At 50.1% G+C, this 86,997-nt stretch carries 76 protein-coding genes, 2 CRISPR repeat arrays and 1 riboswitch; of the genes, 44 read left to right on the plus strand and 32 right to left on the minus strand.

All coding sequences use genetic code 11. The features are described from left to right. The first annotated feature begins 148 nt into the window (after positions 1 to 148). A CRISPR array of direct repeats spans positions 149 to 1,727; the repeat unit is 37 nt; unit sequence ATTCGAATAACCAAAATCCTCGTCAGGGGATTAAAAC. A gap of 113 nt (positions 1,728 to 1,840) precedes the next feature. Next, a CRISPR array of direct repeats spans positions 1,841 to 2,181; the repeat unit is 37 nt; unit sequence ATTCGAATAACCAAAATCCTCGTCAGGGGATTAAAAC. A 590-nt stretch (positions 2,182 to 2,771) separates the two neighbouring features. Beyond that, positions 2,772 to 3,581, minus strand: coding sequence for an alpha/beta fold hydrolase (locus JOD20_RS19750; protein ID WP_204756923.1), 810 nt, complete (start codon positions 3,579 to 3,581; stop codon positions 2,772 to 2,774). Positions 3,582 to 3,985: 404 nt separating this feature from the next. On the opposite strand from JOD20_RS19750, the gene JOD20_RS19755 reads away from it, so the two are divergent. The 4 genes from JOD20_RS19755 to tpiA are packed head-to-tail and all read left to right on the plus strand — an operon-like array spanning position 3,986 to position 6,878. Next, a complete protein-coding gene (locus JOD20_RS19755) occupies positions 3,986 to 4,789 on the plus strand; it encodes a TlyA family RNA methyltransferase (RefSeq protein WP_204756924.1) in 804 nt (267 codons plus the stop codon). Further along, a complete protein-coding gene (locus JOD20_RS19760) occupies positions 4,786 to 5,460 on the plus strand; it encodes a protein-L-isoaspartate(D-aspartate) O-methyltransferase (protein ID WP_204756925.1) in 675 nt (224 codons plus the stop codon). Before JOD20_RS19755 ends, JOD20_RS19760 begins: the two co-directional genes overlap by 4 nt. A 5-nt stretch (positions 5,461 to 5,465) precedes the next feature. Next, entirely contained in the window at positions 5,466 to 6,107 is a 642-nt protein-coding gene (locus JOD20_RS19765; protein ID WP_204756926.1) for a zinc metalloprotease, read from the plus strand. 18 nt (positions 6,108 to 6,125) lie between these two features. Beyond that, positions 6,126 to 6,878 (plus strand): triose-phosphate isomerase, encoded by a 753-nt coding sequence (gene tpiA, locus JOD20_RS19770; protein WP_204756927.1) that lies wholly within the window; start codon positions 6,126 to 6,128, stop codon positions 6,876 to 6,878. Between the two features lie 412 nt (positions 6,879 to 7,290). On the opposite strand, the gene JOD20_RS19775 is transcribed toward tpiA, so the two are convergent. The 5 genes from JOD20_RS19775 to JOD20_RS19795 form a co-directional block, all read right to left on the minus strand. After that, the gene (locus JOD20_RS19775) at positions 7,291 to 9,390 is read right to left on the minus strand and encodes a GmrSD restriction endonuclease domain-containing protein (RefSeq protein ID WP_204756928.1); all 2,100 of its coding nucleotides are present in this window, start codon (positions 9,388 to 9,390) and stop codon (positions 7,291 to 7,293) included. A 275-nt stretch (positions 9,391 to 9,665) separates the two neighbouring features. Continuing rightward, positions 9,666 to 11,732 (minus strand): UvrD-helicase domain-containing protein, encoded by a 2,067-nt coding sequence (locus JOD20_RS19780; RefSeq protein ID WP_204756929.1) that lies wholly within the window; start codon positions 11,730 to 11,732, stop codon positions 9,666 to 9,668. A gap of 169 nt (positions 11,733 to 11,901) precedes the next feature. Next, the gene (locus JOD20_RS19785; protein ID WP_204756930.1) at positions 11,902 to 14,640 is read right to left on the minus strand and encodes a site-specific DNA-methyltransferase; all 2,739 of its coding nucleotides are present in this window, start codon (positions 14,638 to 14,640) and stop codon (positions 11,902 to 11,904) included. Between the two features lie 474 nt (positions 14,641 to 15,114). Next, positions 15,115 to 15,492, minus strand: a complete 378-nt coding sequence (locus JOD20_RS19790; RefSeq protein WP_204756931.1) for a PH domain-containing protein — start codon at positions 15,490 to 15,492, stop codon at positions 15,115 to 15,117. A 439-nt stretch (positions 15,493 to 15,931) separates the two neighbouring features. Beyond that, positions 15,932 to 18,982 carry a BPTD_3080 family restriction endonuclease gene (locus tag JOD20_RS19795; RefSeq protein ID WP_204756932.1) on the minus strand — a complete coding sequence of 1,017 codons (3,051 nt, stop codon included), beginning with the start codon at positions 18,980 to 18,982 and terminating at the stop codon, positions 15,932 to 15,934. Between the two features lie 754 nt (positions 18,983 to 19,736). Here JOD20_RS19795 and JOD20_RS19800 point away from each other — a divergent pair. Continuing rightward, positions 19,737 to 20,081: a DUF6980 family protein gene (locus JOD20_RS19800; protein WP_204756933.1), complete on the plus strand. Its 345-nt coding sequence runs from the start codon at positions 19,737 to 19,739 to the stop codon at positions 20,079 to 20,081. A 24-nt stretch (positions 20,082 to 20,105) separates the two neighbouring features. Further along, a complete protein-coding gene (locus tag JOD20_RS19805) occupies positions 20,106 to 20,306 on the plus strand; it encodes a hypothetical protein (protein WP_204756934.1) in 201 nt (66 codons plus the stop codon). On the opposite strand, the gene JOD20_RS19810 is transcribed toward JOD20_RS19805, so the two are convergent. The 3 genes from JOD20_RS19810 to JOD20_RS19820 are packed head-to-tail and all read right to left on the minus strand — an operon-like array spanning position 20,272 to position 22,318. Beyond that, a complete protein-coding gene (locus JOD20_RS19810) occupies positions 20,272 to 20,682 on the minus strand; it encodes a hypothetical protein (RefSeq protein WP_204756935.1) in 411 nt (136 codons plus the stop codon). The two genes, JOD20_RS19805 and JOD20_RS19810, sit on opposite strands and share 35 nt — an antisense overlap. A 26-nt stretch (positions 20,683 to 20,708) precedes the next feature. Then, complete coding sequence (locus JOD20_RS19815; protein WP_204756936.1) at positions 20,709 to 21,320, minus strand: hypothetical protein; 612 nt, start codon at positions 21,318 to 21,320, stop codon at positions 20,709 to 20,711. A 14-nt stretch (positions 21,321 to 21,334) separates the two neighbouring features. Further along, positions 21,335 to 22,318: an SMI1/KNR4 family protein gene (locus tag JOD20_RS19820; protein WP_239583965.1), complete on the minus strand. Its 984-nt coding sequence runs from the start codon at positions 22,316 to 22,318 to the stop codon at positions 21,335 to 21,337. Between the two features lie 139 nt (positions 22,319 to 22,457). Between JOD20_RS19820 and JOD20_RS19825 the strand changes: the two genes are divergently transcribed. Continuing rightward, positions 22,458 to 22,928 (plus strand): hypothetical protein, encoded by a 471-nt coding sequence (locus JOD20_RS19825; RefSeq protein ID WP_204756938.1) that lies wholly within the window; start codon positions 22,458 to 22,460, stop codon positions 22,926 to 22,928. A gap of 287 nt (positions 22,929 to 23,215) precedes the next feature. On the opposite strand, the gene JOD20_RS19830 is transcribed toward JOD20_RS19825, so the two are convergent. The 7 genes from JOD20_RS19830 to JOD20_RS19860 form a co-directional block, all read right to left on the minus strand. Then, on the minus strand, positions 23,216 to 24,217 hold the full coding sequence (locus tag JOD20_RS19830) for a glycoside hydrolase family 19 protein (RefSeq protein WP_476702821.1): 1,002 nt from the start codon (positions 24,215 to 24,217) through the stop codon (positions 23,216 to 23,218). A gap of 419 nt (positions 24,218 to 24,636) precedes the next feature. Beyond that, positions 24,637 to 25,155 (minus strand): hypothetical protein, encoded by a 519-nt coding sequence (locus tag JOD20_RS19835; RefSeq protein WP_204756940.1) that lies wholly within the window; start codon positions 25,153 to 25,155, stop codon positions 24,637 to 24,639. 397 nt (positions 25,156 to 25,552) lie between these two features. Continuing rightward, positions 25,553 to 27,577 carry a cellulase family glycosylhydrolase gene (locus tag JOD20_RS19840; protein WP_239583961.1) on the minus strand — a complete coding sequence of 675 codons (2,025 nt, stop codon included), beginning with the start codon at positions 27,575 to 27,577 and terminating at the stop codon, positions 25,553 to 25,555. A 209-nt stretch (positions 27,578 to 27,786) separates the two neighbouring features. Further along, entirely contained in the window at positions 27,787 to 28,389 is a 603-nt protein-coding gene (locus JOD20_RS19845) for a hypothetical protein (RefSeq protein WP_204756993.1), read from the minus strand. Continuing rightward, positions 28,386 to 30,698, minus strand: coding sequence for a tail fiber domain-containing protein (locus JOD20_RS19850; protein WP_204756941.1), 2,313 nt, complete (start codon positions 30,696 to 30,698; stop codon positions 28,386 to 28,388). Before JOD20_RS19850 ends, JOD20_RS19845 begins: the two co-directional genes overlap by 4 nt. Before the next feature lie 201 nt (positions 30,699 to 30,899). Further along, the gene (locus tag JOD20_RS19855) at positions 30,900 to 32,693 is read right to left on the minus strand and encodes a CSLREA domain-containing protein (protein ID WP_204756942.1); all 1,794 of its coding nucleotides are present in this window, start codon (positions 32,691 to 32,693) and stop codon (positions 30,900 to 30,902) included. A gap of 272 nt (positions 32,694 to 32,965) precedes the next feature. After that, the gene (locus JOD20_RS19860; RefSeq protein WP_204756943.1) at positions 32,966 to 34,741 is read right to left on the minus strand and encodes a CSLREA domain-containing protein; all 1,776 of its coding nucleotides are present in this window, start codon (positions 34,739 to 34,741) and stop codon (positions 32,966 to 32,968) included. Positions 34,742 to 35,272: 531 nt separating this feature from the next. Between JOD20_RS19860 and JOD20_RS19865 the strand changes: the two genes are divergently transcribed. Together JOD20_RS19865 and JOD20_RS19870 are read left to right on the plus strand one after the other, a co-directional pair. Next, a complete protein-coding gene (locus JOD20_RS19865; RefSeq protein ID WP_204756944.1) occupies positions 35,273 to 35,803 on the plus strand; it encodes a DUF6438 domain-containing protein in 531 nt (176 codons plus the stop codon). Between the two features lie 20 nt (positions 35,804 to 35,823). After that, complete coding sequence (locus tag JOD20_RS19870) at positions 35,824 to 36,411, plus strand: HD domain-containing protein (RefSeq protein WP_204756945.1); 588 nt, start codon at positions 35,824 to 35,826, stop codon at positions 36,409 to 36,411. Between the two features lie 374 nt (positions 36,412 to 36,785). Here JOD20_RS19870 and hisD read toward each other — a convergent pair whose 3' ends face one another. Next, positions 36,786 to 38,120, minus strand: a complete 1,335-nt coding sequence (gene hisD, locus JOD20_RS19875) for a histidinol dehydrogenase (RefSeq protein WP_204756946.1) — start codon at positions 38,118 to 38,120, stop codon at positions 36,786 to 36,788. Positions 38,121 to 38,182: 62 nt separating this feature from the next. On the opposite strand from hisD, the gene JOD20_RS19880 reads away from it, so the two are divergent. The 4 genes from JOD20_RS19880 (at position 38,183) to JOD20_RS19895 (ending at position 43,742) form a co-directional block, all read left to right on the plus strand. Next, on the plus strand, positions 38,183 to 40,843 hold the full coding sequence (locus JOD20_RS19880; RefSeq protein ID WP_204756947.1) for a winged helix-turn-helix domain-containing protein: 2,661 nt from the start codon (positions 38,183 to 38,185) through the stop codon (positions 40,841 to 40,843). Positions 40,844 to 40,968: 125 nt separating this feature from the next. Next, positions 40,969 to 41,940 (plus strand): DUF4386 domain-containing protein, encoded by a 972-nt coding sequence (locus JOD20_RS19885; protein WP_204756948.1) that lies wholly within the window; start codon positions 40,969 to 40,971, stop codon positions 41,938 to 41,940. 325 nt (positions 41,941 to 42,265) lie between these two features. Continuing rightward, the gene (locus JOD20_RS19890) at positions 42,266 to 43,300 is read left to right on the plus strand and encodes an STAS domain-containing protein (RefSeq protein ID WP_204756949.1); all 1,035 of its coding nucleotides are present in this window, start codon (positions 42,266 to 42,268) and stop codon (positions 43,298 to 43,300) included. A gap of 46 nt (positions 43,301 to 43,346) precedes the next feature. Then, positions 43,347 to 43,742 carry an SET domain-containing protein gene (locus tag JOD20_RS19895; RefSeq protein ID WP_204756950.1) on the plus strand — a complete coding sequence of 132 codons (396 nt, stop codon included), beginning with the start codon at positions 43,347 to 43,349 and terminating at the stop codon, positions 43,740 to 43,742. A 36-nt stretch (positions 43,743 to 43,778) separates the two neighbouring features. Here JOD20_RS19895 and JOD20_RS19900 read toward each other — a convergent pair whose 3' ends face one another. From JOD20_RS19900 to mce, 4 genes are all read right to left on the minus strand, one after another. Beyond that, positions 43,779 to 44,177 (minus strand): hypothetical protein, encoded by a 399-nt coding sequence (locus tag JOD20_RS19900; protein ID WP_204756951.1) that lies wholly within the window; start codon positions 44,175 to 44,177, stop codon positions 43,779 to 43,781. Positions 44,178 to 44,296: 119 nt separating this feature from the next. After that, complete coding sequence (locus tag JOD20_RS19905) at positions 44,297 to 44,788, minus strand: protease complex subunit PrcB family protein (RefSeq protein ID WP_204756952.1); 492 nt, start codon at positions 44,786 to 44,788, stop codon at positions 44,297 to 44,299. 117 nt (positions 44,789 to 44,905) lie between these two features. After that, positions 44,906 to 46,189, minus strand: a complete 1,284-nt coding sequence (locus JOD20_RS19910) for a citrate synthase (RefSeq protein ID WP_054532525.1) — start codon at positions 46,187 to 46,189, stop codon at positions 44,906 to 44,908. Positions 46,190 to 46,328: 139 nt separating this feature from the next. Beyond that, positions 46,329 to 46,751: a methylmalonyl-CoA epimerase gene (gene mce / locus JOD20_RS19915; RefSeq protein WP_204756953.1), complete on the minus strand. Its 423-nt coding sequence runs from the start codon at positions 46,749 to 46,751 to the stop codon at positions 46,329 to 46,331. A 621-nt stretch (positions 46,752 to 47,372) separates the two neighbouring features. Between mce and JOD20_RS19920 the strand changes: the two genes are divergently transcribed. Continuing rightward, on the plus strand, positions 47,373 to 47,924 hold the full coding sequence (locus JOD20_RS19920) for a TetR/AcrR family transcriptional regulator (protein WP_204756954.1): 552 nt from the start codon (positions 47,373 to 47,375) through the stop codon (positions 47,922 to 47,924). Next, positions 47,914 to 49,188, plus strand: a complete 1,275-nt coding sequence (locus tag JOD20_RS19925) for an MFS transporter (protein WP_204756955.1) — start codon at positions 47,914 to 47,916, stop codon at positions 49,186 to 49,188. Before JOD20_RS19920 ends, JOD20_RS19925 begins: the two co-directional genes overlap by 11 nt. Positions 49,189 to 49,238: 50 nt before the next feature. Here JOD20_RS19925 and JOD20_RS19930 read toward each other — a convergent pair whose 3' ends face one another. Next, on the minus strand, positions 49,239 to 49,736 hold the full coding sequence (locus tag JOD20_RS19930) for a hypothetical protein (RefSeq protein ID WP_204756956.1): 498 nt from the start codon (positions 49,734 to 49,736) through the stop codon (positions 49,239 to 49,241). A 420-nt stretch (positions 49,737 to 50,156) separates the two neighbouring features. Here JOD20_RS19930 and JOD20_RS19935 point away from each other — a divergent pair, with 420 nt between their 5' ends. After that, entirely contained in the window at positions 50,157 to 50,789 is a 633-nt protein-coding gene (locus JOD20_RS19935) for a hypothetical protein (protein ID WP_204756957.1), read from the plus strand. On the opposite strand, the gene JOD20_RS19940 is transcribed toward JOD20_RS19935, so the two are convergent. From JOD20_RS19940 to fabZ, 3 genes are all read right to left on the minus strand, one after another. Further along, entirely contained in the window at positions 50,783 to 51,352 is a 570-nt protein-coding gene (locus tag JOD20_RS19940) for a GIY-YIG nuclease family protein (protein WP_204756958.1), read from the minus strand. The genes JOD20_RS19935 and JOD20_RS19940 overlap by 7 nt on opposite strands. Before the next feature lie 217 nt (positions 51,353 to 51,569). Further along, positions 51,570 to 52,301, minus strand: coding sequence for a response regulator (locus tag JOD20_RS19945; RefSeq protein WP_204756959.1), 732 nt, complete (start codon positions 52,299 to 52,301; stop codon positions 51,570 to 51,572). Positions 52,302 to 52,340: 39 nt separating this feature from the next. Beyond that, complete coding sequence (fabZ, locus tag JOD20_RS19950; RefSeq protein WP_204756960.1) at positions 52,341 to 52,766, minus strand: 3-hydroxyacyl-ACP dehydratase FabZ; 426 nt, start codon at positions 52,764 to 52,766, stop codon at positions 52,341 to 52,343. 173 nt (positions 52,767 to 52,939) lie between these two features. On the opposite strand from fabZ, the gene JOD20_RS19955 reads away from it, so the two are divergent. The 16 genes from JOD20_RS19955 to JOD20_RS20030 all read left to right on the plus strand — a co-directional run bounded on the left by JOD20_RS19955 (position 52,940) and on the right by JOD20_RS20030 (position 68,023). Beyond that, complete coding sequence (locus JOD20_RS19955) at positions 52,940 to 53,920, plus strand: polyprenyl synthetase family protein (RefSeq protein ID WP_204756961.1); 981 nt, start codon at positions 52,940 to 52,942, stop codon at positions 53,918 to 53,920. A 262-nt stretch (positions 53,921 to 54,182) separates the two neighbouring features. Next, entirely contained in the window at positions 54,183 to 54,641 is a 459-nt protein-coding gene (locus JOD20_RS19960) for a GNAT family N-acetyltransferase (protein ID WP_204756962.1), read from the plus strand. A gap of 80 nt (positions 54,642 to 54,721) precedes the next feature. Further along, positions 54,722 to 55,927, plus strand: a complete 1,206-nt coding sequence (locus JOD20_RS19965) for an NAD(P)/FAD-dependent oxidoreductase (RefSeq protein ID WP_204756963.1) — start codon at positions 54,722 to 54,724, stop codon at positions 55,925 to 55,927. Between the two features lie 106 nt (positions 55,928 to 56,033). Continuing rightward, positions 56,034 to 56,133: riboswitch (SAM riboswitch) on the plus strand. Between the two features lie 49 nt (positions 56,134 to 56,182). Then, the gene (gene mtnA / locus JOD20_RS19970) at positions 56,183 to 57,250 is read left to right on the plus strand and encodes an S-methyl-5-thioribose-1-phosphate isomerase (protein ID WP_239583962.1); all 1,068 of its coding nucleotides are present in this window, start codon (positions 56,183 to 56,185) and stop codon (positions 57,248 to 57,250) included. Further along, positions 57,228 to 58,247: a hypothetical protein gene (locus tag JOD20_RS19975; RefSeq protein WP_204756965.1), complete on the plus strand. Its 1,020-nt coding sequence runs from the start codon at positions 57,228 to 57,230 to the stop codon at positions 58,245 to 58,247. The genes mtnA and JOD20_RS19975 overlap by 23 nt, the downstream gene beginning before the upstream one ends. 57 nt (positions 58,248 to 58,304) lie before the next feature. Next, positions 58,305 to 59,261, plus strand: a complete 957-nt coding sequence (locus JOD20_RS19980) for a carbohydrate kinase family protein (RefSeq protein ID WP_054532513.1) — start codon at positions 58,305 to 58,307, stop codon at positions 59,259 to 59,261. Between the two features lie 112 nt (positions 59,262 to 59,373). Continuing rightward, a complete protein-coding gene (gene ahcY, locus JOD20_RS19985; protein WP_204756966.1) occupies positions 59,374 to 60,636 on the plus strand; it encodes an adenosylhomocysteinase in 1,263 nt (420 codons plus the stop codon). Between the two features lie 110 nt (positions 60,637 to 60,746). Continuing rightward, positions 60,747 to 60,896: a hypothetical protein gene (locus JOD20_RS19990; RefSeq protein ID WP_204756967.1), complete on the plus strand. Its 150-nt coding sequence runs from the start codon at positions 60,747 to 60,749 to the stop codon at positions 60,894 to 60,896. Positions 60,897 to 60,965: 69 nt separating this feature from the next. Continuing rightward, positions 60,966 to 62,183: a methionine adenosyltransferase gene (gene metK, locus JOD20_RS19995; protein WP_239583963.1), complete on the plus strand. Its 1,218-nt coding sequence runs from the start codon at positions 60,966 to 60,968 to the stop codon at positions 62,181 to 62,183. Between the two features lie 64 nt (positions 62,184 to 62,247). After that, positions 62,248 to 62,754: a GNAT family N-acetyltransferase gene (locus tag JOD20_RS20000; protein WP_204756968.1), complete on the plus strand. Its 507-nt coding sequence runs from the start codon at positions 62,248 to 62,250 to the stop codon at positions 62,752 to 62,754. 60 nt (positions 62,755 to 62,814) lie between these two features. Further along, complete coding sequence (locus JOD20_RS20005; protein ID WP_204756969.1) at positions 62,815 to 63,183, plus strand: hypothetical protein; 369 nt, start codon at positions 62,815 to 62,817, stop codon at positions 63,181 to 63,183. Between the two features lie 101 nt (positions 63,184 to 63,284). After that, complete coding sequence (locus tag JOD20_RS20010; RefSeq protein ID WP_204756970.1) at positions 63,285 to 63,686, plus strand: VOC family protein; 402 nt, start codon at positions 63,285 to 63,287, stop codon at positions 63,684 to 63,686. A gap of 148 nt (positions 63,687 to 63,834) precedes the next feature. Next, positions 63,835 to 64,602 (plus strand): GNAT family N-acetyltransferase, encoded by a 768-nt coding sequence (locus tag JOD20_RS20015; protein WP_204756971.1) that lies wholly within the window; start codon positions 63,835 to 63,837, stop codon positions 64,600 to 64,602. A 67-nt stretch (positions 64,603 to 64,669) separates the two neighbouring features. After that, positions 64,670 to 65,353 (plus strand): ribulose-phosphate 3-epimerase, encoded by a 684-nt coding sequence (gene rpe, locus JOD20_RS20020; protein WP_204756972.1) that lies wholly within the window; start codon positions 64,670 to 64,672, stop codon positions 65,351 to 65,353. A 459-nt stretch (positions 65,354 to 65,812) separates the two neighbouring features. After that, positions 65,813 to 67,147, plus strand: a complete 1,335-nt coding sequence (locus JOD20_RS20025) for a hypothetical protein (protein WP_204756973.1) — start codon at positions 65,813 to 65,815, stop codon at positions 67,145 to 67,147. A gap of 237 nt (positions 67,148 to 67,384) precedes the next feature. Further along, entirely contained in the window at positions 67,385 to 68,023 is a 639-nt protein-coding gene (locus JOD20_RS20030; RefSeq protein ID WP_204756991.1) for a Fe-Mn family superoxide dismutase, read from the plus strand. Positions 68,024 to 68,082: 59 nt separating this feature from the next. On the opposite strand, the gene ruvB is transcribed toward JOD20_RS20030, so the two are convergent. Beyond that, positions 68,083 to 69,114, minus strand: coding sequence for a Holliday junction branch migration DNA helicase RuvB (gene ruvB / locus JOD20_RS20035; RefSeq protein WP_407928461.1), 1,032 nt, complete (start codon positions 69,112 to 69,114; stop codon positions 68,083 to 68,085). Positions 69,115 to 69,256: 142 nt separating this feature from the next. Between ruvB and JOD20_RS20040 the strand changes: the two genes are divergently transcribed. Further along, positions 69,257 to 70,285 carry an STAS domain-containing protein gene (locus tag JOD20_RS20040; RefSeq protein WP_204756974.1) on the plus strand — a complete coding sequence of 343 codons (1,029 nt, stop codon included), beginning with the start codon at positions 69,257 to 69,259 and terminating at the stop codon, positions 70,283 to 70,285. Positions 70,286 to 70,428: 143 nt separating this feature from the next. Here JOD20_RS20040 and JOD20_RS20045 read toward each other — a convergent pair whose 3' ends face one another. Beyond that, entirely contained in the window at positions 70,429 to 70,878 is a 450-nt protein-coding gene (locus JOD20_RS20045) for a hypothetical protein (protein ID WP_204756975.1), read from the minus strand. A 225-nt stretch (positions 70,879 to 71,103) separates the two neighbouring features. Between JOD20_RS20045 and JOD20_RS20050 the strand changes: the two genes are divergently transcribed. The 3 genes from JOD20_RS20050 to JOD20_RS20060 are packed head-to-tail and all read left to right on the plus strand — an operon-like array spanning position 71,104 to position 72,925. Further along, complete coding sequence (locus JOD20_RS20050; RefSeq protein ID WP_204756976.1) at positions 71,104 to 72,291, plus strand: glycine C-acetyltransferase; 1,188 nt, start codon at positions 71,104 to 71,106, stop codon at positions 72,289 to 72,291. A gap of 58 nt (positions 72,292 to 72,349) precedes the next feature. Then, positions 72,350 to 72,694 (plus strand): ribosome silencing factor, encoded by a 345-nt coding sequence (gene rsfS, locus JOD20_RS20055; protein ID WP_338034204.1) that lies wholly within the window; start codon positions 72,350 to 72,352, stop codon positions 72,692 to 72,694. Between the two features lie 36 nt (positions 72,695 to 72,730). Beyond that, positions 72,731 to 72,925: a hypothetical protein gene (locus JOD20_RS20060; protein ID WP_054532499.1), complete on the plus strand. Its 195-nt coding sequence runs from the start codon at positions 72,731 to 72,733 to the stop codon at positions 72,923 to 72,925. A gap of 54 nt (positions 72,926 to 72,979) precedes the next feature. Here JOD20_RS20060 and JOD20_RS26765 read toward each other — a convergent pair whose 3' ends face one another. Beyond that, entirely contained in the window at positions 72,980 to 73,582 is a 603-nt protein-coding gene (locus tag JOD20_RS26765; RefSeq protein WP_204756977.1) for a cold-shock protein, read from the minus strand. 151 nt (positions 73,583 to 73,733) lie between these two features. Here JOD20_RS26765 and JOD20_RS20070 point away from each other — a divergent pair, with 151 nt between their 5' ends. From JOD20_RS20070 to JOD20_RS20085, 4 genes are all read left to right on the plus strand, one after another. Beyond that, entirely contained in the window at positions 73,734 to 76,199 is a 2,466-nt protein-coding gene (locus JOD20_RS20070) for a tetratricopeptide repeat protein (protein WP_204756978.1), read from the plus strand. A 194-nt stretch (positions 76,200 to 76,393) separates the two neighbouring features. Further along, positions 76,394 to 76,678, plus strand: a complete 285-nt coding sequence (locus JOD20_RS20075; RefSeq protein ID WP_041304451.1) for an isoamylase early set domain-containing protein — start codon at positions 76,394 to 76,396, stop codon at positions 76,676 to 76,678. A gap of 172 nt (positions 76,679 to 76,850) precedes the next feature. Next, complete coding sequence (locus JOD20_RS20080; protein WP_204756979.1) at positions 76,851 to 77,483, plus strand: hypothetical protein; 633 nt, start codon at positions 76,851 to 76,853, stop codon at positions 77,481 to 77,483. Continuing rightward, complete coding sequence (locus JOD20_RS20085) at positions 77,464 to 78,279, plus strand: alpha/beta hydrolase (protein WP_204756980.1); 816 nt, start codon at positions 77,464 to 77,466, stop codon at positions 78,277 to 78,279. The genes JOD20_RS20080 and JOD20_RS20085 overlap by 20 nt, the downstream gene beginning before the upstream one ends. Here the strand turns inward: JOD20_RS20085 and JOD20_RS20090 are convergent. Further along, positions 78,256 to 79,434: an acyl-CoA dehydrogenase family protein gene (locus tag JOD20_RS20090; RefSeq protein ID WP_204756981.1), complete on the minus strand. Its 1,179-nt coding sequence runs from the start codon at positions 79,432 to 79,434 to the stop codon at positions 78,256 to 78,258. The two genes, JOD20_RS20085 and JOD20_RS20090, sit on opposite strands and share 24 nt — an antisense overlap. A 163-nt stretch (positions 79,435 to 79,597) precedes the next feature. Here JOD20_RS20090 and JOD20_RS20095 point away from each other — a divergent pair, with 163 nt between their 5' ends. The 3 genes from JOD20_RS20095 to JOD20_RS20105 all read left to right on the plus strand — a co-directional run bounded on the left by JOD20_RS20095 (position 79,598) and on the right by JOD20_RS20105 (position 83,237). Continuing rightward, a complete protein-coding gene (locus tag JOD20_RS20095; RefSeq protein ID WP_204756982.1) occupies positions 79,598 to 80,479 on the plus strand; it encodes a hypothetical protein in 882 nt (293 codons plus the stop codon). Positions 80,480 to 80,544: 65 nt separating this feature from the next. Beyond that, positions 80,545 to 81,222 (plus strand): response regulator transcription factor, encoded by a 678-nt coding sequence (locus JOD20_RS20100; protein WP_204756983.1) that lies wholly within the window; start codon positions 80,545 to 80,547, stop codon positions 81,220 to 81,222. 14 nt (positions 81,223 to 81,236) lie between these two features. Beyond that, on the plus strand, positions 81,237 to 83,237 hold the full coding sequence (locus tag JOD20_RS20105) for a sensor histidine kinase (protein WP_204756984.1): 2,001 nt from the start codon (positions 81,237 to 81,239) through the stop codon (positions 83,235 to 83,237). Here JOD20_RS20105 and JOD20_RS20110 read toward each other — a convergent pair. The 3 genes from JOD20_RS20110 to nadD all read right to left on the minus strand — a co-directional run bounded on the left by JOD20_RS20110 (position 83,218) and on the right by nadD (position 86,161). Continuing rightward, the gene (locus tag JOD20_RS20110) at positions 83,218 to 83,850 is read right to left on the minus strand and encodes a CPBP family intramembrane glutamic endopeptidase (RefSeq protein ID WP_204756985.1); all 633 of its coding nucleotides are present in this window, start codon (positions 83,848 to 83,850) and stop codon (positions 83,218 to 83,220) included. The two genes, JOD20_RS20105 and JOD20_RS20110, sit on opposite strands and share 20 nt — an antisense overlap. A gap of 155 nt (positions 83,851 to 84,005) precedes the next feature. Then, on the minus strand, positions 84,006 to 85,529 hold the full coding sequence (nadB, locus tag JOD20_RS20115; protein WP_204756986.1) for an L-aspartate oxidase: 1,524 nt from the start codon (positions 85,527 to 85,529) through the stop codon (positions 84,006 to 84,008). Positions 85,530 to 85,552: 23 nt separating this feature from the next. Beyond that, the gene (gene nadD / locus JOD20_RS20120; RefSeq protein ID WP_204756987.1) at positions 85,553 to 86,161 is read right to left on the minus strand and encodes a nicotinate-nucleotide adenylyltransferase; all 609 of its coding nucleotides are present in this window, start codon (positions 86,159 to 86,161) and stop codon (positions 85,553 to 85,555) included. 295 nt (positions 86,162 to 86,456) lie between these two features. On the opposite strand from nadD, the gene JOD20_RS20125 reads away from it, so the two are divergent. Then, a partial coding sequence (locus tag JOD20_RS20125) for a hypothetical protein (protein ID WP_204756988.1) occupies positions 86,457 to 86,997 on the plus strand: 541 nt, incomplete at its 3' end.

An 86,997-nucleotide genomic window follows, 5' to 3' on the forward strand; every position in this document is an offset into this window, starting at 1 on the left:
GTCATGGTGATGGCTCCATGAACAAGCGATGCTGTGCTGAGCATGCCATGGAATCGGGCGCTTGTCGAGACCCCTATGGATTGTGCAACACTCTGGTCAGGGGATTAAAACATAATAGCGGCCACCAAAGCACCAATACCAGCACTACATTCGAATAACCAAAATCCTCGTCAGGGGATTAAAACCTGGCGTTGATGACCACGAAACCGTTGTGATCGTCGTAAGATTCGAATAACCAAAATCCTCGTCAGGGGATTAAAACCTCCTTTGACTTCCACAGTAGCGGGCAGGCCATACACAATTCGAATAACCAAAATCCTCGTCAGGGGATTAAAACTTAATATCGGCGGTGTAAAAATTACACTTGGCAACAATCATTCGAATAACCAAAATCCTCGTCAGGGGATTAAAACTCCATTCGTACAAAAGCATAGCCATCTAACGATTGTTCGATTCGAATAACCAAAATCCTCGTCAGGGGATTAAAACCAACAAAACCACGTAGTTTATTCAGGCTATCAACGCCTTTGATTCGAATAACCAAAATCCTCGTCAGGGGATTAAAACTCATGTTGAATCTGAGAAATTCTTTACAATGCAAGGTGATTATTCGAATAACCAAAATCCTCGTCAGGGGATTAAAACTGATCTTAAGCTTGTTGGTGCTGGCCGCACTGGGTCATTTGTCATTCGAATAACCAAAATCCTCGTCAGGGGATTAAAACCGATAACAATAAGCCATAGAATAAGCAAAACAAAGAAACTTAATTCGAATAACCAAAATCCTCGTCAGGGGATTAAAACCCACATTCTAAGCATGACTTATTGATAGATGTTCCATTATTCGAATAACCAAAATCCTCGTCAGGGGATTAAAACTGTGTGGTGATGGCTCAAATAGCCATTTATGGGTCGATGCATTCGAATAACCAAAATCCTCGTCAGGGGATTAAAACCTTGCCTTGGTGCTGCCATTATGGCGCTTGGGCCTGACGATTCGAATAACCAAAATCCTCGTCAGGGGATTAAAACGAAATTTAATTATTGCAGCCTACAATTCCTATAAAAAGAAATTCGAATAACCAAAATCCTCGTCAGGGGATTAAAACCTTTCACTGGTTTTGCCATACAATCTCCTATATCCAAGATTCGAATAACCAAAATCCTCGTCAGGGGATTAAAACTGCTTGAGCTGTGAGACTAATCCGTTTCAAGGATGCTTTTAATTCGAATAACCAAAATCCTCGTCAGGGGATTAAAACTCTGCTTCACATCCCGCACCCATACATTTGGGAATTGATGCATTCGAATAACCAAAATCCTCGTCAGGGGATTAAAACGCTCAGCATCAACCGCGTCATGGGCTGCCAGTCTTCATAGATTCGAATAACCCACATCCTCGGCAGGGGATTAAAACATGTCCTCTAACAAAAACTTGGCAATGCTCTGGCTGTCCATTCGAAGAACCCACATCCTCGGCAGGGGATTAAAACCGGATGTTGCGCCAAACGGGCAAGTTGTACTCGTAGATAGGATTCGAATAACCCACATCCTCGTCAGGGGATTAAAACTTTTGAAATTAGCATACGTCCTCCTGTGCCACTATCAATTCGAATAACCAAAATCCTCGTCAGGGGATTAAAACAGGCTCTTTTTTACTAGTTAATTTGTGCTTGGATACGAAAAAAAATTCGAATAACCAAAATCCTCGTCAGGGGATTAAAACCGATTCACATGGTAGGTTTTCCCATAGATATGATCCTTAAATTCGAATAACCAAATCCTCGTCAGGGGATTAAAACTCAAGCTAGAGCCATTCGCACACACATCACAATTGAAAATTCGAATAACCAAAATCCTCGTCAGGGGATTAAAACGGCGTTCTGGAATATCAATAGCGACAGTAACTGTATTGATTCAAATAACCCACATCCTCGTCAGGGGATTAAAACTGAAGGCCGTTGGCGCTCCAATTGCGCCCGCAGTCTTTGAATTCGAATAACCCACATCCTCGTCAGGGGATTAAAACATAGGTTGGATACATGGTGGCAGGCTTGCGCGTGGTGAATTCGAATAACCCACATCCTCGTCAGGGGATTAAAACGCCTATTGTGATGTAGGATTCGCCCAAGTGGGCCTTGTAAATTCGAATAACCCACATCCTCGTCAGGGGATTAAAACTGGCAACTACAGCGCACCAACGCTGTTGGATAAAATATTAATTCGAATAACCCACAATCCTCGTCAGAGGATTAATAGCAGATCGGGTTTTGGTGGGTCGGGTGGGCATCGAACCCACCTAAAACCTCATTTTCTCATTTTGCAAGGGTCGATTTTTAGCGAGGTATTGAAGCGCAACAACGATTATTGATCACCACCCTTCCGTCCCGCCTCAAGGCGGGAGACGCAGGGGTTTTCATCCCCTGCACCCCAAATATTTAGGAGTTGGAATGTTACTGTGATTCTATACCCCCAAACTTCGTGTGCTTCGCGATTCTTCATTGCTGATCCCTGACCCCTGATTACGAGACCCTCGTTCACCACCCTTCCGTCCCGCCTCAAGGCGGGAGACGCAGGGGTTTTCATCCCCTGCACCCCAAATATTTAGGGGTTGGAATGTTCCTGTGATTCTATAACCCCAAACTTCGCGTGCTTCGTGAGCTTCTAAGTATTAATAACTATTGAAATTAAAAAATGGACGGATTTTCGTGCATTGCTCGAAGATTCGTCCATTTTGTATTTAAGGGCTATCAAGGCAGGCTAAATTGGGGCTATGCGCTGGGGGAGCCGACTGCCGCAGCAGCAATGAGGTAGTGCCTAAACAGGGGCAACAAGTGTTTCGCGTTCACCATATGGCCTTGGCCTGCAAGCTGATCGTAGCTCGCATTGGGAATTTGTGCGGCTAACTTTTGGGATAGGCTACGAATCCCAGCTGGGCTTTTTGCGCCAGCCATGACATGCACGGGAATCTTGCATTGGCTGGCCCGCTCGAATGGTGGTAGATCGGCGGTTAAGCTCAGGTCGTAGGCGAGCGTTGGGGCAAGTGTGACCATGGTTTTCCAGCCTGGCATCAAACGCAGCATCCAACCAACAATTTTGGGCATGCCGATGCCTTGTAAAAAGCTGGTGATGGCACGAGCATGCTGGCCATGGGCAAGCATTGTTTCGATCTTGGCGCGCAAACTGGAATATTCGGCTTTTTCTGCTGCATCGTGGACGTAGGCTGGATCATAGAGGAACACTTGGTCGAGCTTTTCGGGATAGTGCAGCGCCGCTTCAAGCGCCAAAACAGCGCCCGAGGAATGGCCATAGACATGGGATTTGCCACCAGCAACCTCGATAAGCGCCAGCAAATCTTCAAGCTCACGTTCAAGGCTATACGGCAAGCTATCAGTGCTATCGCCACGCCCGCGCCGATCGTACTTGTAGACCGTAAAAGCTTTGGCCAAGGCTTTGGCATCGCTAACAATCGGCGGAAACGAGCGAAAACAGGTTGCGCCGGTTACATAAATCAGCGGCGGGCCACTCCCATACACATCATAGGCCAGACGTGTTCCATCTTGTGAGCGGATAGTCTGCATTGCTGCTCCAATCGTATCAAAGCGGTAACTGCACTGGTACATCAGGTTAACCGCCGCCTGATCCCCTCACCCCAACCCCTCTCCCACGTGGCGGGAGAGGGGCTTTCATGCCGTGGTTCTTGCGCACGGCGTTGGTAAAAACGGCTGCTCCCCCGCGCCCGCGTCCAGTGGGAGAGCGGGCTGGGGGGGGTAAAGGGGACACGGTTGACAAGCCAATGAACCAGTACAGGTAACTGCGCCAGTATAGCATAAATAGCACATATGATCTATATTAAATCTCCTTAGCTTTATCTGCCATAATTGCTGACAATAATTAATAGCCTTGTGGTCACGCCATGCGTGGCCTTTTTGTATTTAGGGGTTTCAGTTAAAATGATAGCCAGTCTACACAAAGGATTAGTCGCATGACCAAGGTTAAAAAGCAACGTTTAGATGTCTTATTAGTTGAATTGCAACTTGCGCCAACCCGCGCCAAAGCCCAAGCATTAATTATGGCAGGCGATGTGATCGTCAATCAGCAAGCTGAAACCAAAGCTGGCACGCTAGTTGATCCTGCTGCGCAAATCACGCTTAAATCGAGTTTGCCCTATGTTGGGCGTGGTGGGCTAAAACTTGCCCATGCACTCGATAGCTTTAATCTTGACCCGCAGGGCCAGATTGGCTTGGATGTTGGGGCGTGTACAGGCGGGTTTAGCGATGTGTTGTTGCAGCGCGATGCAGCCCATGTCTATGCAATTGATGTTGGCTATGGCCAGCTCGATTGGAAAATTCGCCAAGATCCACGGGTGACGGTGCTCGAACGCACCAATATTCGCTATTTGGAGCAGTTGCCCACGAGCGAAGAGCAAACGGCAGCGCTGGCAACCTGTGGGGTCGTCGATGTTTCGTTTATCTCGCTGGGCTTGGTGCTGCCAGCAATGTTGCGCTTGCTGACCGCCGATGCCTGGATTGTCTGTTTGATCAAGCCGCAATTCGAGGCTGGCCCTGAGCATGTTGGCAAAGGCGGCATTGTGCGCGATTCGGCGGTGCATCGCCAAGTAATCGAACGGGTGGTGCAGCAGGCAGCTGATTTAGGCTTAGGTTTGGCTGGATTGACTCGCTCGCCCATTACCGGAGCAGAGGGTAATATCGAATTTTTAGGCTATTTTCAACGGGGCGCTGCTGCAACAATTGATTTGTTACAGGCGTTAAGTGGCGTAGGTGTATGAGTGATGTTTGGCAACAGCAACGACAGCGCATGGTCGACGAACAATTAATCACACGCGGCATTCATGATCAGCGAGTTTTGGCAGCGATGGCGCATGTGCCGCGCCATTTATTCGTGCCAGAAGCCGCACAAGCCCAAGCCTATAGCGACCAAGCCTTGCCCTTGACGCTGGGCCAAACCATCTCGCAGCCCTATATTGTGGCCTTGATGGCCCAGGAATTGTTGCTGAATCCTCATGAACAACTACTTGAAATTGGCGCTGGTTCAGGCTATGCTGCCGCAGTATTTGCCGAATTGGTGAGCAAGGTTGTGACGATCGAGCGCCATCAAGCCCTCGCCAAGCAGACCTATGCGCTGCTCCACGACTTAGGCTATCGCAATATCGAACTCATCTGGGGTGATGGCTCGTTGGGGTATCTGGCAGCAGCACCCTATCATGCCATTAGCATTCCGGCGGCCACGCCGCAACTTGCCCAAACGTTGCTCAGCCAATTGCACGATGGCGGGCGCTTGGTTGCTCCGGTTGGCGAGGCCCACGATCAACGCTTAATTCGGCTGCAACGCCACGGCCAAGATTGGCAAAAAACGAGTATTAGCAACGTTCGCTTTGTGCCGCTGATTGGCGCTGGTGGCTGGGAGCAAGCACCAAAAACCACAGCGGAAGGAGAGTAGGCTCAATGTTTAATCCACAGGCTGGCTATCCATTTCGCTCAGGTAACAAACCGCGCAATGAGCTATTTGAATTTGCCAAAGCATGGCTTGGAACGACCCTCGCCTTTGCGTTGGTTTATCGCGGTTTAGGGCTGCTGAATGCAGTGATCATTATGGGCATCGCCGCTGGCCTCGGCATTGTCATCCACGAATTAGCTCATCGGGTTGTAGCGCGGCGCTTTGGCAGCCAAGCCCATTTTTTTGCCAACGATGCGATGTTGGTGATTTCAGTGCTGCTGGCATTAACTGGCTTTATCTTTGCAGCCCCTGGTGCGGTGCATCATCGTGGCTATCTGACCAAAAAACAAGTTGGTTTGGTCGCGGCTGCTGGGCCAGCCAGCAATATGGTTCTCGCGCTGCTTTCGTTAATTATCATCCAAATTGCCAAGATCCTGAACATTGAGTTTCTGTTTGTCATTGCCTTCTATAGCTATGTGGTCAATTCGCTACTGGGGATTTTTAATATGATCCCTTATGGCCCGTTGGATGGCGCTAAAATTATGGACTGGGACATGCGGGCATTTATTGCCATGGCCTCCGTTGGTGGGCTGTTGTATGTTGTACAATACCTGCCGATCGCCAAAAACTTAATTGTCTTTGGCTTCTAAAGCTTTTTTGGAGGATGTATGCGCCGACCATTGTTGGCTGGTAATTGGAAGATGCACTACGGGGTCAGTGAGGGTGTGGCCTTGGTTGAGGCACTTAGCGCTGATTTGACCGATTTGAACGACCGTGATGTGGTGGTTTGCCCACCATTCACCTTGTTGGGCAGCTTAGCGCCCTTGCTTGATGGGACTGCCGTGGCTTTAGGTGCGCAAAATATGCACTACGAAGCCAAAGGCGCGTTTACTGGCGAAATCGCGCCCCAAATGCTCAAAGAATTGGGCTGTAGCTATGTGATTTTGGGCCATAGCGAACGCCGCCAATATTTCGGCGAAACCGATGAGCTGATCAATCGCAAAGCTCATGCTGCCTTGGCCAATGGCCTCAAGCCGATCGTGTGTGTTGGCGAAGTTAAGGCCGAACGCGATAGTGGCCAAGCAGAAAGCGTCGTGGTTGGGCAATTACGCGGCAGTTTGGCTGGATTAAGCGCCGAGCAATTGCGCAGCGTCGTGATTGCCTACGAACCAGTCTGGGCAATCGGCACTGGCCATACCGCCACTCCCGCCGATGCCCAAGCCATGCACGCCCGGATTCGCGCCGAATTAGCAGCCTTGAGCGACCAAGCAACCGCCGACGCAATCATTATTCAGTACGGCGGTTCGGTCAAGCCCGATAACGTCGATGAATTGATGGCTCAGCCTGATATTGATGGCGCATTGGTTGGCGGAGCCGCGCTCAAAGCCGCCGATTTTATTCGGATTGTACGCTTTAAGTAGGGACGATCCCTCACCCCCCAACCCCCTCTCCCACTCGACGCGGGCGAGGGGGACGATCCCTCACCCCCCAACCCCCTCTCCCACTGAACGCGGGCGAGGGGGAGCCGCCGTTTTTACCGATACATTGCGCTAGAACCACCGCATGAAAGCCCCTCTCCTGCTCGGCGGGAGAGGGGTTGGGGTGAGGGCTTCTTCACAACCGATCTTTGAAAGAACTCCCCTAACCCTCTCGCCCACTCGACGCGGGCGAGGGGGAGCCGCCGTTTTTACCGATACATTGCGCAAGAACCACGCGGTTAAAGCCCCTCTCCTGCTCGGCGGGAGAGGGGTTGGGGTGAAGGCTGTTCCTCGCCCACTTGAATGCAGGTGAGGGGCTTTTTGTCGTTGCAGCCATTCTCATGGGCAAATACAATTAGTCATCGCTACTCACTTCATCGGTCTCATCCTCGCCCTCATCGCGCACCAAGTCAACTTTATGCAAACATTCTTCAAACCACAGCAACCCAGCTTCAGCAGTATGAAGATCAACATTACTCACATGGTTATGATGTGCCATTGCGTTACGCACAACCAAAACCGCATCCATATGCTGATCAAACTTCTTGCCATCACCGAAAACATCGCTAAAAAGCGGCCAATTTTTGCCTTCCTTCATAATTTTGCGGTAATCGCTAAACAGCCCCATGCCAATGCGCGCTGCTAAACTCGAATATTGATCGTGTTCATAGGGATGTTGATTAATCCGTTGTTCAACCCGACTCATAAACGTTTTGCGCATATAACTGGGAATTGCCTGCTCCCATGCGTGTTCACCAAAAGATTCGGTCAAGCGTTGCGCAACAATATCGCGGAGTTGATGTTCAAGGATAGCAATCCGCTGCTCAATTAATTCCACATCAGAGCGTGGCCATAGCGCTGGTGCATCAGTTAAGGAATCAAGCAGCTTATTGATTGCCTCAGCAAGTAGCTTGCGGCGCTCTATAACAAAAGCTTCAAAATTCTCCCACAAGGCAGGATTATTGGGCACAGATTGGGCTTTTAGGCGCGCAGGCTCAATATGTTCGCCAGGAATATAGACACTCGGTGGTTTGCTGCCAATTTTTTTGTTCGCTGAGCTTGAGAGAAATGCCAAATTTGCAACTTGATCAACAATTCGACTGTCGTTGCGCAGACTATAGGTTTTGGAGAGCAGCGCTTTCGGAAAAATGTGATGGTATTCTATATGTTGGCCTGCCCCAATTTGAACTCCATTAAACCAATCTTGCGCATTATTCATGCGAGCCAACACATAACTCATCACCATAAATGGCGAATTACTGCGTTGATCACGTAATTGACGTTCATCAATTGGCCGTTCGCCAGAGCGATCAAAAATGTTTTGGGTCATTGCCAAAATCGGTTCGGAATTGCCTAAGGCTGAAACATCTTGATCAGTTGTTGATTCTGGGCTAGAACTATAGCGCGACCAAATGAGGGCCAGATAAACCCAGCGTTGCAACAGGCGGGCATCTCTGGTTGAGATATGCGCACCAAAGCGATCAAAATATTGGGTCAGTGGCACAAGAATCGCTTGGGTTGGCAACATCCAGAGGCGATCGATCAAACAGTTATGTACCAGAAAGGTCAGTGCTTGCTCCATTGCTGGCTTCAAACGTTGCCAAAATGGGGCTATTTCCTCGACAGTTGCTTGTGAACGCTGCCCACGAAACATATAGGCAGGTCGGCTTTGACCACTAAACATCGAGGCAAGTGTGCGGATAATCATGCCATTGCCAATTTCGATGCCAAACTTTTTCTCTACATGCTGGCGAAAATCTTCAAATTCGTTGGTAATACCCGACCAACGACTAGACAATTGAGCTAAAGTTAGGTCGGCACTACTCAGTCGGGTTCCGCCAGAATTGATGCGCACAAAAATGTCAGTCACTTCATCATAATCAACATCAGTCAAACGATTAACCCGATAGGTATAATCGCGGATTTTGTCGATTCGATTAAGCCGATCCATAATTTGCGCACCCTCAGGGCTAAAGCCATAGCTCTGAAATTGCTCTTGCATAATGGTCATCGCGCCATGAGCAAATAAGCGAATCAGCGAAACCCAATTTGGATCGTTGCGATGACGCGGGGTTGCCACGTCAAATTGCTCGCTATGCACATTGAAGACAATATCAATCGGCCTAGTTTTGGATCGAACTTGGACTGGACGACCTTTGAGAATCGCCGAAAGTGAGGTCATGCGTTGCTGACCATCTAAGAGCAGATCGGGCTGACGACCAGTTTTACTTTGCATTGGGCTGCCTTGCAGACTAATCGCTGAGGTTGCGGGCAGATCAGTCGTCGACCAAACCAGTAATTGACCGCTCGGATAGCCGCGATACAGTGAATCAAATAAATCACGAACTTGCGTCGATTTCCAAACATAGCCGCGTTGCATCTCTGGCAAGAGCAAATGTCCATGTTCAATATCATTAACCAATTCTTGAATTTTGTGATCATGGCTTGAGATCATGGGATGAAAACTCCATAAGGCTAAAATTATCGATCGCTGTACTTAATTGTTATTTTCCCCTCGCCCACGAAAATGCGGGATGAACGATCCCTCACCCCCCAGCCCCCTCGCCCACTCAACGCGGGCGAGGGGGAGGAACAGCCCTCACCCCCAGCCCCTCTCCCACTGAACGCGGGCGAGGGGGAGCCGCCGTTTTTACCGATACATTGCGCAAGAACCACGCGGTTAAAGCCCCTCGCTCGCTCCGCGGGAGAGGGGTTGGGGTGAGGGCTTCTTCACAACTCCAGATCATCCAAAAATTCTGAGGCGGGCGCAACGCCCGTTACCAGCAGATGATCGCGGGCACGAGTACAGGCAACATACAATAAATGGCGCTCGGTGGTGTAAATTTCGCCAATATCCGATTCATCGGCGGCGCTGTTGAGCCGCGCTTGCGATGGAATAACTTGATCATCACAGGCCATCACGACCACGGCGCGAAATTCGAGGCCTTTGGCTAAATGCATGGTCGCAAGGGCTGTGGCATTACTGGGCGCTGTAAGTTGCTGATCAAGCACTTGCCACGGCAACCCGCTGGCTTGTAACGTGGCCTCGGCCCGCGCCAACTCTGCTGCTGAACGCACAAAAACGCCAATTTCATGGGCTTGAATGCCTTCGCGCTGCCGTTCTTGCAACCATTCCACAATTGCTTGTTGTTCGGCGGCAATGGTGTTGCTGACCACGATTTGCGGCGGTGCGCCGTTGAACACCGAAATGGTGTGGTTGCGCTCCTCGCGGTTGCCATCAACATCGGCAATGCTCTTGGGCAGCAGTTGATCAGCTTGGCTGCGAATTTGATGGCTGGTGCGGTAGTTAATCGTGAGGGTATGCGAACGCCCACGAATATCCACCCCAACTTGTTTCCACGAGAAGGGCTGTTGGAAAATACGCTGGCCTTGATCGCCAGCAAAAAACAGGCTATCAGGCCGTTGGTTGCCCAGCATCGCCAAGAAATGCAATTCGGCCACATCGAGATCTTGGGCTTCGTCGATAATGGCAAAATCATAGGGGCGCTGCTCGATTGTGGCATACAGCGCAGCCAATTCATACCAAAGCATCGACCATGTTTGCAACCCACGTTCGTGCAAGGCTTGACGCACCTCGGCAAAGTAGGCCCACAGCACTTCGCGCTGCTTGCCACCAATCCGGGTTTTGCGCCCCAAACGCGGCACATCGCGGTAGGCTTCCCACGTTTGCACGTTCCACGCATCAACAATGCTGGCCCATTCGCTGCTGAGGAAGCTTAGGTTATAGCTAAGCTGGTGCTGTTGACGCAGTTCATTCAACAGTTGCTCCAAGGCAGCAGGCTCGATAATTTGCGGCTTTAGGCCATGCTCGGCAGCCAAATCAAGCGCTAGCTCGTGCATATCGGCAATCGTAATCCGTTCGCGAATCGCTGGCTCGTTGCCAATCAGGCGATTTAGTTTGTGATGCAGAGCATTGGCCAACGTCGGCGAGAAGGTTGCGAGCAGAATTTGGCTATTCGGATGTAGTTTGGCCAAATGCACTGCCCGATGTAAGGCAACTACAGTTTTGCCAGTGCCCGCCGAGCCAGCTACCCGCGCTGGGCCGTTGTAGCCGCGCTCGACAAATTGGCGCTGCACCGGATGCAAAAAGACTGTCCATTGTTCCCACGGATATTCCAAGGCCCGCTCCAACTCTTCGACGTTGTTGAGCACGCGGAAGCGGCGTTGCGCATCGGGGTGGGCAAATGGATCGCCTTGGAAATCGACAATTGGTTTGCTTGGCGTGCCACCGATTGCCAGCTCCATCAGTGCTTCGCTGGCTTCTTGGGGCAAGTGCAGCAGAACATCAAGAAAATTGTCGTCGGTCGCTGCTAGCACATCATCAAGCCACTCGGTTGGCACGCCATAATTGAGCAAACTATCGCGGGTTTGTTGGCGAAAGATCGCTGGCTTGGCAGGCGTTGGCGCAGCTACAAGGCTTGGTTGATAGATCACGACTTCTTCGACGCGCTCGCGAATTTCGACCAACTGGGCGGCTCCGGTGCGCGGGTGTTGCTCGATTTTGCGCCGCATCGCCCATTGATAGGCGGCATCGTGATGATTAACGTAGCAGAGCAAAATGCTCAAATCTGTTTTATGTAAAATAATTCGAATGTCGTCGTTAACCCGCACCGACCAAAAATGGGCATCTTTGGCCCGCTCTAGCCGATGCATTTGGAAGCTGGGATGCGCTGGGTTTATTTGCAGATCAAAGGCCGTGGTTTTGACAGCTTTTTGTTCGTTGTTGGTTAGTTGTTGTAGGCTTTGCTGAAAAGTATCAGCAATAATTACATTCATCGTTGCCTCGCACAAATAGATTTTGAGATCCCCTCGCCCTGAATCCCCTCACCCCCTAGCCCCCTCTCCCGCCCAGCGGGCGAGAGGGAACCTATTGCGCATCGTTTTTTCGTCCTCCCCCTCGCCCGCGTTCAGTGGGCGAGGGGGTCGGGGGGTGAGGGATCGTCCATTAAATACTAAACACTTTCATCACTTCGTCGCCAAGGTGGTTGATGACTTTGACGGCGATGCGGCCTGTGCTTGGCTTGGCGAATGGCCGCGAATGGTCGCTGTTGAGGCTTTCCCACGCGGTTTCGTCAATCTCTGCTTTGAGGCTGGTTTTGAGCGCTTTGTAGGGATCGTTCGCGCCCAAAAAGTAGGCATGACGCACAAAAAAGCTTTCGCCGTTGTAGTCGCTATCAATAAACCAACAGGCAATATGCTCCGGCCCACCAGATACCACTGCGCCAGATTGAGGGTGGAAAATATCAACGCCATGGATTTGCACTTGAATTTGTTGGCCTTCAGCGGGCTTGATCGTAATATCTGGCTCGCCGAAAATCACAAACAGGTTGCCAGCGCCGGTGTTTTTGAGCGTGTCGGCCATATGCAAATCGGCATTCATGCGCGCTTTGAGAATTGGAATGCGGCCTAGTTTTTCAAATTCGCTGGCGTGCGCATCGTAGTTGAAGGCGCAGGCAATCAGCACATCAAAGCCAGCATCGCCAGCCTCACGCGCCGCCAACACGAGGTCGCCACGCGGCACGGTGCCAAATTCGGGGCCAATAAAAATGCCCGCTCGGCGTTGGATGTTGCTATCGCTTTCGAGGTAGGTCGCTTCGGCACAAATATACTTGCCCGGCCAAGCCACAAGGCTATTGAAGCTGATGCGGCCTGCTTTATGGGCTTGTTGCACGCCCGCCGTGCGCAAATTGTCGAGCATGGCTTTGACAAAGCTATCGGGATCGCCGTAGCTGGCTTGTTGCTCGCCAACGAAACGCCCCAATGGCTTAAGTTGATCATGTTCGTCGACGACGAGCACGCGATGCGGCGAGAGGCTTTCGACCGTAAACGGCCCTGCGACGCGCACGGTGTTTTTTTCTTCGTAGGGCTTGTCGTAGAGCAATTCTTGGTCGGCTTTGGCCGCAATCGAAGCATCGATTTTGCGCTGGCGTTCGATGCGCGCTTGCCACCAAGCACTATGCAACTCAACCGCCTTGCGCGACCAGTTGGCCCCTGCTTCGCGCGGAATTTCCCACTCTTGCCACGTTTGGCCAAGCTGGGCGTTAAGTTGCCCACGCAAGGGTTCGAGCACTGTTTGGTATTCATCCCAAATGGTGTCGATTTCGGCGTTGTTGGCGATCGATTTGAGCGTGATATGCGGCACGCGCTCGTAGACAAAGCCATGGCGCAGGTTGTTGTAGCTTGGGCTGGAATTGGGAATTTTGCCTTGCAACTCTGCTTCTTTGCGTTGGCCTGCCGCCGAATCGGCCAGCAAATAGTAGGGGTAACGCGCGCCCATAATCCGCGCCCGCGCCAAGGCCAAGGCCACCCGCGAGGTATCGATGGTGATCCAGCGCCGCCCCCATTGCTCGGCCACATAGGCAGTTGTGCCGCTGCCACAGGTCGGGTCAAGCACCAAATCGCCTGGGTCGGTCGCCATGAGAATGCAACGTTGGACAACTTTTATATTAGTCTGAACAACATAAATCTTTTCTTCTGTAAATCCACCACTAGCAGTATCGTCCCACCGATCTGTAAGATTCTTTACAGACCAATCTTCCAAAAAGCGTTTATAATAAATGCTTTTAGAAGAAGCAATAATTCGATCACCCCTCTCTAATCTTATCATTCCCTGCAATGTAGTTTTCCATTGACGACCCTTTGGTAGATTTGCGATTGTTTCTCCAAATTTATACGTATAGATGCATGATTTAACGTTATTGTTTTGACCAGTTAAATCACTAGACCTATATAATCTTCCATAAGTATCATTTTTAAATAGAGTATATTGAGCGTCATTTTCATTTTTTTCTAAAAATATTTGTCTATACTTTACAGATTGTTTATTTTTTGCATACCATATTATATAATCAGATGTTACAGGTAATAAAGTTGCTCCCATTCCTGAGGTTTTAGCAACCTGAATTTGTCTGCAAAAATTCTCATCGCCAAACACCTCATCCATCAAGGCACGCACGCGGTGCACATTCTCATCGCCGATTTGGACAAAGATCGAGCCGCTTTCGGTGAGCAAATCGCGGGCAACTGTCAAACGATCGCGCAAGTAGGTCAAATACGAATGAATACCATCGCGCCAAGTATCGCGAAACGCCTTGACCTGCTCTGGTTCGCGGGTAATGTGGTCGCGGTTGCCATCCTTGACATCGCGGCTAGTGGTTGACCACTGAAAATTTGAGTTGAACTTAATGCCATAGGGCGGGTCGAAATAAATGCACTGCACCTTGCCGCGCAAGCCCTCGCGCTCGCCGAGGCTAGCCATCACCTGCAACGAATCGCCCAAGATCATGCGGTTGGTCCAATTGGCCTCGTGCTGATAGAACTCGGTGGCGGCTTCGGCGCTGGGCAAGCCATTGAAATCGGCGAACAAATTCATTTGGATGTCGGTTTCATCGTTGCGTTGGCGGCTTTGGCGGCGCAAATCGTCGATCAACACCTTGGGATGCAATTTCTCTTGAATATAGAGTGGTGGGGCAGGCACGACCAAATCCGACCAATCTTGTTCGTCCTTGCCGCGCCACATGAGTTGCGGGTCGAGGTCGCGATTGCGGCGGTCGTAGCTGACGGGCACTGGTTGTTTTTGGCTATCGTCCATCACCGATTCGTGCTCGGCGCTGGGAATATTGCTGCGCCGCGCCTCGTGGTGGGTTAGGGTTTCGACTTTTTTTGCTGGTTTTTGTGGTGGCATCGTGCTACTACTTTCTCTAAATTGCAGGTTTGGCGGTAATGAGGTGGTGAAGGGTTGGTTTTAGCAAACCATTGCATTGGTGATCACCACCCTTCCGTCCCGCCTCAAGGCGGGAGATGCAGGGGGTTTTCAGCCCCCTGCACCCCCAAATATTCACCTTGTGGATTGTTGCTGCTTTGTCTATTCCCTCATATGTTCCTTCGCGATCTTCGTGTGCTTCGTGGTTGCTCATGGCTGATCCCTTGACCCTAACTCCTGGCCCCTCGCTCACCACCCTTCCGTCCCGCCTCAAGGCGGGAAACGCAGGGGGTTTTCAGCCCCCTGCACCCCCAAATATTCACCTTGTGGATTGTTGCTATGCCTTCTTATTCCCGAACCTTTGCGAGCTTCGCTCAACCACGAATTCCCGTGCTCCCCCTCGCCCGCGTTCAGTGGGAGAGGGGGTTGGGGGGTGAGGGCTGTTCCTTGCGCCTACTAGCTCAAAACATACTGGCTAATAATTTTATTGAAGCGCACAATATCAAAGCCCCCCTTAATCTCGAAGCGAACTTTGCCCAAGGCGCTAACATACACTTCCAACTCGCAATCGAGGTCAAGCACGCCAGCGGTTTCAATCGAAAATGCTTGAACTTTGCTATACGGAATCGACGTATAATCGACTTTTTTGCCAGTAAAGCCTTGAACATTGGCGGCGATAATGCGTTTATTGGTAAAAGCCACCTGATCGCGTACGGTTTTGAAGACAGCAATCACCAGTTCTTCTTCGATTAGAAACTGATGAATTGGCTCGAAGAGTTGTTCAACGGGAATCGGGTTAAGCTTGAATAGCATGCTTTTTTGAAAATCAATCATTGAATTATCCTTTTATGCTGCAAATTAATTATGACCGTTAGGTTCCTCATCGCTTGCCTGCTGAAAAACGAGATTTGGGCGTTTGCGTGGCATTGGTGTTCACCACCCTTCCGTCCCACCTCAAGGCGGGAAACGCAGGGGGTTTTCAGCCCCCTGCACCCCCAAATATTCACCTTGTGGATTGTTGCTATGCCTTCTTATTCCCGAACCTTTGCGAGCTTCGCGTGCTTCGGGCGAGGGGTCGGAGGTCAGGGGCTGGGGATCGGTATCCCGTGCTGTGCCAACCACCTGTTGCCAACGCCAATGATTTTCCGCTAGCCAAAAGCGTAGAGACTTTCATCCCTCATCCTTCATACCTCATCCTTCAGTTGCTCTGCGCCTCTGCGTTAAAGTGCTCTTCGTGGTTTCTACTCGTTAAATCTCGATCCTTCGCTCAATCCTACCCACGCAGGCCGCGAATACACTGTTGCACCAAGCTATTGAAATCGGTTTGCATATCGACGGCGCTGGTAAATTCGGCAAAAGCCCAACGGCCATACTCGCGCAGATGATTGACCCCAGGAATCCAATAGGTTTTCATGGTGTTTGCTTTGGTAACGGCGTTCTCGTTGCGAAAACCCTTGACCTCGATCACCACCTGTAACAGATCGTCGCGGCCATGGCCATCGTCGAGCAACACGATAAAATCGGGCCAATACATGCGTGGCGTTGCGCCATCGAGGTAAGGCACTTCAAAGCCCAAGCCTTGATTTTTCACATAGCGAACGACCGCAGGATGCGCTTCGGCGATGCGACAAAACTCTGCTTCCCAATCGCTATCGCAAACCACCCAATTGATGTGATTGCGGCGTGGGTCAGTTTTCCAGCGCAACGCTTTCGAGGTCGTGAAATTGACATGCTGAGTTGAGCCAATTGGATTATAGGCATCGAGCATGGCGCGAATTGGGCGCTCTTTAATCATCGCCTGATTAATCGCATCTTTGATCCGCAAACAAACTTTATCGGCAATCTCTTGATAAAGAACTTGGGCGGGGAAAGTTCCGCCGCTGCAAATCAGATAGCCACCTTCAAGCCATTGGCGCACAATCCGTTTTAGCTCGCCAAACAAATTGAGCCGCGGCTCTTGGTCGGCATCGCGGAAGTGGCTATACAACAAATGTTTGGTCAGATTAAAAACAATCGTTGAAGGCCGCACATCTTCTAAATATTGCACCGTGAGTTGAACTTCTTCGCCAATAATCCCTTGATTATGGGTAATTGATGGACCGACGATCTGCGGCGTAAGCTCAAACTTCGAGTCCTCGCCAAATTGGGCAATCAAGCGATCGTCGGGCAATTCCACCCGATAGCCAGTTACCCGTGGAAAGCGAATCTCCAAGGCATCGCGGTCGGGGCGCACCGCATGCACGCGCACGGTTTCGCGCGGCGTTTGCGGCTTCACAATCACTGGGTGGGCAGTGAAATCAAACGGAATGCCCAACACATCTGCATACTCGACATTAAACAAGCCGTTGTCGTTCAAATCGTAGGATTGGCGGCGCAGCGCCCGCCCAACCACTTGCTCACATAACAATTGGGTGCCAAACGCCCGCACGCCCAGCACGTGAGTGACCGTGTTCACATCCCAGCCTTCAGTCAACATCGAAACCGAAACGACACAGCGCACCGATTCGCCCAAGCGGCCAACCTTGCCGACGGTGTTCATCACCTCGCGCAACAATTCTTGGTCGCTGATGCTTTCGACTTGGGCGTTATTGCCGCTGCGCTCAATCATCTCGCGCCGGAAGCGCTCAATTTCATCGGCAGCCATCGCCCGAAAATTAGTATCCAAGGCATCGCCCGATTCAAGCTGCTCGCTATCAATCAACAACGTGTTGGGGCGCGCCAAGCGGTTGCCATACTCATCGAAATTGCGAAAGAGCGCCAAACGGCCTTCGTTATAGCTCGACGTGTCATTCTCGCCCTCGCGCATAAAACCACTAATAAAATCGTAGACCAGCTTCGAGGTTGCGGTGTTGTTACAAACCACAATAAAGACCGGTGGCACGCTAATTCCTTCGTTTTGCCATAGCTCGAAGGTTTTTTCATAGTGGCCATAGAGCGCATAGAGGGCAGTTTGCAACTCGACTGGCAAGCTAAGTGGGTCAAGCCCAGCTTGTTTGCGGCCTTTTTTAGGCAATTTTTTGCCAATATGCTCCCACAAATTGCGCAGCATTGGCATTTCGTCGCGGCTCACATTATCGGCAACTGGCACGCGCGGCAATTTAACAATCCCAGATTCAATTGCATCCATCAACGAAAAATCGCTGACCGTCCATGGAAACAAGGTACCTTCAACATAGCCAGAGCCGCGCAAAAAGAAGGGCGTGGCCGAAAGATCGATCACTGAGCTAATGCCAAGTTTGGCCTTGACGGTTTCGAGGCCACTAATCCATAAGCGAGCAGCCTCGTTATTGCGTTGAGCTTCTTCTTTTTCGTCTGCTTGAATCTCATCGAGCGCCTGATCGGCTGGGCGTTCGCGGTAGCAGTGATGAGCTTCATCGTTGATCACCAAAATCTGTTTGAGGCCCATCAGTTCGGGCATAACCCGCTGCAACATCTGGCCATCGCTTTCGAGCGTATCAAGCGGATCGCCACGGCCTTGCAGCAAGGCGCGATTGCCCGCCGAAAGATTCAAGCGTTCGCGGCGTTTGAAAGCGTGATAATTGGTAATCACAATTTTAGCCCGACCCAAACTTTCGAGGTATTCTGGTGGCACCAATTCGCGTTCACGATAATAACTATCAGGATCATTGGGCTGCAACACGCGCAAGCGATCGCGAATCGTAATGCCTGGAGCAACAATCAAAAAGCCGCGGGTAAACATTTTGCGCAGCGGGTGATAAACTGCATTAATCGTTTGCCACGCGATCAGCATGGCCATCACTGTTGTTTTGCCCGCCCCAGTTGCCAATTTCAAGGCAATTCGCAATAATTCGGGGTTGGCTTGGCGATTGGAGCGTTCGAGATGATCGCTAAAATAACTGCCGCGTTTGCCCAAGGTTGGCAATACCTCAGTCAGCCAAATCATAGTTTCAACCGCTTCGACTTGGCAGAAAAATGGCCGCACGCTCTGGAAGTTTTCTGAGCGCCAATGGCGCAAAAGGCGCGCGGTTTCGGCGGTCACCTTCCAATCGGCCTCGTTGGGCAAGGCGCGCCAGCGATCGACCTCTTGGCGCACACTATTGATAAACTCAGTTGGGTTGTAAACCTGAAAATCAGTGGCATGCTCGCCAGCGTCAACAAAGCCTTCAGTGCTGACCAAAGTTAATTGCTGGCCACGGGAAGCTTTTTGTTTGCGTGGCTTCGGCACCGGAGAGACAAAATCAGCCGAGCGCCGTTGGTGCATAATCCGATTCGTTGGTTGGCCTTGGGCATCAAGCTCCCAATGACGTTGCGGATAACTATACGGCGAATTGAGGATGGGATGATCAAAAAAGCTCGTATCCATAAGCTCCTTCAGAATCTCAACGGCAGCCAGAACGGGGGAAGCGTCACAGCTCAACGAGCCACAATGCATCCTTGCACTGCGTACCAGTAGTGTAGCGGATCATGTCAAGCAACAGTGGTAATCGTAGCACACCAAATGGTATACATCCAATCACCAAAACGCGCAACTGCATTCTAGCAGCGAGCATATTCCACATTTGTGCCGATGGCAAAAAGATACCCGTTACCCCAACTCCCATTCCGTCCAACGGGCGAGGGGCTTTTTTGCACATGCCCTCACCCCAAACCCCTCTCCCGTCCAACGGGCGAGGGGCTTTTTGCACATGCCCTCACCCCAAACCCCTCTCCCGTCCAACGGGCGAGGGGCTTTAAGCTTGTGGTTCTGCGGCAATTCCTTGGTAAAAAATGGCGGCTCCACCTCGCCCGCGTCCAGTGGGAGAGGGGGCTGGGGGGTGAGGGAACGCTTCACAGCCGACCAATCGCTCAAAACGGAGCGTGCGCGGGGCGTTAACCCCGTGGTTCTGCCGCAATTCCTTGGTGAAAAACGCATGCTCCCCCTCGCCCGCGTCCAGTGGGAGAGGGGGTTGGGGGGTGAGGGCATGATTACCGTGGGAAGATCGGGCGCGGGGCTTTTTTATTGGATGCTGCTCCGTGTTGCGTTGGTTCGCGAAGGAGTTGGAAATTAATCATATAATCTATTTACTTAACAAAAGAGCGTTGTGCATTGAAAATCATAGAGCAAAGGAAAAATACGAATGGATTGCGAAACCTTTCGGCGTTATTGGCTCAGCCCTGATGCAAACCAGATTACTGGTGATTTACGCATGGATTTAACCTACCATTTTATTGAGTGTAGTGCATGTAGCGAGGCTTCATTAACCTATGACCTGCAACAGCGTGGCATAGATTTAACCAAATATCCCTGCATTCATTTGGCACAATATGCAGAATTCCACTGTGATCAGCATAGCGATCCATATGAATGCCCCGATGCGCTGATTGTCTATAGTAAGAAAAACGCCGATTTTGGCATTATTCACGGCGATCGCACCAGTTACATTCAGATCAAATATTGCCCATGGTGTGGAACTAAGTGCTAAATTATTAATCAATGATGGTACGGTATGCGCAGCTATTTTCCGTGGATGCCCGATGGCTGGCCCTATGTTTCGACGATTCCCATGCTTGAAGCGACGACCAACTGTATTGCCCTGTTCTATCAATGGCAAGCAGGCGATTTAACCGATTTGGCAGTGCTTCAATGGTTAAATCGCCGTGGCCTATTGCCGATTAATCGTCAGTTGCTGGCGCATCAGGTTTATTAATCATCTCTTCGACAATGTTGATAATTTCGCTGACTGAAATATTGAAAACCCCAGCTTTGCCTTGCACAAAGGCTTCGCGCCACGAATCGTAGCCTTCCATAAAGCCCGGGTTACTGACGTTGGTATCGACCAACTCGGTCAGGCTTTGTTCAAGCGTGCTGGCAACCACCGGAAAGTGGTTGAGTTGGTTGATTGGTTCTGGCGAATGCGGGTTTTTAACATCCACACCAGCAATGCTGATATGGAAAATTGCACCCAAGACTGAATGATACTCAATCTTGTTGATTAACACTGCCGATTCTGGCTCGTGCGAGCGGGTTTGATAGCGCCAAACTTGGCCTTCGCTGAAATAGTAGACATTTTTGGCTTCGCTCATAGCAAGTTCCTCTCATAAAATTGATTTTAGCCAATATACCAAATAATTGCTTCGTTGGCGGCATACGCTTGTTGTGCCATGAGCTGAAGACTCGCCAGACAACCAACTACTGAATTATAAACGCCTTGTTTCTCGCGCTCTGTTATATCGGTATATTCAACAAATTCGTCATCAAACCGTTGTTTAAGCTGCTCGTAAGGGAAATCTTGCAGCATTGTCAATAGCGGTATAAGTTCATCATGCAGCAGAATATGAAGTCGGCTATGTCCCATCGAAAAATCGCCAATATACAATGAAAAATCTTGGGTAATAGGCCAATACGGAATCACTTGATCGCGCACCAGTTGCTTGATTAATCGTTCTAATAACGACCAATAGCTATTCTCCACGGTAAATGAATAGCAGGCTTTTTCTGGGCTAAGCTTATCCATTGGCACCATGGTATAGGTTTGCAGATGGCTACGTCGATGTGTAACTCGATAAATCGGATCAACACTGCACCAATATTCATGTTCAAGAGTTTCATCCTCTGGTATATTGTCAATCACTGCTTGAGAAATGTCGACTCTTCCTTCAATTTTTTCTAACTCAGCAAGATCTTCGGCGGTTATACGAGTGAAATAATACGCTATTCCCATCACAGGCTCCTCATCTAGTGCGTTAATGTATAACTCACTGCAAACCATTGCACAGCTGAATCTTTGGTGTAATCCTCAACATCAGGAATCTGCTGGTTGTAGCGAACCAGCCGCAGATGAGCATAGTTGCCACATTGAATCATGCCAAAGCCATAGGTTTGGGCCGCATATGCGCCAATTTTCTGGCGCTGCTCAATACCATCGATGTCAAAATCAAAGATAATAATCTCGGAGCCAATCCCCATAATGCTGCACATGCGCCCAGTTACTGCAATCTCTTGGTCAAACGCTAGTGCTTGAAGTGCGGCAGAATTAATTGGGGATGCTTGATAGGCCTCAATCCGAATATCGCGTAAATATTCGGGCATTAGCATTGGTTGCTTATTCGCTTGTTCTTGCTCAAGCTGCTCAAGCCCATATTCGCCCACTTGAATGTGGCCTTGTTCGAGTTGAATGATGAAGTTTTCAAGCCATTGTTCAAATGATGGCGCTAAAACACGCCACGTACAGCCTTCTGGATCGATTGAGATAACTTGGCCTGTAACGCCGCCTGGCGCGGGATCAAAATCTAAATAGAGATAAATTCCGCCATCGCTCGACATGAACGGAATACGGAGTTCTGAATTGATGCCTAATTTGATTGGCCCTTCAACCCACACACTTTCGTCTAATACCCATTGATGCCAAACTGGGCCATTCTCGCTCAAATCATTTTCGCGCGGAGTCGCATTGTCGCGGCTCCATTGCCACGATTCAACACACTCTGCCAACGATAACCATTGATATTCTGGATAGCAGCAGATCGGAATACCACCGTGATGACTATTTAACAAATATGTTGTTGCAAACGCTGAAGGCAGCTCCAGCCCAATCGTTGCTTCAGCAGCAGCAATTTGGGCCTGATCAACTGGTTCGTGGCGATATTCCAAACCTTCAGGATAGTTTAGGCTGAGCCAATCCAACATGCGTTGCCATAAGCCAACAGCTTGCTCATCCATCTGCACATTAAACCTCCTTCAAGATCACTCAAGAAAAAAGAACAAATGTTTCAATTTATAAGCAGAGTATAGCATATGCTGCTGGCATTGTGAGCAGGATTTGCTATGTTAAGCAGCACTATTTTAGAAGGAGCAAACGATGAAAAACTATCCATTACCAGTTGCGCTCAACATTCCTAGCGGCTGGATTGTGCATTCGAATACGTTGTTTGAGGTTGAGCCATTGCTGCCCGATGGCTCGATCAATCGCGAGTTTAATACTTCTGAGGACTTGATTTGGATTGAGCAGTTAAATTTTGGGCGCTTTATCGATTACATTGCTCAGCTAGCAATCGCCAATCGACCAGCACAAGCAGCTGCATTAACTACATTTGCCGAGAATTGGGCCAAACAACAAACAATCGCAGAAAATTTGAGCCTTGATGTTGGCTGGCATTACAATGGCGAAGGGAAAAAAGATGCCAGCAATGGCTATTATCGTTTGGTTCTGTTGCGCGGCGGCTGGGAAAATGTAATCTATCGCTATGAAACTACCTCAACCAGCGCCTTGATCGAAAAAATCAATCATTGCCTGAATTATCCCAATCACTACCTTAACCCTGAAGAGTAAATGTGAAGATCCCCTCACCCCCAGCCCCCTCTCCCACTGGACGCGGGCGAGGGGAGCCAACCATTTTTCACCAAGGAATCGAGAGAGAATCACAGCGTTAAAGCCCCTCGCCCGCACACGGGCGAGGGGTTGGGGTGAGGGGATCTGCCCTACACAAAGCCAAAAAGTGCCGTTCCTGCACGCGGGCGAGCAACTGTGGTTCAATGAAAAATTGCGCAAGAACCAGAAAATTAAAGCCCCTCGCCCGCGCACGGGAGAGGGGTTGGGGTGAGGGAATTAGGAAAAATCTAGCAGTACAAATTATTGCCCGGGCTTACACCAAGTCGATTGGTGATCGATTGGTATGAGCTGACCCGACTTTGCACTTGGCCGGGATTGCCACCATTACACTCGACCGAGCCGTTGATGCTGCGAATGGTTTCGCCGAAACCATTGCCATTAACCATCGCTTCGTGAGGAGTCATCGAGCCAGGGCCACGTTGGGTCATCCAATACCAGAGCGCGGTTTTCCACGCCACAGCTGAATCACGCGATACCAAATCGGGGTCGTTGAGCAAATTCAAGCCCAAGGCTTGGCCAGCCAACCCATAATTGTAGTTCCAGCTCAACTGAATTGGGCCCCGGCCAAAGTAGCGTTTGCCCGGGGCACAAGGCCATTGGGCGCTATTTTGGCAATATTCGCCTTGGGCAATTTCGGTAATATGCACAAAGTTGCCGGTTTCGTGGGCAAAGTTTGCCAAAGCAGCAGCGGCTTCGCGCTTGCGAACTTCGGTCGAGCCTGTGCCCGCAAACGCTGGATAGAAGGCAGCAGCCTGCACTAAACCCTCATAACTGTAGAAGGAATTGCGATTGGGGAACATTTGCTCGAATTGGGCCTTGCTGACGATTGCCCCAAAGCCCGATACTGGTGGGGGATTCGTTCCGCCACAAGTGGTTGGCTCCCAAAACCAGGTGCTAATCGTTGGATCATAGCCTGGATTATCGTGCTCGGCCACATAGAAACTGCCGTTGTAGCGCACAATGTTGCCCGTGTAATATTGGCGGCCTGCCACCCAATCGGTGTAGCTACAGCTGCCGCCGCCACCGCCACCGCCGCCGCAGCTGGTTGGCTCCCAGAACCACGTACTAATCGTTGGATCATAGCCTGGATTATCGTGCTCGGCCACATAAAAACTACCGTTGTAGCGCACAATATTGCCCGTGTAATATTGGCGGCCTGCGACCCAATCGGTAAAATTGCAACTTTGTGCCAGGCTCGCTTCGGAAGGAGCGAATGCTTCACGAGCCATCCCAGCCTGTGGATTAAGCAGACTGCCCCAAAATGCGCTGATCAAGAGTGGCGTAAGCAACAACTTGCTCAGTTTCGAGGGAGTCAGTTGGGGGAGTTTCATACAACCTCCTAAATCGATGTTTCAATTGCCCATCGTCGTTGATAACGGGGCGCTTGAGAACGCTGCCAGCCTTGGCAACCACCCAAACCGCCAGCATGCACCCAAAAATCAGCCATGCCAATTGAACGAATCTAGCCTTCCACCTTTATTATTCCAGTGGAATTACAAAGAACGTATCATGCCAGATCTGCAATGTCAAGCCTTTTCCTTAATAAAAGGTTTAAATTAGTATAAATATGATTAAAAATAACTAGATTACCGCAGAGGATTCCATTTAACCACTAAGAACACGAAGCATCACAAAGCTGAATAGCAATTTATGCTTTACTTCGCGAGGTCAATGGTTGCGGTATAGGTTTGTTGTTGGGTACAATCAGCATCGAGAAAATATGGTACGTCAATTTTGACCAACTGATTCGGGTAGACCGTGCGATAGGCTGGCAGCATTTCGATCGCACCCGTCTGATCGAGCAATGTTGCCGTTCGCCGACATGATCGTAGAGCTTTAAATTAATCCCAACGGGATGATCTTGGTCGATTTTATTGCATACAACAAGATCGCACATTCCGAAAGAAGTCGTTAATTGATCATCGAGATAGTGCTGCCCCATAATAAAATCCTCAAGGCGATGCCAGCCAGCATCAGTCTGAATCGATAGAAATGGCTCGGCAAGGCAGGTTAATTCATAGCAAGGCACAATAATCGCGATGTAATTGGGAAATACGGTTAAGCTCTTACCCGATTCGGTAATTATTGGCTGCTGCTGGCTATTTTCTGAATTCACACTGCATCCAACCATGATCAACAATACAATCATCCAGCCAAATCGACGCATAGCGTGCTTCTCGCGCTAGGGTTAGCTTTTGGTGCTAACGACTAGGCGTAGAGGTTTGTTCCAGTCGGTTCAATTGGGAGTTGCGTTCGCGTGGTTAGGGTTCTAGCTCAAGTACACACATTTCTGCTTTCAGCTGAATGATGGCGGGCATAGACAATTCGGGTTCCAAAAAAATGCCAGCTAGATTGTGACAAAGCACAATTTTTTTATTTAATCGTCATCGGAATATAGATCGGATATTGAATTGCTGCCGCACCAAACTCGAAAGCTCCAATATCACACGGCGCTTGGTCGTCGTTATTGCCATCAGCGGGTCACGGGGAATAGCAATGAAAAGCCCCTCTCCTGTTGGCCAGAAGAGGGGTTGGGGTAAGCGAATGGGGTAAGCGAATAAGGCTTAGGGAGCAGTCGCAACGAAGGTAAAGGCTTCCCATGCGCCACCGATTGCATCGCGATTGGCAATCAGCACTGGCGAGCCACTATTCAAATCAGTGGTGACATACTTATTATTGGCCATTGCTTGTAAGCCAAACGTACCATTGCCAAGCTCAACGCGGCGGAATTTCTCCCAGCCCAAAACCCCACGTGATTGCGCAACGAGTCGCCCGCCTTGGTTCAAATCGGCAACGACATATTTGTTGTTGGCCATTGCCATGAACGAAACTGTGCCATCAGGATTTGTGATCATGCGGAATTTTTCCCAGCCTTGAATGGTTGGGCGATTGGCAACGAGTGGATTATTGCCATAATTATCGGCACTTACATAATTACTGTTGGCACCAGCTTGCAGCGCAACCCATGAACCTTCAGGCGCATAAGCTCGAACCGTATTTTGAAACTGGGTATTTGGCTGGAAGTAATTGGTACTAAAACGGCTCCATTTATCAGCAATTGTTGGCGCGCTATCATTTAAAAGGTCAGGTATAGCTTGGGTATTGTTTTGGTAAAAGCCCCAGTTGCCGCCGCCATTAACCTTGTACGTCCAGTTCGTCCATGAAACGTTCAGGGCGTTGAGGCCCGACATAAATTTTTCATACAAATCGTAGTGGGTCGAGAACCAATATTCACCAGCGAAACCAGGGACGTTCCAATCGTTGATGAAGGTCGAGTATTTGTCTAAAGCACTTTGGATGAAGTTGTTGGTCACATTCCAATCATTGACTGTATCAAAGTTATAGTGATGCAATTGATACATCACGTTTGTCCAGCCATAGGTTGCTGGCGATAACGCTTGATACCAGTCGTAGAAGGCAGCCATAACAATCATATGGTCGGGGTCTTTCGCTCGCACTGCATCATACAGTCGATCAAAGAAATCAAATTTTTGGCGAATTTGTTGGGCAGTTTCTGCTTCGCCATTGCTCAATAATGGCTCGTTGAGTAAATCGTAGGCAGCCACAGTTGGGTTGCCACGGTAGCGCGTCGCCAAGCGCTCCCAAATTTGCACTGTCCAATTTTGATAGGTAGCGTTAGTCCAGAGTTGGTTGGTGCCTGTTTGGCCGCACGAGTGCCATGGGCAAGCAGCACCAGGCGCGCCATGCAAATCGAGCATCACATATAAATTGCGCTTACTGCTTTCGCTAATCAGCCAATCAAGCTTGCGAAAGGCCTCAGCATCTGATTTCATCGTGCCGTTAGGATTCATCAGCACCAGCCAGTGAATCGGCACGCGCACCATATTCAGGCCCATTGCCTTGATAGTATCGAGGTCGCTGGCTTGAATCCACGTATCCTGATAGCCTGCGATCAAACTATCGGCGGTACTGCTGCCAAAACGGCTGGTCAAGGCTTGGCGCAAATTAAATTCATCAGCAATCTGGGCATTAAATTCGTGAATTGACCACCAACTGCCGCTTGAGCCTGTTTGCAAGACCCGAATTAAACGGGTTACTTGGGTGCTATTAAATTGAACCGTCACAACTTGGCTCGTGCCACTGCCGATGCCAACCGTCAACCAAGCATTATTGACAAAGGCTTGCACTTGGTATTGGCGCGGATAATCGCCAGTCGAGGAGCCAGCGTCGATCGTGACCCGTTCGACAGCTTGATTGGCCCCAAGATCAACTTGGAACCACTGGCCATTGGCTTGGGGGGCATTGCTTGTCCAGCGAGTAGCAGGGTTGCCATCGATGGCGGCACTAGCACCAGCAGCCGATCCGCTGGCAGTCCAGTTGGTACGAGGTAGCGCGGGATAGCCCAAGGGCGACATCCAGCCTTCTTGCAGCAACCAACCACCAAGATTGGTGCCTTTGAGCGTCACAACTGTGCCATTGCCGGAATTATTGCGCACAGTTGGGCCATTGGCTTTAAGAAAATCGCCAGCGCCAAATGCAGCTTGGGCAGCTGGCGCTGCTGAATATTGGGCGACAATTGTGCTAAGAAGCGTCAGTAAAACCATCAGCCTAGGCAGCTTGTGCATCATGTTCCTCCTTGAACGATGGAGTGTCTGTCGAGTAGCATCGGTTGGAAAACTCGAAAAGCGCGAACATTCTGGTATCGTTTCCGGAAACGATACCGATAAAGTAAATATTAACATAATTTAATAATGTGTCAAGTCAAGCGTGCTAAAATCAGTAGGCAGAGCTTGATCAAACAGATTTATCCTGTTTGATCAAGCTCGTTACGTGCGTGCTAGCGCTTGTTGTGGTATAGCACAGTTTCAGCTCGCATTATTTGAGGTAAATACACACGATATAGTGAGGTAGGATTGGTTGGTGTATTCGTCGCTGTGACGGTCGGCGTGTTCGTCGCGGTTTCAGTTGGCGTATTGGTTGCAGTTGCCGTCGGTGTGTTCGTTGATGTATTGGTCGGTGTGTTGCTTGCAGTCACGGTCGGTGTATTAGTCGGTGTATTGGTTGGTGTATTGGTCGGTGTGTTGGTTGGTGTATTGGTCGGTGTTTCAGTTGGTGTATTGGTTGGTGTGTTGGTTGGCGTGTTCGTCGGTGTTTCAGTTGGCGTGTTCGTCGGTGTGTTGGTTGGCGTTGGGGTTAATGTTGGCACGCCAACCCAAAAGCCGCCTTCAAGGCTAAAATCGCCGCCGGTGCTGGCAGCGTTCGCATCAGCCTGACCAATCGAGCCATGCAGCTCAAAATCGCCACCGGTGCTCGTTCCGCCACCACTATCGATTGTCGACCACTCTAGGCTAAATATTCCGCCAGTTTGCGCTTGGGCCAACTGAACCGCAAGCATGAGGCCAATCAAGGGAAGGAGCCACCAGATCAAGCGCTGTTTCATATGCGTTGACCCTTGGCGCTCCGCCGCCCAAGCAGCCAACCCAAGCCAAGTGCCAAGCCAACTATTGGGAGCAGCCAAAGCCCTGAAAATCCGTTTTGGGCTGGTTGAGCGTGCTCCAACGCAGCAAGCCGAGCATCAAAGGCCGCTAATTGATCAGCTTGTTGATCGATGGTTTTGGCTTGAGCGGTGGCTAAACTATGCAGGCCTTGGATCGCTGCCAGCGCCACGCCATCAGCATCAACCGTGGCGATATGGCGATCGTCGCTGCCTAAACCAAAGGCGGTGTAAAAATCTTGGGCTGTTGGGCCAATATGGCGCACGCTTGCCCCTTCGCTGGTATAGTTCCACGCTTGAACAGGAATTGCCGCCAGCTGATCGAGCAATACCTGCGGATCAATTGCAGCAAAGTTCGATTTGAGATTTTTATCTGATGAATTAGACCATGTGCCACCCTTGCTCAGAAAAGCGCCACTTTCAGTCGCCAAGATTGCACCATCGGGGATAACAACCTTGGTGCTGCTCCCAAACCACGCTCCGCCTGGAGCACGGACAATAAACTGGCCAGGAGCAGTCGTTGAAACCGTATCTTTTTTGTCGGTTTGTTGGCCAGCCCAGACAAAACTGCCAGCATGGGCCGCCACCGCATTCTCGCCAGCAGCAACGGTATAATCGGCCAAAGTTGTATTGCCGCTACCGCCAAGAATTGCCGAAAGCGTGCTATTGGCATTGTTGTTCTGGCCGCCACCAACGAAGGTGCCCGCCCCAGCCGCTTGGTTGTTGATGCCACCAACGACTGAAGCATAGGTATTGGTTGCATCATTATTAACGCCACCAGCCACAACCGCATATTGGCCAGTCGCTGTGTTGGTCTGGCCGCCACCAACAAAAGCTCCAGTGTTGGTAGCTTGATTCGATTGACCACCGCCTACACCTGCAATATTGGAAGAAGCGGTATTGCCACGGCCTCCAGCAATCACCGAGTAACTTCCACTCGCTGCATTGAGTTGACCGCCGCCGATGCTGCTGGTATCGCCGCTAGCAGTATTGCTTGTGCCACCAGCAACCGTGGTGTAATTGGCGCTAGCAGTGTTGCTGCTACCTCCACCAACTGTTGCGCCATCCTCGCTAGCAGTGTTGCTGCTACCTCCACCAACCGTGGCCGATTGCTGACTTGTCGTATCGCCAGTTACCCCAGCGGTGTTATTAGTTCCGCCGCCGATGGTGCCATAATTGTCGTAAACCCGATTGGCTTGGCTGCTAGTAGAACTACCGCCGCCGCTGATCGTAGCAAATTGCGCCGTAATACTATTGTTGTAGCCACCAGCAATTGTCGAATAATCATCGCTCACGCTGTTGCTTCGGCCACCGCCGACCAGCGTATAATTATCGCTGGCAACATTGGCGCGGCCTCCGCCAACGGTTGCATACATTTGGCTCACTGCATCGCCAGTTAGCCCAGCGCTGTTTTCGCTGCCACCGCCAATCGTGCCATAATCGTCGTAGATTGTATTGCCAGTTGTGCCGCCGCCACCAGCAATCACACTATAACGGCCACTGATCGTATTGTTGATCCCGCCGCCAATCGTTGACCAAGCAGCGCTAACATTGTTGGTTTGGCCACCGCCAATCACCACATATTCTTGGCTCGCAGTGTTGTTGATGCCGCCGCCAATCGTGGAATAAACATCGTTTGTCGGCGTGCCATCGTTACTGCCAACGCTATTGCCAGCGCCGCCGCCAATCGAGCTATAGCTGTCATAGGCGCTGTTAAGGCTCGCCGAATTACCACCGCCGTTAATCGTGACCCCAACCGTAGTGCTTGTGACCGTATTGCCTTCGTAGCCACCAATCAGGTTGGGGCTAGAGATGTTTTGGCGAGTCCAGAAGCCAGGCAAGGCCAAAGCGAGGGGCGCGGCGGTCACCTGCTGGCGTGGCGTAAGGATCGTATAACTACTACTGGCATCGGCCTTGACCGCTAGCTCAATCCAACGGCTTTCGCCATTAAAGAAATCTTCGCCAAAATTAAGCTGGGTTGTAAATAAACCATTACTCACATTCAGATCAGCTTGGGTTATCGTTGCTAAGGCTGTGCCACCTGTCGCGGTCGAATACAAGCTAAATTGAAAATCAAAAACGCCATTCGCGACGCTGCCACTTTCGCGCAACATGCCTTGGTAGGTAATTGTTTCGCCGGAGGGTGCTAAAACTGCCGCTGGTTGTTGGTTGGCTTGATCCTGAGCGGCAACAGGCAAAAGCCATGTGCTGGCTAAAACCAAGCCGATCAGCATGAGATAGCGTTTACGAATCATGTTTGCTGCTCCTATAAATAAATAACTATCAACCACCATCCTCTATTGCTCGCAGGTAGGCTTTTGCAACACCCAACGAGAGGCTGGCCTACTACCACTGTTATAACATTCTTGGCAACTATGCTTGGGTTAGAATGAGCATGCACGCAACAAAAAATGCCAGCTGGATCATCCAGCTGGCATTCAGGCAACGTACGAGTTTTATTTAATTGTCATGGGCAGATAAAGCGGATATTGAATTGCAGCCGCGCCAAATTCGAAGGCTCCAATATCACACCGCGCTTGGCCGTCATTATCGCCATCGACAGGCCGTGGGAAATAGCGTTGATCGGTTGCGCCACAATCGCTGGAGCCTGCATCAATTGCGGGGCTGGTGGCACTCAGACTAAAACTGCGGGTGAAGCCACCATGGAAATCAAAGCTGCCCAGCTTGGGCTGCACCCCAAGCAAATCGCCCGTGGCTTGGGTCAGGATACAGGCTGCATCGGCATGCTCGATCAGCACATTACCTTGGCTGCTGATCAGGCCTGAACAATCGCGAGCCACATTGCTCACATCGTTGCGATTGCCTGCCACAAGCGTGTTGCTCAGCTGCACGGTCGAACTGTAGAGCGCGGTAATGCCTGGCCCATCGTCCTCGACAATTTCTTGGGTGTAGGGGTGCAACAAGGAGTTGGTATTCGAAACAATCGTCGAATTGCGAATAATCAAGGCATTTGGGTTATAGGAATGATAGATTGCAGCGGCATAGCCATCGGCGCGATTATAAGCAAGCGTGCTTGAATCAAGCCAGACCTTGCCACCATAACCGGTGTTAATCGCCCCGCCATTGCCGCGACATTCATCGCGTCCGGTTCCAGTTATCTGGGTATAATTTTCGCTAAATTCGCTATGATCAATCGTGGTTGTCCCAGTCATAACCGCAATTGCCCCAGCTTCATTCGCCCAATTGCCAACAAAACGTGAGTTGCTGATCGCCAATTGGCCATAGCTTGCAAGCGCGCCGCCATATGAGCAATAGAACGAGCCACCGCCACCATTGCCAATAAAGCTGCTGTTGTTAATCGTAGCCGTGCCGCCGCCATGAACGAGTGCTTTTGGCGTATTGTTGCTTAACCTTGTAGCACTCAGCGTCAACTCACCTCGCACGTTGGCAATAGCAGCTGAACCATCGGAGGTGCCAACATGGCCCGCGATCGTAGAATTGCTAATGCTTAAGCGTCCGCGACCATTATAAATAGCCGAGCCAGCAGCACCTTGCGATTCACGCAGCGTCGAGTTGCTAATATTCACGCTAGTTGCATCAATATACAACCCGCCGCCCGAGCCAATGCCACCCATATAGACATGACGCACCCGATTGCGCTCAATTAGGCTGTTGGTGATCGTTAAATAGCCACTCAGCGAGGCAATGCCACCGCCATAATTATTGTAACCAAAGGTATTCGGGCTGGTAATAATCCCATTGGTTGTAATCAAGCTACTATCAATCGTCAATGAACCTGCGTGATGCAGAATGCCATGACCATAAACCGTTGATTGTTCAGGAATGCCATCAAGGAAGCCTTCACGCACTTGCAGATTGCGTAGGCTTACAGTGCCGCCAGTAATCTCCAAGGCCCGATCAATCCGATTGGCATCGATAATGCTGGTTGCCGAGGTCACGCCCGTAATTTGAATCGTGCCATTCAAATCAAGATCGCCCGTTTGCGGACTTTCAGCACCAGTCAGGCTTAATTGATAACTGCCTGCGGCCAATTGAATCGTATCGCTAGCCGAACCAGCAGCACACGCATCAACCGCCAAATCGGTATTGGCCGCTTGAACTGCCTCGCGCAACGAACATGTGCCATTATTAGGCGTAAAATCATCAACCAACGTATTAACGGTAATTGTGGTGTGCACAGCGTGCGGTTGATTGCTATTCGCCGCCGCTGCTTGCCAACTGAGTGCCAAGCCCAAACTCCCAATCCCTATCCAACGCACAAATCGCATATCCCTACCTCACTACAACAAAATACACCAGCAGAGCATGTGGGCATAAAGTTTTATAGTTCATCTGCTTAACCAGATCCAGCAACCCTAAACCGTGGATTCACTCGATCAACGGATATCCTAGCATTGCCTAGGGCACTTGTGCGCACTATATATCTGTCTATGCAGTTGATGTACAAATATTGGCCGCACGTTGTCGGGCAGTATCCACAGGCAAGCAACAAAAAATGCCAGCCGGATCATCCAGCTGGCATGCAGGCAACGTACGAGTTTTATTTAATTGTCATGGGCAGATAAAGCGGATATTGAATTGCAGCCGCGCCAAACTCGAAGGCTCCAATATCACACCGCGCTTGATCGTCGTTATCACCATCGACAGGCCGTGGGAAATAGCGTTGATCGGTTGCGCCACAATCGCTGGAGCCTGCATCAATTGCGGGGCTGGTGGCACTCAGGCTAAAGCTACGGGTGAAGCCACCATGGAAAGCAAAGCTGCCCAGCTGGGGCTGCACTCCAAGCAGATCGCCCGTGGCTTGGGTTAGATTACAGGCTGCATCGGCATGCTCGATCAAGACATGGCCTTGGCTCAAGAACAGGCCTGAGCAATCGCGAGCCACATTGCTCGAATCGTTGCGATTGCCCGCCAACAGCGTGTTGCTGAGCTGCACGGTCGAGCTGTAGAGTGTGGTAATCCCCGGCCCATCAAATTCGACAATGCTGCCATCTTCGGGGTGTAACAAGGAGTTGGTATTCGAAACAATTGTCGAATTGCGAATAATCAAGGGATTTGGATTGTTACTATGAATAATTCCTGCGGCTAAACCATCAGCATGATTATAGGCCAGCGTGCTGGAATCGAGCAGGACTTTGCCGCGGCCAGTGCTCATCGTACCGCCATCGCCAATACAGATGTCGCGGCCAGCCATGAATTCACGCGCATCATTGCCGCTAAATTCACTGTGATCGATGGTTGCCGTGCCAGTCACAACCGCAATTGCCCCGCCTTCATTCGCCCAGTTATCGATAAAGCGCGAATTGCTCACGCTCAATGCACTACTACTATTGATTGCGCCGCCTTTGGAACAATAGAACGAGCCATTGCCACCATTGCCACGAAAGAGACTATCGGTGACGCTGGCTGAACCAGCATAAATGCGCAGCGCACTGGGCTGGTTATTGCTAAAAATACTCTTGTTGACGATGATTTGACCACGGTCAGTCGCTACAACGGCGCTAAAGTCACCGAGGCTTGAATGGTCCTCAATCGTTGATCCCGTAATCGTCAAATGCCCGGCATCGTTATAGATGGCTGAACCAGTACCGCCGCTTGAGCTGTTGAAATTTGAATTGCTAATGCTGACTGTACTTGTGTCAATGTATAGCCCTGCACCAGGCCCACTGGTCTCCAGATACACATAGCCAAGGTGGTTATCTGCGATCAAACTATTGGTGATTGTCAGATAGCCAGTCAGCGAAGCAATCCCGCCCCCAACCATATCGCCGCTAGCACTCCGCCCATTGGTCGTAATCATGCTATTGTCGATTGTCAACGAGCCTACATGATGCAAAATGCCTTGCCCATAAACTGTGAACTCTTCAGTGGTTCCTGGCCGAAACCCTTCGCGCACTTGCAGATTGCGTAAGCTCACGTCCCCACCAGTAATTTCCAAGGCTCGATCAATGCCATTCGCATCAATAATGCTGGTGGCTGAGGTCACGCCCGTAATCTGAATCGTGCCATTCAAATCAAGATCGCCCGTTTGCGGGCCATCAGCACCAGTCAGACTTAATTGATAGCTGCCTGCGGCCAGTTGAATTGTATCGCTAGCCGAACCAGCAGGACACGCATCAACTGCCAAATCGGTATTGGCCGCCTGAACTGCCTCGCGCAACGAACATGTGCCATTATTGGCGGTAAAATCGTCAACAAAAGTGTTCACGGTAATTGTCGTGTGCAATGATTGCGGCTGATTGAGGTTCGCCGCCGCCGCTTGCCAACTGAGTGCCAACCCCAAACTCCCAAGCCCTATCCAACGGAGAAAACGCATATCCCTACCTCACTACAGTTAGTACCAACCAATCTCACATGCTTGGCTCATCTATATCAGCAACAATCAATAGCTTAATGAAATCGATCCCAAAACATAGCTCATAATTCTGGTAGGCTACGTTGGCTTATGCTGAGCTGATGGTATCATCGCACGCTAAACTTGTGCGCACTATATATCTGTCTATGGAGTTAAATTGCTGATAGCGGCAAGAAAGAAAAGCGCTTGGTGATTGAGCAGATGCCACGCCAAACACGAAGGCTTCACGATCAAACAGCACGCATAAGATCAAAAGAAATGGCGTTGATTGGTTGCGCCGTCATGCTATAATGAGGCTGGTTGTGGCCCTTGCACGAGAGTTAGCATACCCACAATTATCCCAAATCCTAATAATTAATTGAATTTAATCCCCATGCTCAATCAGCAAACAGGCAATCGCATTGCTTGTTGCTTTGGCATACACATGATGATCCTGAAGCGCTAATCAAGCGCTGGATCGTTTTAGCCTCAACCAGTAAAGGAGTTGGTTGCATGACCATACGTCGCAGTTTTATAGTGGGTTCGTTATTATTAGGATTAATCGGTTGTGGCAGTCAAGCAGTCAGCACCGTATTTCCGCGGCCAACCGCTGTACCAACCAGAATTCAACAAGTGCCCGCTGATCTCGAAATAACAATTGGACGAACCATGTGTTATGGCACATGTCCAGTCTATAGCCTAACAATCGATCATACAGGCAAAGTTGGTTACGAAGGCAAAGATTTTGTCAAAGTAGTTGGTCATGCCGAAGCAACCATTAGCAACGAACAACTGCTGACGCTGATCAATGCGTTTGTTGAGCGCAACTATTGGGAGTATCTAGATTCGTATAATGAAGGCCCTGAGTGCGTAGATGGCTTCGTAACTGATAACCCAGATGTCATCACATCGATCACCATGAACGGCAAAACCAAATCAGTCCGACATTATCATGGTTGTGAAGGTTTTTCTGGCAAAGGTTGGTTATTAGAGCTGGAAAAATTGATCGATAGGACGGTCAATGTCAAACAATGGACTGACTAAATTCTGGCTCAGGAAGCAACATGAATCCAAATGCTTATCGTGATCAATTGGGATTGTATGGGTTACCAACGCAAGCAGCATTGCTATTAAGCCAATTGAATGCCCCGCCACGATTGCTAGCCCATGCAATTTTAGTTCATGATGTAGCCCAACAATTGGTTAGTGCGTTGAGGGAGAACTGGCCGAAGCTAGCGATTGATCGGGATCAGGTGGCATTTGGGGCTGCGCTACATGATATTGGCAAAATTCACTATCCTGAAGAACTCAGTAGCCCGGGCCACTTGCACGAAGCAGCGGGCCAAGCGATGTTGATTGCAGCGGGGATTGATGCTCAGCTCGCCCGTTTTTGCCTTACTCATGCAGCATGGCGCACGCAAACCCTTGCGCTCGAAGATTTGCTGGTGGCGCTTGCCGACACATGTTGGAAAGGCAAGCGCCAGCAAGCACTCGAGGAGCAGGTGCTTACCCACATTCAAGCGCACTATCCTGAGCAAGCGTGGGAAATACTGCTTTTCGTCGATGAGTTAATCGAGGGGTTGGCGGCCCAGGCTGATCAGCGCCTAGCGTGGCAAGCGCAGTTTCCAGTAGCTAGCGGTAATGGTACATGAGGTTAACCACCGCCTGATCCCCTCACCCCAACCCCTCTCCCACGTGGCGGGAGAGGGGCTTTAACGCCGTGGTTCTGCCGCACTGCGTGGTGAAAACCAGTGCTCCCCCTCGCCCGCGTTTTCGTGGACTGGCTTTCAAGGGTCGGTTGTGAAGATCCCCTCACCTCAACCCCTCTCCCACCTGGCGGGCGAGGGGCTTTAACGCCGTGGTTCGTGCAAAAATCCTTGCAAAAACGGGTGCTTCCCTCGCCCGCGTTACATGGGATCGGGGCTGTTGGCAAGGGCATACCTCCCTAATCCCCTCACCTCAACCCCCGATCCCCAACCCTATGCTCTATGCTCTATGTTCTATGCTCTATGCTCTATGCTCTCAGTTACTGCTCCAAACGGCGGCGCACCGCAGCAGCATGGGCGGTCAGGCCTTCGGCCTCAGCCAAACGCTGGGCCACAGGGCCTAAGCGTTGTAAGGCTTTTTCGTTCAAGCCGACCAACGAAATCACCTTGCGAAAGTGATCAACATTGACAGGCGAGGCGTAGCGGGCGGTTCCACCTGTCGGCATAATGTGCGATGGGCCAGCCACATAATCGCCCAAGACTTCAAATGAACGCTCGCCGATGAAAATGCCGCCAGCATTGCGCACCTTGCCAACATATTGCCAAGGATCATTCAGCAATAAGCAGAGGTGTTCGGGGCCATAAGCATTGCTCAGTTCAAACGCCACATCCAACGATGGCACAAGCACAATTCCTGAACGATTGGCCAAGGCTTGAGCCGTGATCTCCGCACGGTCTAGCTCCTCAAGTTGGCGGGCAACCGCAGCTTGCACTTTTTCGGCCAATGGCAACGATGGTGTAAGCAAAATCGCCGAAGCCAACAGATCGTGCTCTGCTTGGGCCAACAAATCGGCGGCCACTAACTCAGGGTTGGCATCAGCATCGGCAATCACCATGGTTTCGGTCGGGCCGGGCAAGGCTTCAATATCGACCGTGCCATAGACCGCTTTTTTGGCCAGCACCACAAATAAATTGCCAGGCCCAATAATTTTATCAACATGAGGTACGCTGTCGGTGCCATAGGCCATGGCTGCAATCGCCTGCGCCCCACCCAAGCGAAAAATCCGATCGACCCCAGCAATATCGGCAGCAACCAGCACGAGCGGCGAAATCTCGCCAGTAGACCGTTGTGGCGGCGAACAAACAATAATCTCGCGCACCCCAGCAACCTTGGCCGGAATCACGCCCATCAACAGCGATGAAGGCAACGGTGCAGTGCCCCCAGGCGCATAGGCTCCAATCCGATCAAGCGGCAACACAATTTGGCCAAGCGCCCCTTCATCGCTCCAATCGACCCAACTTTGGCGGGTTTGTTTGCGGTGAAAGCGCTCAATTTCGGCGGCAGAAACCCGCAAGGCCTCGATCAACAATGGATCAACCAAGGCATACGCAGCTTCGATTGCCAAACGATCAACCTCAAACTCGTTGATAGCCACACCTTCGATGGTGCTGCTCCAATGCTGCAAGGCTGCATCGCCATCGCGGCGCACACTGGCCAAAATCTGGTCGACCGCTGCGGCTGGAGTTGTGCCAGCACCAAACATACTATCGAGGCTTTGTTGCAAACGCTCAGGAATTTCGACCGTATCGAAGGCCACTCGCGCTAATGGCCCTTGTTTGGCCAACGCAAGATCGGTATAAAGCTTAATCGGCATAACGGCTCCATCTATCCAAGGTCAAGGCCCTAGCATGCTACCAAATTCAGGCTTGAGCGCAAATGCCCAATTCGGCCCACGCCTTGAACCACGCAGGTTTGGGCTATAATGCCAGCATGGCAATTGCAATGTTGGCAACCAAACTGATGATTCCAAACCCGCGGACGAGCGTCGTTAATCGCAGCCAGCTACTGGCGCGGCTTCAACGCGGCCTTGATCGGCGGGTGACCTTGGTTGCAGCGCCAGCAGGCTTTGGCAAAACAACCTTGCTGAGCACATGGCTGAATCAAACTAGCCATGCCAAAGCGTGGCTAACCCTCGATCAGCGCGATAATGATCCGTTGCGCTGGCTGAGCTATCTGGTGGCAGCGTTGCAAACGATTGAGCCAACGCTTGGCCAAAGCGTGCAGCAAGCACTCCAAGCAGCCCAACCAGCCCCAAGCGAGCAACTGCTGGTTAGCTTAATCAATGAGATTCATCGAATCAAGCAACCAATGCTGCTACTGCTCGATGATTATCATGTGATTGAAAATCAAGCAGTTGACGATATGCTCAATTTTTTGTTGGAGCATATGCCCAACTCGATGCATCTTGTGGTGGCAACCCGCGAAGACCCACAAATCCCCTTGGCCCGTTTACGCGCCCGCGGCCAATTGAACGAATTGCGGGTTAGCGATTTACGCTTCAATTTGGCTGAAAGTAGCGAATTTCTCACCACCGTCATGGGCTTGCACTTACCCGATCAGGCGATTGCCAAGCTCGAAACCCGGACCGAAGGCTGGGTTGCTGGGCTACAACTTGCGGCGCTCTCACTCCAAGGCCAGCACGATCCAAGCAGCTTTATCGAAACATTTAGCGGCCAGCATCACTTTATTTTAGATTATTTGCTCAGCGAAGTGCTGCACCAGCAAACGCCAGCGATCCAAGCCTTTTTGCTGCAAACCTCGATTCTTGAACGCATGACTGGGCCGTTGTGCAATGCAGTTTTGAACCAAACCAACAGTCAAGCCATCCTTACCCAAATCGATCAGGCGAATTTATTTATTGTGGCGCTCGATCAGCAACGCGCTTGGTATCGCTATCATCAGCTATTTAGCGATTTACTCCGCCAGCGTTTGGCCCAACAAATCACTCAGCCAGAGCTTGCGGCCCTGCATCAACGGGCCAGCCTTTGGTATCAACAGCACGATTTGCTGCTCGAAGCCTTTCAGCATGCCACGCTGGGCCACGATTATCAACGCGCCGAGCAATTGATGCTCCAAATGCCGCTGCACGCCAATGGTTTTGTCTCGGCGATGCTCAATTGGCTGGCGAGTTTGCCCAGCACAGTGCTTGATCAACAACCTTCGTTGTGGGTGCGCTATGCGGCAATTTTGCTGGTGCTAGGCCAAACCAGCGGCGTTGAAGCAAAATTGCAAGCAGCAGAACGTGGCTTACAGCAACAGCCCGATAATGAACACACCCGGGATTTAATTGGCCAAATTGCCGCCGCGCGCACAACCATCGCCTTAACCCAATATCAAATTGAGACGATTATCGCCCAAGCGCAACGGGCTTTTGCCTATTTGCATCCCCAGAATTTGCCATTTCGGGCGACGACCAATTGGGCTTTGGCCTATGCCTATCAAGTGCGCGGCGAACGCCAGAACACGAACATTGCCCTGAGCCAAGCAATCGAACTGAGCCAACAAGCCAATGATACGTTTACCCTGATTTTGGCTTTAATCGGCATGGGCCAACTGCAAGAGAGCAACCTAGAGCTGTATCGGGCCGCCGCAACCTATCGTCATGTGCTGCAATTGGCGGGCGAGCAGCCGCAGCAAATCATCTACGAGGCCCAACTTGGCTTGGCACGAATTTCCTATCAATGGAACGATTTGGCCGCCGCCGAGCAGCATGCCCAGCAAAGCCTGCACCTTGCGCTGCAATACGAGCAAGGCATCGATCGCTTTATTTTGTGCGAATTGATGTTGTCCCAAATTAAGCTGGCCCACAACGATCTGGCGGGAGCCAAACGGCTGCTTGAGCAAACTGAACAATTGGCGCGCCAGCATAATTTTGTGCAACGCTTTGCTGAAATTGCCCATGTGCGAATTCAATTGCTCTTGCGCGAAGCCAAATTGAGCAACGCCAAGCAACTTGCCACCAGCCATCAACTCGCATTTTGCCAAGCCCAGATTGCCTTGGCCCAAGCTCAGCCAGCAGCGGCAATTACCATCCTAACGCTGCTCCAGCAGCAATCCCAAGCCAACAATTGGCCCGACCAGTTGGTGCAAGCTTGCTGCTTGTTGGCGCTAGCCTATGCCGCCCAAGGCCAAAACGCACAGGCAATCGAATGGCTCCAACAAGCGCTACCATTGGCAGAGGCCAATCAATTAATCCGCAGCTTGCTTGATTATGGCCCTGTAATGCAGCAACTTTTGCATACGGCCCAAGCCCATGGCCTGCACTCGTCACTGATTGATCAAGCACTCCCCATGTTTAACCATAATTCCTCAATTAAACCCCAAGCAAAGCTGGTCGAGCGGCTGAGCGAGCGCGAAATCGAGGTGCTACAACAGATTGCCGCAGGCTCCACCGACCGCGAAATTGGCGAGCGGCTATATCTGTCGATCTACACGGTAAAAGTGCATGCCCGTAATATTTATGCCAAACTTGAGGTCACGAATCGCACCCAAGCTGTTGCCCGTGCCCGCAGCCTCGGCATCTTGCCCCAAACCTAAAATCCACAGCCAAATGAAAATCCAGCCTACCTCGCCGAATAACTCGTTTGAGGTATGACAGGCTGCGCCCCAACTTGTATCCTGCTCACAGATCGAACACGACGCATAGTTCAAAGCAGGAAGGTATGGCAAATTCATCGCCGCATTATCAGATTCAGATCAAAGGCCAGCTTGACCCAGGTTGGGCTGAATGGTTCGATGATTTAGCCATCAGCCATACGCCGCAAGGCGATACGCTGCTAACTGGCCCAATCGTTGATCAAGCAGCCTTATATCGGGTTTTGCGCAAAATTCGCGATTCAGGCTTGAGTTTGATTGCAGTCGTGCCACTTGAGCAACCAATTAGCATTTCACAAGGAGCAAGCACCATGGCCAACCAACGCCGCCACGCCATTCTCATTGGGATCTTTTTTATCTTGGCAGCAGTCAGCTCGATTCTTGGTTTACTCTGGTATGCGCCGTTGCTAACCGAAAGCGATTATTTGCGCACCGGCGCAGCCAATGCCAACCAAATTGTGTTTGCAGCGCTGATGGAACTGGTTCTCGTGACGACCGCCGTTGGCACAGCCGTCACGATGTTTCCAATCTTACGTCAATATAGCGAACGCATTGCCTTGGCGCATTTGTGTTTTCGCTTCCTCGAAGCAGTGGTGATTACGATTGGAATTGTGGGCATGTTGGCCTTGCTCTCAATCAGCCGCGAATTTAGCAATGCAGCCGCAGCCGATGAGCAAAGCTATCGCGTGGTTGGCACAGCGTTAATCGCCATCCACGATTGGACATTTATGCTTGGGCCAAATTTCATGCTTGGGTTAAACACAATTATGTATAGCTACATTTTCTTTCAAACCCGCCAGATTCCACGGCCAATCGCCACGCTGGGCTTGGTTGGTTCAAGCCTCATTTTTCTTGCATCCCTGTTGGAAATGTTTGGAATTATCGAGCAACTTTCGACTTGGGGCGCACTCTTGGCAATTCCAGTTGCACTTACCGAAATGAGTTTGGCAATTTGGTTGATTACCAAGGGCTTCAAACCCAACGCAAATGCAGCAAAAACCAACTCAAGCCAGCAACTCGTCAATAGCAGCCCAATCTAAGCATTTGCGAGAAACGGTATAGTGGTTCATTGGATTGCCAATCGGGTTCCCTCACCCCCCAGCCCCCTCGCCCACTAGACGCGGGCGAGGGGGGCACTCGTTTTTACCAAGGATTTTTCCATGAACCACGGCGTTAAAGCCCCTCGCCCGTTGGACGGGAGAGGGGTTGGGGTGAGGGGATCAGGCCGTGGTTAACCTGATGAACCACTACAATTCGGCAGAAACGGTACTAGCGCACTACCCACTTAATCGCTCTTGCATACAGCCGCAAAACTCTGTATGCTTAGAGCGATTCTCCCCTTCCAACCGCAAAGGTAGGTGCGCAATGTCGCAACCCACAGAGCAAGAACTGGTTACCAAACGGCTCAAAACTACGGTCTATTGGTTGCTCGGCGGCTCCCTGATCTCATTATTTCTGTATCTGTTTATGGGCGATTTGGTTGCGGTTGCCAGCTTTACCGTTACCAGTGGGTTGTTAGCCACGGCATTTTGGCTCATCCAACGCCAATACAATCAGCCAGCAGTGGTCTTGATGAACATGGCAGCCTTGAGTTTGGTAATTGTTGGCTCGTTTCGCTTTTTCACCTTGCTCTCAATCGCCACCGTGACGATTATTTCAATTGTGCTGGTGCTGCCGTTTGTTGATAGTAAGCGCTTGCTCGGAATTTGCGGTTTGGCATGGGTCGTCAGCATCGTCAGCATCACCAATCGCCTGCGAATCGATCAAGTTGCTGGCTCTGAGATGCCAGTTCGCGTCATTCTCAACTCGCTCTCGATTTTGATCATTATGGGCTTGCTTTGGCAAATTCACCGCCAATTGACCACTAGCCTCCAAGCCAGCAACAGCGCCAACCAAGCCTTGCGCGCCAGCCAACAATCGCTTGAACAGCAAATTGAGCAACGCACCTCAGCCTTACAACGGGCCTTGCGCGATGTCCAAGCCCAAGCAGATAGCCAAGCGGTGTTGGCTCAACAGTTGGCCGAACAACAAACCACCATTCGCAACCTCAGCGTGCCAATTTTGCCAATCACCCAACATAGCTTGGTCGTGCCCTTGGTTGGGGCCTTGGATGCAGAGCGCTTGAGCACCTTGGTTGAGCAAATTTTGGCCAATCTCAAAAGCCAACGCACCCGCAACTTGATTCTTGATATTACTGGCGTGCCAACCTTGGATCGTGATGCAGGCCGAACGTTGCTCAAAGTGAGCAATGCAGCCCGCTTGTTAGGAGCAAGCACGACCCTGATCGGCGTGCGGCCCGATGTGGCCGAAATGCTGGTGAGCATCGGGCTGGATTTGCGCTCAATTCGCAGCGAAAAAGATTTGCAAAGCGTGGTGTATAGCCTCGTGCAAACATCCTAATATCTGCTATGATCGCACCAATTCAGCCAGTTCACAAGGATTTTGTATGTTGCTCGTTGCTAGCTACCTTGCCCAAAGCACCATCCATGGCATCGGCGTATTTACGGCCAATTTTATTCCCGCCAACACCATTATTTGGGAGTTCAATCCAGCAGTCGATTGGCGCATGAGCGCCGACGACGTTACGGCCTTTCCTGAACCCTACCGGAGTGCATTCACTGCCTATATGTATGTTGATGATGAGGGTTATTATGTTTTGTGCGGTGATAATGCGCGCTATTTCAATCATTCAGCAACGCCCAATTGCGATGATGCAGGAGCCTACACCCGCACCGTGCGCGATATTCAAGCAGGCGAAGAATTGACCTGCGATTATTTTGTGTTCGATGAAATTACCCGCCAGCACGGGCTTGAGGTCAGTAGTTTTGTTCGGGTCGAGTAATCTACCAAGCTGCCTGATGCCGCAGGCAGCTTTCAGTTAGCGTAGCGCCAAACCGCGCCGCACACCCACCAAATAGATCCCAAAGAGCAGCACCATCACACTATCGATAGCAATGGCGATGCCTGCTTGTTGGCCTAGATAGCGCGAACCTTGGGCCAAAACCAAGCCGATAAATACCAACTTGCTGCTCCCAGCAATCAGCAAAATCAACGGACGCTGAGCCACATTCCAAGCCCCATACAACAATAAAATCCCAATTAGCGTAATCAGCGCACCCCAATTCCGCACCACAACTTCGACCAATGGCCCACTCATGGTCTCGCCAAAGTTCGATTGCAAAGCCGATTGGGGATTAATCGCTGCCATGATCATTGAACATGTCAATAATCCAGAAACCAGCATAATCCACTTCATGTTGTGCATAATCCAGCGCATAAGACCTCACACAGCTAAACAAATAGGTGGTTATGATAGCATGGTTTAGCGTAGCGCTTAACAAACTTAACTACTTATTTTGAGCCAAATGGGCACATTCGAGCAAGCTTTTGACGACGTTATGGAAGAATGGTCTTATTGATCGCTAGCACTTGGTCTGTTGCGCTATCAATCAATTGCAATGTTAATGGAGTATTTTGTGTCATAGCTGCTTGTTGCACCTGAACAATCGAAACTGGTGAATGGGTTCCGCCTTCAGTAAACGTATCAGGGGCAGGAACTGAAATATCAGCATAAACAAAAAGCGTCGTAGCTTCAAGCGTTATGGTACGAATAACAATCGCCTCGCCACCCTGCGAGCGCAGCCCAAGGAAACAGGCCAGCAGCAGCATATTTGGTTGCTGCTTGGCTTGAATTTCCCCGCGCACTTGCGAATTAACCATTGCCTCTAATGAATCATCAGCCGTATCAACTGGCTCCAACAGACACATGGGCGTAGATTGAGCATATTGGCCAGCAAAAGTACCTTCCCAATTGCTAAAATCAATCACGCTACTGAAGGTGATCGGCGTAGCTTTGGGTGTTGCTGAACCACAACTAACCATGCTCATCAATAACCACAAGTAACAAAACCTGGCTAGCATAGCAAATCAAACCTTCTAGTTAACCAACAAACGCCCGCCGGAGCACTCTCCAGCGGGCGTTACGATCACCATTACAATCTAGAATTAGCCGCGTTTTTCGACTGGGACGAAATCGCGGGCATCGTAGCCAGTGTAGATCTGGCGGGGACGCGCAATCGAGGTTTCCTTGTCGTTGTGCATTTCATCCCATTGGGCCAACCAACCCACCGTGCGTGGGATGGCAAACAACACCGGGAACATATCGACAGGGAATTTCATTGCTTGGTAGATAATGCCCGTGTAGAAATCGACATTGGGATAGAGTTTGCGTGAAACGAAATATTCATCTTCCAGCGCAATCTTTTCAAGTTCCAAGGCAATGTCGATCATTGGGTTGCGCCCAACGACTTCAAACACATCGTAGGCCAGCTTCTTAACGATTGCAGCGCGGGGATCGTAGTTCTTGTAGACGCGGTGGCCGAAGCCCATCAACAAGACTTCACGATTCTTGACGCGGCGAATGTAATCGGAGACATTGCTGGCGGAACCGATTTCTTGCAACATGCGCAGCACTTGCTCGTTTGCGCCACCATGCAGCGGGCCATACAACGCAGCAGCAGCAGCAGCCATCGCCGAATAAGGATCGACGTTTGAGCTACCAACCGAGCGCATTGCATTCGTGCCACAGTTTTGCTCATGGTCGGCATGCAAAATAAACAAGACATCCAAGGCTTTTTCCATAATTGGATCTGGTTGATAGGGATCGGCCTTTTGGAACATCATCTTCAAGAAGTTGCCAGTATAGCTCAGCGAGTTATCGGGGTAGACATAGGGCAAGCCCATGCGTTTGCGATACGCATACGCCGAGATTGTGGTTACTTTGGCAATCAAACGGGCAATTTGCAAGCGGCGGGTTGCTGGGTCTTTGATGTTTTTAGCTTGAGGATAGAAGGTTGACATCGCGCTCAGCGTGCTAATCAACATCCCCATTGGGTGGGCATCAAAGTGGAAACCATCCATCAACTTTTTGATATTTTCGTGGACCATCGTGCGGTGAGTAATTTCATGCACCCAGCCATCAAGTTGTGGTTTGGTTGGCAATTCGCCGTTAAGAATCAAGTAGGCGGTTTCGAGGTAGCTGCTACTATCGGCCAATTGCTCAATTGGGTAGCCGCGGTAGCGGAGAATCCCAGCGTCGCCGTCGATATAGGTAATTGCGCTACGGCATGATGAGGTGTTATTGAAGCCTGGATCGTGAGTCATAAGCCCAAAATCTTCAGCATCGGCTTTAATCTGACGTAAGTCGAGGGCGCGGATGGTGCCATCGACGATGGGCAATTCGTAAGTTTTCCCAGTACGATTATCGGTGATCGTCAAGCTGTTAGTCACCAGCGACCTCCTAAAAGCTTAGAACAAAGCTGAGGCGACATTGCCTCAAAAATTCTGATTGGTGTGTCATTGTAACATAAGCTGCCCAACATTCGTTGCTAAAATAGGCCTTTATGACGCACCATGTTGGCACACTGCGTTAGATTATAGGTTTGGGATGTTCGACCAACTCGGTTAACACGCCATGCAGGGCTTTTGGGTGCAGAAAGGCAATCCGAGTTCCATGAATGCCAGGTCGTGCTTCACGATCAATCAAGCGCACACCTTGGGCTTGCAAGCGCTCCAAAACATGGTCAATATGCTCAACTGTATAAGCAATATGATGAATGCCCTCGCCACGTTCTGCCAAAAATTTAGCAAACGCCGCTTCTGGGCTGGTTGGGGCAATTAATTCCAATAATGTACCACCCACGTTGCCAACCGCCACCCGCATATGGCGTTCGGGCATTTCGATAATTTCCCATTGATCGAGCGCCAAGTGATCCCGATAGCTGGCAATTGCTTGCTCCAAATCGTGCACCGCCAAACCAAGATGATCAACCTTCGTGAGCAATTGCTCCATTGCAGCCTCACAAGCACATTCCAAAATCAGTCTTTTTAAGTGTACCGCCACCCCGATCAAACGTAAAGGCAAGGGGCGAAGGATGAAGGATGAAGGCAGAAATCAAAATGATCAGGCTATGGGCTGGTGGCTTTGTGTACTAGTTCATTCGGTTAACCACGGCTTGATCCCCTCACCCCAACCCCTCGCCCACGTGGCGGGCAAGGGGCTTTAACGCCGTGGTTCTTGCGCAATACGTCGGTAAAAACCAGTGCTCCCCCTCGCCCGCGTTCAGTGGGCGAGGGGGTTGGGGGGTGAGGGCATGCCATTGGTTGCCAACCTAATGAGCTAGTACACATAGAGCATAGAGCATAGAACATAGAACATAGAGCATAGAACATAAAAGTCAGAAATCAAAAGTCAAAAGTCAAAATGATCAGGCTATGGGCTGGTGGCTTTGGACTATCGGAATGAATAATCTGTGCAATCTGTGCAATCTGTGGCCAAAGAAATTAATCTTCGCGTTCTTCGCGGTTCCCTCAACCTGCCCCCAACAACTGATCCCTGACCGCTTCATTGCCTCTTGACAACCGTCTGCGCGGACGGTATAGTACCGTCTAGGTAGACGGTATGGAGTATTCTATGACCAAAAAAGACCCGCAGGCAACCAAAGCCAAGCTTTTACATGCCACGGTTGCAGTGATTATGGCTGATGGTGCGGCCAATTTGACCCTTGAAGCAGTTGCCAAAGCAGCGCAGGTGAGCAAAGGTGGCTTGCTGCATCATTTTCCCACCAAAGAGGCGTTATTTTATGGCTTGCTTGAGTTAGGCAAACAAGCGTGGGAGACATGCTTGGCTGCTGAATTAAGCAAAGAAGCAAGCGATCAACTGGGCTATTGGCATCGTGCCTATATTCATGCCAGCTTTAACCAATCGCCTGAAGATATTCAAATCTTGCATGCTATGCGGCGGGTTGTCTCAATCTATCCCAGTTTATTTGAGGCTTGGCGCGAAGCCTACGCCCAACCAATTTTGATTCCTGCTGACGATCGGCTAGCGTTAGGCCGTTCATTAACGATTCAACTGGCCTGTGATGCGCTGTGGTTTAGCGAATTGATTGGTTTGCCAACCATGCCCTCAGCCACTCAACAGGCCCTTTACAGCGAATTATTGAGGTTAACTTATGAGCATTGATTCGCTCACATCAAATAATCCAACCGAAGATTGGTCGCACATTAATTGGAAGCCGCGCTTTTTTGCGGTTTGGCTGGGCCAAGCTAGCTCCTTGGTTGGCAGCGCCCTCACCCAGTTTGTGCTGATCTGGTGGATCACCCAAACCGTTGGCTCGGCTCAATCGCTGGCAATCGCTGGCATGATGGCGCTGCTGCCGCAAGCAGTCTTTGGGCCAATCGGCGGTATTATCGCCGACCGCTGGAATCGACGCTTCATTATGATTAGCAGCGATTTAATCTCAGCGCTCAGTATGGTTGTTTTGATTGTGCTGTTTGCCACTGATCAGATTCAGCTGTGGCATATTTATACCTTGATGTTTCTGCGCAGCACGATGCAGGCTTTTCAAAGCCCTGCTGCAACCGCAAGCACCAGCCAACTTGTGCCAGCCGATTGGCTAACTCGCGCCGCTGGCATGAACCAGATGATCTATGGCTTGATGAGCGTGGCCGCTGCACCACTTGGGGCCTTGGCGATGAGTGTTTTTTCGCTCGAAGGCGCATTGATGATCGATGTGGTCACGGCGCTACTCGCAATCACACCATTGTTGTTCTATAAAATCCCTCAAACCATGCAAACCAGCGAAGAGCAAGTGAGCATGTGGCAAGATTTCCGCAGCGGCCTCGCCATGGTTATGAGCAATCGCGGCTTAGTGCTGCTGTATGGCGTTACCTTATTGATGGTTGCGGTCTTAATTCCAGGTTTCGTGCTCACTCCGCTGTTAATTCAGCAAGAATTTGGTGGTGGTGTTGAACGGGTTGCCTTGATGGAAGGAGTAGGCGGCCTGGGTATGATCATTGGCGGCGTGATGATTAGCCTCATTCAGTTTCCAATGCGCCGAATTGTGTTGGTGCTAGTGATGTTTGCGCTTTCGTCGGCCATGGTTGGCTTCACTGGGATGGTGCCAGGCCCACTTTTTTGGATAGCGGTTGTGCTGTGGTTTATCAGCGGCGTAACCTATACAATTGGCAATGCGCCAATTATCGCCATCATTCAAACAATTGTTCCCAACCAACTGCAAGGCCGCGTGCTCTCGCTCTATTCAACCATGATTGGGCTGGCAGGGCCAATCGCTTTGATTTTTGTCGGGCCGCTCAGCGAATTAATCGGCATTCGCATGATTTTTATTGCAGGAGGTTTTCTGGCAACGCTCGTGTGTATGCTCGGATTTTTATCACCCAACATTTTGCGCATTGAGCAAAAACCGGTTCAGGTCGAGCAACATTAATGGTCAAGCGGCTTCCATGAATTGCATGGAAGCCGCTTAATTATTTGCGCTTAATCACATGGCTCAGATAAAGGATACGACTCAGAATAGGCCGCTAAAAGGTCAGGATCACGCCAAACCTGATCAAATAGCGCATTAATTTGTTGCACATCGTCAATCAATTGCAGCAAAAAATCATTATTAAACGCAAAATCGCCAGCAGCTTCAATGCTCACATGATCAACTGAATTCAACGCATAGACTACCTGAATATCGCCACTTCTGCCCTGTACTTGAAGCTTCAAGCGAAAATTATTAACTTCCATATAGGCAAAATCGCTGTTCAATTCTGCATCATGGGTGCGCAGTGTCAGCCACGGCCTAAGCTGTTCAGCAAAGCGCTTAAGGGTTGCGCGATTAAACCAACAATCAAAATGATCAACCTGAAGCCAACGATCCTTGATCCGAATGTGCACCAAGACGCGTTGCTCACGCAGATCAAGCTCAACAAAATGCAAGCCGAGCCGCTGCGTAGTACCCAAACCAATGATTAATGGTTTAATCTCCATTCCTTTTTCCTCCAAATCTATACGCCGATTAATGAACAGCTTGCTTGGAATATTAATTCATATTTTATTTTGCCAACATTAGACTAGGTATGCTAAACTAGCGATCAATACAATTATGGGGCTGCCCGATTCTTCCCCACGGGCATATGCATGGATACAATCGAATTCATCCACCTCCAACCTTCCGACGAGATCGAAATCATTATCAACGGAATCCCACTACTCACCCATGTTGCCAACATCGAACAACATTCGCTCGATCCTCAAGACCCAGATCAAAAAGCTGGCGATCATATCAATATTCATATTGATGATCTGGAGCAATTGAATCCCCAAAGAGGATATTTATTATGTCATGCTACTATACCACTTCTGATCTGTTCATGTGGGTGGTGTGGTAATCCATCAATTATGAGCCATATGACCGTCACAAACGAGTTAGTTATTTGGCATAATTTTGATGATAATCAGAACAGGCGGCCCTATCCATGGGTATATACTGGGCTTGGCCCATTTACCTTTGATCGGCAGCAATACACTAGAGCGTGGCAACAAGCGGCCCAAGCGATCTTTTCAAACGTGATCGGATCCGATTTATTCTATGATGGTGGGTATTATGGGTGGGCGCTTCGCATTAACAATAATCATACGGCGCTGCCTAGTGCTGGCCAAGCAATTAGCCTGAATTATGCAAACACGACTGGCGAATTTCGTTGTGTTGATCGCTATCAGGAACATCGCTGGCGGCTTGATTTCATGCGTGAGCATGGGTATTTAGCTCGCGAAGGTGCTAGCCATTACGAACGAATCCTCCTTGCTCACGATTCAACCATTTTTGCGCAGTGGTTTGGCGCAAAACTTGATGATTATGTGCAATTATGGCAAAATTCGCGCTTGCACACCAAGCTTTTCAATCCAGGTCAATGGGATGTTGCCCAAGCCTATATCATCACCTTACCAATCGCGTTGAGTGTACTTGTTCCTCAGCAAAGCTACCAAGTTGTAGAAGCCATCGATTTAACTATCGAACGCTATCAGCGCTTGCTTCAATGATGTAAATCGGCCTGAAGGATTGCCTGTTCACGGAGCCGTTTAAGCATTGTAACAAACGGGTGGTCATTACCGTTAATATTCAGTGGCAAAGCATATTGTTGGAGAAGCTCGGGTTTAATCAACCAAGGCTGAGGATGCACAAGCCACGAAAGACCAGCGTTGGCCTCTAACCATTGCGATAGGCGTTTTTCGCCTGCACCAAAAGCTACATACTTGCTCGGGCCATAAGTAGCCAACTTTAGATTAAGCTGTTCGCTGAGCAGGCAACCTAAACTCAAGCGCAAGGTTGAACTATTCGCCCGACCAAGCATATGGTCGCGCAACCGTTTGCGCAGATTTTGGCGCGAAGTAGGGTTATTCCTAGCAGGCGAGATTCCCAGATAGAGCAATGTCCAGCCATCAACTTGTAAACAGCCTACACTTGGAACTTGCGGCGGAATCGTTTTAAACCACCAGCCATAGATCCCAGGCTCAACTGGAATAAGCTCAGGCGTAGCTAAAAAGTTAACCACAGGCAAAATCTTTTTTGGTTGTAGTAGCTGCTCAACAGCTTGATGATCCATCTTAACTCGCTTCTCTAGGTGGAACTTATCTTTTTCAGCAACACACAATTTAGGTACTTTCCCTCACCCCAACCCCTCTCCCGTCCAACGGGAGAGGGGCTTTAAATCCATGGTTCTTAGCAATTCGTCGGTTAAAACTTCTGCTCCCCCTCGCTCGCGTGCAGTGGGAGAGGGGGTTGGGGGGGTGAGGGAAACACGCCTGTCAATTCAACGAAAACTATTCCTCGCTCTTTTTCTTGAAATCGACGAAGCGATAGCCAACCCCACGCTCGGTCAAAATATAATGCGGGTTGGCTGGATCTTGCTCGATTTTTTGGCGCAAGTAGGTCACGTACAAGCGCAAATAATGGCTTTCATCACGATATTCCGGCCCCCAAACTTTGGCAAGCAAGGTTTCGTGGGGCATTACAAAGCCAGCATTTTGCACCAGATGATAGAGCAAACGATATTCGGTTGGGCGCAGGCTAATTCGTTCGCCATTGACCAACACTTCACGCCGATCAAAATCGACTGTCAAGCGATCATCGATTTTGGTAGTTGAAACTGCTTGAGTTGGAGTCACATAATGGCGACGCAACACGGCCCGCAAGCGGCTCACCAACTCGCGATGGCTAAACGGCTTGCCAATGTAATCATCAGCGCCAAGCTCCAAACCACGAATCCGATCATCTTCTTCGTCTTTGGCAGTGAGGAAAATCACCGGAATTGCAGAAAACTCACGTAAGCGGCGCAAGGTTTCGTAGCCATCCAAGCCAGGCATCATAATATCCAACAGCACAGCGTCGGGCATATCTTCGCGCACTTTTTCAAGCGCTTTGCGGCCATTTTCGGCGCTAATCACGCGGCAACCCTCGGCTTCGAGATTTACGCGCATAAATGTGACCAGCCGTGGTTCGTCATCAACCACCAGAATGAGCTTATCGCGTAGCTCAACATTGAATGTATCCACAACAGACTCCTTCTGTAGGCGAATGTTTAAAGGCAATACTTAATCAATAATTGCAAACATCAGCCCACCTTCGGCAACCAACGTGCCATCAACTGTGGCTTTGGCTTGGCCCTTACCAATGCGGCGGCGCATTTTATCGAGGCTTACTTCTAATTTCAGTGTATCACCAGGTGTAACCGGGCGCTTAAAGCGAAAATCGTCGATGCCAGCAAACATCACAATTTTGCCTGCATACTCTGGCTGGCGCAAAATGATAAATGCCCCGACCTGCGCCAAAGCTTCAACAATCAATACGCCAGGCATCACAGGCCGCCCGGGAAAGTGGCCAACAAAGAACTGCTCGTTCATGGTGACGTTTTTTAGACCAACCGCGCGCACGCCATCCTCAAGCTCTAAAATGCGGTCGATCAACAGAAACGGCGGGCGGTGGGGCAGGATGGCCAAAATATCCTCAATATTAAACATCGCAACACTCCTAGCGGCTTTCAAAACCTCTCACAAAGCTCTCAGATAGCCTAGCCTCTAGTGTAACCGAGCCTAAAGCCAGCGGCAAATCCGTTGACGCTGCTATGGTTTTCGGGTATGCTTTGGCTACGCGATAACTTTCACAAACACCGAATTTATGTAGGAAGCGTGCTATGACGCACACATTAAAACAATTGGAAATCCCAAGCACGTTACGCAATGATCTGCAGGCCGTCGAAGATCGCATTATGCATCGGGTCGAATCCCAATCGGCGCTGATCACGGCTGCTGGTCAACACCTTGTTAGCTCTGGTGGTAAGCGTTTGCGGGCCATGATGGTTCTGCTTGCTTCACAATTAGGCCAGTACCGCTTGAGCGATAGCTTGCATGCAGCAACCGCCGTTGAGTTGATTCATGCAGCGAGTTTGGTTCACGACGATCTAGTCGATGATGCCGACCGCCGCCGGGGCAAAGTTACCGTCCATGCCAAATGGGATCAGGGCGTAGCATTGATGGTTGGGGATTACCTGTTTGCGGTTGCTGCTGGCGAAATGGCGCTAGCTCCCGACCCACGGGTGATTCAGATTTTCGCTGAATCGGTTATGACGATTTCAGCCTCTGAATTGCACCCCGTCATGGCGACGCTGCCCACAGCCACAGCCCTTGAACAATATTATGCCAAAATTGGCGGCAAAACCGCAGCCTTGTTTGAAGCTGCTGCCGCAGCTGGCATGGTTTGTGGCGGTGGTAGCCCAGAAGAAATTGAGGCTGCTGCCCGCTATGGCTATGATATTGGCTTAGCCTTCCAAATTGTTGATGATATTCTCGATTTCGTCAGCACCGAGGAAACGCTTGGCAAGCCTGCTGGCAACGATTTGCGCGAAGGCACCATTACTTTGCCATTAATCTTGGCAGTCAAGGATCATCACGAACATCCCTTAGTCAATTTGCTTGATCAATACGAGCAGCTGAGCGATGACCAAGTTGAGCAAGCAATTAGCCAAGTTAAGCAGCTTGGTGGCATCGAGCAAGCTATCGCCGAAGCGCGCAGCATTACCCAACGCGGCCTCGCAGCCCTCGATATTTTCCCGCCATCAGCAGCCAAAGAGCTATTGCGCGAAATCTCAGAGTATGTACTCGACCGCCATTTCTAAACTGCGCTAGCTTAATTGGCTAGGGGTTTCTATTTTAAAAACCACCATTTTAGATGCTTCGTTGGGCTTCTACACACCACCAATTGCCCTTTAGGGGGTGCAGGGGGATGAAAACCCTCCTGCGTTCCCCGCCTTGAGGCGGGGCGGAGGGGTGGTGATCAATATCAACTTAAGCAACCCAAATCCATTAATTCAGACCCTGTTGCAATGCAGCAGGGTTTTCTCGTTTAATACAATCTCATGATCATTACTCAAGGAAATAATGATGACAATCGTTCATTTAGCCCCAGTTACCAGCGAAAATTGGCAGGCATGTTGCGAGTTGAGCTTGCCTGCTGAGCAACAAGATTTTGTCGCCTCCAACCTTTATTCAATCGCCGAGGCTCAGTTTTACCCAACGATGCATGTGCGGGCGATTATGACCCAAGCAGATACATTGGTTGGCTTGGCAGTGTATGGCCTTAGCCCAAACACCGATCAATATCGCGTCGCCCGATTGATGATCGATCAGGCCTTTCAAGGCCAAGGCTATGGCCGCGCCGCAATGCAGGCGATTTTGGCCGAGGCAGCAGCGTTGGGCACGATCGATCAGGTCTGGCTAAGCTATCGCGAGCACAACCATGCAGCCCGTTATTTGTATCAATCGCTTGGCTTTCAGGAGCAATCGTGTGATGCGAATGGCCGCATTGTGGCAATGTATTCACTAGCAACCCATAATTAAAGAGCAGCAAGCAGCCAATTGTAGCGGCATAGCGCTTGCTTAATGCCAGCCCAAGCGCACATATCAGGAGCACGCAAACCATGGATTTGAATAGTGGCTATCCGTTTTGGGCCGTTAAAAATGGCTTGTTAAGCACGTATCCTCGTCTACAACAGGATCTCAATTGCGAAGTGGTGGTGATCGGTGGCGGCATTAGCGGCGCGCTGATCGCCCATTATCTGACTGAGGCCAATATCGAAACCGTTGTGCTTGAAAAACGCGAGATTGCTGGCGGCAGCACCAGCGCCAGCACGGCCTTGTTGCAATATGAAATTGATACGCCACTAACCGAATTAGTTAAGTTGGTGGGCGAGCAAAACGCCGTTCGCGCCTATCAACTTTGTCGCGACGCGATTGATAAGGTCTCTGAGGTTGCGCAGAATGTCGGTGTAGCAGACCATTTTTCATATAAGACAAGTTTATATCTTGCTAGTAGTCGGTGGCATGTCAAACAATTACGCCAAGAATATGAACTGCGCAAAGCTAACGGTTTTAATTTGGATTTTTTGGAAAAAGGCGCGATTAGCGAACGCTTTAGTTTTAGCGCTCCCGCAGCCTTATATTCCTACAATGCAGGCGAAGTTGATGCTTTTCAGCTGGCCCACGGCTTATTCAAGCATGCTGCCCAACGTGGCGCACAAATTTTCGATCGCACGAGTGCCAAGGAATGGCAGGCCGATAGTGCTGGCGTGACCGTGACGACTGATACAGGCTGTCGGATTCATGCCAAATATCTGATTTTGGCGGCTGGCTACGAAGCCCAAAACTATATCAAACAAGCATTGGTCAAATTTCGCAGTAGCTATGCAATTGCCAGCGAGCCGTTGAGCGATTTCAGTGGCTGGCACGAGCAATGTTTAATTTGGGAAAGTGCGCGGCCTTATGTCTACCTACGCACCACCAGCGAAGGGCGGGCGATTATCGGCGGCGAAGATGATCGAATTGATATTCCAGCCAAGCGCGATGCTTTACTTGAACGCAAAGCAGCCAAATTAAGCAAACGTTTTAATGAGTTTTTCCCGCATATTCCGCTGCATGTTGATTATCGTTGGGCTGGAACGTTTGGTGAAACCAGCGATGGCTTGCCTTATATCGACAATTTGCCCGACCAACCGCGCATTTTGCTGGCCCTGGGCTATGGCGGCAATGGCATTACCTATAGCATCGTCGCTGCCGAACTGCTGCGCGATCGGCTATGTCAACGTCCAAACCCCGATGCCGCGATTTTTCGGCTCGATCGCCATTGAAGCCAAGTTGGGCAGATTGCCCAAACCACGCTAAAAGCCATTTGTCACAAGCAATTGACTATGCTATAATCGCCAACCGAACTGTGGAATACCAGTGAATACGCGATTCTCATCGAGATGGGCGGAGGGACTGGCCCGACGAAGCCCGGCAACCCCAATTTTTTGGAAGGTGCAAAATCCTGCAGGTTCGGCCTGATAGATGAGTTGATGCATGCGGGCCTCTCTTTTGAGAGGTTTTTTTGTGTAATGCAACCCATGAATGAAGTACCAAAAACCATTTGGTGGGACGACGTGCCCTGTTTGATCGATCAACTGCGCTTGCCAGCAACGCTGGATATTGTGCGTTGTGAGGATTTAAACAGCGTTATCGAAGCGATTCGCTCAATGCAAGTGCGAGGCGCGCCAGCAATTGGTATTACGGCGGCATATGGCATGGCGCTGGCTGCTAAACGCAGCACGGCCCAAACCAGCAGCAAATTGATCGAAAAACTTGCGAAGGCCAAAACCCTGCTTGATGCAGCGCGACCTACGGCAATCAACTTGGCTTGGGCTACGCAGCGGATGCTCGATATAGCACAGGCAAATGCGCAGCTTGAACCCGATCAATTGCGTCAACGCTTATTGGACGAAGCCGAAACCATTCGCGACCAAGATGAGGCTATGTGCCGCGCAATTGGCCAACATGGCAAAACGCTTTTGGCTCAAACGCGCAACGTATTGACCCACTGCAATGCTGGTGGTTTGGCCACTGCCGCCTATGGCACAGCGCTGGCCCCAATTCGGGCGGTGCACGAAGATGGCCAGCCAATTCACGTTTGGGTTGATGAAACGCGGCCATTTTTGCAGGGCGCACGCCTTACCGCGTGGGAATTGCAGCAGGCAGGCATCGATCTTACCCTCATTACCGATAACATGGCAGCCTATTTTATGCAGCAAGGCCATGTCGATTGTATTATTGTTGGCTCGGATCGGATTGCGGCTAATGGCGATGTTGCCAACAAAATTGGCACCTATGGCTTAGCGGTTTTGGCCAAAGCGCACAACATTCCACTGTATGTCGCAGCGCCAACCTCGACCATTGATTTGCAGACTGCCACTGGAGCGGCAATTCCAATCGAGCAACGCTCAACTCAAGAAGTGACCCATATCGGGCAGCAGGCAATTGCCGCAGAAGGCATTAAAGTGGCGCATCCAGCCTTTGATGTGACACCTGCGCACTTGGTTACGGCAATTATTACCGAGCAAGGGATTGCCTACCCGCCCTTTGCCGAACAATTACACACCATGGTCGAGGCTGCCAATGCCGCCAACGCTCGCCAGTGAGTTTCGTTGCCAAGCGATTGCGCCATTTGATCTGCCCTACACCAATCAGGCAAGTGCATGGGCAGCCCAAATGCGATGGACGCAAGGCTATCCAATTGCACCAACTTTTGTGGCTCAGCCCTTGTGGAGTTTGAGCACTCATGGCTTTCCTGGCTTGAACAGTGACCCACATTTTGATCTAGCCCAACTCGAACGTCAGCTTGAAGCCCATCAATTGGCCTATCTCGAAAATACGGTTGGCCATGTGGCAGTTGACAGCGTTGAACAATTGCTTGATCATACACCGTGGCTCAATGATCGCCAATTGCGGCCCCAGGCGTTGGGTTTTGGACTATATGGCCCATTAAGTTTGGGCCTGACCTTGGTCGATGATCAAGAACGCCCGTTGTTGGCCGATCAACGCTTGCGCGAGGTCTTGACACAACATTTACACTTACGGATTGGTTGGCTGGCACGTGAATTACGCATTCACGACATCCAAGGCTGGGTCTGTTTGATTGAGCCATTTTGGAATGCCCAAGCCCAACCATTCAGCCCAATCAGCCAAGCAGAAGCCTATGGCTTGTTGGCCGAAACCATTCAGCATAGCCCAATTGCCTGTGGCATCGCACCAACTGGGGCGGCTGTTGATTGGCAGTTGTTGATCAAAAGCGGCATGCGGGTGTTGGTTTGTGCCAAAGAGCAACGCCAAGATTTGCTGGCCTGTGGCAAGTGTATCAATGAGTATTTGGAAAACGGCGGGGCGATTATTTGGGAATGTTTGCCCAGCGATCCCGCGCAGCTGGCCACAATGACGGTCAGTGATGTGGTCAACGAATGGACTGAATTATTACGTGATGCACTCGATCGCGATATTCTCAACAGTCGCATTCTTGATGGCTCGTTATTAACGATTGCGCAGGGCCTTGCTCAACACGAGCCAAGCCACGCCGATCAAGCGCTTGGCCTGTTGGCCGAGGTTAGCCGCGTCATTCGGACGCACTATAAATTGCAGTGAGCGCTGCTATCCACGTAGCATAGCGGCGATATCGTTACTCATACTAGGAGTTTGTTCGTGCGGATTGTTGTAGCTGGATCAATTGCCTACGATTACATTATGGTGTTTCCCGGGCAATTCAAAGATCATATTTTGGCCGATAAAGTTCACGTTTTGAGCGTGAGCTTCTTGGTAGAGTCGATGAAGCGCATGCGTGGCGGCACAGGGCCAAATATTGCCTATAACTTGGCCTTGCTTGGCGAACGCCCCACTGTCATGGGAACCGTCGGCGAAGATTTCAGCGAATATCGAACATGGCTCGAAAACGCTGGGGTTGATACTGGCTTGATCAAAGTTATCGAAGGCGATTTCACTGCCTCGTGCTTTATCAACACCGACCTTTCCGACAACCAAATCACGGCGTTCTATCCAGGTGCAATGGCTCAAGCCCATCGCCAGCGCTTGCCACTCGATGGCCATCGCCCAGATTTTGTGATTATTGCGCCCAATGATCCTGCTGCCATGGCGCAGTTGGTGATCGAATGCCAAGCCAACAATATTCCCTACTTGTATGACCCAAGCATGCAAGCCCCCCGCATGAACGGCCCTGAATTGCTCGCAGGCTGCCGCAGCGCTGCTGCGTTGATCGGCAACGATTATGAATTTGCCATGATGGCAGAAAAAATTGGCTGTACCGAGGAAGAATTGCATCAAGTCGTTGGCCTAACGGTTGTTACCAAAGGCGGCGAAGGTGCTACAATCTACCACAATGGCCAAGTTTATGAGATTCCAGTGGCCAAGGCAACTGTGGTTGCCGACCCAACTGGAGCAGGCGATGCCTTCCGCGCCGGATTTGTGCGAGGCTACTTGGCAGGTTTGCCCATGCCAGTCGCCGGTCGGATCGCCAGCTTGACGGCATGCTATGCCATCGAGCATCACGGCACGCAAGAACATCGCTACACCAAAGCCGATTTCGTGGCTCGCTACGAAGAAAATTTTGGTGCCGAACCACTCTTAGCTGAATTATTCGGCTAAATCAACCATGGTCATGTCAGTAATGCTACGTTGGTAGCTTACGATTCAGGTATTCAGGGGTGCAGTTCATCCTTCATCCCTTTGACTTCATACTTTTATTAAGGAGTTTTTCGTGGCTAAGGATTTCGATATTAAAGATATTAAGCTCGCCGACGAAGGTATGCGCCGCATTGCCTGGGCCGAGCAAGAAATGCCAGTCTTGCGCCAATTGCGCGAACGCTTCAGCAAAGAACGTCCACTTGAAGGCATCAAAATGTCGGCCTGTTTGCACGTTACCGCTGAAACCGCAAACTTGATGCGCGCCTTGCAAGCTGGTGGCGCTGATATTGTGTTGGCAGCCTCAAACCCACTTTCAACCCAAGATGATGTTGCCGCAGCATTGGTGCAATACGACGAAATCCCCGTCTATGCCATCAAGGGCGAAGATAACGCAACCTATTACAATCACTTGAAAGCCGCCCTTGACCACGCTCCACATATCACCATGGACGATGGTGCTGACCTCGTGAGCGCTGTCTTGAAAGATCGCCGCGAATTGTTGCCAAACTTGATTGGCTCAACCGAAGAAACCACCACCGGTGTGATTCGCTTGCGCGCTATGGCCAACCAAGGCGTGCTCGAATTCCCTGTGATCGCGGTCAACGACAGCCAAACCAAGCACTTGTTTGACAACCGCTATGGCACTGGCCAATCAACCCTTGACGGTATCATCCGCGCAACCAACGTGTTGATCGCTGGTAAAACCGTGGTTGTTGCTGGCTACGGTTGGTGTTCAAAAGGTATCGCGATGCGCGCCCATGGTCTTGGCGCAAACGTCATCGTCACCGAAATCGATTCAATCAAAGCCCTCGAAGCTGCAATGGACGGCTTCCGCGTGATGCCAATGGTTGATGCAGCCCGCATCGGCGACATCTTCATCACCGCAACTGGCGATATTCACGTCCTCGACGGCGAAGATTTCGCTGCCATGAAAGATGGCGCGATCGTTTGTAACTCAGGCCACTTCAATGTTGAAATCGATATTCCAGCTTTGGAAAAAATGGCAGTTGAAAAGAAACAACCTCGCCAATTCATCGATCAATACGTTATGGCCGATGGTCGCCGCATCAACTTGTTGGGCGAAGGCCGCTTGATCAACTTGGCTTCAGCTGAAGGCCACCCAAGCGCCGTGATGGATCAATCATTCGCCAACCAAGCTTTGGCCAGCGAATACCTCTTGACCAACAAAGGCAAATTGGAAAACAAAGTCTACGCTTTGCCAGTTGAAGTTGACCAAGAAATTGCCCGCTTGAAGCTCGCCGCAATGGGCATCAGCATCGATGTCTTGACCGAAGCTCAAGTAACCTACCTCAACTCATGGGAAGAAGGCACCTAGTCTGATTCCGCCGTTGCGGTATAAACCTGAAGTATCAACTGCGATACAATCCAGTAGCAGAATTGGGTTTAGCAATCAACCCAATTCTGCTACATCACAATAGAGCACTTATGCAAGAGATTCCATCCGAATCTGAGGCCAGCGAATCTGAAAATGTTTGGAATATTTTACAAACATTGATTGGTAGCTTAATCATGCCTGAGGATTGGTCAGAAAATCATCACCAGTACCTCTATAGTGATCCAGGACATACTGATTAAACCCCTATTTACGTTTGATAAAGTGTTTGGATACAACCTGCACATATTGCTGCTAGGAGATAAAACTCAATGGACGCAACAACATTTATGCGTGCTCCACAGTTCTTCTTCACCTCAGAATCGGTGACTGAAGGACACCCCGATAAAATTTGTGACCAAGTTTCCGATGCGATCCTGGATGAATTGTTGGCCCAAGACCCAATGTCACGGGTGGCGTGCGAAACCGCTACCACGACTGGCTTGATTGTGGTTCTCGGTGAAGTTACCACCAAGGGCTATGTTGAAGTCCAAGACATTGTGCGCAAAGTCGTCAGCGACATCGGCTACACCCGTGGCAAATTCGGCTTCGATGCTGAAACCTGTGGGATTATCGTTGCCTTGCACGGCCAATCGCCAGACATCGCCCAAGGCGTTGATGTGGCCTTGGAAGTCCGCGACGATCAAGCCAGCCGCGAAGCTGAAATTGAAAAAGTTGGCGCTGGCGACCAAGGTATGGTCTTCGGTTTTGCGTGTAACGAAACCGATGAATTTATGCCTTTGACGATTTCGTTGGCTCACCAATTGACCCGCCGCTTGGCCAAAGTGCGCAAAACCGGCGAGGTCGGCTACTTGCGCCCAGACGGCAAGAGCCAAGTAACCGTCGAATATAGCCACGGCAAGCCAGTGCGCGTTGATACCGTGTTGATCTCAACCCAACACGATCCCAACGTCGATAACGAACGCATCCACAAAGATGTGATCGATTTGGTGATCAAGCCTGTCATTCCTGAAGGCATGCTCGATGAAAACACCAAGATTTTCATCAACCCAACCGGTCGTTTCGTAACCGGCGGTCCAATGGGCGACTCAGGTTTGACTGGCCGCAAGATTATCGTTGATACCTACGGCGGCGTTGCTCGCCACGGTGGCGGCGCTTTCTCAGGCAAAGATTCAACCAAGGTCGACCGCTCAGCTGCGTATGCTGCCCGCTACGTTGCCAAAAACATCGTTGCCGCTGGCTTGGCCGAGCGCTTCGAATTGCAAGTGAGCTATGCAATCGGCGTTTCAAAGCCATTGTCAATTTCGTTCGAAACCTTTGGCACCGCCAAAGTCAGCGACGAAAAATTGTTGGAACTGATCAACAAGCACTTCGATTTGCGCCCAGGCGCGATCATCCGCGACCTTGATCTGCGCCGCCCAATCTATCGCCAAACCGCTGCCTACGGTCACTTTGGCCGTGCCGACATCGATTTGCCATGGGAACGCACCGACAAAGCCGAAACCTTGCGCGCCGAAGCTGGCCTGTAAATTTTAGCTCATTCTAGCCAAGAGCTACCTATAAAACGGTGGCTCTTGGCATTTTAGGAGCCAAATGATGTTAATTCGCTCTGAAACCAGCACCGATAACGCAGCAATTACTACGATCAATCAACAAGCTTTTGGCCGCGCTGGCGAGGCCGATTTAGTTAACCAATTACGTCAAGTAACGCCCATCATTTCCTTAGTTGCCGAATTGGATAATCAGCTGGTTGGCCATATTTTGTTCAGCCCTGTGCAGTATGATCAAGCGCCAACCGGCATCACAATTTGGGGCTTAGGCTCGTTAGCAGTGCTGCCAAGCCAGCAAACCAAGGGCATTGGTTCGGCCTTGGTCAAAGCTGGGCTTGAAGCTTGCCGCCAAGCGCAAATTCAGGCCTTGGTTGTGTTGGGTGGGCCTGAATATTATCAACGCTTTGGCTTTCGGCCTGCTGCCACCTGGAATCTGCGCTGCCACTACCCAGTCGATGCCAAGTTTTTTATGGCCCAAGAATTAAGTGTTGGGTCTTTGGCAGGCTTGGATGGCACAATTTCCTATCACCCAGCCTTTGATGCAGTTTAAGCCTGTAACCTTGCCCAAACCCTGGCGTATTTAAAGCCAAATAATGCAGGGAGAATGGTTATGGATTCACTGTTCTGGGGTATTGCGCTTGTGGTTATCGGCCTGATCATCGCAGTCCACTTAGCCTATTTATCCAAACAAGAAGAAGCCAAACAAGCTGCCAAACAGCGCTACCAACAAGCATTGCATCAATCCCGTACAAACCCTGACGCTGCCAGTTCACAAAACCTCGCCCAAGCGCGGGGCAAGAAGTATATTGAACTGCTTGAGGCCGAGCGCCGTCAACGTATATACAATGATCAGTCTCCATGGCAGGTTGATGCAGAGCTGGTGCGGGCAAAACAACAGCTAGTTATTAGCCGCCACCAGCGCAACCAAGGCCCAACCTCGTATGCCGAATGGCAACAGCAAAATCAGCAACAGCAATAATTGCATCGAACATCAACAACCATCTCCAACAGATGGTTTTTTATTCAATCCAAAAACGAAAATATGTTCTATAATTGAGCTGTATTTTCAAGGAGGAACGAATGAACAATCAAGCTCGCTGGACTGATGGAGCGATTAGCGCAATTACCCTTTTCGTGCCCGATGCCGTTATGCAGAGCACAACCCAGTTTTATCAGCAAACATTTGGCTTGCCAATGGTCTTCAGCGACGAAAATTCGATGGTGTTTCAGTTTGGCTCAACATTGATTAACCTGCTCACCGAGAGCGCAGCGGTTGAATTGCTTGCGCCGATGGCTGTGCCCAAAGCCGATACACGCGCCTTGTATACGATTACTGTTGCTAATACCGATGCAGTCTATGCCGAATTACGTGAGCGCGGCGTTGAGTTTATCAATGGGCCAATTGATCGCTCGTGGGGCGTGCGCACCGCCAGCTTTGCCGACCCCGCTGGCCATCTCTGGGAGCTAGCTCAACAGATCTAAGAGTTATTCGGCAGCTAGCCCTCTAGCTTTCAATCACAACCAGCTAGCTGTTGTCCCTGCCTACCCCTAGAAAATCCTCGCTTAGGCATTGGTGTATCATTCTGGGCAACAAACCGTGGCTTAGCCAGAAGATAAGGATCGCAAACCAATGCAATTTCGTTTTATATCAATTGATTTCGCTGTAATCAAACCAATAGTCGTTGACTATTATGTTCAGCTACTAACCCATGTCGATTCATTCTTCGAGGATCGCTTACTCCATGCCGCGTGGTATCAGATTATGCTTGATCAGGCAGCTATTGGCCTCGCCGCAGTGCACGATGCAAGCATGCTGGTGCATTTTTCATTGCAGACTGGCTATCAACAGTATGGCCAAATCGCCTTTGAGCAAGCCAAAAAATTAGCCAATGTGCAAGCAGCCTTTGTGCCAACCAACGATCAATGGTTGCTTAGCCATGCGCTCGATCAGCATCGCCAACTGCACAAACAGGCCTATTTTTTCCAAGCAAACGACCAAGCTTTGCTAGAAGCAAGCCCGAGCGAACAGCTACGCCTAGCAACTGAGGTCGATATTGGGCTGATTACTGAGCATGCCAGCGATTTGTTTGATCAAATTCCGCAACGAGTAGCGTGGCAACAGCTGTTTTGTTTTAGCATCAATGACGAGATTATTGGCTTTGGGATTATCGAGCCAAGCAGCATCTATCAACAGGTTGCCAGCATTGGCATGCACATCAATCTGGCCTATCGCCAACAAGGCTATGGCACGCGCTTAATTCAAGTATTAATTCGCCATTGCCAAAACCAACAACTTGAGCCAATCGCTGGCTGTTGGTACTACAACCATAACTCCAAAAAAACCTTAGAACGGGCTGGAATGTATAGCTCAACCCGCCTGCTGAAAATTGAATTTTAATTGTGATCAAGGTTGAGTTGATTTGTGTTTTAATAGAGCTGCATGATTAAACACAATGAGGAGTTTTATGCCAATCGGATACCACGCTGGCCGCGCCATCGAGCTGACCCCATCGATCTTATCGGCCAATTTTGCCAATCTTGGAGCCGATGTTCAGGCCGCCGACGAAGTTGGGTGTAGCTGGATTCAGGTTGATGTGATGGATGGCCATTTTGTGCCCAACCTGACCTTTGGCCCACCAGTCATCAAGGCGATTCGGCCATATTTTAAGGGCACGTTGGATGTCCACTTGATGGTAAGCAATCCCGATGCGCTGCTTGAAGAATATGCTGCGGCTGGCGCAAACCATATAACGGTGCATCAAGAGGCCAGCGTACATTTGCACCGCACAATTCAGCGCATTCATGAGCTTGGTTGCACTGCGGGCGTGGCGCTCAATCCAGCTACGCCAGTCAGCAGCCTTGAAGATATACTCGAAGATCTCGATTTGGTGCTAATTATGTCGGTTAATCCTGGCTTTGGCGGCCAGATTTTTATTGAACGCAGCTTGGCAAAAATTGCAGCCGTGCGCAGTTTGCTCGATCAGCGCAAGCATGAGGCAGTAATTCAGGTTGATGGTGGGGTTAAACCAAGTAATATTGCCCAGATTGTGCAAGCAGGGGCGACTAATCTAATTGCAGGATCGGCTTTTTACTCCGCAAACATCACGCCTCACCAAGCGTGGGATGCTTTTGTCGCCGCTTTGGCATGACTTAAGTCACCCGCTAAATCACCCATTATAGGGAATGTCAGAATAGGAGCAATGGCCTATACTTAATCCATCTCCTTCTCCTCTCTTCTCTCGCTAGAACCCCGCAACTGCGGGGTTTTGGCGTTAAAGAATGGTTTTTAAATGCGGTGCTGGCCGCTTGGTAAAGTCCCACGTTTACCAAGCGGCCAACTGCCCTGATGCTTCCAAACCACAGGAGCGCCGCAATGAGAGTGTGTAGGCTTAATATAGCAAGCACCAGTTCCAAAGCCTGTTCCAAGTGGGTAGCATTTTGGTTCCAGCAGCTTTAGCAACGCAAAACCCCAACCCCAGCCAAAACTGTCAGACCAACGCCATTTGGAAACCTCTAGCCACAGAGTCTGCTTTATAGTTGCATTTTGCCCTTGCATTGCACCATTCCAACATAGCCGATCCAAAGGCTTAGCACTCGAAAGGTTGCGTATGAAATTTGCTTGGCGAAGAGTGGGCACACTGGTTGGCTGGATGATTTTTGGGATGTGGGTCGCATTTGGCTATAGTGTGGTGTACCAAAACCAACAGCGGGGCATCGCAAGCGTCGATTTTCAAAGCTACGCTTTAGCTGCCGAACGCATGCAACACCAAGCCAATCCATATCCGGCAATTGCCGAGGCCCAAGCAATGTGGCGCAGCGTGCATCAATGGGAGCAGCGCATACTCAATGCGCCTGATCCGGCGGCAAAGCTGGCAGTTAAGGCGCAATATGATCAGGTTGGTCAGATTGTTGGGCCATATCTTTATCCGCCCACTTTAGCCCAAGCCGTAGCCAAATTACAAATCACGAGCCTTGGCATGGCCGCAATTTTGAGTATGGCAACGCTTGGATTTGTGGCATTTTGGCTGTATCTGACCAAACAAAGCAGCGCTTGGACAATGTTGGTGATGCTTAGTTTGGAATGTATGCTGGGCATCGTTTCGGGCAATGTTGAAGTATTGTTGCTGCTCGGCAGTTTGCTTGGCGGCTATTGGGCGCTCTATCATTCGCGGCTGGCTGCGGCGCTGATTATTGCCCTGCTGCTGTTGATTAAGCCCTTCTATGGCTTGTTTTTCGTGGCTTTAGCAGCGCTGGCCTATTGCAATATGGCTGATTCAGCGGCGCGCCAAGACTTGATTAAACGAATTGCCAGCATTGCAGTGCTAGCCTTGGGGTTGATTGGGCTAGAAATTTGGCGCTGGGATAGTGCGCTGCGCCACGAAACTTTCAATTATTTGGCCAATACTCTCGAATACCAATGGTTTAATTTTGCGGTGGCCGAACAAAGCCCAATGAGCATGTGGAACCGCACAGTCTTGCAAGGCTTAATCAATCTTGGCCTCAACCCAAATAGCGCTCAAATATTGGCACTTGGCTTATGGTTGCTTGGGTTGGTTGCAAGTTGTTGGTTAGTTTGGCGCAAACAGGTTGGCTTTCCATTGCTCTATGGCTTGAGTTTTCTGCTCTTGTATTGGGGCAGGCCGGTTGGCTGGTCGTTCTCGTTTCTTGAATTGATTGTGCTCAGTTTGGTTTGGCCAACGCTTGGCCGCTGGGGCAAAATTGGCCTCAGCACAGCGATGCTTGGCCTGATTGGCTCACGCTGGATTGCGCTCGGCCTGACGGCTCAAGCCCAAGGGATGCCACTCAATACGTTGCAAACCAGCACCTTCGCGTGGGAATCGTGGCTTGTTTTGCCATTGTGCTTGCTCTGTTTGGGCTATGCAATTCGCCAAAGTGCCCATCAATCGCTTCGGGCAAGTACGCAGCAAATTCTAGTTAATTAAGTATATTTTTAACCAAAGTTTAATAATTATCAACCTTTTGCTAAAACCAAAGTGCTTATTTCAACGAATGGAGCAATATGAAAGCATGGTCTAGTGGAGGTTATGATAATGTCAGAACGTTTCAATCTATCGCGGCGGGGGTTTTTGGGCGCAATTGGCTTAGGCAGTTTGGCCGCAATTTGGGGCAATAAAGAAGCAAGCGCCAAAAAATATGGCGGGGTCGGCAAAACCTTTGATATGGCAACAGTCCCAACCAACGGCAAATTCACCCTGCCAGCCTTGCCCTATGATTACGGTGCGTTGGAACCGCAGCTTGATGCAGAAACGATGTACATTCATCACCAAAAACACCATCAAGCAATCGTGACTAATCTGAATGCAGCCTTGGCCGATTATCCCAAATTGCAAAGCATGAATGTGGCTGAACTTTTGCATGGCTTGAGTAATTTACCAAGCGCGATTCAGACCGCAGTGCGCAACAATGCTGGCGGCCATGCCAATCACTCAATTTGGTGGGCAACGCTCTCGCCTAAGGGTGGCGGCAGCGCTGGTGGCGCGTTGGCAGCGGCAATTAATGCCAAATATGGCTCGTTCGGCAGCTTCCAAAATAGCTATAATGATATTGCTTCGCGGCGCTTTGGCTCAGGTTGGGGCTGGCTCTCAACCGATAGCAAAGGCACGCTCTATCTCGCCAGCTACCCCAACCAAGATAGCCCCTATATGGAAGGGCTAACGCCGTTGCTTGGGGTTGACGTGTGGGAGCACGCCTACTATTTGAAGTTTCGCCAAAAACGGGCCGAATTTTTGAGCGCTTGGTGGAATGTGATAAATTGGAGCGAAGTTGGGCGACGCTACGATCTGGCCATTGCCAAATAAACCCAAAGCGGGCTGCTCGTAGCTATGAGCAGCCCGCTTTTTATGTCAACGATCAAAATCTATTCCAAATTAAAGGTTGATTGTTGGCTATCAACTGGGCGCGGCGCTTCGGGAAAACTCACGCCAAGGTGATCGTAGGCGCGGCGCGTGGCAATCCGCCCGCGTGGCGTGCGCTGAAGAAAGCCCAGCTGCAACAAATATGGCTCGTAAACATCCTCGATTGCATCAACTTCTTCGGCGGTGGCAGCGGCCAAGGTCGTTAGGCCAACCGGTCCGCCATTGAACGTTTCGATCAAGGTGCGCAAAACCCGCCGATCATTCTCATCAAGCCCCAAATCGTCGATTTCAAGGCTGGCAAGGGCGGCTTTGGCAACGTCGAGGGTAATATGATTATCGGCCATCACCAAAGCAAAATCGCGTACTCGCCGCAACAAACGATTGACAACCCGCGGCGTGCCGCGTGCCCGCCGCGCAATCTCCAAAGCTCCAGCCTCGTCAATTGGCGATTTGAGCAAGGCTGCCGAACGGCGCACAATATCGGTCATGGCTTCGACCGAATAAAATTCAAGCCGATGCACCGAGCCAAAACGGTCGCGCAACGGCGAAGTGAGCAAAGCAAGCCGCGTCGTCGCGCCAACCACGGTAAAGCGCGGCAATTTCAGGCGCAAATTGCGGGCACTTGGGCCTTTGCCCACAATAATATCCAGCGCAAAATCTTCCATGGCTGGATACATTACTTCTTCAACTGCGCGATTCAAGCGATGGACTTCATCAATAAACAGCAAATCATCTTTTTTGAGGTTGGTCAAAATTGCTGCCAAATCGCCAGCCCGCTCGATGGCTGGGCCAGAAGTAATTTTGATATTCACACCCATTTCGTTGGCCAAAATGGTTGAAAGCGTGGTTTTGCCCAAGCCAGGCGGGCCATAAAACAACGTATGATCAAGCGGCTCCTTGCGTTGTTGGGCAGCAGCAATCGCAATTTTAAGGTTGGCAAGCACTTTTTCTTGGCCAATATATTCGGCCAATTTTTTTGGCCGCAAACTTTTCTCCACCACTTGATCCTCTTCGCGAGGCTTGGGTGAAATCATTCGTTGAGCTTGATCAAACGCATCCGACATGGCATCCTCCTACAGCGATTATAGCACAGACGGTCGCATGCTGGCAGCAATTGAATCATCAGAAAAAAAGCCTGATATAATGCGCCATAGCCACTTTACACAGGTACCGCACATGGCCGATCCACCAATTGCATTATGGAATGAAGAACGCGAACAGCGTAAGCGGGCCTTACGCCGCATTTTGATCACTGGCAGCAGTTTTATTGTTTTGCTGATTCTGTATTATGTTTTAGGAGTTGATCTCAGCGTTGGACGCAATCAAATAGCGCTTGGCTGTTTGTTTGGCATTTTGGTTGCCGCCGGGGTTTCAGGTTGGTTGGTCAGTATCGATCAGCCAGAGTTGGCAACCCATGCGATGTTTATTCCCTATTTTGCGCTTATTTTGGTCGTCGCAATCCCGGTTGGCGTAACCAGTCGCGGGATGTATGGTCTATTTATTCCAATTGTGGCGGCGGCGTTATTGTTGCCAGCACGTTGGAGTTTAATTTATGCGATTATTGCCGTGATCGTGTTCGTCAGCACCGATCTGCTTAGTCCTCAGCCATTTTCATTAAATATTACGATTCTCAATCTACTGTTTGCTGGCGGCTGTTTTGGCACCGCAGCAGCAACAACCTCGTTTACCGCGCGGCGCTTACGCCAACTGCTGAAAAGTAGCATCGAACATAGCAAAGCACTTGAGCGCAACCAAACCGTGCTTGAGGAGCGGGTGCAAAAACGCACACTCTACCTCGAAAAAGCACTTGACGAATTGCAACGCTCCAGCGAAACCATTCGCCAAATGAGCGTGCCAGTGCTGCCAATTGCCGAGCGTGTTTTGGTCTTGCCGCTAGTTGGCAGTATCGATCTGACGCGGGCTGCCTTGCTCAGCGATGAGTTGCTGAATACAATTTATCAACGCCGCCCACATACGATTTTGATCGATTTAACAGGTCTCAACACAATCGATCAAGCAGTAGCCGAGTCGTTGGTGCAAACCTTGAGTGCAGTGCGCTTGCTTGGCACTGAGCCAATCGTGGTTGGCTTACGCAGCGAAACCGTGCAAGCCTTGCTCGATACTGGCATCGACATTGCGCATATTCGCACCTTCCGCGATGTGCAAAGTGGCTTGGGTTATGCGACAAGCAAACCGAGTTATTAGAGAATTCCCTCACCCAACCCCTCTCCCGTGGCACGGGCGAGGGGCTTTAATGCGGTGGTTCTTGCGCAATTCCTTGGTAAAAACGGTCACTCCCCTCGCCCGCGTTGAGTGGAAAAGGGGCTGGGGATGAGGGAACAAGTATCCTAGCGCACGATCAGTGTATTGCCATCAAACAGCAATTGGCTATCAAGCCAGAGTGTGCGGGCTTTTTGGCCATGCATGCCATACAAGGCAAACTCAATTGAATCCTCAGGTGCGGCAAATTCGCGCAAAATCGACCCGCGCACAACAAACGCCGCATATGGTCGAATCTGCTTGGTAGCCAATGGTTCAAGTTGCAAATCAAGCGCTGGTTTGCTGCGTGGCTCGACGTTAACGTCCTTCCACAATTCGGTTTGATACAGCGTAACTTCAAAATAGAGGCGCGTTGGATCAGCTGATTCGATTTGCTGCCACTTATCATACAAATCACCTTCGTGGAGCGTAACAGGTAGATCATCATGGATTGGCGGCCCCCATGCCAACAATGAGATACCAATACAACTGCCAACTACGAGCAAGCCTGCAAGCAAAAATTTAATCAGTTCTCGCACAACATCCTCATTTCACACCATTCCAATACAGGTTGGATTGAGTGTAGCTTGCGATCGGGTTTGCAGCAGGCACAATCCTCGCAGCAATGCAGCATAATCATTGCAATTACCAAAGGCCATAAATCAGCTCACAGGCGCATCTACAAAGCGCGCTTATGCACTATAATGCATTTGAAACATATGGCGTTGAGCCATAGTTGCGAATAGTTGTTTATGGGGGCGATGATGCCGCATTCATTTGAAGCATATCTTGATGAGCAACTGAATAGTTTGCGCGAGCAAGGGGTTTTTCGCACGTTGCGCGAATTGCAAAGCCCAACCGGTCCACGCTCAACCATCGATGGCAAATCGGTGATCAATCTCTCATCAAATAATTATTTGGGCTTGGCCAATCATCCAGCCTTGAAAGCAGCAGCAATCAAGGCAATCGAGGAATTAGGGGTTGGTTCTGGCGCAGTGCGCACGATTATTGGCACAATGAGCATCCACGAGGAGCTTGAACAACGCTTGGCCGAATTCAAGCATACTGAGGCGGTGTTGGTGCTCCAATCGGGCTTTACGGCTAACGCTGCGGTTTTGGGAGTTGTGCTCAACGATGGCGATTTGGTGATCAGCGATGCCCTGAATCATGCCTCGATTATCGATGGCATTCGCCTGACCAAGGCAGCGCGCGCGGTCTATCAACACAACGATATGGCCGATTTGGAACGGGTTTTGCAGGCTAATCAAGGCAAATATCGCAACACGCTCATCGTCACCGATGGCGTATTTAGCATGGATGGCGATATTGCCCCCTTGCCACGGATCGCTGAGCTAGCCAAGCATTACGGCGCAATCACGATGGTCGATGATGCCCACGCATCGGGCGTGCTTGGCACCAACGGCAGCGGCACGGTTAGCCATTATGGCATCAACGATTGGGATATTCAGGTTGGCACGCTTTCCAAGGCAATTGGGGCCTTGGGCGGGTATGTGGCCACTTCGCGCAAATTGCGCCAGCTGATGGAGCATCGCTCCCGCCCATTTTTGTTCAGCACCTCGCATCCGCCAGCGGTGGCTGCAACCTGTATTGCCGCCGTTAAGCTCTTGCAAAGCCCCGAGGGCGCGCAATTGCATCAACAGCTTTGGGAAAATACCACGTTCTTCAAGGCGGGATTGCAACAGCTTGGCTTTAACACTGGTATCTCAGAAACCCCAATCACCCCAGTGATTGTTGGCGAGAGTGCCAAAGCCATGCAATTCTCTGATGAACTGTTCCAAGCAGGCGTATTTGCTCAAGGCATCGCCTTCCCAACTGTGGCCCGCGACAAAGGTCGGGTGCGCACAATTGTAACTGCCAGCCATAGCAATGCCGATCTCGCGGAAGCGCTCACTATCTTCGAACATGTTGGGCGCAGGATGCAGCTAATTTAAGGTTTCATGGTATATTGGAAGCAGAAAAAATCTGTTCTAGAAATGTGGAGGTCCACCTATCGAAGCGCAAGTTCTTGCCCGCCGTGCTGTTGATTTAGCAGACTCGAAGCAGGCAAATGATATTATCATGCTTGATGTTCGCCCATTAGCCACGTTCGCCGATTTTTTGGTGATTTGTACCGCTGGCAATGAGCGCATGCTACGAGCAGTCGTAAAAGAAATTGATGATCAGTTAGTCCAAGAAGGCGCACCGACACCCAAAGTCGAAGGTTCACCCGAAACTGGCTGGGTTTTGCTCGATTTTGGCGATGTAGTTGTGCATATTTTTAGCCCTGAACAGCGCGATTTTTACAAGCTCGATAAATTGTGGCAAAAAGCTACGCCAGTTGTCGTTCTTCAGTAATCGGCGGGTCAAGGACGATCACGTGCGAGGTACATCATGAACAAATCTACACAACGCGAACGCTATGTCGTCTTTGCGCTTGGAGCAGCAGCAGGAAGCGCCTTAGGCTTGATTCTCGGTTCGATCTTAGCTTCTTCGCTAAGTGACGATACGATGCAAGCTATCGGGCGCGGGTTCCGCCGCCTCACAGGCCGCGACCATAAACCAAATTTCGAGCTATTTCTCCAATAACAGCAAGGCCGACTCATACGAGTCGGCCTTGTTGCTTGAGTGGATATGCAAAACTCAAATTGAGATCTCAAGTGAGTTGGCGCGCAAGCCACGATCACTTGCCGAAACGCTGACCCGGACGTTATCGCCAACTTGCACCCGATTGCCACCATGATTGAACAAACTCGAATGCACATAGGCATCGCCTTGATTATCGCTGAGCGCCACAAACATAAAGCGCCCTTGAGGGTCGATATAATCAACCCGGGCGTTAATCACGCCAGCAGGAGCGCTACCGCTGAATGAACGGCTGCGTTCACGTGGGCCATTGCTCCACTCGCGGCGCGGGCCGTTATTGCTTGGGCGACCTTGGCCAGCAAAACGATCACGGCGATCGAACGAGCGTTCGCTATCATAGCCACCAGCCTCGCGTTGCTCGTAGGCCCGAATGCGCGGCGTTGGCGGTAAAGCGTTGGTCACTAAAACATCGTTGGCTTCATCACCCTTCATGCCCCGAACCACCCCAAAACTTACTTCTTCGCCCTCAACCAACCAACGTCGTCCATCACCAAGCGCCCGTCGATGAACAAACAACGATGCTCCTGCATGAGTTGTAATAAAACCATACGATTTTTCAGGATCGAACCACGCCACCGTGCCAGTACTACGCTCATTCATAACCCATGTCTCCATGTTGGAATTTGGTGCTCAGCATAAACCAGTTGCCGAATCACGCTTTATAATGATACAAAGTATCATTAATCCAACAACTTGTCAAGTGCATGGCCCATGTTAAAATTATGCCTGCACACATTAGTAGGAGCTAGGGATGAGCGACGATCACATTTGGACAGTCAAATCAATTCAGACATTAATTCAACGGCCTGAACGCCTTTTGGCTGATCAGACGTGGCGGCAACGCTTGCAAGCATTTGGCGGGTTGGGCGATTTTTATCACTGGCTAGGCCAACTGCCACTTGAACAGCCGCAGCAATCACTGCTCAAGGTGCTCACAACCTATCCTGGCGCACCAGTCGATAGTTATTGTCAGATGTTGAATATTCATCAAGCGACCTATCATCGCTACCAAAAAACCTTATTCGAGCAACTAGCCAAATTGCTCAATCAACCGCATCAGCCTCGCAACAACGATCCAAATTCTGCTGCTGATCACGCGCCAATTCACCAATTGCGGCCTGTGGTTGGCGATTTTGTTGGGCGCGAGCCTGAGTTTAAGCGCCTAACCCATGCGATTCAGATTGCCCACGCAGCCAAGCGGGGAGCAGCATTAGTTGGCATTCATGGCATGGGTGGCATTGGCAAAAGCGAATTAAGCCTGATTGTTGCCCAAAACATTGTGCATTTATATCCTGATGCTCAATTGATGCTCAATCTGTATGGCGCGCGCGAACAAGCACTTACGCCTGAACAAGCCCTTGGTTTGGTGATTAACGCACTTGATCCTAAAACCCGTCTCCCAGAAAAACGCGAGCAATTATTGGCTCGCTATCACAACATTCTGTACAACAAACAAGTCTTGATTGTGGTTGATGATGCGCGTGATGCTGAGCAAGTACGCGACCTGATTCCGCCAGTTGGTTGTTGTCTGATTATCAGCAGTCGCCAGCGATTTAGCTTGCCAGCCATGGCCAGCGTTCAGCTTGAGGCTTTAAATGCTGATGATGCAAGCAAGCTCATCCAAGAAATTTGCCCACGGCTTGATCAGCATCATGCAGAACAATTAGCCAGCGCTTGTCAGTATTTGCCCCTAGCCTTGCGGGTGAGCGCGAGTATTTTGCACAATAACCCAGCACTGAAGCCTGCGCACTATTTGGCCCAGCTTGCCGATGAAAACCAACGCTTGCAAGCCTTGCGCGACCCCGACGATCAACAATTGAATGTTGAGGCCTCGCTGGCCTTGAGTTACGCCCAACTTAGTGTTCAACAGCAATATTTTGTGCGCCAATTGGCAGTTTTGGTGGCCGATTTTTCGAGTAGTTTGGGGTTGGCAATGCTCGACTTGCCGCATAATTTAGCTGCAGAAAACCAACTTTATTATTTATTGCGCCATAATTTATTGCAATACAATAGTCACAACGAACGCTGGAGCATGCACGACTTAATTCGCAGTTTTGCGCTGCGTCAATTGGCAGAGCAGCATGAAACTGAGGCGGCACTATGGCGTTATTGCGAAGCGATTCGCGATTTGGCTCGCATGCTTGATGATGTATATCTTAATCACATTGGTGGCAAAATTCGGGCAACCCAAAGCTTCGATCGTGAAGAAAAACATGTTAATTGGATATTTCAGTATGCACAAAGCCAACTTGGAACCGCTCGCGGCGATCAATTAATCATCGATTTAGTCTTGGCCACGATTTATAATATTAGCAATTATTATCCATCAATGGTTGATCGAATTGCCTATATTAATCATGCAATCCAAGCTGCGCAGCGAATTAATCAACCATTAGTGCTTTCAACCTTATTAAATCATCAAGGAAATCTGCATCGCATTATTGGCAATACTGATCACGCAATTCCGCTTATGCTTCAATCTATCGAGCTTGCTAAGAGCCAAGGAATTACGCATCACACAGCTGCATATATCATCCTTTCTTATTGTTATCAGCGCTTGGGAACCTCAGAAGCACTGCATCTTGGCTTAAAATACGCGATTGAAGCGTTTTTATGTGATGAACAAACAAATGAATTTCGTAAAGCTTATAATAATACCGCGCTGATTAACAGCCTCGCGACTATTTATGCACGATTAAATCATCAAGAATTAGCTTTATATTATTACTTGAAGACGGTTAATGTTGGTATAAACCAAGATATCGGTAAAGAACTTAGTATTCATTATGGTAATATTGGCAATATTTATCGTAAAATGGCTAAATTTGCTAAAGCCATTGAGTTTATCAAGAAATCTGCTGAGATAGCCGAACAGTATGATGATGGTGTTTCGAAAGCAGCAGCAGCAGTTAATTTAGCCGAAATATTCGTTGATCAAGCGCAATATGCTGAATCACTTGCCTACTTCGAGCAAGCAATTTATTTGTTCGCACAGGCTAATTATCATTTTCATGTTGCCTACTGCCAATGGTACTATGGCAAAGCCTTGCTGTGGCTCGATCAGTTTGAGCAGGCAATTGCCCAATTTATGTTGAGTAGCGCTCATTTCCAGCAACAAAAGATTATGAATCAAGCTAATTTGGTGCTATTTGAACAACTCAAAGCTGGCAAGATCGAACCACGGCAATTCCTCGCAGAGGTGAAGCCAATCACCTAAAATCGCAAGCATTGGTGCTAGCTCTTTAGTCCTGTGTAGTACAAGCCAAGATGGCCTAGATTTCTTAGGAAATGCCAATGCTTTGGGTATTGATCTTGCATTGAAAGCCATGTAGGATGGTAGATACAAGGATTCGGACGCAGAGGAAATGCAACGAAGCCGTTGTATTTTGTAACGCACAAAGGAGTGCCAGAATGCTGAAGAAACGCCTCGAGGGTACGGTCGTGCGGGTAACCTTCAACATCCCAGCCCCACTCACCGCCCAGACGATCACACTTGTTGGCGAGTTCAATAATTGGAGCGAAACGGCGACACCGCTGTTACGTTCCGGGGAAGGCTGGAGTACCACCATGGATCTGCCACCCAATCACAGTTACCAGTATCGCTATCTTGCCGATGGGCGCTGGCTGAACGATTGGAGCGCTGATCGTTACGAGCCAAACGAGTTTGGCGGTGCGAATTCGGTGGTCTACACTTAAACCAGCCACAAACGACGAGGCATCAATGAGGATGGCTCGTTGTTTTATTGCTGCTAATAGGTGTTATATTGACACAAAGTCACTCAATCGCCTATTATACACAGAGCCTTGATTATGCTCGCGCAGCGACCTAAGGCTATTCTGTTGCTCACTACTAGTAAGGATATTCGACATGCTCGATCTACACCCGACCTTTGAACGCGCTACCAGCGATGCGGTTGCCCATTTCGCACCCTTGATTGAGGTCATTGCCGCGATTGCCCATGGCGATGATACCCGCCGCGCCGAGGTCGAGTTTTTATTGCCCCAAATTGATAATAATGGCTGGATTATTCAGGCGGCAGTTGAACGAATTTGGGCTGGCGAACGCGATTTTGCGCAGCTTGGCGCTGGCCTAGATACCAATAGTGCGGCCATCGTGCAGGCAATTTTGATTGCAGTTAGCCAAACGCCCGACCCAGAAGAAGCGCGGTTAAGCAAACTGATCGGCGAATGGCGGCCAATTATCTTGACGGTAGCGGCGGCCTACTTTGGAGTCCAGCACGCCTACACCGATCTTGATGGCTTCTTGCCGCAGCTTGAAGCCCAAGCCCAATGGCAAACCTTGGCTCAACGCATCCGCTTGCTGGTTGCAGGCGATAGCAATCGCCAACGGCTCTTGGCAGATCTTGACACAACTGATACCGTTATCATGCAAGCAATTTTCCATGCGCTCGATGATAAAACCACAACCTTGCGGCTCATCCGCGAGGAACGGGATCGGGCGGCGGCTCAAGAGGAAGCCAATGACCAGCAACACGCTTGAACATCGCTGCTACGAACCGAAAACGCTATTGTATCAGCGACCTTTGCTGCTGCTCCATGGCGCTTGGCATGGGGCTTGGTGCTGGGATAATGCCGCTCACGATTTTGCCGCGCGCGGCTTTGCGGTGCATACGCTGAGTTTACGCGGCCATGGCCGCAGCAGTATGCCGCGCTATTTCAACACAATTGGCTTAAACCACTATATCGACGATTTGCTGGCGCTGGTTGCAACCCTCAAACCAGCGCCAATCGTCGTAGGCCATAGCCTCGGCGGCTATATTCTGCAACATGCAGTCATGCAGCACCCATTGCCAGCGGCGGTTTTGCTGGCTAGCATGCCGCAGACTGGGCCGTTGGGCTTTACGCTACGCACCATGCGAACCCAACCAAGCGTGCTCTTACGGGCTTTCGCAACCGCCGATGGGTATAGTTTTGTGCGTACGCCAGCCTTGGCAAAATATTTATTTTTGCGTGATAACGCTTCCGCCGCCCAAACCCAAGCCATCCACAGCCAACTTGGCAGCGAATCGCTCAGGGTTTTGCTTGATGCACTCATTCATAAACCCAAACCAAGCCACATCAAAACCCCAATAATGGTGATTGCCGCCGAGCGTGATCGGGTATTTACCCTCGCCAAACAGCGTTCGTTGGCCAATGCCTATCAAGCGCCATTGATTATCGTGCCACAGGCAGCCCACGATTTGATGTTTGACCCAGCTTGGCCCTTGGTTGCCGATGCGATCGAAGGCTGGGCCAGTCGCCACCAAACATCGTTATTCGACCAACCAACTCCCTAAGCCAACCAAGGCCGCATCCAGCGTCGGCGGGTGAAACAGGCCAGCCCGCACATCGCGCGCATAGCGTTCGAGCGCCAAATCTGGTGAGAGCGAAGCTCCACCAACCACAATCATGGTCTGTTCAACCGCAGCAACTGCATGCTCAATCGCGGTTGCTTTGGTAGTAGCAATCAAAGCCCGCAAATTGCCGCGTTCGGCAGGCGCTTGCTCCCAAATTTGGGCTGTTTGATAGAGCAAACTCCGCGCACTCAGCAGCAATTGCTCGACCTTGCCAAGCTGCCGCTGAATCGATTCAAGCTCGCTAATGGCCTTGCCTGCCAAAGCGGTCGGACGACGTTCGCGGGCATAGTTGCAAGCAACATCGCGGGCAGCTTGGGCAATGCCCAAATAGACCGCCGCCATGTTCAATTGAAACCACGCCCCAGCATTGCTACGGCTCGGATCAATTACGCCAGCTTGGCGACGTTGCAACAAATTTTCTTCAGCAACAACTACGCCTTCAAGCACAATATCATCGTTGCGAGCTGCACGCATCGCCGTACCATGCCAAGTTGGCTCAATCGTCACACCTGTTTGCTTGAGATCAACCAAAAAGATCGCTGTATCGCTGGTATCAACAATCGTGGCGCTAATCAGGGCATGAGTTAATGCAGGCGCGCCAGTCGTATAAATTTTGCGACCATTCAGTAACCAACCGCCGGCAACTGGCTGGGCAGTTGTGGCAAACAAACCACCGCGGGCTGGGCTGCCCATTTCGCGCTCGCTGGCCGCCGAATTGAGCAAAACCGACTGTTCAACTACTAAACGACTAAGCCGCTCGATCTGGCTTGGTTGCCATGCCCGCCCCTCGATAATTCCGCCAAGCACATGAATCGGCATTGCCAGCACCAAAGCAATTGAGCCATCGCCATAGGCTAATTGCTCTTGGGCCAAAATTGCCTCGAACAAACTCGCGCCAAGCCCACCAAATTCGGTTGGAATGCTCAAGGCTTGATATTTGGCCGCAAAAAATGCTGGCAAGTGTTCGAAGGGAAAACTCGCAGCCTGATCATGCTTGGCTGCGCTTGGTTTAACCAGCGCCGCCATTTCTCGGCCAAGCGCAACAAAGGCTTGTTGGCGTTCAGTCAGGCCAGAATGCAATACATCTATTGCCATTGGTTTATTCCTTAATCAACAAAATTATATTCAAAGCTTAGCACAAACCAGCAGCAACTCATCAAATTATTAACTTTGCACAGCCAATTGTCGAATTTGTATCACAATCATTTTTTATAGTACCGCAATTGAAAGTAATTTGTGATTGACAAGGAGTTCGGACATGCGTAAACATTTAGCGGTGGCGGTTGGGGTGGTATCGTTGGCTTGTGGCGGCTATCTTTGGACCAACAATACAGCTTTTGCCGCCAACAACGACAAACCAGTGCATAGCGTCACAGTCAGTTCAAATGCCGATGATGTAACAATCGAATGTCATGTGTCGGGCGTAACTGGAGTTGCCCCATTGCATCATTCAGCAATGAGCCAGCCAACCCAATTACACAAACAAACTGTTGGCGGTGCTTTGCATCTTCAGCATAATGCAGCAGCAAGCAGCGACCAGCTTGAAACCACAACCAAAGCAACCAGCCAACGCGTTACCAAGCCGTTTGTGGCACTCAAAGCTACTGATCACCTTGCAGCAACGAACGAAACAACGAGCGAACAAATCACCAAACCATTTGTAACGATTAATGCAGAAACCGTTGAGGGCGAGTGTGGAACGGTTGTAGCAATTGGGACCGTGGCCGGGGTCGATTGGTTTGCGCTCGCCGCTGAAACAATTGGCATTAGCGCCGATGAACTGCACACAGGCATTGAGGCAGAACAAAGCATTGCCGACCAAGCGGCGGCCAAGGGCGTTAGCAAACAAGCAGTTATCGATGCAATTGTGGCCGCTGAAACCACCAACATCAATCAATTGGTCGCTGATGAAGAGCTAAGCAGCGAAGATGCTGAACTCTTTAGCAACGACTTGCCCGAAATGATTGAGCATTTTGTCAGCAATGTGCCAAGCTTCGTTGCTGGCGAAGGGGTTCAATGCTTCCAGATTTCAGGGGGCGAATCAGGCACAAGCGAAAGCATTGAAGAAGCTGTTGAATGCGAAGCCGTTGAAGCACTGCCCGCCTTGCCAAGCGAACCAGCTACCGAACCAAGTCGCTAAATAAGTGGCTGGTTGCAGATCTTACCACGCCTGCAACCAGCCAACTCATGCCACAAGGAACCACCATGGCCAAAATAATCGTGATTATCGAGGATGAAGAGCGGATTGCCCATTGGATGCAGTTGTATCTTGAGCAAGCTAGCTTTACAACCTATTTGGCAAGCGACGGCCTGACTGGCTTGGCGTTGGTGCAGCAACACCAGCCAAGTTTAGTCGTTTTAGATTTAATGCTGCCCAAGTTGGATGGCCTGTCGGTTTTCAAGGCCATTCGCCAAACCAAAAACACTCCAATTATTATGGTAACTGCTCGCAGCAGCGATGAAGAACGGATTCAAGGTTTAGAGCTTGGAGCCGATGATTATGTGGGAAAGCCTTTCAATGCCCGCGAATTGGTGGCCCGTGTGCGTGCAGTTCTACGCCGCAGCCAGCCACTTGCACCAAGCCAAACCCTCAAACGTGGGCCGATTGAGCTTGATTTGACCCAGCATCAATGTACAGTCAATCAGCAACCTGTCGAATTAAGCAAAATTCAATTAGCCTTATTGGCCACATTTATGCGCCATCCCAACCAAATTCTCAGCCGCGAACAGCTGCTTGAAGCGGTGTTCGCTGGTGATTATGCTGGTTTTGATCGTTCGCTCGATGCGCATATTGCGCGTTTACGCCAGCGAATTGAGCACGATCGCACAAATCCGCAATATATTATTACCGTATATGGGCTTGGCTATAAATTTGTTGATTAATCTGGTAGGGTGTTATGCTTCGATCAATCCGTTGGAAATTAGGTGCAGCATTTGGCCTCGTGATTGGCGCAACCCTCTTGTTGAGCGGGCTAAGCGCTTATTTGCTCACAACCCAGCGCTTCGATATTTTTGTTGGCGACCAAAGCCAAATGCGTACCTCCCAACTTGCGCCTTGGCTCGAAGCCAGCCATGCCTACAATCCCGATTGGTCGGCGCTCCCATCCTTATTACAACAAAGCGAAGCCCTCAGTCAAACGGTTACCATGCCACTTGCGCCAGCATTAATCAGCGTTAGTAGCGGCCAACTTTGGCAACAAAGCGCCGAGGCAATTGGCATTAGCCCTGAACATTTGCAAGTTGAGGTTGGTAGCTCTGGCAGTATCGAAAGCGTTGCGATTGCGCATAATCTTAATCCTGAAGATTTAATTATGAGCCTTGAGCAAATTCAACTGCCGCATGCAACCATTCCCATGACTTTGGGCATGAGCGGCGTACCAGCCATGGAATCAGGCACGGCGCTCAAATCGCAAATTCGCTATTTTGTTGAATATAAAACCAGCCCCGATTGGCTTAATCTGCTTCAGAAAAAGCTTACTGCCAGCCCAAGCGAGATCATCCAAAGCGCGCAGCATCCCCAAGGTTTTGTGGCCTTGGCGAAAAACTACCAAACCGAGCCACAAGAACTGGTGCAAACGATCGTTGCCGCCGAACTTGAGCGCCTCAAATCAATGTCAAGCATTCCAATCAGCCTCATTTTGAATGAATTGCCAATGATCGTTGAATCGGCCTGGAATTTTATCGATCCTCAAGCCTTGCACCGGCCAACTAATCAGCAGTTTGGCTTTGCCCACCACGATAGTTTGTTGCTGCAATGGGCCTTGCAAGCGGTGTTGCATGGCGATGAACGGCTGATTATTCTCGATCCAGCGGGCAATGTGGCCTATGACAGCGCCCAGCAACTCAACCACGACCAGCAATTGGCCGCCGATCTGCGTCAGCATGCGATTCCACTCTACGATTTAATCAGCAATGAAGTGATTGGCTCGGCCTTGATGGTCACCGGAACCCACGCCTATACCGAGCAACAAGGCGCATTTTTACGCAGCACCAGCCATGCATTAATTATCAGCGGGGTCATTGTCGGCATGATCGTTTTGGCTTTGGGCTTTGTGCTGGTACGCACGATTACCGCGCCAGTTTTGGCATTAACCCATGCCACCAAGCAGATTATTGCTGGCAATTGGCAAACCCAAGTGCCAATTCGCTCGCACGATGAGCTTGGCCAAATGAGCAGCGCCTTCAACCATATGGCCAATTCGCTGGCCCAACAACGCATGCTGCAAACCCGTTTAATTCACGATTTGACCCACGAATTGCATACCCCGCTCAGCGTGATTCAGCTTGAAATGGAAGGCTTGGCCGACGAGTTACAAAGCGCCGATGAGGCCGCACATCACGTTGAACATGAGATTAAATTGATCGTTAGTTTGCTTGATGATTTGACCTTGCTGCTCAAAACTGAATCGCAGAGCCTCGATTTTAACAAAACAACCCTTGATTTTGCCCAATTGCTACGCGAAACCCACCAGCGTTGGCAACAACCTGCACTCAACGCGGGCATTCAATTCGAACTCAACATCGAGCAACCATTGCCAGCAATCGCAGTTGATCGCACGCGAATTGTGCAAGCCTTGGGAAACCTGATCAAAAATGCAATTCGCCATACGCCAGCCAAGGGCAATATTGTGATCAACTGCACCAGCGATCAACAGCAGATTAATCTCAGTATTCAGGATACTGGTGAAGGCATTGCAGCCCATGATTTAGCGCATATTTTCGAGCGTTTCTATCGCGCCGATGCCTCGCGCAATCGCGATACTGGCGGGCGCGGCTTGGGTTTAGCGATTGTTAAGCAAATTATCGAGGCTCATGGCGGCACAATTACAGTAGAAAGCACGCTTGGCAAGGGCAGCAATTTCCAGATCCTATTGCCACTTAGCCCAAGCCACGACTGAAAAAATAGTGGCCCAAGCCCACCGTAAACATCAAATTGCCATACAAAGCGTGCTCCAAACACACCAAGCGCAGCGAACGGGTCTGACGGTAAGTATCACCAAACAGCCAGCCACCGATAATCGTCAAAATCACCGCGTAGGGATTGCGAAAAATAATATGTGCCCAGCCAAATACCACAGCATTGAGCAGCAGAAGCCAACGCTCATTTAACAAAGTGTGATAGCGCGCGAAAAACAGGCCTCGAAAGACCAATTCTTGAATATACACCGAAACAATCGGATAGGCTAGCACAAGCAGCAGCCAGACCCACGGTTGTTGGCGAAGCAAATTAAATAAATGATCTGGTTGCCAAAGCCAAACCAACAGCACCGTCAGCAGGCTTGCTAGCCCAAAGCGTCGCAGTAAACGCCAAAGAGTATGTTTTTCGCACGGATTCAAGCGGCCTTGCCACAAGCCGATTGGCACGCCGCGCCGCCGCAACCAGACCCATGCGCCAAGCGCCGCCAAACCAAGCACCCCAAACCACCAACTGGCTGACACAGCAAAACGCAGCACCAACGGCACACAACCAAACAAAACCAGCAATTCCAGCCATAGCCACCACCGCCGCATCGCTTGCATCCTTTTCCCGTTGCGTAAAACGTTAATTATGCCAGAGCAACGGGCCAAAACCAAGCAACAATCTGCGCCCAAAAGATGAACATTGATGGATTAAATACAAAATGGTGGATCTGCAACGATCCACCATTCTTTGAATTTAGAATGCGCTAGCCTTGCTTCAAGACCAAGTAGCGTTGCCAAACTTCGCGGGTTTCGCTGAAATCGCGGCGGGCATGCGCACCACGGCTTTCCTCGCGCAACAAGGCAGCATAGGTCAAAAGCGTTGCCACAATCAACAAATTGGCATCTTCATATTCGCGCACTGTGGCTGGCTCGGCTTGGGCATCACGCCATGCAACTAGCTGCCGCAGGGCTGAACCCAACCCATCAGCCTCGCGCACAATTCCCACGTTGCGCCACATCAGCCGTTGCAAGGCGGCGCGGCTAAATGGCGTTTCATCGGCTTCGGCAGCCATGGTGATTGCCTGAGTAGTTTGGGGGAAAGTTGGCGCTTCAATTGGCCCATCGGGCGCTTCAATCACGCGCTTAGCCCACACCAAGACCTCAAGCAATGAATTCGAGGCCAAACGATTGGCTCCATGCACGCCAGTCATCGAAACTTCGCCAACCGCGAATAAATTCGGCACGCTGGTACGGCCATGCAAATCAGTCACCACGCCGCCGGTCATATAGTGGGCAGCAGGCGCAACCGGAATTGGCTCTTTGGTAATATCCAAGCCATGGCTGCGGCAGACTTTGGCGATCGTTGGAAAGCGCAACAGCACCAAATCGGCTGGCAAATGGGTCACATCAAGATAGACATGATCAGCATCGGTTGAAACCATTTCGGCGGCAATGCCTCGCGCCACCACATCACGCGGGGCCAATTCTGCATCAGGATGCAATTTGAGCATAAAGCGTTCGCCAGCAGCGTTGCGCAAAACGCCGCCTTCGCCACGCACAGCCTCGGAAATTAAAAAGCCCGGCGCGCCTGGCAAGCGCAAAGCTGTTGGGTGAAACTGGAAGAACTCCATATTTGAAACCCCAGCGCCAGCCCGATAGGCCAAAGCAACCCCATCGCCAGTTGCTACGGTTGGGTTGGTTGTGGCTTGGAACAGCTGGCCAGCACCGCCAGTTGCCAGCACAATTCGCTTGGCGCGCACTTCGCCGCGTTCGCCAGTTCGTGCGTCAAGCGTGCGAACCCCAACTGCTTGGCCATTTTCCAACATAATTTCGGTGGCCAAAGTCCAAGCCCGCACATCAACATTGGTATTGGCAACTACGCCCGCCAAGGTAGTTTCGATCGCTGCGCCCGTTGCATCGCCGCCAGCATGCAAAATCCGCCGTTCGGAGTGGGCAGCCTCGCGGGTTAGGGCGATTGAGCCATTATGGGTGTCAAACGGTACGCCCAAATTGATCAACTCATGCACACGCGCTGGGCCTTCTTCGCACAACACCCGCACTGCGGCAGGATCGCTAATGCCAGCGCCAGCAACCAAGGTATCTTCAATGTGCAATTCTGGCGAATCATGCTCGCCAATTGCGGCGGCAATGCCACCTTGGGCATAGCGCGTATTACATTCCTCAACCGCCTCTTTGGTTACCAAAACAACCTTGAGATTATGTTGAGCTGCCAGTTGGGCGGTGTATAAGCCAGCGATGCCTGAGCCAACAATAATATAATCGTTCATAGAACGGGCAAATCCTTTCGTGGTTAAGCGCTAGGTTGGGCAAGGTAAAGCCGCTGCTCGGCAATATAGCCAGCAACAGCATCAGGAACGAGATAGCGCACAGGCAAACCAGCCTGCAAGCGACTCCGCAATTCAGTCGCTGAAAGATCCATGCGTGGGCCTTGAATCCGCACGCTGCGAGTGGCGAGGCTAGGAAATTGGTCAAGCAAAGCCTGCCAATCCAATTCAAAGCCAGGCCGTTCTAAAATAGCAAAATGAGCTAATTGAACCAAATCGTTGGCAGCATGCCAGCGTGGCAAGCTAGCCAAACTATCAGCACCAACAATCAACCACCATTCCACATCCGGTTCAATAATTTTCAATTCATGCATGGTGTCGATGGTATAGGAAACGCCGCTGCGTTCAACTTCGATGTTAGAAACTGCAAAGGCGGGATTATCGGCTACTGCCAGTTCGGTCATGGCAAGGCGTTGGTTGGCGGAGCTGTAGTGCTGTTGTTTCAAAGGCTGCTGCGCCGTTGGCATAAACACCACCCGCTGCAAACCCAACACCACCCGCGCTTCTTCGGCGATTGCCAAGTGTGCATGATGAATTGGATCGAAGGTTCCGCCCAAAAGCCCAACCCGTTGCATAACCATTCCTTCTTTAATAGTCAATATGACACCAAGTGCAAAATAGTATAGCGCGATTCTGCTTTTTGTCAATATCACACTAAAGAAAATATGAATGATGAGGGATGAATTATGAAGTCAGAAGTCAAAAGTCAAAAATGAGTTCTATATAGATTCAGACCTAGCGTTATGTTCATGGTTTAGAACAATCAACAGGACAAAATAACCCTTGACGCTGGATTTTGAATGTAGTATATACAGTAGACATGTGTTAGGCATTGATGCGAAGAATGTTTTAGCTTGCTGGAGTACAACCATGACTGAGGCCATTGAGCAATTAGCCAGCAAACTTTCAGTTGCGCACTCAGAGATTGAGGATTTTCTTAAAAAGTTAAGTATTCGGTTTGATCAGCCAGTAACCGCACAAGAGGTGTTAGGATTTCTTGAAACATACAAGGGTAAACTTGATTTTGATAATATTGCTCAGCAGTTGGAAAAAGGCTACATAAATAGATATATTAGAGATAAAATTTCGACTAATAATGAAAACGTAGTAAAAATTCAATCCTATGTAATAGAATCTTTTTCTTTTAAAGAGTTAAAATTATCATTGCATACTATTTTAAAGTATACTCCTATTTTATTCATTGAATATGGTGAGTTTCAAAATATCCTCAGGATTTATAACTATGATAAATCAACTAGATTAATAGAGATTATTCAAAAATTTTCTTCCTCTATACAAAAAGATGCAAAGATTAAAAATATAATTTACTTAGTAAATTTAACTTTAGATAAAAATCAATTAGAGTTTCTTAATATCTTGAATAATTCATCTTATATACAGTTAAAATCCC

The organism is Herpetosiphon giganteus, from assembly GCF_016907925.1.
Lineage (GTDB): Bacteria > Chloroflexota > Chloroflexia > Chloroflexales > Herpetosiphonaceae > Herpetosiphon > Herpetosiphon giganteus.

Coding starts and splice junctions, on each gene's coding strand:
- JOD20_RS19780 (WP_204756929.1), bottom strand. CDS start 11,732: ATGAATGTAATTATTGCTGATACTTTTCAGCAAAGCCTACAACAACTA.
- JOD20_RS20060 (WP_054532499.1), top strand. CDS start 72,731: ATGAACAAATCTACACAACGCGAACGCTATGTCGTCTTTGCGCTTGGA.
- JOD20_RS20100 (WP_204756983.1), top strand. CDS start 80,545: ATGGCCAAAATAATCGTGATTATCGAGGATGAAGAGCGGATTGCCCAT.
- JOD20_RS19935 (WP_204756957.1), top strand. CDS start 50,157: ATGACCGTCACAAACGAGTTAGTTATTTGGCATAATTTTGATGATAAT.
- JOD20_RS19940 (WP_204756958.1), bottom strand. CDS start 51,352: ATGGATCATCAAGCTGTTGAGCAGCTACTACAACCAAAAAAGATTTTG.
- JOD20_RS19880 (WP_204756947.1), top strand. CDS start 38,183: ATGCCCAATTCGGCCCACGCCTTGAACCACGCAGGTTTGGGCTATAAT.
- JOD20_RS20105 (WP_204756984.1), top strand. CDS start 81,237: ATGCTTCGATCAATCCGTTGGAAATTAGGTGCAGCATTTGGCCTCGTG.
- JOD20_RS19825 (WP_204756938.1), top strand. CDS start 22,458: ATGAAAAACTATCCATTACCAGTTGCGCTCAACATTCCTAGCGGCTGG.
- JOD20_RS19925 (WP_204756955.1), top strand. CDS start 47,914: ATGAGCATTGATTCGCTCACATCAAATAATCCAACCGAAGATTGGTCG.
- JOD20_RS20015 (WP_204756971.1), top strand. CDS start 63,835: ATGCAATTTCGTTTTATATCAATTGATTTCGCTGTAATCAAACCAATA.
- JOD20_RS20080 (WP_204756979.1), top strand. CDS start 76,851: ATGCTCGATCTACACCCGACCTTTGAACGCGCTACCAGCGATGCGGTT.
- JOD20_RS20095 (WP_204756982.1), top strand. CDS start 79,598: ATGCGTAAACATTTAGCGGTGGCGGTTGGGGTGGTATCGTTGGCTTGT.
- JOD20_RS20050 (WP_204756976.1), top strand. CDS start 71,104: ATGCCGCATTCATTTGAAGCATATCTTGATGAGCAACTGAATAGTTTG.
- JOD20_RS19835 (WP_204756940.1), bottom strand. CDS start 25,155: ATGCGTCGATTTGGCTGGATGATTGTATTGTTGATCATGGTTGGATGC.
- JOD20_RS19840 (WP_239583961.1), bottom strand. CDS start 27,577: ATGATGCACAAGCTGCCTAGGCTGATGGTTTTACTGACGCTTCTTAGC.
- JOD20_RS19815 (WP_204756936.1), bottom strand. CDS start 21,320: ATGGGAATAGCGTATTATTTCACTCGTATAACCGCCGAAGATCTTGCT.
- JOD20_RS19855 (WP_204756942.1), bottom strand. CDS start 32,693: ATGCGATTTGTGCGTTGGATAGGGATTGGGAGTTTGGGCTTGGCACTC.
- JOD20_RS19845 (WP_204756993.1), bottom strand. CDS start 28,389: ATGAAACAGCGCTTGATCTGGTGGCTCCTTCCCTTGATTGGCCTCATG.
- JOD20_RS20075 (WP_041304451.1), top strand. CDS start 76,394: ATGCTGAAGAAACGCCTCGAGGGTACGGTCGTGCGGGTAACCTTCAAC.
- JOD20_RS19960 (WP_204756962.1), top strand. CDS start 54,183: ATGATGACAATCGTTCATTTAGCCCCAGTTACCAGCGAAAATTGGCAG.
- JOD20_RS19830 (WP_476702821.1), bottom strand. CDS start 24,217: ATGGCTCGTGAAGCATTCGCTCCTTCCGAAGCGAGCCTGGCACAAAGT.
- JOD20_RS19760 (WP_204756925.1), top strand. CDS start 4,786: ATGAGTGATGTTTGGCAACAGCAACGACAGCGCATGGTCGACGAACAA.
- JOD20_RS20040 (WP_204756974.1), top strand. CDS start 69,257: ATGGCCGATCCACCAATTGCATTATGGAATGAAGAACGCGAACAGCGT.
- JOD20_RS19810 (WP_204756935.1), bottom strand. CDS start 20,682: ATGAGCGAAGCCAAAAATGTCTACTATTTCAGCGAAGGCCAAGTTTGG.
- JOD20_RS19800 (WP_204756933.1), top strand. CDS start 19,737: ATGGATTGCGAAACCTTTCGGCGTTATTGGCTCAGCCCTGATGCAAAC.
- JOD20_RS20000 (WP_204756968.1), top strand. CDS start 62,248: ATGATGTTAATTCGCTCTGAAACCAGCACCGATAACGCAGCAATTACT.
- JOD20_RS19920 (WP_204756954.1), top strand. CDS start 47,373: ATGACCAAAAAAGACCCGCAGGCAACCAAAGCCAAGCTTTTACATGCC.
- JOD20_RS19795 (WP_204756932.1), bottom strand. CDS start 18,982: ATGGATACGAGCTTTTTTGATCATCCCATCCTCAATTCGCCGTATAGT.
- JOD20_RS20010 (WP_204756970.1), top strand. CDS start 63,285: ATGAACAATCAAGCTCGCTGGACTGATGGAGCGATTAGCGCAATTACC.
- JOD20_RS19790 (WP_204756931.1), bottom strand. CDS start 15,492: ATGATTGATTTTCAAAAAAGCATGCTATTCAAGCTTAACCCGATTCCC.
- JOD20_RS19900 (WP_204756951.1), bottom strand. CDS start 44,177: ATGCGCTGGATTATGCACAACATGAAGTGGATTATGCTGGTTTCTGGA.
- JOD20_RS19765 (WP_204756926.1), top strand. CDS start 5,466: ATGTTTAATCCACAGGCTGGCTATCCATTTCGCTCAGGTAACAAACCG.
- JOD20_RS19990 (WP_204756967.1), top strand. CDS start 60,747: ATGCAAGAGATTCCATCCGAATCTGAGGCCAGCGAATCTGAAAATGTT.
- fabZ (WP_204756960.1), bottom strand. CDS start 52,766: ATGTTTAATATTGAGGATATTTTGGCCATCCTGCCCCACCGCCCGCCG.
- JOD20_RS19865 (WP_204756944.1), top strand. CDS start 35,273: ATGACCATACGTCGCAGTTTTATAGTGGGTTCGTTATTATTAGGATTA.
- mce (WP_204756953.1), bottom strand. CDS start 46,751: ATGGAGCAATTGCTCACGAAGGTTGATCATCTTGGTTTGGCGGTGCAC.
- JOD20_RS19930 (WP_204756956.1), bottom strand. CDS start 49,736: ATGGAGATTAAACCATTAATCATTGGTTTGGGTACTACGCAGCGGCTC.
- JOD20_RS19955 (WP_204756961.1), top strand. CDS start 52,940: ATGACGCACACATTAAAACAATTGGAAATCCCAAGCACGTTACGCAAT.
- JOD20_RS26765 (WP_204756977.1), bottom strand. CDS start 73,582: ATGAATGAGCGTAGTACTGGCACGGTGGCGTGGTTCGATCCTGAAAAA.
- JOD20_RS19860 (WP_204756943.1), bottom strand. CDS start 34,741: ATGCGTTTTCTCCGTTGGATAGGGCTTGGGAGTTTGGGGTTGGCACTC.
- metK (WP_239583963.1), top strand. CDS start 60,966: ATGGACGCAACAACATTTATGCGTGCTCCACAGTTCTTCTTCACCTCA.
- JOD20_RS19890 (WP_204756949.1), top strand. CDS start 42,266: ATGTCGCAACCCACAGAGCAAGAACTGGTTACCAAACGGCTCAAAACT.
- JOD20_RS19785 (WP_204756930.1), bottom strand. CDS start 14,640: ATGCCACCACAAAAACCAGCAAAAAAAGTCGAAACCCTAACCCACCAC.
- JOD20_RS20070 (WP_204756978.1), top strand. CDS start 73,734: ATGAGCGACGATCACATTTGGACAGTCAAATCAATTCAGACATTAATT.
- mtnA (WP_239583962.1), top strand. CDS start 56,183: ATGAATGAAGTACCAAAAACCATTTGGTGGGACGACGTGCCCTGTTTG.
- ruvB (WP_407928461.1), bottom strand. CDS start 69,114: ATGATTTCACCCAAGCCTCGCGAAGAGGATCAAGTGGTGGAGAAAAGT.
- JOD20_RS20005 (WP_204756969.1), top strand. CDS start 62,815: ATGGATTCACTGTTCTGGGGTATTGCGCTTGTGGTTATCGGCCTGATC.
- JOD20_RS19820 (WP_239583965.1), bottom strand. CDS start 22,318: ATGGATGAGCAAGCTGTTGGCTTATGGCAACGCATGTTGGATTGGCTC.
- JOD20_RS19805 (WP_204756934.1), top strand. CDS start 20,106: ATGCGCAGCTATTTTCCGTGGATGCCCGATGGCTGGCCCTATGTTTCG.
- JOD20_RS20110 (WP_204756985.1), bottom strand. CDS start 83,850: ATGCGGCGGTGGTGGCTATGGCTGGAATTGCTGGTTTTGTTTGGTTGT.
- JOD20_RS20085 (WP_204756980.1), top strand. CDS start 77,464: ATGACCAGCAACACGCTTGAACATCGCTGCTACGAACCGAAAACGCTA.
- nadB (WP_204756986.1), bottom strand. CDS start 85,529: ATGAACGATTATATTATTGTTGGCTCAGGCATCGCTGGCTTATACACC.
- JOD20_RS19965 (WP_204756963.1), top strand. CDS start 54,722: ATGGATTTGAATAGTGGCTATCCGTTTTGGGCCGTTAAAAATGGCTTG.
- JOD20_RS19905 (WP_204756952.1), bottom strand. CDS start 44,788: ATGAGCATGGTTAGTTGTGGTTCAGCAACACCCAAAGCTACGCCGATC.
- JOD20_RS19885 (WP_204756948.1), top strand. CDS start 40,969: ATGGCAAATTCATCGCCGCATTATCAGATTCAGATCAAAGGCCAGCTT.
- JOD20_RS20090 (WP_204756981.1), bottom strand. CDS start 79,434: ATGGCAATAGATGTATTGCATTCTGGCCTGACTGAACGCCAACAAGCC.
- JOD20_RS19895 (WP_204756950.1), top strand. CDS start 43,347: ATGTTGCTCGTTGCTAGCTACCTTGCCCAAAGCACCATCCATGGCATC.
- JOD20_RS19870 (WP_204756945.1), top strand. CDS start 35,824: ATGAATCCAAATGCTTATCGTGATCAATTGGGATTGTATGGGTTACCA.
- JOD20_RS19755 (WP_204756924.1), top strand. CDS start 3,986: ATGACCAAGGTTAAAAAGCAACGTTTAGATGTCTTATTAGTTGAATTG.
- JOD20_RS19750 (WP_204756923.1), bottom strand. CDS start 3,581: ATGCAGACTATCCGCTCACAAGATGGAACACGTCTGGCCTATGATGTG.
- JOD20_RS19775 (WP_204756928.1), bottom strand. CDS start 9,390: ATGATCTCAAGCCATGATCACAAAATTCAAGAATTGGTTAATGATATT.
- nadD (WP_204756987.1), bottom strand. CDS start 86,161: ATGCAACGGGTTGGGCTTTTGGGCGGAACCTTCGATCCAATTCATCAT.
- JOD20_RS19850 (WP_204756941.1), bottom strand. CDS start 30,698: ATGATTCGTAAACGCTATCTCATGCTGATCGGCTTGGTTTTAGCCAGC.
- tpiA (WP_204756927.1), top strand. CDS start 6,126: ATGCGCCGACCATTGTTGGCTGGTAATTGGAAGATGCACTACGGGGTC.
- hisD (WP_204756946.1), bottom strand. CDS start 38,120: ATGCCGATTAAGCTTTATACCGATCTTGCGTTGGCCAAACAAGGGCCA.
- JOD20_RS19975 (WP_204756965.1), top strand. CDS start 57,228: ATGCCGCCAACGCTCGCCAGTGAGTTTCGTTGCCAAGCGATTGCGCCA.
- JOD20_RS20030 (WP_204756991.1), top strand. CDS start 67,385: ATGGCAACAGTCCCAACCAACGGCAAATTCACCCTGCCAGCCTTGCCC.
- JOD20_RS20025 (WP_204756973.1), top strand. CDS start 65,813: ATGAAATTTGCTTGGCGAAGAGTGGGCACACTGGTTGGCTGGATGATT.
- rpe (WP_204756972.1), top strand. CDS start 64,670: ATGCCAATCGGATACCACGCTGGCCGCGCCATCGAGCTGACCCCATCG.